Source organism: Exiguobacterium algae (assembly GCF_018617875.1).
GTDB lineage: Bacteria > Bacillota > Bacilli > Exiguobacteriales > Exiguobacteriaceae > Exiguobacterium > Exiguobacterium algae.
This window is the reverse complement of the sequence record NZ_JACSKZ010000002.1, coordinates 57,672-173,014: the sequence shown is the minus strand read 5'-3', so window position 1 is coordinate 173,014 and position 115,343 is coordinate 57,672. Positions and strand designations below refer to the sequence as shown.

Annotated in this window: 119 protein-coding genes and 2 pseudogenes (2 of these 121 cut by a window edge); 107 read left to right on the top strand and 14 right to left on the bottom strand. The window is 47.9% G+C overall.

Features of this window, described 5'->3' with window-relative positions; all coding sequences use genetic code 11:
- The 22 genes from KNP03_RS06065 to KNP03_RS05960 form a co-directional block, all read left to right on the top strand.
- A protein-coding gene (locus tag KNP03_RS06065) for a PolC-type DNA polymerase III (protein WP_214826736.1) crosses the window boundary here: on the top strand, nucleotides 1-2,125 show its end. It extends 2,171 nt beyond the left edge of the window; the window shows 2,125 of its 4,296 coding nt (coding positions 2,172-4,296); its start codon lies beyond the left edge, outside the window; the stop codon is at nucleotides 2,123-2,125.
- 119 nt (nucleotides 2,126-2,244) lie between these two features.
- Entirely contained in the window at nucleotides 2,245-2,715 is a 471-nt protein-coding gene (gene rimP, locus KNP03_RS06060) for a ribosome maturation factor RimP (protein ID WP_214826733.1), read from the top strand.
- Between the two features lie 12 nt (nucleotides 2,716-2,727).
- The gene (gene nusA, locus KNP03_RS06055) at nucleotides 2,728-3,891 is read left to right on the top strand and encodes a transcription termination factor NusA (RefSeq protein ID WP_214826731.1); all 1,164 of its coding nucleotides are present in this window, start codon (nucleotides 2,728-2,730) and stop codon (nucleotides 3,889-3,891) included.
- A 2-nt stretch (nucleotides 3,892-3,893) separates the two neighbouring features.
- A complete protein-coding gene (rnpM, locus tag KNP03_RS06050) occupies nucleotides 3,894-4,166 on the top strand; it encodes an RNase P modulator RnpM (protein WP_214826728.1) in 273 nt (90 codons plus the stop codon).
- Nucleotides 4,163-4,459, top strand: a complete 297-nt coding sequence (locus KNP03_RS06045) for a YlxQ family RNA-binding protein (RefSeq protein WP_214826725.1) — start codon at nucleotides 4,163-4,165, stop codon at nucleotides 4,457-4,459. Before rnpM ends, KNP03_RS06045 begins: the two co-directional genes overlap by 4 nt.
- 21 nt (nucleotides 4,460-4,480) lie before the next feature.
- Nucleotides 4,481-6,676, top strand: a complete 2,196-nt coding sequence (gene infB, locus KNP03_RS06040) for a translation initiation factor IF-2 (RefSeq protein ID WP_214826722.1) — start codon at nucleotides 4,481-4,483, stop codon at nucleotides 6,674-6,676.
- A gap of 18 nt (nucleotides 6,677-6,694) precedes the next feature.
- Nucleotides 6,695-7,039, top strand: coding sequence for a 30S ribosome-binding factor RbfA (rbfA, locus tag KNP03_RS06035; protein WP_214826719.1), 345 nt, complete (start codon nucleotides 6,695-6,697; stop codon nucleotides 7,037-7,039).
- A 52-nt stretch (nucleotides 7,040-7,091) separates the two neighbouring features.
- Nucleotides 7,092-8,000: a tRNA pseudouridine(55) synthase TruB gene (gene truB / locus KNP03_RS06030; protein ID WP_214826716.1), complete on the top strand. Its 909-nt coding sequence runs from the start codon at nucleotides 7,092-7,094 to the stop codon at nucleotides 7,998-8,000.
- Nucleotides 8,001-8,016: 16 nt separating this feature from the next.
- The gene (locus tag KNP03_RS06025) at nucleotides 8,017-8,943 is read left to right on the top strand and encodes a bifunctional riboflavin kinase/FAD synthetase (protein ID WP_214826713.1); all 927 of its coding nucleotides are present in this window, start codon (nucleotides 8,017-8,019) and stop codon (nucleotides 8,941-8,943) included.
- A gap of 124 nt (nucleotides 8,944-9,067) precedes the next feature.
- On the top strand, nucleotides 9,068-9,337 hold the full coding sequence (gene rpsO / locus KNP03_RS06020; protein ID WP_074037213.1) for a 30S ribosomal protein S15: 270 nt from the start codon (nucleotides 9,068-9,070) through the stop codon (nucleotides 9,335-9,337).
- Nucleotides 9,338-9,467: 130 nt separating this feature from the next.
- Nucleotides 9,468-11,684, top strand: coding sequence for a polyribonucleotide nucleotidyltransferase (gene pnp, locus KNP03_RS06015; RefSeq protein ID WP_214826710.1), 2,217 nt, complete (start codon nucleotides 9,468-9,470; stop codon nucleotides 11,682-11,684).
- A 51-nt stretch (nucleotides 11,685-11,735) separates the two neighbouring features.
- On the top strand, nucleotides 11,736-12,971 hold the full coding sequence (locus tag KNP03_RS06010; RefSeq protein WP_214826699.1) for a M16 family metallopeptidase: 1,236 nt from the start codon (nucleotides 11,736-11,738) through the stop codon (nucleotides 12,969-12,971).
- A 66-nt stretch (nucleotides 12,972-13,037) separates the two neighbouring features.
- Nucleotides 13,038-14,498, top strand: coding sequence for a UDP-N-acetylmuramoyl-L-alanyl-D-glutamate--2,6-diaminopimelate ligase (locus tag KNP03_RS06005; RefSeq protein WP_240544491.1), 1,461 nt, complete (start codon nucleotides 13,038-13,040; stop codon nucleotides 14,496-14,498).
- 3 nt (nucleotides 14,499-14,501) lie between these two features.
- Entirely contained in the window at nucleotides 14,502-15,755 is a 1,254-nt protein-coding gene (locus KNP03_RS06000) for a lipid II:glycine glycyltransferase FemX (RefSeq protein WP_214826698.1), read from the top strand.
- Between the two features lie 14 nt (nucleotides 15,756-15,769).
- Nucleotides 15,770-16,405: a M15 family metallopeptidase gene (locus KNP03_RS05995; RefSeq protein WP_338082712.1), complete on the top strand. Its 636-nt coding sequence runs from the start codon at nucleotides 15,770-15,772 to the stop codon at nucleotides 16,403-16,405.
- Nucleotides 16,406-16,500: 95 nt separating this feature from the next.
- Nucleotides 16,501-18,168 carry a ribonuclease J gene (locus KNP03_RS05990; RefSeq protein WP_214826687.1) on the top strand — a complete coding sequence of 556 codons (1,668 nt, stop codon included), beginning with the start codon at nucleotides 16,501-16,503 and terminating at the stop codon, nucleotides 18,166-18,168.
- 60 nt (nucleotides 18,169-18,228) lie between these two features.
- Nucleotides 18,229-20,424, top strand: coding sequence for a DNA translocase FtsK (locus tag KNP03_RS05985; RefSeq protein ID WP_214826684.1), 2,196 nt, complete (start codon nucleotides 18,229-18,231; stop codon nucleotides 20,422-20,424).
- Nucleotides 20,425-20,825: 401 nt separating this feature from the next.
- A complete protein-coding gene (locus tag KNP03_RS05980; protein ID WP_214826681.1) occupies nucleotides 20,826-21,545 on the top strand; it encodes a GntR family transcriptional regulator in 720 nt (239 codons plus the stop codon).
- A 129-nt stretch (nucleotides 21,546-21,674) separates the two neighbouring features.
- Nucleotides 21,675-22,760: a BMP family lipoprotein gene (locus KNP03_RS05975; RefSeq protein ID WP_214828258.1), complete on the top strand. Its 1,086-nt coding sequence runs from the start codon at nucleotides 21,675-21,677 to the stop codon at nucleotides 22,758-22,760.
- Between the two features lie 62 nt (nucleotides 22,761-22,822).
- Nucleotides 22,823-24,349: an ABC transporter ATP-binding protein gene (locus KNP03_RS05970; RefSeq protein WP_214826678.1), complete on the top strand. Its 1,527-nt coding sequence runs from the start codon at nucleotides 22,823-22,825 to the stop codon at nucleotides 24,347-24,349.
- A complete protein-coding gene (locus KNP03_RS05965; RefSeq protein ID WP_214826675.1) occupies nucleotides 24,346-25,410 on the top strand; it encodes an ABC transporter permease in 1,065 nt (354 codons plus the stop codon). The genes KNP03_RS05970 and KNP03_RS05965 overlap by 4 nt, the downstream gene beginning before the upstream one ends.
- A complete protein-coding gene (locus KNP03_RS05960; protein ID WP_214826672.1) occupies nucleotides 25,407-26,366 on the top strand; it encodes an ABC transporter permease in 960 nt (319 codons plus the stop codon). The genes KNP03_RS05965 and KNP03_RS05960 overlap by 4 nt, the downstream gene beginning before the upstream one ends.
- 226 nt (nucleotides 26,367-26,592) lie before the next feature.
- On the opposite strand, the gene KNP03_RS05955 is transcribed toward KNP03_RS05960, so the two are convergent.
- A complete protein-coding gene (locus tag KNP03_RS05955) occupies nucleotides 26,593-26,841 on the bottom strand; it encodes a ferredoxin (protein ID WP_074034651.1) in 249 nt (82 codons plus the stop codon).
- 144 nt (nucleotides 26,842-26,985) lie between these two features.
- On the opposite strand from KNP03_RS05955, the gene KNP03_RS05950 reads away from it, so the two are divergent.
- From KNP03_RS05950 to KNP03_RS05920, 7 genes are all read left to right on the top strand, one after another.
- A complete protein-coding gene (locus tag KNP03_RS05950) occupies nucleotides 26,986-28,008 on the top strand; it encodes a YpbB family protein (protein ID WP_214826669.1) in 1,023 nt (340 codons plus the stop codon).
- Nucleotides 27,992-29,419 carry a RecQ family ATP-dependent DNA helicase gene (locus KNP03_RS05945; RefSeq protein ID WP_338082711.1) on the top strand — a complete coding sequence of 476 codons (1,428 nt, stop codon included), beginning with the start codon at nucleotides 27,992-27,994 and terminating at the stop codon, nucleotides 29,417-29,419. Before KNP03_RS05950 ends, KNP03_RS05945 begins: the two co-directional genes overlap by 17 nt.
- 41 nt (nucleotides 29,420-29,460) lie before the next feature.
- A complete protein-coding gene (locus KNP03_RS05940) occupies nucleotides 29,461-29,664 on the top strand; it encodes a hypothetical protein (RefSeq protein WP_214828344.1) in 204 nt (67 codons plus the stop codon).
- Nucleotides 29,665-29,790: 126 nt separating this feature from the next.
- The gene (locus tag KNP03_RS05935) at nucleotides 29,791-30,654 is read left to right on the top strand and encodes a MerR family transcriptional regulator (protein ID WP_214826663.1); all 864 of its coding nucleotides are present in this window, start codon (nucleotides 29,791-29,793) and stop codon (nucleotides 30,652-30,654) included.
- Nucleotides 30,655-30,714: 60 nt separating this feature from the next.
- Nucleotides 30,715-31,293: an adaptor protein MecA gene (locus KNP03_RS05930; protein ID WP_214826661.1), complete on the top strand. Its 579-nt coding sequence runs from the start codon at nucleotides 30,715-30,717 to the stop codon at nucleotides 31,291-31,293.
- A gap of 96 nt (nucleotides 31,294-31,389) precedes the next feature.
- Complete coding sequence (locus KNP03_RS05925; RefSeq protein ID WP_214826659.1) at nucleotides 31,390-32,307, top strand: D-alanine--D-alanine ligase; 918 nt, start codon at nucleotides 31,390-31,392, stop codon at nucleotides 32,305-32,307.
- Between the two features lie 156 nt (nucleotides 32,308-32,463).
- The gene (locus KNP03_RS05920; RefSeq protein ID WP_214826656.1) at nucleotides 32,464-33,732 is read left to right on the top strand and encodes a Glu/Leu/Phe/Val family dehydrogenase; all 1,269 of its coding nucleotides are present in this window, start codon (nucleotides 32,464-32,466) and stop codon (nucleotides 33,730-33,732) included.
- Nucleotides 33,733-33,774: 42 nt separating this feature from the next.
- Here KNP03_RS05920 and KNP03_RS05915 read toward each other — a convergent pair whose 3' ends face one another.
- A complete protein-coding gene (locus KNP03_RS05915; RefSeq protein ID WP_214826653.1) occupies nucleotides 33,775-34,776 on the bottom strand; it encodes a YpdA family putative bacillithiol disulfide reductase in 1,002 nt (333 codons plus the stop codon).
- 28 nt (nucleotides 34,777-34,804) lie between these two features.
- On the bottom strand, nucleotides 34,805-35,776 hold the full coding sequence (locus KNP03_RS05910; protein ID WP_214826650.1) for an asparaginase: 972 nt from the start codon (nucleotides 35,774-35,776) through the stop codon (nucleotides 34,805-34,807).
- A 107-nt stretch (nucleotides 35,777-35,883) separates the two neighbouring features.
- Here KNP03_RS05910 and prsW point away from each other — a divergent pair, with 107 nt between their 5' ends.
- The 27 genes from prsW (at nucleotide 35,884) to KNP03_RS05775 (ending at nucleotide 57,554) form a co-directional block, all read left to right on the top strand.
- Nucleotides 35,884-36,543: a glutamic-type intramembrane protease PrsW gene (gene prsW, locus KNP03_RS05905; protein ID WP_214826647.1), complete on the top strand. Its 660-nt coding sequence runs from the start codon at nucleotides 35,884-35,886 to the stop codon at nucleotides 36,541-36,543.
- 15 nt (nucleotides 36,544-36,558) lie between these two features.
- Nucleotides 36,559-37,224 (top strand): flagellar brake protein, encoded by a 666-nt coding sequence (locus tag KNP03_RS05900; RefSeq protein ID WP_214826645.1) that lies wholly within the window; start codon nucleotides 36,559-36,561, stop codon nucleotides 37,222-37,224.
- A gap of 74 nt (nucleotides 37,225-37,298) precedes the next feature.
- Entirely contained in the window at nucleotides 37,299-37,973 is a 675-nt protein-coding gene (gene cmk, locus KNP03_RS05895; RefSeq protein WP_214826642.1) for a (d)CMP kinase, read from the top strand.
- Nucleotides 37,970-38,593: a lysophospholipid acyltransferase family protein gene (locus tag KNP03_RS05890; RefSeq protein ID WP_214826636.1), complete on the top strand. Its 624-nt coding sequence runs from the start codon at nucleotides 37,970-37,972 to the stop codon at nucleotides 38,591-38,593. The genes cmk and KNP03_RS05890 overlap by 4 nt, the downstream gene beginning before the upstream one ends.
- A 143-nt stretch (nucleotides 38,594-38,736) precedes the next feature.
- A complete protein-coding gene (rpsA, locus tag KNP03_RS05885) occupies nucleotides 38,737-39,885 on the top strand; it encodes a 30S ribosomal protein S1 (RefSeq protein ID WP_214826634.1) in 1,149 nt (382 codons plus the stop codon).
- 135 nt (nucleotides 39,886-40,020) lie between these two features.
- Nucleotides 40,021-41,331 (top strand): ribosome biogenesis GTPase Der, encoded by a 1,311-nt coding sequence (der, locus tag KNP03_RS05880; RefSeq protein ID WP_214826632.1) that lies wholly within the window; start codon nucleotides 40,021-40,023, stop codon nucleotides 41,329-41,331.
- A gap of 17 nt (nucleotides 41,332-41,348) precedes the next feature.
- Entirely contained in the window at nucleotides 41,349-42,374 is a 1,026-nt protein-coding gene (locus tag KNP03_RS05875) for an NAD(P)H-dependent glycerol-3-phosphate dehydrogenase (RefSeq protein WP_214826630.1), read from the top strand.
- Nucleotides 42,375-42,467: 93 nt separating this feature from the next.
- Nucleotides 42,468-42,668, top strand: a complete 201-nt coding sequence (locus KNP03_RS05870) for a DUF2768 domain-containing protein (protein WP_214826627.1) — start codon at nucleotides 42,468-42,470, stop codon at nucleotides 42,666-42,668.
- Between the two features lie 4 nt (nucleotides 42,669-42,672).
- Nucleotides 42,673-43,383, top strand: coding sequence for a hypothetical protein (locus tag KNP03_RS05865; RefSeq protein ID WP_214826625.1), 711 nt, complete (start codon nucleotides 42,673-42,675; stop codon nucleotides 43,381-43,383).
- A 109-nt stretch (nucleotides 43,384-43,492) separates the two neighbouring features.
- The gene (locus KNP03_RS05860; protein WP_214826622.1) at nucleotides 43,493-43,765 is read left to right on the top strand and encodes an HU family DNA-binding protein; all 273 of its coding nucleotides are present in this window, start codon (nucleotides 43,493-43,495) and stop codon (nucleotides 43,763-43,765) included.
- 126 nt (nucleotides 43,766-43,891) lie between these two features.
- The gene (locus tag KNP03_RS05855; protein ID WP_214826608.1) at nucleotides 43,892-44,467 is read left to right on the top strand and encodes a heptaprenyl diphosphate synthase component 1; all 576 of its coding nucleotides are present in this window, start codon (nucleotides 43,892-43,894) and stop codon (nucleotides 44,465-44,467) included.
- 20 nt (nucleotides 44,468-44,487) lie between these two features.
- Nucleotides 44,488-45,189: a demethylmenaquinone methyltransferase gene (locus KNP03_RS05850; protein ID WP_214826604.1), complete on the top strand. Its 702-nt coding sequence runs from the start codon at nucleotides 44,488-44,490 to the stop codon at nucleotides 45,187-45,189.
- Between the two features lie 3 nt (nucleotides 45,190-45,192).
- Nucleotides 45,193-46,155 carry a polyprenyl synthetase family protein gene (locus tag KNP03_RS05845; protein WP_214826601.1) on the top strand — a complete coding sequence of 321 codons (963 nt, stop codon included), beginning with the start codon at nucleotides 45,193-45,195 and terminating at the stop codon, nucleotides 46,153-46,155.
- Nucleotides 46,156-46,247: 92 nt separating this feature from the next.
- Nucleotides 46,248-46,667 carry a nucleoside-diphosphate kinase gene (gene ndk, locus KNP03_RS05840; RefSeq protein WP_214826598.1) on the top strand — a complete coding sequence of 140 codons (420 nt, stop codon included), beginning with the start codon at nucleotides 46,248-46,250 and terminating at the stop codon, nucleotides 46,665-46,667.
- A 107-nt stretch (nucleotides 46,668-46,774) separates the two neighbouring features.
- Nucleotides 46,775-47,554, top strand: coding sequence for a CheR family methyltransferase (locus KNP03_RS05835; protein WP_214828256.1), 780 nt, complete (start codon nucleotides 46,775-46,777; stop codon nucleotides 47,552-47,554).
- 10 nt (nucleotides 47,555-47,564) lie between these two features.
- Nucleotides 47,565-48,728 (top strand): chorismate synthase, encoded by a 1,164-nt coding sequence (gene aroC / locus KNP03_RS05830; RefSeq protein ID WP_214826595.1) that lies wholly within the window; start codon nucleotides 47,565-47,567, stop codon nucleotides 48,726-48,728.
- Nucleotides 48,722-49,771, top strand: coding sequence for a 3-dehydroquinate synthase (locus KNP03_RS05825; protein ID WP_214826591.1), 1,050 nt, complete (start codon nucleotides 48,722-48,724; stop codon nucleotides 49,769-49,771). The genes aroC and KNP03_RS05825 overlap by 7 nt, the downstream gene beginning before the upstream one ends.
- On the top strand, nucleotides 49,772-51,022 hold the full coding sequence (gene aroA / locus KNP03_RS05820; protein ID WP_214826587.1) for a 3-phosphoshikimate 1-carboxyvinyltransferase: 1,251 nt from the start codon (nucleotides 49,772-49,774) through the stop codon (nucleotides 51,020-51,022).
- A 36-nt stretch (nucleotides 51,023-51,058) separates the two neighbouring features.
- A complete protein-coding gene (locus KNP03_RS05815) occupies nucleotides 51,059-52,333 on the top strand; it encodes a tetratricopeptide repeat protein (RefSeq protein ID WP_214826584.1) in 1,275 nt (424 codons plus the stop codon).
- A gap of 23 nt (nucleotides 52,334-52,356) precedes the next feature.
- Entirely contained in the window at nucleotides 52,357-52,890 is a 534-nt protein-coding gene (locus KNP03_RS05810) for a ReoY family proteolytic degradation factor (RefSeq protein ID WP_214826581.1), read from the top strand.
- Between the two features lie 161 nt (nucleotides 52,891-53,051).
- Nucleotides 53,052-53,492, top strand: coding sequence for a DUF2487 family protein (locus KNP03_RS05805; protein WP_214826578.1), 441 nt, complete (start codon nucleotides 53,052-53,054; stop codon nucleotides 53,490-53,492).
- 110 nt (nucleotides 53,493-53,602) lie between these two features.
- On the top strand, nucleotides 53,603-54,106 hold the full coding sequence (locus KNP03_RS05800; RefSeq protein ID WP_214826575.1) for a QcrA and Rieske domain-containing protein: 504 nt from the start codon (nucleotides 53,603-53,605) through the stop codon (nucleotides 54,104-54,106).
- Nucleotides 54,107-54,121: 15 nt separating this feature from the next.
- Complete coding sequence (qcrB, locus tag KNP03_RS05795) at nucleotides 54,122-54,793, top strand: menaquinol-cytochrome c reductase cytochrome b subunit (protein ID WP_214826571.1); 672 nt, start codon at nucleotides 54,122-54,124, stop codon at nucleotides 54,791-54,793.
- Nucleotides 54,794-54,826: 33 nt separating this feature from the next.
- Entirely contained in the window at nucleotides 54,827-55,621 is a 795-nt protein-coding gene (locus tag KNP03_RS05790; protein ID WP_214826568.1) for a menaquinol-cytochrome c reductase cytochrome b/c subunit, read from the top strand.
- 89 nt (nucleotides 55,622-55,710) lie between these two features.
- Nucleotides 55,711-56,328 carry a DUF1405 domain-containing protein gene (locus KNP03_RS05785; protein ID WP_214826565.1) on the top strand — a complete coding sequence of 206 codons (618 nt, stop codon included), beginning with the start codon at nucleotides 55,711-55,713 and terminating at the stop codon, nucleotides 56,326-56,328.
- A 38-nt stretch (nucleotides 56,329-56,366) separates the two neighbouring features.
- Nucleotides 56,367-57,050, top strand: coding sequence for a zinc metallopeptidase (locus KNP03_RS05780; protein WP_214826563.1), 684 nt, complete (start codon nucleotides 56,367-56,369; stop codon nucleotides 57,048-57,050).
- A gap of 39 nt (nucleotides 57,051-57,089) precedes the next feature.
- Nucleotides 57,090-57,554: a GreA/GreB family elongation factor gene (locus tag KNP03_RS05775; protein ID WP_214826560.1), complete on the top strand. Its 465-nt coding sequence runs from the start codon at nucleotides 57,090-57,092 to the stop codon at nucleotides 57,552-57,554.
- An 85-nt stretch (nucleotides 57,555-57,639) separates the two neighbouring features.
- Here KNP03_RS05775 and KNP03_RS05770 read toward each other — a convergent pair whose 3' ends face one another.
- The gene (locus tag KNP03_RS05770) at nucleotides 57,640-58,515 is read right to left on the bottom strand and encodes a YitT family protein (RefSeq protein ID WP_214826558.1); all 876 of its coding nucleotides are present in this window, start codon (nucleotides 58,513-58,515) and stop codon (nucleotides 57,640-57,642) included.
- 112 nt (nucleotides 58,516-58,627) lie between these two features.
- Here KNP03_RS05770 and bshB1 point away from each other — a divergent pair, with 112 nt between their 5' ends.
- The 14 genes from bshB1 (at nucleotide 58,628) to nth (ending at nucleotide 72,266) form a co-directional block, all read left to right on the top strand.
- On the top strand, nucleotides 58,628-59,311 hold the full coding sequence (gene bshB1 / locus KNP03_RS05765) for a bacillithiol biosynthesis deacetylase BshB1 (RefSeq protein WP_240544489.1): 684 nt from the start codon (nucleotides 58,628-58,630) through the stop codon (nucleotides 59,309-59,311).
- Nucleotides 59,308-60,429, top strand: a complete 1,122-nt coding sequence (bshA, locus tag KNP03_RS05760) for an N-acetyl-alpha-D-glucosaminyl L-malate synthase BshA (protein ID WP_214826552.1) — start codon at nucleotides 59,308-59,310, stop codon at nucleotides 60,427-60,429. The genes bshB1 and bshA overlap by 4 nt, the downstream gene beginning before the upstream one ends.
- Nucleotides 60,426-61,565: a CCA tRNA nucleotidyltransferase gene (locus KNP03_RS05755; RefSeq protein WP_214826549.1), complete on the top strand. Its 1,140-nt coding sequence runs from the start codon at nucleotides 60,426-60,428 to the stop codon at nucleotides 61,563-61,565. Before bshA ends, KNP03_RS05755 begins: the two co-directional genes overlap by 4 nt.
- Entirely contained in the window at nucleotides 61,538-62,500 is a 963-nt protein-coding gene (locus tag KNP03_RS05750; protein WP_214826546.1) for a biotin--[acetyl-CoA-carboxylase] ligase, read from the top strand. Before KNP03_RS05755 ends, KNP03_RS05750 begins: the two co-directional genes overlap by 28 nt.
- A gap of 223 nt (nucleotides 62,501-62,723) precedes the next feature.
- Nucleotides 62,724-63,560, top strand: coding sequence for a 3-methyl-2-oxobutanoate hydroxymethyltransferase (panB, locus tag KNP03_RS05745; RefSeq protein ID WP_214826544.1), 837 nt, complete (start codon nucleotides 62,724-62,726; stop codon nucleotides 63,558-63,560).
- Nucleotides 63,557-64,387, top strand: a complete 831-nt coding sequence (gene panC, locus KNP03_RS05740; RefSeq protein ID WP_214826541.1) for a pantoate--beta-alanine ligase — start codon at nucleotides 63,557-63,559, stop codon at nucleotides 64,385-64,387. The genes panB and panC overlap by 4 nt, the downstream gene beginning before the upstream one ends.
- Before the next feature lie 5 nt (nucleotides 64,388-64,392).
- Nucleotides 64,393-64,776 (top strand): aspartate 1-decarboxylase, encoded by a 384-nt coding sequence (gene panD, locus KNP03_RS05735; protein WP_214826538.1) that lies wholly within the window; start codon nucleotides 64,393-64,395, stop codon nucleotides 64,774-64,776.
- Between the two features lie 108 nt (nucleotides 64,777-64,884).
- Nucleotides 64,885-67,695, top strand: coding sequence for an ATP-dependent DNA helicase DinG (gene dinG, locus KNP03_RS05730; protein WP_214826525.1), 2,811 nt, complete (start codon nucleotides 64,885-64,887; stop codon nucleotides 67,693-67,695).
- 64 nt (nucleotides 67,696-67,759) lie between these two features.
- Nucleotides 67,760-67,945, top strand: coding sequence for a YpmA family protein (locus tag KNP03_RS05725; RefSeq protein ID WP_016509977.1), 186 nt, complete (start codon nucleotides 67,760-67,762; stop codon nucleotides 67,943-67,945).
- Nucleotides 67,946-67,965: 20 nt separating this feature from the next.
- Nucleotides 67,966-68,427, top strand: coding sequence for a hypothetical protein (locus tag KNP03_RS05720; RefSeq protein WP_338082723.1), 462 nt, complete (start codon nucleotides 67,966-67,968; stop codon nucleotides 68,425-68,427).
- Nucleotides 68,428-68,447: 20 nt separating this feature from the next.
- Nucleotides 68,448-69,635: a pyridoxal phosphate-dependent aminotransferase gene (locus tag KNP03_RS05715; protein WP_214826519.1), complete on the top strand. Its 1,188-nt coding sequence runs from the start codon at nucleotides 68,448-68,450 to the stop codon at nucleotides 69,633-69,635.
- 20 nt (nucleotides 69,636-69,655) lie between these two features.
- A complete protein-coding gene (gene asnS / locus KNP03_RS05710) occupies nucleotides 69,656-70,957 on the top strand; it encodes an asparagine--tRNA ligase (RefSeq protein ID WP_214826516.1) in 1,302 nt (433 codons plus the stop codon).
- A 65-nt stretch (nucleotides 70,958-71,022) separates the two neighbouring features.
- Nucleotides 71,023-71,607, top strand: a complete 585-nt coding sequence (locus tag KNP03_RS05705; protein WP_214826513.1) for a DnaD domain-containing protein — start codon at nucleotides 71,023-71,025, stop codon at nucleotides 71,605-71,607.
- Nucleotides 71,607-72,266: an endonuclease III gene (gene nth / locus KNP03_RS05700; RefSeq protein WP_214826510.1), complete on the top strand. Its 660-nt coding sequence runs from the start codon at nucleotides 71,607-71,609 to the stop codon at nucleotides 72,264-72,266. The genes KNP03_RS05705 and nth overlap by 1 nt, the downstream gene beginning before the upstream one ends.
- A gap of 26 nt (nucleotides 72,267-72,292) precedes the next feature.
- On the opposite strand, the gene KNP03_RS05695 is transcribed toward nth, so the two are convergent.
- The gene (locus KNP03_RS05695; RefSeq protein WP_214826507.1) at nucleotides 72,293-73,144 is read right to left on the bottom strand and encodes a DUF3800 domain-containing protein; all 852 of its coding nucleotides are present in this window, start codon (nucleotides 73,142-73,144) and stop codon (nucleotides 72,293-72,295) included.
- A 371-nt stretch (nucleotides 73,145-73,515) separates the two neighbouring features.
- Here KNP03_RS05695 and recU point away from each other — a divergent pair, with 371 nt between their 5' ends.
- The 8 genes from recU to KNP03_RS05655 all read left to right on the top strand — a co-directional run bounded on the left by recU (nucleotide 73,516) and on the right by KNP03_RS05655 (nucleotide 82,240).
- On the top strand, nucleotides 73,516-74,106 hold the full coding sequence (gene recU / locus KNP03_RS05690; protein WP_214826504.1) for a Holliday junction resolvase RecU: 591 nt from the start codon (nucleotides 73,516-73,518) through the stop codon (nucleotides 74,104-74,106).
- A 19-nt stretch (nucleotides 74,107-74,125) separates the two neighbouring features.
- The gene (locus KNP03_RS05685) at nucleotides 74,126-76,738 is read left to right on the top strand and encodes a transglycosylase domain-containing protein (protein WP_214826501.1); all 2,613 of its coding nucleotides are present in this window, start codon (nucleotides 74,126-74,128) and stop codon (nucleotides 76,736-76,738) included.
- Between the two features lie 80 nt (nucleotides 76,739-76,818).
- On the top strand, nucleotides 76,819-77,376 hold the full coding sequence (locus KNP03_RS05680; RefSeq protein ID WP_214826494.1) for a hypothetical protein: 558 nt from the start codon (nucleotides 76,819-76,821) through the stop codon (nucleotides 77,374-77,376).
- A gap of 20 nt (nucleotides 77,377-77,396) precedes the next feature.
- A complete protein-coding gene (locus KNP03_RS05675; protein WP_214826492.1) occupies nucleotides 77,397-79,646 on the top strand; it encodes a DEAD/DEAH box helicase in 2,250 nt (749 codons plus the stop codon).
- Nucleotides 79,643-80,806 carry a ribonuclease H-like domain-containing protein gene (locus KNP03_RS05670; protein WP_214826484.1) on the top strand — a complete coding sequence of 388 codons (1,164 nt, stop codon included), beginning with the start codon at nucleotides 79,643-79,645 and terminating at the stop codon, nucleotides 80,804-80,806. The genes KNP03_RS05675 and KNP03_RS05670 overlap by 4 nt, the downstream gene beginning before the upstream one ends.
- Nucleotides 80,803-81,348 (top strand): SLOG family protein, encoded by a 546-nt coding sequence (locus KNP03_RS05665; protein ID WP_214826482.1) that lies wholly within the window; start codon nucleotides 80,803-80,805, stop codon nucleotides 81,346-81,348. The genes KNP03_RS05670 and KNP03_RS05665 overlap by 4 nt, the downstream gene beginning before the upstream one ends.
- 4 nt (nucleotides 81,349-81,352) lie before the next feature.
- A complete protein-coding gene (gene gpsB / locus KNP03_RS05660) occupies nucleotides 81,353-81,649 on the top strand; it encodes a cell division regulator GpsB (RefSeq protein ID WP_214826480.1) in 297 nt (98 codons plus the stop codon).
- A gap of 15 nt (nucleotides 81,650-81,664) precedes the next feature.
- A complete protein-coding gene (locus KNP03_RS05655) occupies nucleotides 81,665-82,240 on the top strand; it encodes a nuclease-related domain-containing protein (RefSeq protein WP_214826478.1) in 576 nt (191 codons plus the stop codon).
- Between the two features lie 33 nt (nucleotides 82,241-82,273).
- Here KNP03_RS05655 and KNP03_RS05650 read toward each other — a convergent pair whose 3' ends face one another.
- On the bottom strand, nucleotides 82,274-82,573 hold the full coding sequence (locus tag KNP03_RS05650) for a hypothetical protein (RefSeq protein ID WP_240544487.1): 300 nt from the start codon (nucleotides 82,571-82,573) through the stop codon (nucleotides 82,274-82,276).
- A gap of 95 nt (nucleotides 82,574-82,668) precedes the next feature.
- Here KNP03_RS05650 and KNP03_RS05645 point away from each other — a divergent pair, with 95 nt between their 5' ends.
- Nucleotides 82,669-82,920, top strand: a complete 252-nt coding sequence (locus KNP03_RS05645) for a hypothetical protein (protein WP_214826476.1) — start codon at nucleotides 82,669-82,671, stop codon at nucleotides 82,918-82,920.
- 41 nt (nucleotides 82,921-82,961) lie between these two features.
- On the opposite strand, the gene KNP03_RS05640 is transcribed toward KNP03_RS05645, so the two are convergent.
- Nucleotides 82,962-84,503 (bottom strand): FAD-dependent monooxygenase, encoded by a 1,542-nt coding sequence (locus KNP03_RS05640; protein ID WP_214826474.1) that lies wholly within the window; start codon nucleotides 84,501-84,503, stop codon nucleotides 82,962-82,964.
- A gap of 114 nt (nucleotides 84,504-84,617) precedes the next feature.
- Here KNP03_RS05640 and KNP03_RS05635 point away from each other — a divergent pair, with 114 nt between their 5' ends.
- From KNP03_RS05635 to KNP03_RS05575, 13 genes and pseudogenes are all read left to right on the top strand, one after another.
- On the top strand, nucleotides 84,618-85,244 hold the full coding sequence (locus KNP03_RS05635) for an NUDIX hydrolase (RefSeq protein WP_214826472.1): 627 nt from the start codon (nucleotides 84,618-84,620) through the stop codon (nucleotides 85,242-85,244).
- Nucleotides 85,245-85,285: 41 nt separating this feature from the next.
- The gene (locus KNP03_RS05630) at nucleotides 85,286-85,486 is read left to right on the top strand and encodes a DUF2187 family protein (RefSeq protein ID WP_214826470.1); all 201 of its coding nucleotides are present in this window, start codon (nucleotides 85,286-85,288) and stop codon (nucleotides 85,484-85,486) included.
- Between the two features lie 15 nt (nucleotides 85,487-85,501).
- The gene (locus tag KNP03_RS05625) at nucleotides 85,502-86,686 is read left to right on the top strand and encodes a DUF2157 domain-containing protein (protein ID WP_214826468.1); all 1,185 of its coding nucleotides are present in this window, start codon (nucleotides 85,502-85,504) and stop codon (nucleotides 86,684-86,686) included.
- Nucleotides 86,683-87,138: a GDYXXLXY domain-containing protein gene (locus KNP03_RS05620; protein WP_214826466.1), complete on the top strand. Its 456-nt coding sequence runs from the start codon at nucleotides 86,683-86,685 to the stop codon at nucleotides 87,136-87,138. Before KNP03_RS05625 ends, KNP03_RS05620 begins: the two co-directional genes overlap by 4 nt.
- A 234-nt stretch (nucleotides 87,139-87,372) precedes the next feature.
- On the top strand, nucleotides 87,373-88,107 hold the full coding sequence (locus tag KNP03_RS05615; protein WP_214826464.1) for a 3D domain-containing protein: 735 nt from the start codon (nucleotides 87,373-87,375) through the stop codon (nucleotides 88,105-88,107).
- A gap of 109 nt (nucleotides 88,108-88,216) precedes the next feature.
- A pseudogene (locus KNP03_RS05610) lies at nucleotides 88,217-88,933 on the top strand (ABC transporter ATP-binding protein); the annotation flags it as partial.
- Nucleotide 88,934: 1 nt separating this feature from the next.
- A complete protein-coding gene (locus KNP03_RS05605; RefSeq protein ID WP_420827879.1) occupies nucleotides 88,935-90,449 on the top strand; it encodes an ABC transporter permease/substrate-binding protein in 1,515 nt (504 codons plus the stop codon).
- The gene (locus KNP03_RS05600) at nucleotides 90,446-91,318 is read left to right on the top strand and encodes a diacylglycerol/lipid kinase family protein (RefSeq protein WP_214826453.1); all 873 of its coding nucleotides are present in this window, start codon (nucleotides 90,446-90,448) and stop codon (nucleotides 91,316-91,318) included. Before KNP03_RS05605 ends, KNP03_RS05600 begins: the two co-directional genes overlap by 4 nt.
- A gap of 129 nt (nucleotides 91,319-91,447) precedes the next feature.
- The gene (locus tag KNP03_RS05595) at nucleotides 91,448-92,812 is read left to right on the top strand and encodes a sodium-dependent transporter (protein ID WP_214826451.1); all 1,365 of its coding nucleotides are present in this window, start codon (nucleotides 91,448-91,450) and stop codon (nucleotides 92,810-92,812) included.
- Between the two features lie 200 nt (nucleotides 92,813-93,012).
- The gene (locus KNP03_RS05590) at nucleotides 93,013-93,735 is read left to right on the top strand and encodes a 5-bromo-4-chloroindolyl phosphate hydrolysis family protein (RefSeq protein ID WP_214826449.1); all 723 of its coding nucleotides are present in this window, start codon (nucleotides 93,013-93,015) and stop codon (nucleotides 93,733-93,735) included.
- Nucleotides 93,719-94,948 (top strand): toxic anion resistance protein, encoded by a 1,230-nt coding sequence (locus KNP03_RS05585; RefSeq protein ID WP_214826447.1) that lies wholly within the window; start codon nucleotides 93,719-93,721, stop codon nucleotides 94,946-94,948. The genes KNP03_RS05590 and KNP03_RS05585 overlap by 17 nt, the downstream gene beginning before the upstream one ends.
- A 48-nt stretch (nucleotides 94,949-94,996) precedes the next feature.
- A complete protein-coding gene (locus tag KNP03_RS05580) occupies nucleotides 94,997-95,572 on the top strand; it encodes a deoxycytidylate deaminase (protein ID WP_214826445.1) in 576 nt (191 codons plus the stop codon).
- Nucleotides 95,573-95,771: 199 nt separating this feature from the next.
- Complete coding sequence (locus KNP03_RS05575) at nucleotides 95,772-96,128, top strand: hypothetical protein (RefSeq protein ID WP_214826443.1); 357 nt, start codon at nucleotides 95,772-95,774, stop codon at nucleotides 96,126-96,128.
- A 156-nt stretch (nucleotides 96,129-96,284) separates the two neighbouring features.
- Here KNP03_RS05575 and hisJ read toward each other — a convergent pair whose 3' ends face one another.
- A complete protein-coding gene (gene hisJ / locus KNP03_RS05570) occupies nucleotides 96,285-97,103 on the bottom strand; it encodes a histidinol-phosphatase HisJ (protein WP_214826441.1) in 819 nt (272 codons plus the stop codon).
- A 116-nt stretch (nucleotides 97,104-97,219) separates the two neighbouring features.
- Between hisJ and KNP03_RS05565 the strand changes: the two genes are divergently transcribed.
- The 9 genes and pseudogenes from KNP03_RS05565 to hisIE all read left to right on the top strand — a co-directional run bounded on the left by KNP03_RS05565 (nucleotide 97,220) and on the right by hisIE (nucleotide 104,170).
- Nucleotides 97,220-98,143, top strand: coding sequence for an ATP phosphoribosyltransferase regulatory subunit (locus KNP03_RS05565; RefSeq protein WP_214826439.1), 924 nt, complete (start codon nucleotides 97,220-97,222; stop codon nucleotides 98,141-98,143).
- Entirely contained in the window at nucleotides 98,140-98,748 is a 609-nt protein-coding gene (gene hisG / locus KNP03_RS05560) for an ATP phosphoribosyltransferase (RefSeq protein WP_214826437.1), read from the top strand. Before KNP03_RS05565 ends, hisG begins: the two co-directional genes overlap by 4 nt.
- Nucleotides 98,745-99,962 (top strand): histidinol dehydrogenase, encoded by a 1,218-nt coding sequence (gene hisD / locus KNP03_RS05555; RefSeq protein ID WP_214826435.1) that lies wholly within the window; start codon nucleotides 98,745-98,747, stop codon nucleotides 99,960-99,962. The genes hisG and hisD overlap by 4 nt, the downstream gene beginning before the upstream one ends.
- Entirely contained in the window at nucleotides 99,959-100,975 is a 1,017-nt protein-coding gene (locus KNP03_RS05550) for a pyridoxal phosphate-dependent aminotransferase (protein ID WP_214826433.1), read from the top strand. Before hisD ends, KNP03_RS05550 begins: the two co-directional genes overlap by 4 nt.
- The gene (gene hisB, locus KNP03_RS05545) at nucleotides 100,962-101,549 is read left to right on the top strand and encodes an imidazoleglycerol-phosphate dehydratase HisB (protein WP_214826430.1); all 588 of its coding nucleotides are present in this window, start codon (nucleotides 100,962-100,964) and stop codon (nucleotides 101,547-101,549) included. The genes KNP03_RS05550 and hisB overlap by 14 nt, the downstream gene beginning before the upstream one ends.
- Complete coding sequence (gene hisH / locus KNP03_RS05540; protein ID WP_214826428.1) at nucleotides 101,546-102,133, top strand: imidazole glycerol phosphate synthase subunit HisH; 588 nt, start codon at nucleotides 101,546-101,548, stop codon at nucleotides 102,131-102,133. Before hisB ends, hisH begins: the two co-directional genes overlap by 4 nt.
- A complete protein-coding gene (locus KNP03_RS05535) occupies nucleotides 102,111-102,824 on the top strand; it encodes a 1-(5-phosphoribosyl)-5-[(5-phosphoribosylamino)methylideneamino]imidazole-4-carboxamide isomerase (protein ID WP_214826426.1) in 714 nt (237 codons plus the stop codon). Before hisH ends, KNP03_RS05535 begins: the two co-directional genes overlap by 23 nt.
- The gene (gene hisF / locus KNP03_RS05530; protein WP_214826424.1) at nucleotides 102,817-103,584 is read left to right on the top strand and encodes an imidazole glycerol phosphate synthase subunit HisF; all 768 of its coding nucleotides are present in this window, start codon (nucleotides 102,817-102,819) and stop codon (nucleotides 103,582-103,584) included. Before KNP03_RS05535 ends, hisF begins: the two co-directional genes overlap by 8 nt.
- A pseudogene (hisIE, locus tag KNP03_RS13600) lies at nucleotides 103,533-104,170 on the top strand (bifunctional phosphoribosyl-AMP cyclohydrolase/phosphoribosyl-ATP diphosphatase HisIE). Before hisF ends, hisIE begins: the two are co-directional and overlap by 52 nt.
- A 33-nt stretch (nucleotides 104,171-104,203) precedes the next feature.
- Here hisIE and KNP03_RS05515 read toward each other — a convergent pair.
- On the bottom strand, nucleotides 104,204-105,127 hold the full coding sequence (locus tag KNP03_RS05515) for a DUF7916 family protein (RefSeq protein WP_214826400.1): 924 nt from the start codon (nucleotides 105,125-105,127) through the stop codon (nucleotides 104,204-104,206).
- 106 nt (nucleotides 105,128-105,233) lie between these two features.
- Between KNP03_RS05515 and KNP03_RS05510 the strand changes: the two genes are divergently transcribed.
- Entirely contained in the window at nucleotides 105,234-105,767 is a 534-nt protein-coding gene (locus KNP03_RS05510; RefSeq protein ID WP_214828252.1) for a maltose acetyltransferase domain-containing protein, read from the top strand.
- A gap of 39 nt (nucleotides 105,768-105,806) precedes the next feature.
- Here KNP03_RS05510 and KNP03_RS05505 read toward each other — a convergent pair whose 3' ends face one another.
- The 5 genes from KNP03_RS05505 to KNP03_RS05485 form a co-directional block, all read right to left on the bottom strand.
- A complete protein-coding gene (locus tag KNP03_RS05505; protein WP_214826398.1) occupies nucleotides 105,807-106,802 on the bottom strand; it encodes a pyridoxal phosphate-dependent aminotransferase in 996 nt (331 codons plus the stop codon).
- Complete coding sequence (locus KNP03_RS05500; RefSeq protein ID WP_214826396.1) at nucleotides 106,799-107,560, bottom strand: transporter substrate-binding domain-containing protein; 762 nt, start codon at nucleotides 107,558-107,560, stop codon at nucleotides 106,799-106,801. The genes KNP03_RS05505 and KNP03_RS05500 overlap by 4 nt, the downstream gene beginning before the upstream one ends.
- Before the next feature lie 384 nt (nucleotides 107,561-107,944).
- Nucleotides 107,945-108,460 carry a DNA topology modulation protein gene (locus tag KNP03_RS05495; RefSeq protein ID WP_214826395.1) on the bottom strand — a complete coding sequence of 172 codons (516 nt, stop codon included), beginning with the start codon at nucleotides 108,458-108,460 and terminating at the stop codon, nucleotides 107,945-107,947.
- Nucleotides 108,457-108,873, bottom strand: coding sequence for an NUDIX hydrolase (locus KNP03_RS05490; protein WP_214828249.1), 417 nt, complete (start codon nucleotides 108,871-108,873; stop codon nucleotides 108,457-108,459). Before KNP03_RS05490 ends, KNP03_RS05495 begins: the two co-directional genes overlap by 4 nt.
- Before the next feature lie 50 nt (nucleotides 108,874-108,923).
- Nucleotides 108,924-109,424, bottom strand: a complete 501-nt coding sequence (locus KNP03_RS05485; RefSeq protein WP_214826388.1) for a hypothetical protein — start codon at nucleotides 109,422-109,424, stop codon at nucleotides 108,924-108,926.
- 142 nt (nucleotides 109,425-109,566) lie between these two features.
- Here KNP03_RS05485 and KNP03_RS05480 point away from each other — a divergent pair, with 142 nt between their 5' ends.
- From KNP03_RS05480 to mutL, 5 genes are all read left to right on the top strand, one after another.
- Nucleotides 109,567-111,030: a phytoene desaturase family protein gene (locus KNP03_RS05480; RefSeq protein WP_214826386.1), complete on the top strand. Its 1,464-nt coding sequence runs from the start codon at nucleotides 109,567-109,569 to the stop codon at nucleotides 111,028-111,030.
- 16 nt (nucleotides 111,031-111,046) lie between these two features.
- Nucleotides 111,047-111,475, top strand: coding sequence for a GNAT family N-acetyltransferase (locus KNP03_RS05475; RefSeq protein WP_214826384.1), 429 nt, complete (start codon nucleotides 111,047-111,049; stop codon nucleotides 111,473-111,475).
- 101 nt (nucleotides 111,476-111,576) lie between these two features.
- Nucleotides 111,577-112,008, top strand: coding sequence for a YlbF/YmcA family competence regulator (locus KNP03_RS05470; protein ID WP_214826376.1), 432 nt, complete (start codon nucleotides 111,577-111,579; stop codon nucleotides 112,006-112,008).
- Between the two features lie 54 nt (nucleotides 112,009-112,062).
- Nucleotides 112,063-114,594, top strand: coding sequence for a DNA mismatch repair protein MutS (mutS, locus tag KNP03_RS05465; RefSeq protein ID WP_214826369.1), 2,532 nt, complete (start codon nucleotides 112,063-112,065; stop codon nucleotides 114,592-114,594).
- A 4-nt stretch (nucleotides 114,595-114,598) separates the two neighbouring features.
- Nucleotides 114,599-115,343 carry the 5' end (the start) of a DNA mismatch repair endonuclease MutL gene (gene mutL, locus KNP03_RS05460; RefSeq protein WP_214826368.1) on the top strand. Its footprint extends 1,070 nt past the window's final position, so the window shows 745 of its 1,815 coding nt (coding positions 1-745); it begins with the start codon at nucleotides 114,599-114,601; the stop codon falls past the right edge of the window.

Genomic DNA, 115,343 nt, shown 5'->3' with positions numbered 1-115,343 from the left:
AAATGTTCATTATCTTGATCGGTCTGACCGCTCGTATCGTGAGATTTTGATTCGTACGCAGGGCGGGGCGAACTTTATCAATACACGTAAAGAGTTGCCGCACGCCCACTTCCGGACGACAAAAGAGATGATGGAAGACTTCAAGTTCTTAGGGGAAGAGCTGGCAAAAGAAATTGTCATCACGAACCCGAATGCCATCGCCGACCAAATCGAATCGATCCAAATCATTCCGGATGATTTATATACACCGAAGATTGAAGGAGCTGACGACGAGGTTCGCAACATGAGCTACGACATGGCACGCTCCATCTACGGCGACGAGTTACCGGAAATCGTGGAAGCCCGTCTTGAAAAAGAATTGAAATCCATCATCGGTCACGGATTTGCGGTCATTTATTTGATTTCGCATAAACTCGTTAAAAAGTCACTCGATGACGGTTATCTCGTCGGCTCCCGTGGTTCCGTCGGGTCGAGTCTTGTCGCGACGATGACCGAGATCACAGAGGTCAATCCGTTGCCGCCGCATTACGTCTGTCCGAATTGTAAACATTCTTATTTCTTCAACGACGGTTCCGTCGGGTCGGGGTATGACTTACCGGACAAAGAATGCCCGGAATGTGGCACATGGTATAAAAAAGACGGACACGATATCCCGTTCGAAACGTTCCTAGGGTTCAAAGGAGATAAAGTACCGGATATCGACTTGAACTTCTCGGGTGAGTATCAGCCGCATGCGCACGCTTATACGAAAGTGCTGTTCGGAGAAGAGTATGTGTATCGTGCCGGAACAATCGGAACGATTGCCGATAAAACAGCGTACGGATACGTGAAAGGATATGCGACCGAGAATGATAAAATTTACCGCAACGCTGAAGTCGACCGGCTCGTCTCGGGTGTCACAGGCGTCAAGCGGACGACCGGTCAACACCCGGGGGGGATCATTGTTGTCCCGGACTACATGGATATTGCGGACATTTCACCGATTCAATATCCGGCCGATGATAATTCATCTGAATGGAAGACGACACACTTTGACTTCCACTCAATCCATGACAACTTGTTGAAGCTTGATATTCTCGGACACGATGATCCGACCGTCATCCGGATGCTACAGGACTTATCCGGAATTGATCCGAAGACGATCCCGACGGATGATCCGACGGTTATGAAAATCTTCGCATCTCCGGAAGTACTCGGCGTGACACCGGAACAGATTGAATCAAAAACCGGGACACTCGGGATTCCGGAGTTCGGGACGAAATTCGTACGTCAAATGCTTGAGGAAACGAAACCGTCCACGTTCTCGGAACTTGTTCAAATCTCAGGTCTGTCTCACGGTACGGACGTTTGGCTCGGGAATGCGAACGAACTCATTTACAACGGGACATGTGAGCTGAAAGATGTAATCGGTTGTCGGGATGACATCATGGTCTACTTGATCTACGCAGGTCTCGAACCGTCGTTCGCCTTTAAAATCATGGAGTCTGTTCGGAAAGGGAAAGGCCTCACAGACGAGATGGAATCGGAGATGCGGGCGAATGAGGTGCCGGAATGGTACATTTCTTCCTGTAAGAAAATCAAGTACATGTTCCCGAAAGCCCACGCGACGGCCTACGTTTTGATGGCCGTCCGGATCGCTTACTTTAAAGTGCACCACCCGATTCTTTACTATGCGACATACTTCACTGTTCGGGCGGGCGACTTTGATTTATCTGCGATGATCAAAGGACCGCAGGCGGTGCGGAAAGCCATGGCCGATATCCGAGAAAAAGGGTTTGATGCGACCGCGAAAGATAAAGGATTGCATACCGTCCTTGAACTTGCCTTAGAGATGCTTGAGCGGGGAATGAAATTCCAAAACATTGATTTATACCGTTCAAGCGCAACGGAATTCTTGATTGAAGGGAACACGCTCATCCCGCCGTTCAACGCAGTAGACGGATTAGGGACGAATGCAGCCAAAGCAATCGTTGAGGCGAGAGCGGAAGGTCAGTTCTTATCGAAAGAGGATTTGCGCAAGCGGGCGAAACTGTCTAAAACCGTCATCGAGACACTGGATACGATGAAGTGTCTTGAAGGGTTGCCGGATGAGAACCAACTATCATTCTTTGATTTCGGGGTGTAAGTTGCAGAAAATCGGGAAAATATGATATATTAGTATCGAACAAAGTTGGATACTACGACGGAAAGGAGTAGGGGACCCTACTCCTTTCTTGTATGTAAAAGCCAGAAGGAGGGATGAGAGTGTCCAAAATAACAGAAGTCGTTGAAGCAATCGCACAGCCGATTGTGGAACGTGAGAACATGGAATTGGTCGATGTTGAATTCGTGAAGGAAGGACCGGACTGGTTCCTGCGCGTCTATATTGATAAGCCGGGGGGCGTCGATCTAGACGATTGCGTCAATATCAATGAACAGCTCTCGGAAAAACTGAACGAAACTGATCCAATCGAGCAAGCCTATTATCTTGACGTCTCGAGTCCTGGTGCGGAGCGTCCACTTAAAAAGCCGAGTGATTTCGAACGGGCGGTAGGCAAGAACGTCTACATGAAAACGTTCGCTCCGATCGATGGTGCCAAAGAGTTTGAAGGTATTTTGACGGCATACGATGGGGAGACGGTCGTGATCGAGACTCGCATCAAGACAAGAAAAAAAGCGGTATCGCTACCGGTTGAAAAAATTGCACAAGCCCGTTTAGCGGTCACGTTTAGTTAAGGAGAGAAGAAGATGGGTCCACAATTACTCACAACAATCGAACAGATTGCAAAAGAAAAGGGAATTGAAAAAGATATTATCATCGATGCGCTCGAACAAGCGCTTATTTCTGCGTATCGTCGCAACGTTGCAAACCCGAACGAACACGTCAAAGTGGAGTTCGACCAGGTGACGGGTGATATTCGCGTTTACGCACTTCTTGAAGTCGTGGAGCGACTCACACAACCGGATCAGCAACTCTCATTAGAAGAGGCGCATGAAATCGATCCGAACTATGAGCTTGGTGATTTCCATAAAGAAGAAGTGACTCCGAGCGATTTCGGTCGTGTCGCAGCGATGACAGCAAAACAAGTCGTCACACAAAAAATGCGTGAAGCGGAACGTGAACGCATTTATAACCATTTTGCTGACAAAGAAGACGAAATCATGACAGGGATTGTGGAACGCTTTGACCCACGCAATCTTTACATCGGTCTCGAGAACAACATCGAAGCCGTGTTGACGCCGAACGAACAGATGCCAAACGAGTCGTATCAGATTCATGACCGCATCAAAGTATACGTCACAAAAGTTGATTCGACGACAAAAGGTTCTGGTGCTGCGATTCAAGTATCACGAACTCATCCGGGTCTTTTACGCCGTCTGTTCGAACTCGAAGTACCTGAGATTTCAAACGGTACGGTTGACGTCATGTCCGTGTCTCGTGAAGCGGGAGACCGTTCGAAGATTGCGGTTCATTCTGATATCGTCGACCCGGTCGGGGCATGTGTTGGTCCGAAAGGACAACGTGTCCAAACAATCGTCGATGAGCTCAATGGAGAGAAAATTGACATCGTCCGCTGGTCGGAGGACCCGAAAGAGTTCGTCCGCAACGCCCTTAGCCCAGCTCAGGTCGTAGCTGTCTATGTAAACGAACCGGCGAAATCGACGACGGTCGTCGTACCGGACTATCAATTGTCGCTCGCAATCGGGAAGCGTGGACAGAACGCGCGTCTTGCCGCGAAATTGACAGGCTGGAAGATCGACATCAAGAGCGAGACGGATGCACAAGCATTAGACTTGTTCGACACGTTCGCTGAAAAAGTTGAATCAGAGCCGGAAATTGTTCAAAATGAAAGTGAACAAGACTTATCAGATGCTTCAGTCGAAACAACTGTGGTGAAAGAAGAGGAATGACCATGAAGCAAAAGAAACTTCCTTTGCGTAAGTGTGTGGTCACACAAGAAATGCTCCCGAAGAAAGAATTGATTCGTGTCGTTCGGACGCCCGAAGGTGAAGTCGTCATCGATTTGACCGGGAAGATGAACGGTCGAGGTGCTTACTTATCAAAAGACATAGACGTGATTCGTTTAGCTGAGAAAAAACGAACACTCGACCATCAGTTGAAAGTAAAAACGAGCGATGACTTGTATGAACAGTTGAAACAAGCTGTCACGGGTGCAGAATCATGAACCAATGGGAATCATTGTTAGGCCTTGCTGCTAGAGCGAGGAAGGTAACGATGGGAGAAGAGTTTGTATTGAAGGATGTCCGAGCTGGTCGAGCCAAGCTCGTCATTCTTGCCGGTGATGCAGGAGCGTCTACGAAAAAACGGGTGACCGACAAATGTACGTCGTATCATGTCCCGCTCATTGAAGTGAGCGACCGTTATACAATTGGCGCCGCTTTAGGGAAAGACATGCGCGTCGTCGTGTCTGTGACAGAATCCGGATTTGCGAACAAGCTTAAGCAACTTCTCTCTTAACTATTAACGGAGGTGGATGCTTTGGGAAAACGCGTCTATGAATTTGCAAAAGAACAGAATGTAACGAGTAAACAAGTCATTACTCAATTAGAAAAATTGAACAAGCCGGTGAAGAACCACATGGCTGTTCTTGATGAGGAGACGGTCAAACAATTGGACCGCGTCTTCAACCCAGAGAAGTACCGTGCCGCAGAGAAAAAAGCGGAAACGAAACCGGCGGCTGATCGTCCGAAAAACGAAAAACAAGAGAAGAAAGAAACACCGAAAGCACGCCCACAAAATGCGCAAGGGAACCGTGGCGGCCAAAACCGCAACGACAACCGCAATAACGACCCACGCAACAAAAAACGTGGCAAAGGGAAAGGCAAAGGCAAGCCGGCAAAAGCGGCTGTGCCACAAGAAGCCGATCCAAACTCGAAGACGAGTCAACGGAAAGCAGCTCGACTCGCTCAAGAAGCTGAAATGGGTAATGTCATCAAGTATGATGAAGCACTCAGCGTAGCCGATCTTGCTTCGAAAATGAATAAGAAGCCGAACGAAATCATCATGAAGTTGATGGGTATGGGTGTCATGGCTACGATTAACCAGACACTCGATGACGAGACGATCGAGTTGCTCGCAGCCGAGTTCGGATATGAAGTGGAAAAAGAAGTCGTCGTCGATGAGACGGATTTCGAGACGGTCGAAATCGATTTCTCTGAATACGAGCTGGAAGAACGTCCGGCAGTCGTGACCATCATGGGTCACGTCGACCACGGTAAAACGACGCTACTTGACTCGATTCGTAACACGAAAGTCGTTGCGGGCGAGGCTGGTGGAATCACACAGCATATCGGTGCTTATCAAGTCGAAGTCAATGATAAGAAAATCACGTTCCTTGATACACCTGGACACGCGGCGTTCACGACGATGCGTGCCCGCGGTGCTGAAGTGACGGATATCGCGATTATTGTTGTCGCAGCAGACGATGGCGTCATGCCGCAAACAGAAGAGGCGATTTCGCACGCAAAAGCGGCAAACGTTCCGATCATCGTTGCAGTCAACAAAATGGACAAAGAAGGCGCAAACCCAGACCGCGTCAAACAAGAATTGACAGAGTTTGGTCTCATTCCGGAAGAATGGGGCGGCGAAACGATCTTCGTTCCGATTTCAGCACTTAAAGGTGAGGGAATCGATGAGTTGCTCGAAATGATTCTCCTCGTGTCAGAGGTAGAAGAATATAAATCAACAGCTGACATGCCGGCACGTGGAACGGTCATCGAAGCGAAACTCGACAAAGGCCGTGGACCGGTCGCGACACTTCTCGTACAACACGGTACGCTTCGGATCGGGGATTCAATCGTTGTCGGGAACACGTTCGGTCGTGTCCGGGCGATGGTCAATGACATCGGACGTCGTGTGAAAGAAGTTGGTCCATCGACGCCAATCGAAATCACAGGATTAAACGATGTGCCACAAGCCGGTGACCAGTTCATCGTCTTCGAAGATGAGAAGAAAGCCCGTGCAATCGGTGAAAAACGTTACCAACGTTACCTTGAATCACAGCGCCGTGAATCAGCGAAAGTCAGCCTTGACGACTTGTTCAGCCGTATTCAGGAAGGTGAAGTGAAAGACTTGAACGTCATCATTAAAGCGGACGTACAAGGTTCAGCTGAAGCGTTGGCCGGTTCACTTCGCAAGATTGACGTCGAAGGCGTAAAAGTTAACATCGTTCACCAAGGTGTCGGTGCGATCACAGAAGGGGATGTCATCCTCGCTTCTGCTGCAAATGCAATCATTATCGGGTTCAACGTCCGTCCAGACGGAAACGCCCGCTCGATGGCGGAGCAGGAAAGTGTTGAAATGCGTCTCCACCGCATCATCTACAACGCAATCGAAGAAATCGAGAGCGCGATGAAAGGGATGCTTGATCCTGAGTTCGTCGAAGAGATCACAGGTCAAGTCGAAGTACGTGACGTCTTCAAGGTATCGAAAGTCGGTACCATTGCCGGATGTTACGTCACAGAAGGTAAAATCACACGCGACGCTGGTGTCCGTGTCATTCGTAACGGAATCGTGGTGTACGAAGGTAAACTTGATACGCTTCGTCGCTTCAAAGATGACGTGAAAGAAGTGGCAACAGGATACGAGTGTGGAATTAAAGTTGAGAAATTCGACGATATTAAAGTCGACGATATCATCGAAGCGTTCGTCATGAAAGAAGTCGAACGTAAATAATGTAAGGAGGGATCACGTATGAAAATTCGTGCCCAACGAGTCGCTGAGCAAATGCGTAAAGAAATCACAGACGTGTTATTGCGTGAAGTGAGTGACCCACGTACGAAAAACGCTACGATTACGAGCGTGGATGTGACAGGGGACCTGCAACAGGCGACCGTCTATTATACGGTGCTCGGAGACGACGAGGACGTAAAAGCTGAAACACAAGCTGGACTTGATAAGGCGAAAGGATTCATCCGTCGCGAAATCGGTCAACGCATTCGTCTGCGTAAAACACCTGAGCTTTCGTTCGAATACGATTCATCGGTCGCATATGGTAGCCATATCGACTCGTTGATTCGTGATTTAAACAAAGACTAATGAATAAAAGGGGAGACTCCGTTCTCCTCTTTTTTGATGTGGAGGAATGATGATGGAACCAAACGGGGTACTCATACTCGATAAAGACAGCGGCATGACGAGCCACGATTGTGTCTTTAAACTCCGAAAGCTGTTTCAAACGAAAAAAGTCGGGCACACGGGCACGCTCGACCCGGAAGTGACCGGGATTTTACCGATTTGTTTAGGGAGAGCGACAAAGTTGGCCCGCTTTTTGACGGACGAGGGTAAACGATATGTGGCAGAGGTCACCATCGGAACGGCGACGATGACGGAGGATGCCCATGGTGAGGTCGTGGAACGTCAGGTGATCCACCCAGACGAATTCACTCCAGCGCAGGTCGATGAGGCATTACAGCGTCTCACCGGGACGATCGAACAGATTCCCCCGTATTACTCGGCTGTAAAAGTGAACGGGAAAAAATTGTATGAATACGCGCGGAAAGGTCAAACGGTCGAACGGCCACGACGGATGGTTGAGATTCATCGGTTGGAACGAACGAGTGAGTTGACGTTTGAAGAAGACGTCTGCCGTTTCCGAATCGAGGTGGATTGTGGAAAAGGAACGTACATCCGGACGTTGGCTGTACAAGTCGGGGAACTGCTCGGTTTTCCGGCCCATATGAGCGAACTCCGTCGCACACGATCCGGTGCGTTCGAAGAAACGGATGCGGTCACGCTCGGAACCCTTCAGGAAATGGAGTCGATTGAAGAACGGCTGGAGCATGTCATCCCGTTAGAGGAAGTCGTCAAACGCTGGCCTTCCCTGACAATCGCTGCAAATCGGGAGCGGTATATTCGAAATGGTGGGAAGTTGAACAACGTCTCGCTCGAATTTGATTTGTTTACTGTCTATAATGAAGAAGGAATCCCTCTTGCCCTTTATAGACGGCAAGAAGGAACGACAGACGCGACAGTCGAGGTCATGTTGGCCATCGACTAAGGGGGAAATTGACAGTATGGAAACGATACATCTCACCTATCCAGAAACACCGGACCGTGTCCCTTCCGTCATGGTGCTTGGATTTTTTGACGGAGTGCATAAAGGACATCAAGCGGTCATTGAGCATGCGAAACAGCACGCGACGGAGCGGGACGTGCCGGTCACGGTCGTTACGTTCGACCCGCACCCGAAACAAGTTCTTTCAAATAAACCCGATGCGGTCAGGTATATCACCCCTCTCGCTCGGAAGCTGAAACGGATTGAGGCACTCGGGGTCGAACGGTGCATCGTCATTTCATTTACGAAGGAGTTGGCGGGATTGTCACCGCAACAATTCGTCGATGATTATTTAATCGGTGCAGGAGCTGTCCATGTGACTGCCGGGTTTGATTACTCATACGGTAAGTTCGGCGAAGGGACAATGGAGACCTTGCCTTATCATTCTCGCGGAAAGTTCACGACTTCGGTCGTCCCGGAACAGACCGCAGAGGGTGAAAAAGTATCTTCGACCAGAATCCGTAAGTTGTTGGCGGCGGGTGAAGTGGATCGTGCCAAAGAGTTACTCGGATCCCCGTATGTCATTTGCGGAGAAGTCATACACGGTGACGCACGCGGGCGGACAATCGGCTATCCGACAGCTAACGTGCTGATGGATGCATCCTACGTCATGCCACGGCTAGGTGTGTATGCGACGCGGGTCACATTACAGGACGGGCGCACGTTTTCAGCGATGACGAACGTCGGGCGGAGACCGACGTTTTACGAGACCGGGAGTGTCTCCATTGAGAGTCATCTATTTGATTTCTCGGAAGACCTGTACGGACAACTCATCGAGGTCGAATGGATCGCTTACATCCGAAATGAGCGGGCATTTGATGGACTCGATGCCCTGATTGCCCAATTACAAAAAGATGAGGTCGAGGCTCGTGCAATCCTGTCTTGACTTTCGAAGGGGAGTACGCTATCCTTTTCAAGTACGCAAAGTACACCGTTTCGCTTGGCTGGTCGATTCACCAACGCCGGCTCGGCAACACGGCAATTTTTGATTAAATGGAGGTGGAGAGGCAATGGCACTCTCAAAAGAACGTAAAAACGAAATCATCGCGGAATTCGCGACAAAACAAGGTGACACAGGTTCACCGGAAGTACAAGTGGCGGTGTTGACTGAACAAATCAACACATTGAACGACCACCTTCGTACACACAAGAAAGACCACCACTCACGTCGCGGTCTCTTGAAAATGGTAGGACGTCGTCGTAACTTGCTTACGTACCTTCGTAACAAGGACGTTACACGTTACCGTGAATTGATTCAACGCCTCGGTCTCCGTCGTTAATCGATTGAGACTGTTCAACGGGCTGGGACCATGTCCTAGTCCGTTTCTTCTTTATTCAGAGGAAAATGATTAGACATTCGTAGGAATGAGTTACATAATAAACTAGATAAGGTTTGAGAGGAGAATGTACATGTTAGGTACGAAACAAGTATTCTCTACAGAGTGGGGCGGTCGCCCATTGTCTGTAGAGGTCGGTCAACTTGCGAAGCAAGCGAACGGCTCAGCACTCGTCCGTTATGGCGATACGGTCGTACTCGCAACGGTCACGGCTTCAAAAGCACCGAAGGATTTAGACTTTTTCCCGTTGACAGTCAACTACGAGGAAAAATTATATTCAGTCGGTAAAATTCCAGGTGGATTCCTTCGCCGTGAAGGACGCCCAGGTGAGAACGCGATTTTGACATCACGCCTCATCGACCGTCCAATCCGCCCGCTTTTCCCGGACGGCTTCCGTCATGATATTCAAGTCATGATTTACGTCATGTCAAACGACCCGGATTGCTCGGCAGAGATGGCGGGGATGCTCGGAACATCCGTTGCACTCTCGATTTCTGATGTGCCGTTCGACGGTCCAATCGCAGGTGTGACGGTCGGTCGTGTAGATGGCGAGTTTGTCATCAACCCGACAACTGAACAAATGGAAAAAACAGATCTTGAGCTTCAAGTAGCAGGGACTGCGACAGCGATCAACATGGTTGAAGCGGGCGCGAACGAAGTACCGGAAGACGTCATGCTCGAATCGATTCTCTTCGGTCATGAAGAAATCAAGCGCTTGATTGCTTTCCAACAGGAGATTGCGGATGCAGTCGGTAAACCGAAGTTTGAATACACGGTTTCGAAATTCGATGAAACGTTGTCGGCAGAACTTGAGGCAGCTCGTCCGGAAATCGTTGAAGCGGTTCAAGTCGAAGAGAAGCATGCTCGTGATGAAGCCATTAACGAAGTCATCGCGAAATACGTGGCGATGTATGAAGAGCGCTTAGCTGATGAACCAGCGAAACTCGGTGAAGTTTCAGGCATCTTGAACAAGTTCGTCAAAGACGAAGTTCGTCGTTTGATCACGGTCGACAAAGTCCGTCCAGACGGTCGTCGTCCGGATGTGATTCGTCCGCTCGCTTCTGAAGTGGGACTCTTACCGCGTGCACACGGTGTCGGACTCTTCACTCGTGGACAAACACAAGTCATGTCCGTTGCGACACTTGGTGTCATCGGAGATGCCCAGATCATCGATGGAATCGGTCTTGAAGAAAATAAACGCTTCATGCACCATTACAACTTCCCACCATTCTCAGTCGGTGAAGCCCGTCCTGTCCGTGCGCCAGGTCGTCGTGAAATCGGTCACGGTGCACTCGGAGAACGTGCGCTCTTGCCAATTATTCCGAAAGAAGCGGACTTCCCGTATACGATTCGTCTCGTGTCGGAAGTGCTCGAATCAAACGGTTCAAGCTCGCAGGCGTCGATTTGTGGCTCAACTCTCGCCCTCATGGATGCCGGTGTGCCAATCAAGGCGCCGGTGGCGGGGATTGCGATGGGGCTCATCATGGAAGGTGAACATTATACGGTCTTGACGGACATTCAAGGACTTGAAGATCACCTCGGAGATATGGACTTTAAAGTGGCTGGTACGAAAGACGGAATCACAGCCCTTCAAATGGACATTAAGATTGCCGGAATCACACGAGAAATTCTTGAAGAAGCACTTGAACAGGCTCGTGCCGGTCGCCTTCATATCCTAGACCATATGCTTGAGACACTTGACGCTCCACGTCCACAGTTGTCGAAATACGCTCCGAAGATTGTGACGATGACAATCAATCCGGACAAGATTCGCGACGTCATTGGACCAGGTGGTAAGATGATCAACAGCATCATCGACCAGACAGGCGTCAAGATCGATATCGAACAGGATGGTACGGTCTTCATCGCTTCGACAGATCAAGAAGGCATTGATCTTGCGATGTCGATGATCGGCGATATCGTACGTGAAGTCGTCGTTGGTGAAGTATATGATGCGACCGTACGCCGGATCGAGAAGTTCGGTGCGTTCGTTGAATTATTCAAAGGTAAAGATGCGCTCGTTCACGTCTCAGAATTCAGTCTTGAGCGTGTCGCGAACGTGGAAGACGTCGTCAAACTCGGTGACACGATTCAAGTCAAAGTCACAGAAATCGATGATAAAGGTCGTGTCAACGCTTCACGAAAAGCCTTGATTTTAGAAGGATTGACTCCGGAAGAGCGTGAAGCATACGAAGCGAAACGGAAAGCAGCACGTGAGAGCCGTCCTCCACGTGAGGGACGTCCGCCGCGTCGTGACGGAGACCGTCGTCCACCGCGCTCGTCAAATTAATTTATTCTGGCCATCGTCTGGTGCGATGGCCTTTTTCATAGGAGTGAGAGGATGGAATGGATGACATTAAATAATGGCGTACGCATCGTCATCGAGCCGATCGAAGGTGCACGCAGTACGTCAACGGGTGTGTTCGTCAAAGCTGGAACACGCACGGAATCGTCGGAAGAGATCGGGATCAGTCACTTGATTGAACATATGTTGTTCAAAGGGACTACGACACGAAGCGCCAAAGAGATCGCTTCGTTCTTTGACGAACTTGGGGGAAGCGTTAACGCCTTCACCTCGAAAGACCACACCTGTTATTATGTGAAAACACTTGATGAACATGCGGTCGTCGCCTTCGATGTTCTGGCAGACATGCTCTTTCAGTCCGTGTTCAATGAGGACGAGTTAGAGAAAGAAAAGCGTGTCGTGTTAGAAGAAATTAAGATGTATGAGGATACACCAGAGGATCTGGTTCATGAAATTCTAGCCGATGCCGTCTATCGGGATGACGTATTGGCGCAACCGATTTTAGGTACCGAGGAAAGTGTTCTCTCTTTGACACGGGAACAGATTAAACGATATGTAGAGAAACGGTATTCAGGGAACCAAATGGTCGTATCGATTGCCGGGCATGTGACCGATGAACTGATTGAAGCAGTCAAGTCGAGGTTTGCAGACATCCCTTCTGGGGAATCGTCGAAAGAATCGACTCGGCCTGTCCTCTATAGTGACAAAGCGGTGAAACGTAAGGACACCGAGCAAGCCCACCTCTGTTGGAACTTTGAAGCGATTTCGGCAAAAGATGAGCGGTTGCCGCATTTGGCTCTCATGAATAATGCGATTGGCGCGACGATGTCTTCTCGCTTGTTCCAGTCAATCCGTGAAGAGCAGGGGCTCGCCTACTCCATCTACTCGTACTATACGACGTTCGATGATCATGGCACGTTCACGATCTATGTCGGAACATCCCCGGACACGCTCGAACAAGTTGAAGCCATCATGGACCGTGAATTGGCGAAGCTTAAAGGTGAAGGACTGACTGAAGAAGAAGTAGATAAAGGGAAACGTCAATTAAAAGGTTCGCTTGTCCTTGGGAATGAAAGTTCGAGTGCGCGTATGAACCGAAACGGCCGAAATCTATTGCTTTTGGATGAAATTGAACCGATTGAACGGGTGTTGGATAAAGTGGAACGAATTCAAACCGAAGAAGTGAACAGGCTTATTCAAGAGGTATTGAACCATGTTCCGGCGAAGTCATACGTCCTTCCGAATGAAGAGCGACTTGAAACCGAATTGTAAGTTCTCTACACTGATTAAGAGGTATTCTTTAGTTTGGACAGGATACAGGTGAAAGAAGGGAAAGACTTGAACTTAACGGATTTAGTGAAGAAGATACAATTGATCAATCAACCAAATCTCGCAGACATCGAAGTGACACACGTGACGACTGACTCTCGGGAAGTCGTTCCCGGCACTTTATTTGTTGCGATTAAAGGATATACTGTCGACGGCCACGACTATGCAGAGACTGCTGTCGAGCGTGGCGCCGTGGCGGTCGTCAGTGAGCGACCGTTGGAACTTTCGGTGCCGAACCTGCTCGTACGCGATAGCTCAAGATCAGTCGGTCTTTTGGCGTCCGCATTTTATCGTTATCCATCTGAGGAAATGAGACTTTTCGGCATCACTGGAACGAACGGGAAAACGACGACAACGACAATTTTACGTGACGTTCTCCAAGAACTCGGTCATTCCACCGGTTTGATTGGAACGGTAGAGGTCCGAATCAATGACACGGTTGTGCCGAGCAAAAACACGACTCCACAGAGTTCTGAACTTCAGCAACTCCTGGCTCAGATGCGGGATGAAGGGGTTACGGATGTCATGATGGAAGTCTCTTCTCATGGACTTGAATTGGGCCGAGTGATCGGAACGGACTTCGATATCGTCGGCTTCACGAATCTGACGCACGACCATCTTGATTTCCATGGGACGTTTGAAAATTACGCGAGAGCCAAAGGATTGCTGTTTGCGCAGTTGGGTCAAATGGCATCACGTGGGAAGGTCGCCGTCTTGAATGCGGATGATCCTTACAGCAAGCTGTATGAAACGATGACAGGCGCCCGTGTGATCACGTATGGGATTGACGAAACGGCCGACCTGATGGCTTCAGACATTGAGCAGACATTGTCTCAGACGAGCTTCGTCTTCCAATATCAAGGCCAGCGTTTGCCGGTGACCGTGCAATTCATCGGTCGCTTCAACGTGTATAACATCTTGCTCGCGACAGGATGTCTGCTTGCTGCGGGCTATTCGCTAGAAGAGATTGCGAACGTACTCGGAAAAATCCATCCTGCGAAAGGACGGATGCAACGACTTGATGTTCCTGGATTCAATGTTTATGCGGACTATGCACATACTCCTGACGGAATCGAACAATGCTTGAAATCGCTTGTTGGTGTGCCAAAAGAGAAGATCATCTTTTTGATTGGTACCGGAGGCAATCGGGACGTCACAAAACGTCCGGCGATGGGTGAGATGGCCTCAACTTATGCGGGGACCGTCATCATCACGACAGACGACCCTCGTTTCGAATCGTACGAATCGATTACGAAGGGAATCGCAGCCGGAATGACGCACGATAACTTTGTGGAAATCGGGGACCGCGAGGAAGCGGTACGCTATGCGGCAAGGTTGGCAAAGCCGGATAATATCGTTGTGTTGGCAGGGAAAGGTCATGAAAAGTATCAAATTATCGGAAATGAAAAAATGCCGCTCGATGAAGAAGCGATTGTGCGGACGACCATTTTGAATACGGAGGAATCCTGATTTATGGCAGTACAACCAGTAAAGTTGACAGAAAAAGAACATGACGACTTCGTCAAATCCCACGATCGGGGCGATTTACTCCAGCTTTCAAGTTGGGGAGATGTGAAACGGAAGAACGGTTGGACAGCGGAGCGGATTGCCGTCGCACGTGAAGGCGTGACGACGGGCGTGGCGCTACTTCTCTTCAAACGTGTTCCGAAGCTGCCGTTCACGCTTTGTTATGCTCCGCGTGGATTCGTCGTCGATTACGAAGATTTGTCGTCGTTGCAAGCATTGACGAAAGAAGCAAAACGTGCCGCTGCTGAACGCAACGCCATCGTCATCAAAATCGATCCGAACATCGACCGGGACGAGATGCCGGGTCTATTGACCGAAATGGACGCCATCGGTTTCCGTCATAAAGGATTCGGTGGGGGATTTGATTACGCACAGCCGCGTTTCACGATGGAGACCGACCTCCGTCCGAGTGAAAAAGACATCTTTGCGAAATTCCATCATAAGTTCCGATATAATGTCCGGCTCGCCGAGAAAAAAGGGATTGTATGTACGGAAGTTGGGCGCGAAGGGCTGAAAACGTTCGCTGATTTGATGAAAGTGACCGGCGAACGGGATGGCTTCTCCATCCGTGGGCTCGATTATTTCGAAAATCTGTACGATTGCTTGCAACCGAACGATGCCCGACTCTTCTTGACGAAACTAGAACCGAAGCTCGCACTTGACCAACAAGAGGCGACGCTTGAAAAAGCGAAGCGCGACTTGGCGAAGATTGAACGTAATCTGGAAAAGGAAGCGATCGAGAAGAAACAAAAGAGTCTGCTCAACCGAAAAGAACAGACCCTCGCCCAAATCGAAAAGGCCGAACAAGCCTTACCTGAACTGGTCGCCTTGAACGAGAAATATCCAGAAGGCCTCGTCTTATCAGGCGGATTACTCACGCTCGCCGGACGTCGTTCTTATTACTTATACGGGGCCTCCTCGAACGAATTCCGTGAGTTTATGCCGAACCATTTGATGCAATGGACGATGATGCAAGCCGCTAAAGAGAGTGGGGCGGAACGGTATGATTTCGGAGGGGTATCCGGTAGTACGGACCCTGACGATGAGTATGCTGGTTTATACGCGTTCAAATCAGGTTGGGGTAGCGACATGATTGAAAAGGTTGGCGAGTTTGATCTTGTTTTGAACCGTCCTTTATACGTGGCGCTTGAAAAAGGGTTGCCACTTCTCAAAGGATTACGTAAACGGTTCAGAAGATGAGGTGGACAGGCGTAGTGACGCTGGCGATTGCCGCATTTATATTTGGCGTTGTGCTTGCCTACTTCAATATACAACCAGAACCGGTCCCATGGGTCGATGAACCGGTGTTCGAGGCGGAGATGTGTGAGCGTTCGCCTAATACCGAGCAAGTCGTTTTGAAAAAGAGTGAAGATGCCCTGAAACAGCTGCATCCACTTGTGGCCAAGCGGGGCGAATCATTCGTTCGCTTGGCCAGTTCCTGCCTCGATTTGAACGTGCGGTTGACTTCGGGTTACCGCTCGGCAAAAGAGCAAAATGAACTGTACGCTCAAGGCCGCTCGAAACCCGGGGATGTGGTGACGAATGCAAAAGCGGGTCAAAGTTATCATAACTATGGACTGGCGGTTGATTTCGTGATCATTCACAACAATAAAGCGGATTATGATTTAAGCGCGGACAACAATCGAAACGATATTCCAGACTGGCAGGAGTTGGGGGAACTCGGCAAAGCGCTCGGTTTTGAATGGGGAGGCGATTGGGATACATTCCCGGATTATCCTCACCTTCAAATGGACTTCGGATTGTCGATCCGGCAACTGGCTGCGGGGAAACGGCCGAGCAATCAAGCGACCGCTCCACTCGCAGATGTACTCAAACCTCTAGTGGATTGAACGGAAATGTTGGCAATGAAGCCGTTTTCCGATACAATATTCAGTAGCGATAAGGGGACGGAATAGAATATGAATCATCTAGGAGGTTTTTGTTAGTGTCTAAAAAGAAGACAGAGAATATTAGCGTCTTTGCGCTTGGAGGCGTAGGCGAAATCGGGAAGAACATGTACGTCGTGGAGCTAGACGACGACATCTTCGTCATCGATGCCGGTCTCATGTTTCCAGGCGATGAGATGCTGGGAATTGACATCGTCATTCCTGACATCACGTATTTAAAAGAAAATAAAGATCGAGTACGCGCGATTTTCATCACGCACGGTCACGAAGACCATATCGGTGGACTTAGTTACGTACTTCGAGACTTAAAACATGTCCCGGTATATGGGACGAAATTGACGCTCGGCTTGATCGAGCTGAAACTGAAGGAAGCCGGATTGTTAAAAGAAGTCGACCTTCGCATGATTGATGCCAAAACGAAATTGACTATCGCTGATCATCTCATTACGTTTTTCCGCGTCAATCACTCGATTCCAGATTGTGTCGGTGTTTGTATCCAAACGTCCCAAGGAGCAATCGTCCACACTGGGGACTTTAAATTTGATTACACACCTGTCGATGGAAAACAGGCGGACTTTAATAAATTGGCGGCTATCGGACAACGTGGCGTCCTTGCCTTGTTGTCGGATTCGACGAACGCTGAGCGTCCGGGACAAACGGGTTCAGAATCGATTGTAGGGGCTGAATTGAATGATGTGATTTATCAAGCTGAGGGACGTGTGATTGTCGCGTCATTCGCATCAAACGTTCACCGTTTACAGCAGGTGTTCTCTGCAGCTGAGGCCAATGACCGTAAAGTCGCTGTCGTCGGACGTAGTATGGTCAACATTGTGGAAGTGGCACAAAAGCTGAACTACTTACGTTTCAAGCCGAAAACGTTGGTCGAGTTATCGCAAGTCAATCGTCTCCCGGACAACAAAGTCGTCATTTTGACGACGGGTTCACAAGGGGAACCGATGGCGGCGTTGACTCGTATGGCGCGCAACGCACACAAGCAAGTGAACATTCGATTGAACGATACGGTCGTCATCGCGGCGACGCCGATTCCTGGAAACGAGAAATCGGTATCGAAAACAATCGACCTCCTGTTCCGTTCGGGAGCGAATGTCATTTACAATCAGCGTAAAGTCCACGTCTCCGGACACGGATCGGCTGAAGAGTTGAAGCTTATGCTTAACCTCGTGAAGCCGAAGTATTTCCTCCCGATTCACGGGGAGTACCGGATGCAAATGGCACACTCGAAACTCGCTGAACAGGTCGGTGTCAAACCGAACAACATCTTCATCGTCGAAAAAGGAGACGTTGTCGAATTTACAGGTCGCAAGGCAAGAATGAACCGGAAAGTACCGGCAGGAAATGTCCTGATTGATGGAATCGGTGTCGGAGACGTCGGGAACATCGTGTTGCGTGACCGTCGATTGTTATCACAAGATGGCGTCGTCTTATGTGTCGTCACATTGAACCGGAAACAGAAGAAATTGATTTCAGGTCCTGAACTCATCTCTCGTGGATTCGTCTACATGCGCGAATCGGAAGAAATGATTTCAGAGGCAAACCGAATCGTCACCAAGCAGATTGAAAAGAGCCTACAGGCTGGAAGTGACTGGACCGAATTGAAATCAAATATCCGCGAGCGGCTTAGCGTCTTCTTGTTCGAACAGACGAAACGTCGTCCGATGATCTTGCCGATCATCATGGAGATTTAATGGAATGTGAGTGAGGCAAAAGTCATCTGACTTTTGCCTCTTTTTTTAGGAGGAAATGAAGTGGCTCAAAAAACTAGGAAGACACCGACAAAACGAAAGCGTCCGGCAACGAAAAGAAGGACGAAAAAACAATCGATTTCAGCACGTACATATGGATGGGGACTGTTTGTTTTAGCAATCATCGGCTTCTTCTTCGCGTTGTTTGATTTAGGGTGGATTGGAGAACGCTCATCGACAGCAGTCGAATACGTATTCGGAGGGTGGGGCGCACTGACTTATTTGATGCTCGCCGCCGGATTATTGATTTTCTTATTACAACTCCGCACGATGCAGCGCGTCGGGTACAGTTTTATATTGGTCGCTTTCCTGCTGTTTGGCGATTTGATTTGGGGAGCGGAACGTGGTGTCTTAAACGGGGCCATCTATCGCCTGAATCAATATTTGTTTTCTGACTTCGGCATCATTTTTCTAGGGATCGTCGCGTTTACGGTTGGTGTCTCGATGTGTATCCCTACACTTTGGCGCACGTTGGCGAACCGAATCGGTGAAACGATTCTGGCCATCAAACAGGAGTGGGGCGAACAATCAAGAAGTAAGAAAGAAATGAAACCTAGAGCACGAAAAGAAAGAGAAGTAAGGAAATCACCGAAGGTAGAGGGGCTTCTTCCAACTGATTCGGTGGAACCGGAAAGTGATGCGGTTGCCATCCACGACATTCCGATTGTCGGTTTCAGTGAGAAAGTAGTAGCGGAGACGACACCGAAGAAGGATGATGAGAAAGAAGAAGAGACAGAAGAGGCAACCCTATCGACAGAAGAGATGATGTTGACGGCGGCGCAGGATGTCTCGGCGTCATACGAATTACCTGCCTTCTCGATCTTGAAAGAACCGGTCGTCACAGACTTGTCAGGGGAAAATGCAAGACTGAAGGAGAACGCGTCGAAGCTTGTCAAAACGTTGAAGTCATTTGGTGTCGGGGTGAAAGTGCTAAAAATCCACCTCGGTCCAACAGTTACAAAATATGAGCTTCAACCGGACATCGGCGTTAAAGTCAGTCGCATCACGTCACTCAGTGATGATTTGGCTTTGGCACTTGCGGCAAAAGATATTCGGATCGAGGCACCGATTCCGGGAAAAGCAGCAATCGGGATTGAAGTGCCGAATCAGGAAGTCGCACCGGTATGCTTACGGGAAGTGCTTGAAGCGGAACCTGTGAAGCAGGACGATTCGAGACTGCTTGTTGCACTCGGTCGGAGTATCAGTGGGGAGACTGTCGGCATTTCGTTAAATAAAATGCCCCATTTACTTGTTGCCGGATCCACCGGTTCGGGTAAATCGGTCTGCATTAATGGCATGATTGTTTCCCTGTTAATGCGGACGCGTCCAGATGAAGTTCGTCTCATGATGATTGATCCGAAAATGGTTGAGTTGAATGTTTATAACGGGGTCCCGCACTTATTGACCCCGGTCGTCACCGATCCGAAAAAGGCGGCACAAGCTTTGAAACAAGTCGTTGCAGAGATGGAACGGCGGTACGAACTGTTCAGTCGATATGGTGTTCGAAACATTGAGGGGTACAATGAGCTTGTCGACCAATCCGATGATGAAGATGCCAAACGTTTACCGTTCATCGTCGTCATCGTGGACGAACTAGCTGACTTGATGATGGTCGCGTCGAATGATGTGGAAGATGCAATCATGCGACTCGCCCAAATGGCGCGGGCAGCTGGTATCCATATGGTGCTGGCGACACAGCGTCCGTCAGTGGACGTCATCACCGGAGTCATCAAAGCCAACATTCCGTCACGTATCGCCTTTGCGGTTTCCTCACAAACAGACTCTCGTACGATTTTGGATGGTGGGGGCGCAGAAAAACTGCTCGGACGTGGCGATATGCTCATGCTTGCGAATGGGATGAACAAGCCGGTCCGGGTTCAAGGGGCATTTGTGTCCGACCAGGAAGTCGAAGCAATCGTCAATCACGTCATCGCTCAGCAAAGAGCGCAATATGTGGAGGCGATGATGCCAAAAGAAGAAGAAGTGACGACAATCGATTCCGATGATTCCCTTTTCGGTGAAGTGGTCTCATTTATTCTGACTCAGGAAACGGCGTCGACCTCGATGATCCAACGAAGATTCAGAATTGGATATAATCGTGCAGCACGCTTGATTGATTCGTTGGAGCAGGCTGGATATGTTGGTCCTTCCGAGGGATCGAAGCCGCGAAAAGTATTCATTCAAGACCAGGAAGTATAAAGTTAAAAAACGAACGTTTTTATACTAAAATATAAAACCGTTCGTTTTTTGTTTATTTTTTAAATAACTCGTCAATGGGTGCGGATTTTAGTTGTTCGTTACAATAGTGATGTAATATAGCACATCTGACCTATATATCGAATTAGGTCATACTTTTAAAAAGTACTGAAACGCTTACATTTTTTAATACCGTTTTCATTTTACAAAACGATTTCAAACTGATTTAATACAAGGAATATTGTCTCAGAGGTACGGTTCTTCCCGGTTTTCAAAAATATTTCCTTTATTCCGAACAAAAACTATTGCGTTCTAATTCCGATATCCCTATACTTAATATTGGCAAGGGCATTCATACGTCAGATGTCTGAGCACTGGTAAGTATAGTAAAGGTGGTGAGGCCAATGTCGATTAAGCTCGATCATCGATTGCTCTATCTTCGAGTGATTGAGAAAATTAAGCAAGATATCGACGCTGGTGTCTATCGTGAAGGAGAAAAACTTCCTTCCGAATTCGAGCTTTCGAAGCAATTAGGGGTAAGTCGAGCGACTCTCCGCGAAGCCCTTCGAATTCTTGAAGATGAAAAATTTGTCGTACGTAAACACGGTGTCGGAACGTTCATTAGTTCCAAACCCCCGTTCACTTCAGGCATTGAAGAATTGTTCAGTGTCACTGAAATGATCAACCGTGCGAAGATGACACCAGGTACGAAAGTGTTGGTGGCCGAGAAAGTGTTGGCGACAGAGAGAGAAGCCGAGCGTCTTAAAATTGAGCCGAACTCACCGATTTATCGAATCGTTCGAATTCGATATGCGGATGACACACCAGTGGTTTACTGTGTGGATAAAGTGCCGGCACATCTCGTTTCTCATCCGGAGGCATTGACCGAAGGAAAGTCTTTGTTTGATGCACTCGAAAAAGAAGTAGGACGTCGGGTTGCCTATGCGATTACGCATATCGAACCGAGTGTCAGCTCTGAAATCTCGACACAACTGCAAACGGATCAACCGTTACTCGCTTTAAAACAACTGCATTACGATGAGAGCGATTTACCATTGCTTGATTCAGCCAACTTTTTCCGAGCGGACCGCTTCGACTTCCATGTCGTACGGAAACGTGTTTAAACAACCTGTTTGAAGAAGAAAAAGTAATTTTTGGGGAATAGCGTGAAAGCGCTTTCTTATACCGGTGTAAAGACTACTGATAACATGACAACCAAATTGTTATGAACCGAAAGGGGAAACACGACGATGATGAACAAGAAAAAAACGATTCTCTCAGCTTTAGCAGCAGGACTCACACTCTCTACAGTACTCGCAGCATGTGGCGGGGATGACAATGAGGGTGCTTCAAATGGCGACGGCGGTGGCGAAGGAAGCGACTTCAAAGTAGCCATGGTAACCGACACTGGTGGTGTTGATGACAAATCGTTCAACCAATCAGCGTGGGAAGGTTTGAAAAAGTTTGGTGCTGACAACGAATTGGAAGAAAACAAAGGGTTCAAATACCTTCAATCTGCAAAACAAGCAGACTACCAGCCGAACTTGCAACAATTGGCTCGTGACAACTACAACTTGATCTACGGTATCGGCTTCTTGATGGCTGAAGACGTACAAAAAGTTGCAGAGCAGTTCCCGGACAGCAACTTCGCAATCGTGGACATGGTTGTTGACGCACCTAACGTTGCTTCAATCACGTTCAAAGAGCAAGAAGGTTCATTCCTTGTTGGGGTAATCGCAGGTCTTACAACTGAAAAGAACAAAATTGGTTTCGTCGGTGGCGTTGAGTCAGACTTGATCAAAAAGTTCGAAAACGGATTCAAAGCCGGTGTCATGTCAGTTAACCCGGATGCTACAATCGACGTGAAGTATGCTGAAGACTTCAACTCAGCTGAAAAAGGAACGGCGATCGCTTCAGGTATGTACGGTTCTGGCGCAGACATCATCTATCATGCAGCTGGTGGTACAGGTGTAGGGGTATTCACAGAAGCGAAAAACCGTAAGAAAAACGGCGAAAACGTATGGGTAATCGGTGTTGACCGTGACCAATATGAAGAAGGTCTTCCAGAAGATGTTGCCCTTACTTCAATGGTTAAACGTGTAGATACAGCTACTTACGAAGTTTCGGAAAAAGCAATGAACGGTGAGTTCCCTGCTGGTGAAATCATTGAGTTCGGTTTGAAAGATGACGGTGTCGGAATCGCTGAAACATCTGACAAGCACGTTTCAAAAGAAGCTCTCGACAAAGTTGAAGAATACCGTCAGAAATTGGTTGACGGTGAACTCACAGCACCTGCGACAGATGCAGAGTTCGAAGAGTTCATGAAAAACGTAAAATAATTTATTGAGTTGAGGGGAGACCCATGTGGTCTCCCTTTACTTAAAGTTAGGGGTGAACTTCCTTGGAATATGTAATTGAAATGCTTAATATTCGCAAAGAGTTCGGTACGTTCGTTGCGAACGATAATATCACTCTCCAGTTACGCAAAGGTGAAATCCATGCCCTTCTCGGTGAGAACGGAGCCGGTAAATCGACTTTGATGAACGTCCTATTCGGACTCTATCAGCCAGAGGGTGGCGAAATTCGTGTTCGTGGTGAAAAAGTGAATATCGAAAACCCGAATATCGCGAATGACCTTGGAATTGGAATGGTACACCAACACTTCATGCTTGTTGAGAAGTTTACGGTTACTGAAAATATCATTCTTGGTTTAGAGCCTAAGAACGGGGTAACGATTGACCGTGCTGCTGCTCGCAAGAAAGTCATGGAAATTTCAGAGCAATATGGTTTGCGAATCGATCCAGATGCGAAGATTGAAGATATTTCTGTCGGAATGCAACAACGGGTTGAGATTTTGAAAACGCTTTATCGCGGCGCCGACATCTTGATTTTTGATGAACCGACTGCAGTATTGACACCGCAAGAGATTCAAGAACTCATTCAAATTATGAAACGTCTTATTGCTGAAGGTAAGTCAATCATCTTGATCACACACAAGTTGAAAGAAATCATGCAGGTCGCTGACCGTTGTACGGTCATTCGCCGTGGTCGTTATATCGGCACGGTAGATGTGGATGACACGATCAACGAAGACGGGTTGGCAGAGATGATGGTTGGACGTGAAGTCAATTTTGATGCTGAATATTCAAAAGCCGATCCGCAACAAGTAGTCCTGGATGTACAAGGACTCGTGGTAAAAGACAGCCGTGGACTTGAAGTGGTAGAAGGGTTAGACCTTCAAATTCGTGCAGGTGAGATTCTCGGAATCGCAGGAATCGATGGAAACGGTCAAACTGAGTTGATCGAAGCCATCACGGGTCTTAAAAAACCGGAGTCAGGCAAAGTAATGTTGAATGGAAAAGATGTGACCGGCCATCTTCCTCGTAAAATGACAGAGGCTGGGATTGGACATATTCCGCAAGACCGTCATAAGCATGGTCTCGTTTTAGATTATTCAATTCGTGACAACATGGTACTTCAAACGTACTACAAAGAGCCGTTCTCGAAACGTGGATTGATGAATTATAAAGCCGTGGCAGAGAAGGCGAAGGCCTTGATAGAGAAGTTTGACGTCCGAACTCCATCGGTCGATGTGCCAGCTCGTGCCCTTTCAGGTGGTAACCAGCAAAAAGCGATTATCGCACGTGAAGTTGACCGTTCGCCGGACCTTTTGATTGCTGCCCAACCGACTCGAGGTCTCGATGTCGGGGCTATTGAATTTATTCACGAACAACTCGTCAAAGAACGGGAAAAAGGGCGTGCTGTTCTTCTCATCTCGTTCGAGCTTGATGAAATTCTCCACGTTTCAGACCGTATCGCAGTACTTTATGAAGGAAAAATCGTCGGAATTCGTGATCCGAAAGAAACGACGGAACAAGAACTTGGCTTCTTGATGGCCGGCGGTCAGAGAGGAGACGAAACAGAATGAAAAAGCTTAGTTTAAATCAACTTCTCATTCCATTGCTATCGATCGTATTGGGACTTCTTGTCGGAGCGGTCGTCATGTTGATTGGTGGCTATGACCCGATTCGAGGGTTTGATTCATTGATTAACGGAATGTTCGGTAGTCCTTACGCAATCGGTGAAACGCTTCGTGCCGCAGCACCATTGATTTTCTCTGGTTTGGCGGTTGCCTTCGCGTTCCGGACCGGCCTCTTCAACATCGGGGTCGAAGGACAAGTATTGATTGGATGGGTCGCGGCAGTGTATGTCGGTATCAACTTTGACTTGCCGATGTTCATCCATATCCCACTCGCACTTCTTGCAGCGATGCTTGCAGCTGCGATTTGGGCGTTCGTTCCAGGTTTCTTGAAAGCGAAGTTCTATGTACATGAAGTTATCACATCGATCATGATGAACTATATTGCCCTTTACACGACGAACGCGATTTTGCGTAACGTGATCGGGGTTACGAATGAACGTACGGAGTCGATCAAAGATTCGGCATCCCTTTCATCACCTTGGTTGCAAGAAATCACAACGTACTCACGTCTCCACTGGGGTGTGCTGGTCGCTGTCTTAGCAGCAATCGTTTACTACTACATCTTACAGCGTACGACGCTCGGTTATGAATTACGTGCAGTTGGGTTTAACAAACATGCATCGCAATATGCGGGGATGAGTGTTAACCGTAACATCGTGTTGTCATTTGTCATCTCGGGGATGTTCGCCGGTCTCGCTGGTGCGATGGAAGGTCTTGGAACATTCAATGGTATGACGTTGTCCGCATCGTTTACAGGTGTCGGATTTGACGGGATCGCCGTCGCGCTTCTTGGTGCGAACACGGCCGTCGGTGTTATTCTCGCTGCCATTTTGTTTGCCGGTTTGAACATCGGTGGACTTGCGATGCAAGCTGGTGCGGACATTCCGTCTGAGCTTGTAAAGGTCATCATCGCAACAATCGTTATTTTTGTAGCATCAGGTTATGCCATTAACTACGTGATTGAAAAAATCAAAGGAAATCGTAAGAAAGGAGTGGAGAAAAAATGAGCTTCTTAGAAGTCCTTTATATCGTCGTTCCGGTTGCGTTAGCCTATGCGACTCCACTCGTTATCGCTGCACTCGGTGGGATTTTCAGTGAACGTTCAGGTGTCGTCAACATCGCCCTCGAAGGGATCATGATCATCGGGGCGGCAACAGGGATCATCACCACGCTGACGTTGACAGATCTTGGAGCAGGTATCTTCAGTCCGTGGATCGCGCTTCTCGTTGCCATGGTTGTCGGGGCGCTGTTCTCACTCTTCTTGGCAATCCCAGCAATCCTTTGGCGTGCCGACCAAACCGTTCTCGGTGTAGCGGTCAACATGCTTGCGATCGGTCTTGCGATCTTTGTTGTTCGCGTATTGTATAACAAAGGTCAAACGGATTTCATTAAATATCGGATTGCGAAAGAAAATGTACCGTTCTTGTCAGACATTCCTGTTATAAAAATGTTCTTCATGAACGTGCAATATACATCGTTCCTGGCAATTCTTCTCGCGTTTGTCGTTTGGTTCGTCATCTTTAAAACGCCGTTTGGTCTTCGTCTCCGTTCAGTCGGGGAACACCCGATGGCTGCAGATACGATGGGGATCAACGTCACGAAAATGCGCTTTATGGGCGTCATGCTCTCAGGTGCTTTAGGTGGTCTTGCCGGAGCGGTCTATGCGGTCACGGTCACAACGAACTTCAGTGGGACGACTATCGTCGGTCAAGGGTTCTTGGCGATCGCTGCGATGATCTTCGGTAAGTGGAATCCACTCGGTGCTCTTGGCGCAGGTCTCTTCTTCGGATTTGCACAAGCACTTTCTATCATCGGAAGTAACTTGCCGGTCATCAACAACGTACCGCAATTGCTTCTCTTGATCGCACCATACGCCCTCACGATCCTTGCGCTCGCAGGACTCGTCGGACGTGCGGACGCGCCGAAATCTGTCGGTATCCCATATATTAAAGGGAAACGATAAAAGCAAACAGGACATATGTCCGAAAATGAAAGGTTGTTTGACGTTTAAGTCAAACAACCTTTTTTGTTATACTGTGCTAGAGATGAGACGATACATGGGGTGGTGTAATGGATTTGTGGTGACGGTCCCAATTCAGCCGTCGTTCGGTACACGAGTAAAACGGTGAATGGAGTTAATCATAAAAAAAGACATGTGAGTCAGTTCGACCCCCATGCCTCCATCGTGCTTATTCGTATTTTAAAGCATCGCCATCGAATGACTCGTCAGCTACTTTGATTGAATCTGTCGGACAACCTTCGAATGCGTCCATCATATCTTCATAAAGCTCATCCGGGATTTCGACAGTCCCTGTGTTGTCGTCCATCAAGTTGAACGCAAGACCTTCATCATCGTAATCGTAAATATCCGGTGCTGCTGCGCCGCAAGCGCCGCAAGCGATACATGTATCTTTATCAACGATTGTAAATTTTGCCATGAATAACCCTCCAAACGGTTCGTTTCTCTACGTAGAACAATTTTTCTACTGACTATGAGTAATTGTAGTCTAGATACCCAATTATTTCAATGAGGAAACGGATGTCTTTTTGGCAGGATAATGATTTTTTAAGGATGTGACATTTTGGTTCATTTAGCGGATGGCGTCGTCTTATTGGCGATCAAACGATTAAACGGCGAACGGAGCGAGCGCAGTTTGTTTCATGTGTTGAACGGGAAACGATCCGCTACAACGTTACAGGACGCTTTTTTTTATGATTTAGAACCGGTGTTTGGACAATTTCCGGCAACGACCTATGAATATGAAAAACAACTCTCGGAATATGCAAAGCGAGGCTGGCTCGACCGGGAGCGATTCCTCTTGACCGAGGCGGGGGATCTACTTGCCTCTCCTGAGATGGTCGCGGACTTGTTTGGACGGTTAGGGGGAGAACGTCGGGACTATAACGCGATGACGTGGAAACGATTGAGTTTGTTCGTCCAGACATTGATGTCCCGGGAACATCGCCAAACCTTTTTCCCGGTCCAGGCAGACCGTTCAGCCGAACGTTGGGTCAAACAAATTTTACGGGTGGATCGTGACTGGAGGTCACTCATGGAAACATTTCACCGTGAAATTGAGAATGCCCTTGAAACAGTCGGGGACCCCTATGCGACGGCGGTTGTCTATCGATTCACGGGGGCGTATGAGACCGGATTTACCTATGAACAGATTGGCAATTTATTGGACGTGGACCCATACACGGCCAGACTCTATTTCCTGGCAGGTTGGAACGGGTTGTTAAAAGCGCTTCCGGACGAGGCGGTATTGAAAGGGTTCACGCATGGGTTATCAGATGAAAGGATGACGCATTCGGCACGTGAATCTTATGAATTGTTCTTAAAGGGACGCTCCTTTTCGCAAATTCAATCCATCCGGCGATTACGAACGAGTACGATTGAGGATCACGTCGTTGAGATGGCGATGTATTTAGAGACGTTTCCACTCGAACAGTTTGTGCCGGGGGACCAGATCCAACGTGTAGAGGCATTACGTGAAGTAGGAAGCTGGGCGTTAAAACCGATTTATGAACAGATGGAAGAGATCAGTTATTTTCAAATTCGTCTCGTACTGGCGAGACTGAAGCGAGGTGAGACATTTGTTTGAAGCGACTTTGAAACGTGTATTTGGTTACGAGGAATTTCGAGCTGGACAGCGCGAGATCATCGAGGCGGTCGTCGAAGGGCAAGACGTTCTGGCCATCATGCCTACCGGTGGAGGGAAATCCTTGACCTTCCAACTTCCATCCTACTTAAAGAACAATGGACTCACGATCATCGTCTCACCGTTGCTGTCATTGATTGAAGATCAAATCCTTCATATCCGCGAGCGGGGGGAACGTGGGGTCGCCCGTTTGACGTCGATGGAGTCCTTAGAGGAAAAACAGGAAGTGTTGAATCATCTGAAACGCTTCCGCTTTCTTTATCTGTCTCCGGAGCAACTCGCCGTACCTTATGTGACACGCGCACTCGCCAATGCGAACGTACAAATGCTCGTCATTGACGAAGCGCACTGTATTTCACAATGGGGTCATGAGTTTCGGCCGGAATATGCCCGTTTAGGGGAGCTGCGAAAGCAGATCGGCAGTCCGCAATGTATGGCGGTGACTGCGACGGCACCTGAAAATGTGAAACGGGATATTATCGAAAAACTTGCCTTATTCACACCGGCCCAGTTCGTACATTCCGCGAATCGTCCGGAAATCCGGTTGATTGTAGAGCGTCTTGAAAAAGAGGAGAAAATCGGGCGTTTAAAAGCACTTGTGCGCGACATCCCGAAACCTGCGGTCGTCTATACCGCGACACGTCGTGAAGCGGAGAAGCTATCTTCCGAGTTAGAGGATGCTATGTTTTATCACGGCGGTATGTCAACAGAGGATCGGCGTCTCGTCCAGTCCCAGTTTCTAAGAGATGAAGTACCGATTATGGTATGCACGAGTGCGTTCGGGATGGGAGTCAATAAAGACAACGTCCGATCTGTCATTCATTATCAAATCCCGGCGACGGTCGAGGCATACATGCAAGAAATCGGACGAGCTGGACGAGACGGGAACCCGGCTTTCGCCGTATTGCTGTACGCCGAAGGGGATGAGCGGATCCAGCAATTTTTGATCGATCAGCAATATCCGAAAGACGAACAAATACGTAACGCTTATTTTGAGATGGAGAACGGGTCTACCCTCTCGCAGTTGCCCCGCCTCCTTCGTATGGGTGAAGACGATCCTGTTTTTTTGCTGCTCAAACAATTGCTCGCGGAGCGTTCGCTTCAAGAAGCCATCGATTGGGTAAAAGACCGTAAGCGGGCAAGGTATCGCCAACTTGGGCAGATGATGGATGTAGCCCTCATCAATACATGTCGACGTGCTTATCTGCTGCGCTATTTTTCTGAGGAAAAGGTCGATCAGGAGGATTGCTGTGATGTATGTGGACCGATTGTCTTTCCTGAAACACCGGATCTGGTCCGAAAAAATGTGACAGAATGGAAAAAACGGTTGACGCAAATCTTTTCCTTTGAATAATATCATAGTAAAATGATAAAAAAGGTAAAGGGGGGCATACGTTGCGACACCGGAATCAAGCGGATTCTTTGCGTGATCAAATGGCGGACACGTTGCCGTCTCGGTCTGAGAGGCAAGAACATGAACGGAAAAAGAAATTAAACGATAATTGGCTGAAGCGGCCGTTGGCGATGGCGTTGACGCTCACCATGTTTGCGATTATTCTTGTATTTTTATATATTGGGCGCCATGCCATTTTCTATTAAGAGATACGACGGGAACGTCGTATTTTTTTATGGCGATCGAGACGTTCGATTGCACAATAAAACAGGTAAACCGCTTGCATTCAGGCTATACTTGAATGGAAGAATTAGTTGGAGAGGAGGGCGGTTATGCCAAAATACTCAATCAAGACGGTCGCGTCGTTGACAGGTGTGAATCCAACGACGATTCGTGCATGGGAGCGGCGCTACCAATTTATCGTTCCGAGTCGAACGGAGTCTGGGCACCGCCTGTATTCAGATCAAGACGTTGAAAAAATCAAATGGGTGGTCGATAAGCAAAAAGAAGGACTGACCGTATCACAAGCCATCCAACAGTTACAGCAAGCTCCGGAACCGGAGGGAGAACCGAATCGGTTGTATGATGAAGAACTGCGGATGGGGCTATTGGATGCCTTGCTCTCATTTGATGAACGGACGGCCCATGACCTGATCAATCAGGCGTTCAATACGTTCAGCTTTGAGAAAGTGACGAAAGATATTATCGGACCGTTACTGATGGAAATCGGAGCGCGATGGGAAGACGGGTCCATCACGATTGCGCATGAACATTTTGCGACTGCGTTTTTACGTTCCCGTTTATCGACCTTGTCGCTCCAAATGCCTTTGAACCCGTTCTTACCACGAATCACTTGTGTGTGTGCTCCTGGCGAAATGCATGAAATCGGTCTATTGTTCGTCACGCTCTATTTACGTCAACATGGCTATGACGTCATCTTCCTTGGGGCAGGATTCCCGAAAGAAGATTTAAGCAAAGCGTTGCACGATATCGATACGAAATGTTTGATCTTTGCCTGCACTTTATCAGAGCATCTTTCTGCGTTGGAGGAAGCAATTGACTATATCGGTAAAGACCATCCGGAGCTTATGATCGGAACGGGTGGCTATGCGGTTAGCAGCGAAGCGTCGCGGTTCAAAGATACCTTTTTGGGAGACACGCCGGAAGAATGGAACGAATGGTTATCAACTATTTGACACGAAGCGGAATCGAGAGTAGCTTATTAATAGGATTGACTAATCTATGGGGGTTTTCGTTTGAGATTTGAAAAACAAACAAAAGAACATCTTCGTGTCTATGTTACAGCGAACGAGCTCTCCTTGAGAGGGATCGCGATCGATACGATTGTCGGTGAGAGCGGCCAACAACTATGGAAAGAACTGCTCGAGACGGCTGAATCGGAATTCGGCTTTTCTCCGCAAGGGGCAGTCGATTTGAATGTGACCATGTTCCCGCGTGACGGGCTCGTGATTGACGTTCAAAAAGGTGAGGCGGTGACAGAGGCAGACGTCGAACAAGTCGAAATTCGATTAACAATCGACGTCATTCATCATCTCATTTATCAGTTTGATGATATCGAACACGTCATCGATGCTTCCGTTCGCCTGTTTCCACATATGCACGAAACAGAGCAAGGAGGAGCGCTCTACTTCTATGAAGGACGCTACTATTTGCACTTTGTCGAGGTTCTTCCTGAAAAAGTCGAAGAACGGCTGGCTGCTATTCTGTCGGAGTACGGTAAAACGACAACAATCAGCCCTTACGTCATGATGGAATACGGGAAAACCATTCAGTCAGAACAAGCGGTGAAAGAGCTGTACGATGCGTTTGCATGAGTACGGCTTTTTTACTTTTCTGTTTCTATTGTTTTTAAGTGGGGCATGTTATGATTAGACATGAATTTTTAGTTGGTACTTGAAGGAGAGATTGGTATGAAGGTCGCTGTATTGTATGGTGGAGTGTCAGGAGAGCGGGAAGTATCGCTTACGAGTGGAGAAGGCATGGTGGAGGCCCTTAAAGAGCGGGGGCATGACGTCATCGCCATTGATTTTCATCCGGAACGGGCGAATGAATTGCTTTCGTTAGAAGTCGATGTCGTGGTCAGTGCGTTGCATGGTAAATACGGCGAAGATGGTCGTGTACAGTCGTTGCTCGAAATGGCCAACATCCCGTACACGGGTTCTGGTGTATTGGCCTCTGCCCTTGCGATGGACAAGGCGCGGGCGAAAGTGATGTTTGCCGCATCGGGACTCCGCGTGGCGCGCGATACACTCATTGAGTCAATCGATGGGATTGAGCGTGGGATTCAGGAATGGGGTGGCGAATATCCGTGTGTCGTCAAACCGGCACAAGAAGGGTCGTCGAACGGGTTGACCATCGCGATGAATGAAACGATGTTGCGTGAAGGGGTCGACAAGGCATTCCGTTGTGATACAGCCGTGTTGATTGAGCAATACATCAAAGGGAAAGAACTGACGGTTCCGGTAATCGGGAACTTCGGAAATGAACAAGCACTCCCTGTCATTGAAATTATTCCAAAAAATGAATTTTACGATTATGAATCGAAATATACAGAAGGCGGATCGGTCCATGTCTGTCCTGCTGAAATCTCAGATGAGTTGACGAAGGAAGTGCAGGAAGCTGCCGTTAAGGCGCATCGGGCGCTCGGATGTTCTGGATACTCGCGCTCAGATTTCCTCATCTCAGAAGATGGACTCGCCTACATTTTAGAAACGAACACACTCCCAGGTATGACGCCACTCAGCTTGTTCCCGGACAGTGCGCGGACGGTCGGTATTTCATATGGCGAACTGCTGGAACGGTTTATGCAATTGGCGCTTGACAAGTAAAGAAAATTTCCTTCTGAAGCTTGTCATACGAGTTTAGTAAACGCTTTCATTATTTTTGTAAAACCCTTTCAAAATAGTCGTGTATCGGCTATACTTTTAAACGAATACGAGGTTAATTCTTGGGGGAGAATTGACAATTTAGGGGAGGAAACCTTCATGATTACGGATCAAGAAAAAGGTCATCAAAAACGAAAAAACATCTTGGAATCGACGCAAGAAGTGATTCACGAAGCACTCGATAAACTCGGTTATCCCGAGGAAATGTATGAATTGTTGAAAGAACCGCTTCGCATGCTGACCGTTCGGATCCCAGTACGTATGGATGATGGCTCGACAAAAATTTTCACAGGATATCGTGCTCAACATAATGATGCCGTAGGACCGACTAAAGGCGGGATTCGCTTCCATCCGAGTGTCACGGAAGTCGAGGTCAAGGCGCTCTCGGTTTGGATGAGCTTAAAAGCAGGGATTGTAGACTTGCCGTATGGCGGGGGGAAAGGTGGTATTGTCTGCGATCCGCGTGAAATGAGTTTCCGTGAGATTGAACGGTTGAGTCGTGGGTATGTACGTGCCATCAGTCAGATTGTTGGCCCGACGAAGGACATTCCGGCACCTGACGTCTTTACAAACTCGCAAATCATGGCGTGGATGATGGATGAATACAGCCGGATTGACGAATTTAACTCTCCTGGTTTCATCACAGGTAAGCCGCTCGTGCTCGGGGGCTCGCACGGTCGAGAAACGGCGACGGCAAAAGGGGTTGCCATCATGATTCGTGAAGCGGCACTTCGCCGGGGAATCGAATTGAAAGGTGCACGCGTCGTTGTTCAAGGATTCGGGAATGCAGGAAGTTTCTTATCGAAATTCATGTATGATGCCGGTGCTAAAGTAATTGCCGTCAGTGATGCGTACGGGGCGATTCATGACGAGAACGGTTTAGACATTCCTTATCTCCTCGACCGCCGCGATTCATTTGGTACCATCTCGACGCTGTTTAAAAACACGATCTCCAACAAAGAGATGTTAGAGCTCGATTGTGACATCCTCGTTCCGGCCGCGATTGAAAATCAGATTACGGAAGACAATGCGGATGCCATCAAAGCTTCGATCGTAGTGGAAGCGGCAAACGGTCCGACGACAAACGAAGCAACTAAAATCTTGACAGAACGCGGGATCCTTCTCGTCCCTGACGTGCTCGCTTCAAGTGGAGGCGTAACGGTCTCTTACTTTGAGTGGGTACAGAACAACCAAGGGTATTACTGGACGGAAGAAGAAGTGGAAGAAAAACTTGAAAAAGTTCTCGTTCACTCTTTCAATACCGTTTACAATACATCTTCTGCCCGGAAAGTGGACATGCGACTTGCAGCCTATATGGTCGGTGTTCGGAAAATGGCAGAAGCATCACGTTTCAGAGGTTGGGTATAACCTCAAAAAAAATCGGTCCCCGTTTTTCGGGGACCGATCTTTTTAAATCCGAACGCGGTCTGTGAGAGCTTGTGCGATGGCTCTCCCGTGAAAACGACCGTTCTCAATGAATATTTTGTTGGCATCGTTTCCGGCAGCGACGACGCCGGCGATGAACAAGTTCTCCACGTTTGTCTCGTACGTTTCTTCATCGAACGAAGGGACGCCTGTATCCTCGTCGATTTCAATACCGGCTTCGGCGAACAAGTTGTGATCGGGCTGATAGCCTGTCATGGCGAGTACGTGGTCGGTATGGACGCGCTTCTCCTCACCGTTCTGGCGATAGACGACTTCGTCCAAATCGATGCGTTCAATCGTCGCGTTGAATTCCATCCGTACTTTTTCATGCCGTACCAACGAATCGAATGTTGGGAGCACCCATGGTTTCACTGAAGGGCTGTATTCCGACCCACGATAAAGAACCGTTACATAAGCTCCGGCTTTCTCCAACTCGATTGCAGCATCGACGGCAGAGTTTTTCCCTCCAATAACCGTCACATGCTGTCGATAATAAGGGTGAGCCTCTTCGAAATAATGCGAGACATGGGGTAACTCTTCCCCGGGCACGTCAAGCTTTCGAGGCCGTCCGTAGTATCCGGTAGCCAGGATCACGTAGTCTGCCTCACGGACCGAGACGCCATGTCGTTCGTGCCGAGACGTAACGAGAAATTTTCCGTCCGATTTTTCAACACGCTCCACGGTTTCAAACGGTTTGACGTCAAGCCCTTTACGGGTGACAACTTCACGGTAGTAGACGAGTGCATCTTGACGTCGTGGCTTTAGCTCTTTACAGATGAACGGGACGTCCCCGATTTCTAATAAGTTTGCAGATGAGAAGAATGTTTGATGTGTCGGATAACGATAAATCGCATCAACGATATTGCCTCGTTCGATGATTGTACACGTGATGCCGACGTTTTCTAACTCAATGGCTGCCGAAAGGCCGCAAGGACCGGCTCCGACAATGATGGCTTGCTTGTTCAATGAAATCACCTCTTTGCCCATTGTAAGAAAGCAGCGTTCGAATCGCAAGTCACTGTTGGAAACTGAAGCTATGCTCCATGACAGACTGAGAGGAACCGGACTCGAGTTCGACGAGTAGACGGAGACGCGCTTTTTGCGAATTCAAGCCGTTCGAAAAGATGATGCCCATATTCTTCAGTTGCTTTCCACCACCGTCATAGCCGTAAACATCTTGTACGATCCCGTTGAAGCAGCGACTGACGATGACGACCGGGATCTGCTCGATCAAGTGTTCGAGAGCCGGTAGAAGTGTAGGTGGCACGTTTCCTTGTCCGAGCACTTCGAGAACGAGCCCATCATACCCAAGCGAGAGGACTGATTCGAGTAAGTCCGGCTCCATGCCTGCGACTACCTTCAGCACGGCGACGCGTTTCGTGATGGATTGAATCATCTTCGGTTGACGTGTAGCGGGTTGACTGTAAATGAGCACGTGATCTTTTGTGACCATTCCGACTGTACCGAAGTGAACGGATTTGAACGTATCCACTGACGAAGTATGCGTTTTTGTGACGTTAAATGCTGAATGGATTTCGCCGTTGAATACGACGAGCACTCCTTTCCCACGAGCGGCGTCGCTTTTGGCGACACGTAATGCGGTGATCAGATTGAATTCTCCGTCCGAACCGACCTCGTTGGAAGAACGCATGGCGCCGGTCAGGATAATCGGAACCGGTGCGCCGAGTGTGATTTGTAAGAAATAAGCTGTTTCCTCGAGTGTGTCCGTACCGTGGGTGATCACGACCCCGTCATACGTGTCCTGCGTGAGTTGCAGCTGGATGAAATGAGCTAATTCGAGCATTTTTTCCGGTGTCATATGTGGTGACGGGATGTTTGAAAAATGTTTTGTTGTAATGTTTGCGATATCCGTCGCCTTTGGAAGTGTGGCGTCAATCGGATTGACTTCGCTCGGTTCGACATGGCCTGATCCGGTTTGTGACATGGCGATCGTGCCGCCGGTGTGGATGAGTAATAAATGTTTCATATGGGTCCCCCATTCTTTTTTGTTACAGATTACCAATTTCTAGGCGTTTTCATCTTTTTCTTTCAGCTAATTCAGTGTATGCTTAACGGAGAAAGGAGAGATGCATCATGATTGCAATCGCCTTGTCTGCGGTTGCGCCGGGGTTTGCCCTTCTTTCCTACTTCTATCTTCGCCATGAATTGGAAGCGGAACCGCTCGGCTATGTGATTCGTTCATTCGTCGCCGGAGCTATTCTCGTCTTTCCGATCATGTTTATCCAATATGCCTTCGTAGAAGAAGGAGTGCTCACGAAGCCGTTTTGGAAAGCATACGTGGCGACCGCTCTGTTAGAAGAGTTTTTTAAGTGGTTTATGATTTATTATACTATATACATACATAAAGTCTTTGATGATTACTATGACGGAATTCTCTATGCGGTCGCTTGTTCGTTAGGGTTTGCCACGTTAGAGAATTTTCTATATTTGTGGGTGTACGATTCCATTGAAATGGCGATTTGGCGTGCTATTTTGCCTGTAAGTGGCCATGCGCTGTTCGCGGTCGCGATGGGATTTTGTCTAGGTCGAGCCAAGCACTCGATTCATGAACGGCTTTGGCTGTTGATCGCGGTTGTGTCTGCGACATTACTACATGGAACGTTTGATTTTATTTTGTTGCTTGAGCCGGACAATAAGTTACCGGCCGTGCTCTATATCAGTATTTTATGGATGGTTGCGCTTCTTTTAGTGCGCGCAGCCAATCTTTCGAATCGACGTCAATATAAAGAATAAAGGGGAACAGGATTTATGTTAAAAGAAGGACAAGAATTACGGGTTGAAGTTGAAGATCGTCACGAAGGGAAGACGAAAATCGCTGCATTGATCGACGGGGTCGTCTGGATTGAAGCGCCGAGTGACATGGACACGTTGAAGACCTTCTTTTTACACGAAGAGGAAATGATTCGCGTCTACTTCTTCAAAGGGGAAGACCAGTTATATGCCTTCGATGCGACCGTGTTGAAACGGATTAGTGACGCGCATATGAATCTGCGTTACGCCTTCAGGTTGCCGGACGAGAAGAAAATCAAACGGATTCAAAGACGGGAATACTTGCGTGTTCCTGAAATGATTGATGTGACCGTATTAGCTGCAGACGGACATGATTTCGCCTCCTTTGAGACGACATCACTCGACATCTCGGCTGGCGGGATGCGCATCGTAGCCAATCGTCCCCCAATCGAAGTGGGGGAATCGCTCATCGTGCTATTCCGAATCGAGGATGAGCAAGGGAACCCGAAAGTGTTCCGCGTGAAGAGTCGCCTCGTCCGTATACACGAGCAGGCCGTAAAAAAAGAACTATCTTTGTCATTTGAAGAATTGACACCACGGGACCAGGAGACCATTCTACGCTATTGCTTCCGTGTTCAGCTTGAAGCGCGGAGACGGACGGGCACCGTATTTTCTTCACGCTAAAAAACTGGTATGATGTTCTCGGGATAAAAGACCGAGAGGAGGGGGGTATCGGGAGTGCTCGATACCCGTTTTGTATGAACAAAGCTTTACAAATTGCATTAGATGGTCCGGCAGGTGCCGGTAAAAGTACGATTGCCAAATCGTTGGCAAAAAAATTAGGATACGTGTATATCGACACAGGGGCGATTTATCGCGCCGTGACATATCGGGCGATTCAGGACGGTGTGATGCTTGAGGACGGACCGGCCCTCGCCGCACTGATTTCGAACATGTCGATCCGTCTTGTGCCGTCAGAACACGGTCAACGCGTGTTCGATGGCGAGGTGGAAGTGACGGATGACATCCGTTCAAGTGAAGTGACGAACAACGTCAGTTTCGTAGCACGTCAGCCCGAGGTCCGCGATGCACTGATGGACCTTCAGCGGGATCTCGCCAAAGATGGCGGGATTGTCATGGATGGACGCGACATCGGGACACACGTCCTGCCGAACGCGGACTTGAAAGTGTTCATGACAGCATCCGTTGAAGAACGGGCACGCCGCCGTCATGAGGAAAATGTATCGAAAGGGATCCCGAGTGATTACGAGCAGTTGAAAGAGGAGATTGCCTTACGTGACAAACGGGATTCTGAACGTGCTGTCGCGCCGTTACGTCAAGCGGAAGACGCGCATTATTTGGATACGACCGAGTTATCCATCGATGGCGTTGTTGAGGCGATTGAACAATTGATTGGAGAGGTGACGGCATGACGAAACCATTGAACAACGGCCCGTTCGGGATGTACCGGATGGCAAGAGCGGTCGTCTACGGGATTCAAAAAGTCGTATTTCGAGTCGAATATATCGGTCGGGAACATGTTCCGATGGATGGATCGATCCTCGTTTGTTCGAACCACCAGTCAAACTGGGACCCGGTTTTGTTGGCAAGTGCGATTCCGAAGCACCGGCCGTTACGATTTTTTGCGAAGAAAGAATTGTTCGGGGTACCGGTATTGAAGCATATTTTGAAGCGGGCGGGTCAAATCCCTGTATCTCGTGGCGAAGGGGACCGTCAAGCATTGCGCGTCGTCTTGCAGAAGTTGAAAGAGGAAGAAGCCATTTCGATTTTCCCGGAAGGAACGCGCTCAAAAGACGGGACACTCGGGAAAGCTCAGGCTGGGGTCGGTTTTTTCGCCATGCGTTCAGAAGCTCATGTTCTTCCGATTGCAATCATCGGGAAGTATACGTTCCGAGGTAAGTTACGTGTTGTCATCGGAGAACCGATTGATTTATCCCGGTTAAAAGCAGAGAAGGCGAGTGCTCAGGAAGCGGCTGATTTGATCATGGAGACGATTGCCGACCTGTACATGAAGCATTCATTTACGGATTAATAAAATCAGGTTTAAACTTCCGCGAAGACAGGTACAATATTCTTAACGCCTTGACAAATCTTTCGAATTATAAGAGATTTATACTAGGTGTAAGCGCCTTATGGCGCTCCTTTTTGTACTCATCGTGAGGGGGTAGTGTTGGAATGGTCGAAGAAATGAAAGATATGCCTGATTTTGAAATTAACCGAGGTCAGATTGTGACCGGAACGGTCGTCAAAATCGAGGATAAGCAAGCGCTGATCGATATCGGATACAAAACCGAAGCGATTTTGCCAATTAGCGAAGTATCAAGCATGCATTTAGACGATTTAAACGAATCACTCCAAGTGAACGACGAGATCCGTGTCAAAGTGAAGAAAGTGACGGATGAAGAAGTGGTCGTTTCGAAGAAAGATGTGGATGCCGAGGCAGCTTGGGATCGGATCGTCGAAAAATTCGAATCAGGCGAAGTGTTCGAAGTCATGGTTAAAGACAAAGTCAAGGGTGGCCTTGTCGTCGATATCGGAATCCGTGGATTTATCCCGGCTTCACTAGTCGAGAGCCATTTCGTTGAAGATTTCTCATCCTACTTGAATAATCCAATTACAGTAAAAGTTGTCGAGATTGACCGCGAAAAAAATCGCGTCATCTTGTCACATAAAGCCGTAGTCGAAGAAGAAATGAGCGCGAAGAAATCGGAAACGCTCGAATCTCTCGAAGTCGGTCAAGTCATCGAAGGAACCGTACAACGTCTAACTGATTTCGGCGCTTTCGTCGACATCGGTGGTGTGGATGGTCTTGTCCATATTTCTGAAATGGCGCACAGCCGCGTGGATAAACCAAGCGACGTGGTGACGGAAGGCGACAAAGTGAAAGTGAAAGTACTCGGGCTCGACTTAGACAATGAGAAAGTTAAATTGTCGATTAAAGAGACGCAACCGGGTCCATGGGAAACCATCGAAGGGAAGATTCAACCGGGAGATGTCATTGAAGGTACAGTCAAACGTCTCGTGACGTTCGGTGCGTTTGTCGAAGTGGCACCTCAGGTCGAAGGCCTTCTTCACATCTCGCAAATTGCGAACCGTCATATCGCAACACCTTCAGAAGTATTGACGGAAGGACAGGAAGTAAAAGTGAAAGTACTCGATGTCCACCTAGATGATAAGAAAATTTCGTTATCGATGCGCGCACTTGAGTCTTCGGAGCCTTCAAACGAAGGGGACGACCAAGCGTTGCTGGATGAATACAGTGACCAAGGAGGATTCTCTGTTTCTGAACTAACAGGTGATGATTCCTCGGACGATTCTAAATAAGACGGTCGTTCAAGCGGGAGTCATGCTCCCGCTTGTTTTTGTATGGTCACGAATTTTTTGCTGTGATATGATAGTTAAGTTGCATTTAGAAACGATAAAATGAAGAAATTGAAACAAAGTTAGAGAGGTGTTGTTATGGGAATTCCAGCAGTGGCCATCGTTGGCCGTCCGAACATTGGGAAATCCACTATTTTTAACCGGATCATCGGAGATCGTGTATCGATCGTTGACGATAAACCGGGTGTTACACGTGACCGCATTTATGGTACAGGAGAATGGTTGAATCGAAAGTTCCACTTGATTGACACAGGTGGGATTGAAGTCGGTGACGAGCCGTTACTCGTTCAAATGCGTCATCAAGCAGAGTTAGCGATCGATGAAGCGGATGTAATCATCTTCATGGTAAACGGTCGCGAAGGGATCACGGCAGCGGATGAAGAAGTAGCGAACTTGTTGTTCCGTTCAAACAAACCAGTCGTTCTTGCCGTTAACAAAGTGGATAACTTTGAAATGAGAGATCTCATGTATGAATTTTATTCGCTCGGTTTCGGCGACCCGTTCCCGATTTCAGGAACACACGGTCTCGGTCTCGGCGATTTATTAGACCAGGTATTCGAGTTGGCACCGGAAAAAGATGACTATGAGTACAACGAAGATGTCATCCAATTCTCGCTCATCGGTCGACCGAACGTCGGGAAATCAAGTTTGACGAACGCGATTCTCGGTGAAGACCGGGTAATCGTCTCCAATATTGCAGGAACGACACGTGACGCAATCGATACACCGTTCACACGTGATGAACAGGAATACGTCATCATTGATACAGCAGGTATGCGTAAGCGCGGTAAAGTGTACGAATCGACTGAACGCTACAGTGTAATGCGTGCTCAAAAAGCGATTGAACGCTCGAACGTGGTCCTCGTCGTATTAGATGGCGAAGAAGGAATCATTGAGCAGGACAAACGCGTTGCAGGTCTCGCCCATGAGGCAGGTAAAGCGATTGTGATCGTCGTAAACAAATGGGATGCGGTCGAGAAAGACGATAAGACGATGAAGAAGATGGAAGAGAAAATTCGTAAAGAGTTCCTTTTCCTCGACTACGCGCCAATCGTCTTCCTTTCGGCAATCACGACGAAACGTTTGCAAACCTTGCTTCCGGTCATCAACCAAGTCGCATTGTCACACCGCCGTCGTATTTCGACGAGTGTGTTGAACGACGTCATCGTCGATGCGGTTGCGATGAACCCGACGCCGACTGATAAAGGGCAACGTCTCAAGATTAACTATGCAACGCAAGTCGCCGTTGAACCACCGACATTCGTGTTGTTCGTCAACGATCCTGAATTGTTGCACTTCTCTTATAAACGTTACCTCGAGAACCAAATCCGTAAAGCGTTTGACTTCACTGGTACACCGATTCATATCGTGGCTCGTCAGAAAAACTAATTATGGGGGTGCCATCTATGGCAAAAGTTGCTGTCATTGGAGCAGGAAGCTGGGGGACAGCCATCTCGCTCGTTCTCGCCGACAACGGTCATGATGTCCTTTTGTATGGACGCGAGCAAGAACACGTCGACGAAATTAATGCATCACATACGAACGCATTTTATTTAAAGGACGCGCCGTTGCCGGAGTCGATTCGTGCGACGACGGATTTGCGTGAAGCGATCGAAGGTAGAAAGATGATCTTCCTCGTTGTGCCAAGTTCTGCGATCCGTCCGGTCTCAAAAGAATTGAACGCAATTCTGACTGAACCGGTGACAATCGTGCATGCGGCGAAAGGAATTGAACCGAATACGCACAAACGTCTCTCGGAAATTATCGCTGAAGAAATCGATCCATCGAAACGCCGGGCAATCGGTGTTTTAACCGGTCCGACACACGCGGAGGAAGTCGCCGTCCGCAAACCGACGACAATCACGATTGCGTGTGAGGACCTGGATGTTGCGGACGAGGTGCAAGAACTTCTCACGAACGACCAGTTCCGTGTCTACTTGAACTCGGACGTCGTCGGCGCTGAATACGGCGGCGCGTTGAAAAATATCATTGCGCTCGCAGCAGGGATGACGGATGGTCTCGGTTATGGGGATAATGCGAAAGCGGCCTTGATGACTCGCGGAATCGTTGAAATCGCTCGTCTCGGAGTCAAACTCGGGGCAAACCCGGCCTCATTCTCTGGGTTGACCGGAATCGGTGATTTGATTGTCACCGCTACTTCGCAACATAGCCGGAACTGGCGTGCGGGGAATGCAATCGGTCGTGGCGAGAAACTCGAAGACGTCCTAGGGAATATGGGAATGGTCGTCGAGGGAGTACGTGCTTGTGAAGCCGCGCATTCATTGGCCCGTGAAGCGGGTGTTGAGATGCCGATCACGGAAGCATTGTATAACGTCCTCTTTGAAGGAAAAAGTCCTCATGATGAAGTGAAAAAGCTCATGAGACGACCACAAAAACATGAAATGGAACAAGTTTTTCATTTTGAAGATTGATCCGGGTGGAGGAACTGACGTTTTCGTTCAGTTCCTCGCTTTTTTTTGCTACACTTAAAGTCTGGAAAACAAAGAGAAAGTAGGGGGATAGACGTGTCACCGTCACTCATCAAAATGTGGATCTCATTTGCTGGAATCGGGGCTTTTGCGGTTGCGGCGTTGATGGTCGCCATCAGTCATACGAAACTCTCTGGTTGGTTTGCAACACTCATTCGTTTCATCGCGTTCTTGATCTTTTTGTTCGGTACGGTCATTATGATTTTTATCGTCGTTTCCGGACCGACGGGAGGGTAATCGAATGAAACGATTCTTATTAACGATTAGCTTATTGACTGCCTCTGTACTCGGGGGCTGTATGTTTCCTGACACGGAGCGGGTCAACAATATCCCGTATGAAGACCAGTTACAATCCGTTCAGTCTGCAGTTGATGCTTATCAGGAAAACACGGGTGTTCTGCCGATTAAAACAAAACCTGCAAACACGCCGCTAATGGAACGGTATCCGGTTGAATTCGGGCGACTCGTACCAGGATATATGGCCGACCCGCCATCTAACAGTTTTGAAGGCGGCGGACTGTTCCAATATGTTCTCGTTGACGTTGAAACGGATCCGACGATCAAGTTGATTGATTTACGGGTCACGGAACGATTGCAAGAGCTTCAAACAAAAATAAATGCCTTCCGTGCGAAAGAAGGGAAGTTCCCGTTCGACGGCTCGCTCGGGAAGAATCAATTTACGATTGATTATGAAAAAGTTTTTGTGTCGGAAGAACCATACATCCCGAGCCCGTACTCGGACAAAGAGTTACCGATTTATGTAGACGGGAGCGGGCAACTATTTGTGGACTATCGTGAGGATATGAAACAGGCGCTTGAAAACACGGACGAATCGCTAAATCCGGGGGATGACCTTCGTTATTTACTGTATGAAGACTCACCTTTTGCGCCAGCCTATTCACAAGGGTACTCCATTGATGAACAAGGAGAAGTCATATTTTTGAATAACTAATCCCACTTCAGTCCCATTTCTGATGAAATCGCTTAAAAAATGTTGTCATATCAACGTTTGTACGATATGATTAATCCCGTAAACTCCCTGTGAGAGGAGGTGAATCGTGATGAACAAAACTGAATTGATCCAAGCTGTTACTGAGAAAGCCGAAGTTTCTAAAAAAGAAGCTACGAAAATCGTAGAAGCTACGTTTGAATCAATCACTGAAGCACTCCAAAACGGTGAGAAAATTCAATTGATCGGTTTTGGTACTTTTGAAGTTCGTGAGCGTGCTGCCCGTAAAGGTCGCAACCCACGTACAAAAGAAGATATCGAGATCCCAGCGAGCAAAGTTCCTGCATTCAAAGCAGGTAAAGCGCTCAAAGATGCGGTCAAGTAATCTGCAATACATAAGTCGCCGAAAGGCGGCTTTTTTTATATTGAATGCAAGTTCCAATGACGTGAATGTGACAAAAATGTGCTATACTATGTCAGAATGACAATGAAGTAGACGAGGGGGGATAGCATGGAACAGTTGACTAACGAAACCGTTGTCACAGACCTTGCTCGTCAAATCGAACAACGTATGAATCATCCCTATTTGACGAGACATCAGATTGTACCATCGGTCGACATGCTTTTGCTTCGTTGGATGGTCGAGATGATTGATTTGGAATCGAGCGAGCATCGCCAACTCGTGTTGGCTACGTATTTTGCCCATCAGGCACTCGAATTACATGATCAAGTGAAAGCCTGTCCTGGCGGGTCTCTCGAGCGACAACTTAAAGTGCTCGCTGGAGATTATGCTTCGGCACAGTTTTATAAAATTCTGACGTCTTTTCCTTCACACTACAGTGACCGTTTCGGCCAATCTGTCCAGCGGGTCAATGCTGCAAAGTGTACGCTTGCACTTGAGGCGGACATCACGTCCATGAGCACTTGGCTCGAAGCGCATATCGGACTGATCAAAACATTTTCTGAATTGGTCGGCCAATCCTATGTGACGACATGTGGGAAAAGAATGATTGAAAAGAAGGCGACTGACCTACAGCAAGAACAGAAGGACCAGTTGACGACGTTGCTTGCGCATGCTGTCGCCTAGAACGGAAAGGATGTTTCGTGTTGCAACCGATCGAAAAAGAGCAAAAAGTATATGAAGTATTTCAATCCATTTCTCCGAGCTACGATACGATGAACTCCATCATCAGTTTCCGTCTCCACAAATGGTGGCGCCGGGCGACAATGCGTAAAATGCAAGTCTTCCCGGGTGCGAAATGTTTGGACGTCTGTTGCGGAACAGCCGATTGGACGATTCAGCTGGCGGAAGCGGCGGGAAATACAGGTGTCGTAAAAGGACTTGATTTTTCGGAAAACATGCTGGAAGTCGGTCAACAAAAAGTCGCCGATCTTCCGACAGTGGAACTCATTCATGGAAATGCGATGGCGCTGCCGTTTGGTGACCATTCATTTGATTACGTGACAATCGGGTTCGGGCTACGTAACGTACCGGACTATATGACCGTACTACGTGAGATGCACCGGGTGTTGAAGCCTGGCGGGACGGTTGTTTGTTTGGAGACGAGCCAACCGACGGCGCCACTTTTTAAAGAACTGTACCGTTTCTATTTCGGGACGGTAATGCCGTTATTCGGAAAAGTGTTTGCAGGCTCATATGATCAGTACAAATGGTTACAAGAGTCAACCGATCAGTTCCCAGACCGTTTGACGTTGAAACGGATGTTTGAAGAAGCGGGCTTCGAGCAAGTTGAAGTGAAGACATTCTCCGGTGGTGCATGTGCCATGCATCTTGGAAAGAAGTGGTGAAGGATGTCCTTAAAGCGACTCTATCGTCACATGAACCGAGAAATCGATCAAATCGATCGATACTTGTCGACTCGGGTCCGAACCGACCATCCAATCATTGAATCCGCATCCAAGCAGTTGCTTGATGCAGGCGGGAAGCGTATCCGTCCGGCGTTTGTCCTGCTGAGTGCGGGATTTGGGAATACAAAAGACATTCGTCTGACGAAAGTGGCGTCCAGTTTAGAATTAATTCATATGGCCTCTCTCGTACATGATGATGTGATCGATGACGCGATGCTGCGTCGCGGGAAACCGACAGTGATGGAACGGTATGATGAAACGGTGGCGATGTACACCGGGAACACGCTATTCGGTGAGGCGATTCGACTCGTCTCCGAGATTGATTCACCGGAAGTGATGCAAATCATGGCGGATACGATGGAGCGGATCTGTATCGGCGAAATCAATCAAATTCAGGATCAATACGATTGGGAGCAGTCGCCAAAACGCTATCTCGACCGGATTGCCAGAAAGACGGCGTTATTGATCGAAACGAGTTGTGCGGCCGGTGCCGTGATTTCCGGCGCATCTCCCGAAACGGTAAAACAGTTGCGACTGTTTGGTTATGACATCGGTATGGCTTTCCAAATGACGGATGATTTATTAGACTTTACAGCTAAAAGTTATCAACTTGGAAAACCGGTAGGAGAGGATTTAAAGCACGGACATAAAACGTTGCCGCTTCTCTATTCGGCTGAAGACCCTGCCTTTTTTGAGCAGTTGCAACAAGTGACACCTGATACGGGAGATGATTTGACGAAGGCGCTCGTTCGAGAAGTCCAGCGCAATGGTACGCTCGAACGGAGCCAACGGACGATTGACCGATACGTCCAGCGCGCCATTAAACGATTGGACGGACTTCCCGATCTTCCGGACAAGCGTTCATTGATCGAAATTGCCGATTATATTGGGAAAAGGAAATGGTGAAGCTGTCTTGTAACCCCTTTCAAAAAGTGTGAGGACCGTGTACACTAATAAAGTACATGGTACACATTTATGGAACTAGGGGGATTAGGGGAATGGAAAAGACATTTTTAATGATTAAGCCCGATGGGGTGAAACGTGGATTGATTGGGGAAATCGTCTCACGTTTTGAAAACAAAGGATACACGTTGAACCGTCTCGAAATGGTAACACCGACAGTAGAAGTTGCCGAGGCGCATTATGCGGAACATAAAGAAAAACCGTTCTTCGGAGAACTCGTTGAATTTCTCACTTCGGGCCCTGTTGTCGCGATGGAGTGGGAAGGTGAAAACATCGTCGCGGTCTCTCGATTGATGATTGGGAAGACGAATCCACTAGATGCACAGCCGGGAACGATTCGTGGTGACTTAGCTTCGACGATGTCACAAAACGTGATTCACGGTTCGGACAGTGTCGAGAGCGCTGAACGAGAACTTGCGCTTTGGTTCGCCAAAGAGGCATCACACGTTTCATGACGAAGGAAGGGACGGGGCAACCTGTCCCTTTTTGGTTCCATTGAAGCGCTTTCGTTCGATTGGTAAGTAATGAAGGAAATGAGAAAGAATTGAGGTTGGAACTGGTGATGAATGATTATGCCATCTTCGTGAAAAAGTTTTATATGAAGTCAGGGATTGATTTGAACTTGTACAAAGAAGCTCAAATGAAGCGCCGTATGGTAGCGTTGAGAGAAAAGAAAGGCTATGCGACGTTTACAGAATACTTAAAAGCGATGGATACGGATCGACAGTTATACGAGGAGTTTCTAGATCGGATGACAATCAACGTCAGCGAATTTTATCGAAACCCGATCCGGTGGCAGCAGTTAGAAGACGACATCCTGCCGCACTTGATTCGTAAGAGCCAAGGAAAGTTGCGCGTCTGGAGCGCTGCCTGCTCTACAGGCGAAGAGCCTTATTCGCTCGCGATGCTCCTTTCAAAGCATTTGTCCCCGAACCAATTTTCAATTATGGCGACTGACCTTGATGACCTGGTAATCGAAAAAGCGAAGCAAGGGAAATATCATGAACGGGCGTTGGTCGATTTGCCAGAAGAATTTCGAACACGCTATTTCACAAAACGTGGGGAAGATTATTTTATTTCAGACGAGATTAAAAAATTAGTGACGTTTAAAAAACATAATTTACTGGCAGACGTGTACGAGCGTAATTTCGACTTGATCGTCTGCCGAAACGTCTTGATTTATTTCACAGAAGAAGCAAAAGAAAAAGTGTATACTTCGTTCCAACGTGCACTCCGACCAGGCGGTATCCTGTTCGTCGGCGGAACAGAACAGATTTTTCAACCTAAGCGGTACGGATACAAAATGAAACAAAGCTTCTTCTATGAAAAAACAGAGGAATGAGGTGTGAGAAATGCGCTATTTGACAGCAGGTGAATCGCACGGCCCCGGTCTGTCCGTCATTATAGAAGGGGTGCCTGCCGGATTATTCGTCGATATCGACCAAATTAACCGGGAATTGAAAAAGCGGCAATCGGGATACGGACGTGGCCGACGGATGCAAATCGAGTCGGACCGAGTCGAAGTACGGGCCGGAATTCGACATGGACGGACAACTGGGGCTCCTGTTTCGTTCTGGATCGAGAACAAAGACCACACCCATTGGAAACATGTCATGCAGGCAGAACCGGTCGCGGATGATTTTGAAGTCAAACGACGCGTCGTGCGACCGAGACCGGGTCATGCCGACCTTGTCGGAGGATTGAAGTATAATCATCGGGACCTGCGTGACGTATTGGAACGGTCGAGTGCACGTGAGACGGCGGCCCGCGTCGCGGTCGGCGCACTCGCGAAGCAATTGCTTGAACAACTCGATATCTCCGTATTTAGCTATGTCAAAGTCATCGGCGGCGTGGAGGCGCAAGTCGAGCGTACAAGTTCACTCTCAGGATTACGACAAATCATCGAGGAGTCGCCAGTACGCACGATTGACGAGCAAGCAGCCGAACAGATGATGCAACGCATTGATGAAGCCAAATCGAATGGGGACTCCATTGGAGGCGTGGTTTGCACGGAAGTGCATGGGGTGATGCCGGGTCTCGGTTCATATGTTCAATATGACCGGAAATTAGATGCGGCGATCGCAAGGGCAGTCATGAGTGTGAATGCAATCAAAGGGATCGAGTTCGGCGACGGGTTCCAGATGGCTTACCGACCAGGCTCGGAAGTGATGGACCCGATTGATTACGCTGAGACCGGATACACCAGAATGAGCAATCATTTAGGAGGGTTTGAAGGCGGGATGACGACGGGGATGCCGATTATTTGTTCAGCCGTCATGAAGCCGATCCCGACACTGTATAAACCGCTCCAGTCAGTAGATATCGAAACGAAGGAACCTTTTCTCGCCCAGATCGAACGAAGTGACGCTTGTGCCGTTCCAGCCGCCTCGTTAGTAGTGGAAGCGGTCATTGCTTTTGAAATCGCTCGAGAAATTTGCGAAACGTTTGGTCATGATACAGTCGAACGTCTGCAAAAACGCGTCAACGACTATCGTGAGGAGGTCAAAACATGGTGAAGATCCCGATTGCTGCATCTACACCGTACGAGGTGACGCTTGGCCACTCGGACAGTTGGATGTCGAACGTCTCCTATTGGAAGGACCGTTCGGCAATCTGGGTGGTCACCGACGAGACGGTCAACCGCCTGCATGGGGAGGCTTTTCACTCACAATTACATCGATTCGCAGAACAGATCGTCTGGTCTGTCGTCGAACCTGGAGATGGTTCGAAATCTCTTCAAACAATCGAACGCCTTGTCGAACAAGGGTTACGTGAAGGATGCGATCGTCATACGCTCATCATTGCCTTCGGTGGGGGCATGGTCGGAGACTTGGCAGGATTTTTAGCGAGCGTATTCATGCGAGGCGTACCTTACATACAAGTCCCTACCACTGTCCTCGCCCATGATTCGGCCGTCGGTGGGAAGGTGGCGGTTAATCATCCATTGGCTAAAAATGCGATTGGGGCCTTCTATCAACCGCTCGGTGTTCATTATAATGTGTCGCGACTCGAGACGCTGACTCCTTTGGAGGTTCGGAGCGGACTTGGGGAGTTGATTAAACATGCCTATTTATCACGTCACGTCCTCGAATCCTCATTCGAGGTCGATTTGTTTAAAGCCTTGGAATCGGAAATGGATTGGGTGACATGGCTTGCGAAAGGGATTGACGTCAAGCGAACGGTCGTGGAGCAAGATGAGCGCGAGCAAGGCATTCGGGCCTGGCTAAACTTCGGCCATACGTTTGGTCATGCGTTAGAATCGGTTGAAACATATCGTCTCCCTCATGGAGAAGCGATTTTGTACGGCATGGTGTTCGCTTTCTTGCTGAGTGGTGATGTGCAGCGGGCAGCCTCCTTGAAAAAATGGATGGACGAACAGGATGTCACACCTGTTGACTGGAAGCCGTTCGATGCGTATTTGGAGAAGATGACCCACGATAAAAAGAATCGAAAGGGAGTCATCCGTTTCGTCTTGTTACGTGACGAGGTGGTGATTGAACCGGTACAAATCGACCGGTTACAGGCAACGTTTGAAAAAATGAAAGAGTGGTGGACGTAAATGGGGCTAAAAGGAAGCATTCGTGTACCGAGCGATAAATCAATCACGCATCGGGCTTTTCTGTTCGGAGCAGTCGCAAAAGGGAAGACCGTAGTTCGGAACCCCTTGCTTGGAGAAGATTGTCGTTCCACGATTCAAGCAATCGAGTCGCTTGGGGCGAGTGTCGTGGAACAAGGAGAGACGTTCGTGATCGAAGGAACAGAGCAACTCACCTCAGCTCGTCTTGACTGTGGGAATTCGGGTACGACCATGCGATTATTAGCGGGGTTAGTGGCGGGTTATGAGGGTGAATTTCAATTAACCGGAGATGATTCGTTATCGAAACGACCGATGAAACGCGTGACCGTGCCACTACGGGAAATGGGTGCCCAGATTGAAGGGGACTTCGCCCCGATGACGATTCACGGGAGGGCGTTACAGGCAATCGACTACACGCTACCGATTGCAAGCGCGCAGGTGAAGTCGGCCCTTCTTCTTGCCGGTTTGCGGGCAAGCGGGGTGACGACCATCCATGAACCGATGCTGTCCCGGGACCATACGGAACGCATGCTCCCGATGTTCGGAGCGGATTTGACGGTAGAAGAAGGACAAGATGGTCGTTTCATCCGGGTCGCGCCGGGCGTACTTAGAGGGACAGAGGTCGACGTTCCGGCAGACCCGTCATCGGCCGCCTTCCTATGGGCCGGTGCCGCAATTGTTCCGGATAGCGATGTGACGACGACCGATGTATGCTTGAATGAAACGCGGATCGGTTTTTTACGGACGTTGCAACGGATGGGGGCAGATGTCACGATTGAAAACGAACGAAAACTCGGTGAAGAGACGGTCGGCGATGTGACCGTACGGACAAGCCGTCTTCAAGGGACGACGGTCGAAGGACCGATGATCCCTTCACAAATCGATGAACTGCCACTGTTCGCCCTCGTCGCTTCTCAAGCGAGTACACCGTCTGTCGTCAGAGATGCCGCTGAGTTACGGGTGAAGGAGACGGACCGGATCAAAACAGTGGTCCAGGAGCTCGGTGTGCTTGGAGTTGATCTTGAGGAAACCGAAGACGGGTTTATCGTCAAACCGAGCACCATCCAAGAAGGTAAAGTTCAATCGCATGGTGACCATCGTTTGTCGATGATGCTACAAGTCGCCAGACTATTGTCGAAAGGATGGATCGAAATCGAAGGGATTGAGGCATCTGATATCAGCTACCCTCAATTCCACGAAGATTTACAACGGCTCCATCGTGAGATAGAATAACCACAAACCGTTCAGTCAGCCAGGAGGACGTCAAACATGTTAGATGAATCAGCTTTAGCCCATATTATCGAGATGCTCGAATCAGGTGAAACCGAGCATGCACTCATGCATATAGAAGAACTGGAGAAAGACGGTTCAGATGAAGATCGACTTGCCATCGCGGACCTCTACTTGGAACTTGGTCTTGCCGATCGAGCGATCGAAGTACTATCGACCTTATACGTGGATTATGAAGGAGATCCCAATGTCGCCCTTTCATTGGCGGAGGCCTATTTAGATAGCGACCGGGAAGAAGAAGCGATCGCCGTCCTAGAAAAAGTGAAAGCCGATGATCGAGATACAAAGGTGAGAAGCTTGGTCCTTTTAGCCGATTTGTATCAATCACAAGGTTTAGATGAAGTGGCCGTTAAAAAGTTAAGAGAGGCGCTCGAGGCGAATCCGGATGAGCCGTTACTGATTTATGGACTCGCGGAACTGTATGCTTCAACAGGGGCGTTTGAGCAAGCGATTTCGTTGTACGCGCGCCTTCCGAAACTTGATTTGCCAGAAGAGATTGATTATCAGGCAGATTACGCTGAGGCTCTCACAATGGTCGGGTCGTTTGAAGAGGCCCTCGCCGAATACGAAAAAGCTCAACATCGTGACTTAAATACGGTGTTCGGTCACGCCATGACGGCTCATCGGATCGGTCGTGAAGAGGTGGCGGTCAAACAGTTCCAAGAGCTGCAAGCGATGGACCCGGACTTTACTTCGCTCTATCTCCCTTATACAGAAGCACTCGACGCGTTAGGTCAAACCGAAGAAGCGCTTGAAATCATCCAACAGGGAATTTCCCGTGATGACTACAATGATGAACTTCGTCATGTCAAAGCGAAGCTGTTGCTCAAACAAGGAAAACAAGATGAAGCCATCGAAGAGTTAAGGGAAGCACTCGTGTTAAATCCCGAATCACTACAGGCCACTGAACTTTTGCTGTCGATCTTGTTCGGAGCGGGAGAATATGAGGCCGTTCTCGAAACGATTGATACGTTAGAAGACCACTCGACGTCGCCTGTGATGACGTGGTATAAAGCGAAATCCTCTTACGAATTAGAAGAGTATGAGCAAGCTCTTGCGCTATATGCGTCAATAGAACAAGAATTCAAAGAGGACGTGTCATTTGTCCTCGAATGGGCTACACTATTGTTAGAAGAAGGTCGTAGACAGGACGCCAAACGCGTGTTAGAAGAAGCACTTCAGCAAGTCGTCGACCTTGAAGACCGTCAAGTAATTGAGGAACGACTTGAGCAATTGTTGGATACTGAAGGATGAAACGAGGAAGGGAATGAGGTTACATGGTTGAGCGGAAACGGAACTTCTTAAAGCGATTCGTCGCTCATCATACGCTTCGTAAACGAGAGGCCAAGTGGATCATCGACTATTGGTTGAGACATCCTGAAAAACTCGGGAACGTCCATTTCGTAACGAACGCTTCAGTTTCACCGCGAAGTCTCGTGATGACTGCATACGGATTCGATGGCGAACCATTTCGTTATCGACGTGGTGACCTTGTGACTGTTAACCCTGAAAAAGCGTATCATGACATTCGCCTGCACGAGGGACCGATTTACGTTGAATTAAATTTCCAAGGGATGATGATTGATGAGACGTGGGTCGATATCGTGGAACAAAATCCGTTCGAACCGGTAGTGGAAGTGAAAGACGAAGTCTCTTCTTCCGCACAAACGGTCATTCAAGCTTCTGTGGCACAATTTGAGGAAGAGCGACTTTTAATTGAAATCGATAAAGCACTCGACCGACGGGATGAAAATCTGTTCCGCAATTTGACAACACAGTTGCATCAAGTTCGGGCCTCGAAATTATTTTAAAAAAAACAAGCGCTTCCGTTCCGGTCGACGCTTGTTTTTTGGTATATTAAGTAGGTAGGAATACACAATTATTTCACAGTTCGTTCATAAGTTTTTTGCAGGGAACGAAGTCATGTACGCTACAATAGACATGATGAGATATGATGGAGAGGAGGGAAAAGATGAGGTTCGATAGTCAGAGCGCACTTCGTTCGTTAGCCGAACGACAATATGTCGATACGCTCATCGTTCCGCTCGCAGAATTGGCATTTGATGAGGAAATGGTTCGGAAAGCCGAGAGCTATGAAGTCATCCATGCCGTGTCGGTTGAAACAGAACGTCAACTTTCTGGTCGGACGATGCTCAGTCCGACAATTAGTTATACTGACGTGGAGACCGGTGCACGATTGGCGGAAGATGTGATGAAAAAAGCCAATTCATCCGGATTTTCTCACGTTCTTTTTATCGCTTCAGACATCCGTTTCAAGTCGTATGAGTTACCCATTTTATTCGTGCCACCTCTGGCGTTAGGTTCCATGTCAGGAGATCAGGCACATACGATGGTCCAAAATTTTGCGACGCAAGTCATCACGGATCTTTCGAGCCGTTGGATGGCGACATGAAGCGGTTGACGTAGAGGTTTTATTGATATACTATTTTGTTGAGTGAGAAATTTTTGTGAAGAATGCATAAAGAAATATGGGGTTATGCACACGAATGAGGGGGGAACGAAATGGCTCAAAATGGGTCAAAAGTTACACGCCGTCAGTTCTTGACGTACACACTGACTGGTGTAGGTGGCTTTATGGCGGCAACATTGATCAGTCCGATGGTCAACTTTGCGATCGATCCTGTATTGAAGAAATCAGGAGCAGGCGACAAAGTAAAAGTTATGAGTCTTGATGACATCACGACTGAGCCGCAACGTGTCGACTTTAAAAAACAAACACAAGATGCATGGTACGAGTTCGAAGAAACATTATCCGCATGGGTGTATAAAAATGAGAGTGGCGAAATTATCGCCTTGTCTCCTATCTGTACACACTTAGGCTGCCAAGTTTCTTACGGCGCTGATCCGACGCGTCCAACAGAATTCTTCTGTCCGTGCCACTTCGGTCGCTACGAAAAAGACGGAACGAACATTCCAGGTACGCCACCGACAGCACCGCTTGCACGCTATGAAAAAGAAGAAAAAGACGGTTTCCTATATCTAGGCAGCCCGATTCCACAGAAGTGAGAGGGGGAATAGTCGATGTTACAAAAAATTTATGATTGGGTCGATGAACGCATCGACATCACGCCGCTTTGGCGCGATATCGCAGACCATGAAGTACCTGAACACGTCAACCCTGCTCACCACTTCTCAGCATTTGTCTATTGTTTTGGAGGATTGACGTTCTTCACAATCGTCATTCAAATCCTGTCAGGGATGTTCTTGACGATGTATTACGTACCAGACATCATCAACGCGCACGCGTCTGTGTACTATTTACAAAATGAGATTGCACACGGTCAAATCGTCCGTGGGATGCACCACTGGGGTGCATCAGTTGCCATCGTCATGTTGTTCTTACATACGCTCCGTGTCTTCTTCACGGGATCGTATAAAAAACCGCGTGAACTCAACTGGGTCGTCGGCGTTCTTTTATTCTTCGTCGTCTTGGCACTCGGTCTTACAGGATACTTGCTTCCGTGGGACATGAAAGCATTGTTCGCAACAAAAGTTACGCTTCAAATTGCTGAAAGTGTTCCGCTCATCGGTGGTATTGCGAAGACCCTTCTTGCCGGCGGCGAGATTGTCGGAGCCAGCACGCTCGCTCGATTCTTTGCGATCCACGTCTTCTTCTTACCGGCGGCATTGTTCGGACTATTAGGAGCCCACTTCTTAATGATCCGTAAACAAGGGGTTTCTGGACCGCTATAAGCCGATTCGAGGAAAAAAAGGAGGAGAAACGATATGCATCGCGGTAAAGGGATGAAATTTGTAACCGATTCTCGAGTAGGTATCTCGAATCGGAAACAAAACATTGCAAAAGACTACTCAGAATATCCAGGACGCACAGAAGCGTTTTGGCCGAACTTCTTATTAAAAGAATGGATGGTCGGTTCGGTCTTCTTGATCGGCTTCATCGCTTTGACAATTGTTGAAGCAGCACCACTCCAAAATATCGCTGACCCAACGAACACGTCTTACATTCCGCTTCCGGACTGGTATTTCTTGTTCTTGTATCAGCTCTTGAAATATCAATTTGCAGCGGGAGACTGGATCATTCTCGGAACCATCGTCATTCCTGGTCTTGCCTTCACGGCGCTCATGCTTGCGCCATGGCTTGACACGGGTCTTGAACGTCGACCGGCGAAGCGTCCTGTCGCCATCAGCTTCATGTTACTCGGAATTTTGTCTGTGTTCTTCTTAACTTGGCAGTCTGTTCAGACGACTCACTGGGATCAAGTCCATGAGCAAGGTGAACTCCAAATGCCGGGCGAAGGACCTGAAATCGATACAGCAGCACCAGGATATGAGATCTATTCATCTCAATCTTGTGTAAACTGTCACGGTCAGAACCTTGAAGGTGGTGCAGCGGCTCCAGGTCTCGTCGGCACGACGAAGACTGCGGAAGAAATCGCTGATATCGCAGTAAACGGTATTGGTACGATGCCAGCTGGACAATGGGACGGTTCAGATGAGGACCTCCAAGTATTAGCTGAATTCATTGCTTCATACGGTGAAGGCGGCGAAAATAACGAGTAAGACATAAGTGTAGCCTGACATCCGGGCTGCACTTTTTTCATACCGTTGTATGAATCTTTAAAGTGAATTTGTAGAAAAGGATTGAGATGATGAACCCAATCTACTTAAAAACCATACTGACGAATAAGTTTGTGCTATCCTTGCTCTTCTTGATCAACCTCTTCGGAACGATTTACGGATACTATTGGTACTTGCCGCAGTTAAGAGATACGCCGTACGTGTATTGGTTGTTTGTCCCGGACAGTCCGACGGCCTCCCTGTTCTTCACAATCGTACTCGGGCTTTGGATATTAAATCGACGTTCGCCACTCGTTGAGACGTTAGCGTTTATTACGCTGATTAAATACGGAGTATGGGCAGTCGTCATGAATAGTTTGTTTTTACGGGCATTGCCGGACGACGCGCCCACGATCACAATCTTGATGGCGGTCATGTTAATGGTGTCCCATGGAGCGATGGCGATCCAGGCGGTCTTATACGCTCCATTCATGAAGTGGACAGTCCGATCTTTTGTCATCACGCTTGTCTGGGTGTTACATAATGATGTCGTGGACTATGTACTCGGACAATGGCCACGTTATCCTTCACTTGCCGAGCATATCATGTGGATTGGCTACGGCTCGTTCTGGCTGACCGGATTATGTTTTTTCATGGGATATGCTCTAATCCTGCGCGCTTCTCTTGATAATAAGTTCATAAGAATGTAAAATCGAATTATCAAATCCACGCAGAGGTGAAATAGAAAATGTCATTAGGTGGCTATATTTTCTATCTTGCACTGATTATGCTCATTCCTTTATGGGCTCAGATGCGAGTGAAAAACACGTACAAACAATATTTACAACAGCCGATTCAAAGTGGTGTCACAGGTGCCCAGGTCGCTGATTTTATTATGAAACAAAACGGGGTGCACGATGTTCGGATTGAGATGGTCGATGGTCTGATGAGTGACCATTACGACCCGACGAACAAAGTCGTACGCTTGTCCCGTGAGGTGTATCAAGGGACGACGATTTCATCAGCCGCGATTGCAGCGCATGAGATCGGTCATGTCATTCAAGATGCGACGGACTATAAGATGATGCGCGTTCGTCACAGCCTCGTACCGGTCGTGAACATCACATCAAACCTGTCGTTCCCGCTCCTTTTAGGTGGCTTCTTACTCGGCGCGATGGGTCTCGCCCAACTTGGTGTGATCATGATGCTCGGGGCGGTCATCTTCCAATTGGTGACGTTGCCGGTCGAGTTCGATGCTTCGAAACGAGCGATGGCGCAATTGACATCACACGGAATCGTGACCGCTTCGGAAGAAACAGGTGCACGTAAAGTGTTAAACGCTGCGGCTTGGACATACGTTGCCGCGACGCTCGTCGCCGTAGCAGAATTGATTCGTTTGGCATTGATTGTTTTCATGCCGCGAGAAGACTAATAACTCGCCCTCGGGCGAGTTATTTTTAGGAGGAACGAGATGAGAGAACCGATCAAATTGACTTTGGACGGTCATGAACGACTGTTGGCAAAACGTGATGAACTCTCCCTATTACGTAAAGCCTCACTTGAACGAGTGAAGGCGGCTCGCAAATTCTGTGACTTCCGAGAAGACGTCACGTATATGGAACTCGTTCGTGAACATGAACGTCTGGAACAAACATACCTACAAATCGAAGACGCGTTGTCTGACGCGGAGTTGATTGACGAGGTCGACTCGGATGTGATTGGAATTGGGAGTGTCGTGGAAATCCGGGAGCTGCCTGATGAGCCGACTGAAACATATCGACTCGTGGAAGCGGCAGAAGCAGACATGGTAAACGGCTCCATTTCAATTGTCTCTCCACTCGGTGCACAGTTGAAAGGAAAGCAGGCGGGAGACCGCGTTGTGATCCGGGTTCAAGGCGAGGAAATCGAATTTGAAATCGTAGAAATCAAAATGTGATCCGAGAAGTTTTGCATACAAAAGGAGGGGTGACCGCGGTCACCCCTCCTTTTGTATGATTTGTCGTCAACACATGACATCTCCGTTATTTCAATGGAACTCGGTTCTCATCGAATGTGAAGCCTTCTCCACCGACTTCATAAACATGATGGAACGTGACGAACGCGTGAGGGTCAATTTGTTTTACAATCGTTTTCAGGCGATTGACTTCATTTCGTCCGACGACGACGTAAAGTACCTCGAGTTCGCGGTTCGAATAACCACCTTTGGCGAGGAGACGTGTCGTTCCGCGATTCATTGTGGCGTGGATTCCGTCAGCGATGGCAGTGCGGTGATCACTGATGATCATCGCGGCTTTCCCTGCATACGTCCCTTCCTGCATCGAATCGATGACACGTGCCCCGATATAGACGGCGAGCAGTGTATACATCGCCTCACGATAATCGAGATACGTCAAACTGAGAACGATGACGAAGAAGTCAAAGATGAGAAACGTCTTCCCAATCGACCATCCGATGTAGCGTTGAACGAGTCGGGCGATGATATCGACCCCGCCTGTCGTCCCTCCGTTATTGAAGATGATCCCGAGGCCCACACCGATGAACACACCGGCGAATAGACTGGCAAGCACCATATCATCCGTCAAATCGATGACGAGCGTAGAGTATTTTGCGATGAGAGCGTACCAGAGTGAGAAGCTAAACGTGCCGATCAACGTATAGACGAATGTCGTCCGTCCGAGCAGTTTGTAGCTCATGAGGAAAAGCGGGATATTGAGCGCCAGGTTGGTAACAGATGGCGAAATATCAAACAATCCGCGAAGAATCAAGGTGATCCCTGTGAAGCCACCCTCAGCCAGATTGTTTTGAACGTTGAAGTGATAAACCCCAAAAGCAAAAATAAAGGAACCAATTAGGATGAATATAATATTTCGAAAACGAATCGGTAATTGTACCGTCATCTGGTTCACCTCCCAAACAATAGAGTACTCGAAAAAGTAAGCCCTTGACTACCCTGAACATATGACATTCGTAAACGAGTCGGCTATACTTTTCAAAGAAGAGGTGATGTTTATGAAAGTAGTAGCAATCGGAGCACATCCCGATGATATTGAAATCGGGATTTCCGGAATGACCGCCCAATGGACGAGAGCGGGCATCGAAGTCGTTTACGTCGACTTAACGAGAGCCGAACTCTCTTCAAATGGGGACGTCGACACCCGACAACACGAAGCAGCAAACGCAGATCGCGTGCTTGGGGTCCGGCGCATCAACATGGGATTCCCGGATCGCGGAATCGACGGGGGACCGGAACAGTTGGAACAACTCGTTCGGTTGATTCGAACTGAGCGTCCGACGCATGTCCTTTATCCGTATGAAGTCGACCGTCATCCTGACCATGCGGCGTGTGCGCATCTCGTAAAAGAGGCGCTTTTCAACTCGGGTATCCGTAAATACTTACCGGAAATCGAAGCTTTCCGTCCGGCGAGTGTATATCAATATATGATCAATGCGCACGTGGAACCGGATGTCTGTATCGACATCTCGGATACAATCGAACAGAAAAAACAAGCGCTCCAGTGTTATGCGAGTCAATTCACTCCGCAGGACGGCGTAGCGACGCCGCTGACCGACGCGTATGTCGAGCTTGTCGTGGCGCGTGAACGTCATTTCGGGAGTTTGATTGGCGTCTCGTATGCGGAAGGCTTGAAACGAATTCGGCCATATGCGCTCAAACAGGCAGGTGAGCTCTCATGAAATATCGGATTGGGATTCTTTGTTATCCATCGGTCGGGGGATCGGGTATTTTAGCGACTGAGCTCGGCATGAAACTCGCCGAACGAGGTCACGACGTTCATTTTATAACGAGTAGCATCCCGTTTCGGTTGAACGCCTACCACCCGAATATCACGTTCCATCAGGTTGAAATCAATCAATATTCCGTCTTCCGGTATCCGCCTTACGATATGACGCTGTCTGCAAAAATCGCAAGCGTCATCCAAACGTTCGGACTTGATGTCATCCATGCGCATTATGCGGTGCCGCATGCGGTTTGTGCCGCCCTCGGACGAGAAATGGCCGGCATGAAGACGCCGATCGTATCAACGTTACACGGGACAGACATCACGGTACTCGGGGAAGATGAGGAGCTGAAGCCGGCCATCCTTTACGGTCTCCGGCAGTCAAACGCAATCACCGCCGTCTCGAACAGTTTGAAGGAAGAGACGTTTGCGCGAATCGCTCGAGATTTACCGATCCAGGTGATCCATAACTTTATTGACGAATCGGTTTATCAACCGCAATCTGACCCGCTGTTACGGGAACGATACGGATTAGGTGAGGCAGACCAAGTCGTCATCCACATTTCGAACTTCCGTCAGGTAAAACGGGTCGATCTCGTCTTAGAGGCGTTTGCGCGACTAGACGTCCCGAACAAAAAGTTACTCCTCGTCGGAGACGGTCCGCTCATGGGCGCGATGCGGCGCCAAGTCGGTGAGATGGGACTCGAAGACCAGGTCATCTTTGCCGGGAAGCAAGAACAGGTGGCGGCGCTCCTCGCCATCAGTGACCTCCATGTCTTATTGTCGGATAAAGAAGCATTTGGACTCGTCGCCCTCGAAGCGATGGCGACCGGCGTCCCGTCGGTTGTCAGTGATGCAGGCGGTTTGCCTGAAGTGATCACGGACGGTGTCGACGGATTTGTCGTGCCCCGAGGGAATGCAGAAGTTGCGGCAGCGGCGATGCAGCGCATTTTGACCGATCAGTCGTTGCGGGACACATTCAAACAGACAGGTCTTGAGAATGCGAAACGGTTCGCATCGCATGATGTCGTGACCGAGTATGAACGCTTGTATGAACAGGTGGTGCAGTCATGACCGAGTGGGAATATGCGAAACAAATCATTGATACGATCAACCAGTCGGGTGGAGAGGCTTATATCGTCGGTGGCGCGGTCCGTGACTATGTGTTAGGAAATCTGCCGGACGATATCGACCTGGCGACGTCACTCTTTCCGGAGGAAGTGATGGCGTTGTTCCCGAAATCTGTCCCGACCGGAATCGAACACGGGACGGTGACGGTCATCATCGACCATCATCCGTTCGAGGTGACGACATTCCGTTCAGAAGGCACTTACTCAGACGCACGCCGTCCTGATCATGTCTCTCTCGGCGTCTCCCTGGAGGAAGACATGCTGCGTCGTGACTTCACGATGAACGCGATGGCGTTCCATGATGGACAAGTCGTCGACCTGTTCGGAGGACAGAACGATCTCGAACAGAAAATCATCCGTACGGTAGGCAGCCCTTACGAGCGCTTCGGAGAAGATGCCCTGCGCATCATGCGGGCGTTCCGATTCATGTCCCAACTCGATTTTTCATTGGAGGAAGAATTACGGGACGCGGCGAGCGCACTTGGTCAAAAGCTTGAGCAGATCGCCATGGAACGAGTGGCCATCGAGTTTGAAAAGATGATGTGTGGTCCCGCCTATCGGAAGGCGTTATCCGAAATGGTTGAGCTCGGTATTCACCGGTTCTTACCGAACGTATCGACCGAACTGGTCAATCGGGTGCTTCACGACGTACGGACACCTGTGAATGCGGTCAGTGCGTGGGCGCTCTTCTTGTATCACGCTAAAGATGAGAATTGGCTTCTTCCCTGGAAACGATCTAATGCGATCAAACGGGAGGCCGCGATCCTGGCAGCTCTGTTCGAGTCTGAACTCGATCCGATGCACATTTACTCGACAAGCGAATCGATCTTGTCGACCTATTTCAACATGCATGGGATGGAAGACCGAAGCCGTGAGTTGAAACAGTCGTTGGCGATCCGGACGCGAAAAGAGCTTGGTTTTGATGGTCGAGATGCGCTCGAACTCGGTGCGAGAGGTGCGATGATCAAATATTTATTGGCGGACCTTGAGAAACAGGTTGTACTCGAACAAATTCCGAATGATTCAACAATCTTGAGAGAGGAGGCGAAAAAATGGCTTCAACGAGAGGGCGTGTATTAACGTTATTACAAGACGGAAACGTATGGAGCGGACAAGAATTGGCACGACAATTAAATATTTCACGTACCGCTATTTGGAAACATATTGAAACGTTAAAACAAGACGGTTACGCCATCGTGACCATTCCACGCACAGGTTATCAACTGATTGAACAGACCGACCGATTCGATGAACCGGCTTTCGTTTCTTTTCGTCGAGGTCGGTTCGGTCAAGAGGTTCATGCATTCGAACAAGTAGATACGACCCAACGCATTGCGCATGAGCTAGCCCAGCAGCATGCTTCCGAAGGAACCTTGATCATCAGTGAAGAGCAGACGGCCGGAAGAGGTCAGTTAGGTCGGAATTGGTATAACCCGAAACAGGTAAACATCGCGGCGAGTGTCATCTTGCGTCCGGAATTGCCGATACGTGAGGCATCCAAACTGACATTGATGGCAGCGAGTGCCTTCGCACGGGCATTGAATGATCGACAACTCCCTGTCAAAATCAAATGGCCGAACGATCTATTGCTCAACGGGAAGAAAATCGGGGGAATCTTGACCGAGATGCAGACCGAAGGGGACCGGATCCAAGCGGTCATTCTAGGTTTTGGGATCAACGTAAATGGCGGACACATCCCAACCGAGTTGAGTCATCGCGCAACTTCATTGCGAATCGAGACAGGTCAGGAACATCGGCGCAGCGAATTGTTGGCCCACCTCTTGAACTCTCTGGAAGCGGAATATGACTTATTGTTAGAGGAGGGATTTGCTCCGATTCGTGAACATTGGTTGCAACACGCTGCTTATTTAGGCGAAGAAGTGACTATTCTCGCCTCTGGTAAAGAGCGTAAAGGAACGATGCGTGGCATCTCGGATGAAGGCGCGCTACTGATGGAGCGTGAGGGTCGGATTGAGTCCATCTACTCCGCGGAGATCGCAGTGTGGAATGATTGATGTAAGCGGGAGCATCGTCTATAATAAAGGTGTCGGACGCTATCGTTCATCGAAGTGTACTGATTCGCAGACCGTCACTTTCATTTGTCTGCCTTGATCGTTATGACAGGGACAGAAGGACACTACATCATGAAAACCATGAGATTGTTTTCGTGCGCCTTCTTACCACATGTGTAAGAAGGCGTTTATTCTTTTCTGTCTCCACATTTAGGAGGAGAGCAACATGCATACGATGACTTCATTGTTGAAGAAAATGGACCAACAGGAAAAGTTGGTCATGTTAACGGCTTATGATTATCCCTCAGCCAAGCTGGCCGAGGCATCAGGAGTCGACATCATTTTAGTCGGAGATTCACTCGGGATGGTCGTACTTGGCTATGATTCGACGATTCCGGTGACGATTTCCGATATGATTCATCATTCGAAAGCGGTCCGTCGCGGAGCAAAAGAGACGTTCGTCGTCGTGGACATGCCGTTTGCGACCTATCATGGAGATTTTGATCGGACACTTCAAGCTGCGGCTTCCCTTTTCCAGGAAGGCCATGCGGACGCAATCAAACTTGAAGGTGCGGGTGAAGTCTTACGTACAATCGAGCGGTTAACGAATGTCGGCATGCCTTGTGTCGCCCATCTTGGTTTGACACCGCAGTCGGTCGGGGTGCTTGAAGGATATAAAGTTCAAGGGAAGTCATTAGAAGCAGCAGAACAATTACTTCAAGACAGTCTGGAAGCGGAACGGGTCGGTGCCAAAATGCTCGTATTGGAATGCGTGCCGCATCAACTTGCAAAACGGATCGCAGACGCCCTTCACATTCCGGTGATTGGAATCGGCGCCGGAGCGGAAGTGGACGGACAGGTATTGGTCTATCACGACATCTTGAAGTACGGGGTCAATCGTCTTCCGAAATTCGTCGAGGCATACGCCGATTTGAACGAAACCGCTACCCAAGCCATCCAGTCATATGTAGAGGCGACAAAATCGGGAGAGTTTCCGCTTGAACGACATACGTTCACGATGGACGAGTCGCTTCTCGATTCGCTCTATGGAGGGAAGGCATGAAAATCGTTTCGACCATTCCTGAATTAAAAGAAGTACTCCCGGCGCATCAATCGATTGGGTTCGTGCCGACGATGGGGTACTTACATGAAGGACATATGAGTCTAGTCGAGTCCGCACGACGGGAGAATGAGTTCGTCGTGATGAGTATCTTTGTCAACCCGACACAGTTCGGCCCAAATGAGGATTTGGATCGCTATCCGCGAGATTTTGAACGGGATGAAAAGTTGGCAAGGGAAGCAGGGGTGGACCTCCTATTCTATCCCGATACGGCAACGATGTATCCTCTAGACATGGCTCGAGTCACTGTGCGACAGGGCGCCGATGTGCTCTGTGGCGCAAGCCGGCCCGGTCATTTTGATGGTGTGTTGACAATCGTCTCGAAATTATTTAATCTTGTTCAACCGACACATGCCTATTTCGGATTGAAAGATGCTCAACAGGTGGCATTGATTGAAGGGTATGTTCGTGATTACTTCGTTCCGGTCACAATCCGACGTTGTCCGATCATTCGTGAGGAGACAGGACTTGCCAAATCTTCTCGAAACGTCTATTTGACCGAAACCGAAAAAGAGGACGCGAGTCGAATCTACAAAGGATTGATGGATGCCCGTGATGCACTTGAATCCGGACACACATTCAATGAAGTGAAACAGAAATTGACTCAAACACTTTCAGAGATTCCGGATAGCCGGATTGACTATGTTGAGCTCGTCGACTATCCGACGCTCGGAGAAGCGACAGAGGCCTCATCAGAAGTATTGTTAGCTGTGGCTGTTCAGTTTGAGCGGGCACGATTGATTGATAATGTGATTTGGAAGAGGGGATGAATCGAATGATTCGTACATTTATGCATGCAAAACTTCATAAAGCAACCGTGACAGAGGCGAACCTGCATTACGTGGGATCGATCACGATCGATGAAGACTTGATGGACGCGGTCGGCATCATGGAGAATGAGCACGTTCATATTACAAATAACCATAACGGAGCCCGCATTGAGACGTATGTTATCAAAGGGGAGCGCGGATCTGGCGTCGTCTGTTTGAATGGCGCAGCAGCGCGACACTTCCAGGTGGGAGATGTCGTCATCATTATGGCGTATGGTCAAATGACAGCTGAAGAAGCAAAAGAGCATCGTCCAAAAGTAGCCGTGTTGAACGAGCGAAATGAGATTGATCAGTTGTTGTACGAGGAAATCGCACACACGATTTTATGAGCATGACGAGGGTGTCTTTCGAAGACATCCTCGTTTTTTTCATGGTTCGTTCTATGGTAAGATGAGACAGACAGAAAGCACGAGCGTGCCAAAGATGGGATGGATGATATGGACACGTATGTGATAGTGGATTTAGAGACGACAGGTCATTCCGTCAAATCAGGTGATGAACTGATTGAATTTGCGGCGGTCGTCGTTCGAGGTAGTGAAGTGATTGAGCGCTACAGTACTTTGATTCGACCGAGTCGTTCAATCCCACCTTTTATCACGCAGTTAACGACGATCAGTGATGAGGATGTGGCAGATTCGCCAACATTCGAGGAAGTCGTTCCGGATATATGGAAGATTCTCGATGGACGAATATTTGTGGCGCATAATGTCTCATTCGATTTAACGTTTTTGAATGAGAGCTTGGAGCAAGCGGGATATCTACCGTTCCAAGGCCGTGCGATCGACACGGTAGAATTGGCGCGGATTTTATATCCGACCCTCGAAAGCCACGCCTTGGAGTCACTTTCAGAGAAATTTGATTTGGTACACACGGATGCTCACCGGGCACTGAGTGACGCAGAAGCGACGGCTGAGCTGTTTATTCGGATGCTGGAGCGACTAAAAGAATTGCCGGTCGTCACTTTGAAGCGACTTCGGAAATTATCAGAAGCATGGACGAGTCACGTGGAGCCGTTACTGGATGAATTGATTCGTGAGATCGGGATTCGTCCGGACGACGAAACGCGATTCGATATTCATCGCAAAATTGCCCTCCGCCGCCTGACTGACGTTGTCATGCCTGAAATGGAGCGGGAACCGTTCGAACCATTTTTGAATCGAACAATCGAGGAGACGCTCCCGTCGATTTTCTCAAACTTTGAACCACGACAAAGTCAATTCGAAATGATGCGTCATGTATATAAAGCGCTGGATGATGAAGCGACTTTATTAGTTGAAGCCGGGACAGGTACCGGAAAAACACTTGCATACTTAATCCCGAGCGCGCACCATGCGCTCGAAACGAAACAACCGATTGTCGTGAGTACACACACGATTCAACTGCAAGAACAATTACTTAACCGGGATCTCCCGATTTTAAAGGCAATCTTTCCTGAAGTCGCGTTTACGCTTCTAAAAGGACGCCGTAATTATATCGACTTACGAAAATTCGAAATGATCCTCGATGAAGCCAACGACGGTTTGTTGTCCTCGATGTGCAAAGCGATGGTGCTCGTCTGGTTGACGGAGACAGAAACCGGGGACTTAGAAGAACTCTCTTTCCCCGGGGCGGCGACGCAAGGACCCGCTTCGTTCAAACGATTGATTCAAGCAGATGCCTCGGGTGACTTCGGACGATTTGACCCGTGGTACAGCCGGGATTTCTTTACGAGAGCCGTACTGCGATCTAAAGAAGCGGATATTATCGTCACGAATCATGCGTTGTTATTTTCAGACTTACAGCATCAAGCAGGCATCCTGCCAAGTGAAACCCCGTTGATCCTCGACGAGGCACATCAAGTGGAAGAGGTGGCATCGCATCATTTCGGCGTAACGTTTGATGCGATTCAGTTTGATCGTCTGTTCAAATGGTTTGGCTACGGGGCGGACGGGAAATTCCACTCGCGCGTCATTCAACTGGCCGATTTGACTTCCGTCACGGAAGAAGCGGAGGCATTCAGTCAACAAATTGATTCGTCGATGGCCCGTGTCGAGGAAGAATTGGATGACTTGCTCACTTCCTTACAATCACTCGGAAAGAAAAAGGAACCCCGGCAAACGGTCCGGTTTGAGCGTGAGGGTCATGTGTTCCAGCCTATTCGCGAAGTGGCAAAGCGACTCGAAGACCGTCTGAGAAGCTTACGGACCTCACTTCGACAACTCCATCGGTTGTTGGATGAACGGAAAGAGCATATGACATTCAAACAACGCGCCATTCTCAGTGATCTGAAGACGTTCATGGGAGAAATCAGGGAGCTCGAGAGTGTCATCTTTGAAACGATGTTGTCTAAAGAAGACGATGTGGTCAGTTGGGTCGAGCTGAATCTGGCAAATCGAAAATTGACATCGGTGTATACACAGCCGGTTGAAATCGGACCGTTGTTGCATGAACGCTTGTTTGCAAAGCGTTCTACAGTATTGACGTCGGCGACAATGACGGTATCGGGTCGCTTCAACTTCATTGAACGTCGACTTGGTTTAGAAGGGCAGACGGTCCGGCGAGTCGTTCTGCCGTCACCTTTTGACTTTAAGCAACAAGCAAAATTATTTGTGCCTACAGACATTCCTTTAATTAACGATGTTCCGCTGACACAGTTTGTGAATCAGACAGCCGACTCGATTGTGCGGATTGCGAATGTCACGAAAGGTCGGATGCTCGTGTTGTTCACGTCGAATGAATTACTTCGCTTAACGCACGAGCAAGTGCGGGACCAATTGGATCCGTCTTATACGCTCCTTGCCCAAGGTGTGAGCGGAGGGTCCAGAAGCCGGTTGACGAAACAGTTCAAGCGAATCGACCAGTCAATTTTGTTCGGTACGGCTAGTTTTTGGGAGGGCGTCGATATTCCGGGTGAAGCGTTAACGTGTCTCATCATCGTTCGTTTACCGTTCGCTCCACCTGATCAACCGGTGATGCAGGCAAGATCTGAAAAGATCGAGGCGAACGGGAAGTCTTCATTTTTTGAATTATCTCTCCCGCAAGCGGTCATTCGTTTCAAACAAGGAGTCGGTCGATTGATTCGTTCGAAGGAGGACTATGGTGCCATTTTCGTCTTCGACCGACGTGTCGAAACGACACGCTACGGAAAGCAGTTTATAAATAGTTTGCCGAAAGTCGACCGAATTGACGAAACGCTCGAAACGTCACTTGCCGAGTTGGAGTTGTTTCTGGATGAACAGGAAAAGAGCACAGCAAGAAATCCGAGATAACGCTAGGCAGCGTGAAATTATCGCTTTATAATGATACGTATAGTGTTTTGAAGGAGGAATAAGGATGAATTCGAATATTGAGACGCTTGCGACTGTCCGAATTGAGCCGACGGCAGACGTTTATAAAATTGTAGATTTATTGAATCGTACGTTGAAGAGCCAAGATTTGATGTTCGGATTGGCGTTAGAGAAAAAAGTAAATGATCCGAAGAAAGAAGAGATGGTCTTCACCATCTATCGGACAGAATGACGACTAAAACAAAAGTGATTGTGGCCTTGCTGACTGCGGTACTCGGCGTCGTCCTCGTGTTTGCAACGATGTATTGGTTCACAATCGGCTATACCGAACAGAATAAAAACCAGATGATTAAGGAAGCGGAGCTTCGGCTGACTGAGGAACACCCGGACCTCCTCCTTAACCGAGGAGAACTCTATAACGGGACGGACGCATACATCGTATTCGTTGAAGAAGAGGAACAGGGAATTTGGTTCGTCCCGGTTGACCAGGATTTGGAGATCGAACAGCGTGAGATTGGCTCGACGCATGCCGATGAGGTTTGTGAACAATCACTTCAGGAAACCGGCGGCACGCTCGTCAGTTGTAAGTATGGATTTGATCAGCGGGCACTCATCGAAGTCGTATCAAAAGCGGATACGTCTTACACCTATTCGTATTACACGCTTCAAACGGGAGAATTTATTCGTCGTGTCCAGTTGACGGACGCGATGTGACGAAATAGAGGGGGATTTTGATGGAACATCTATTGGCAAAACGTGTGAAACAATTGACACCTTCAACGACGCTCGCCATCACGGCGAAGGCAAAGGCTTTGAAAGCTTCGGGACAAGACGTCATCGGTCTTGGTGCGGGGGAGCCTGATTTTAATACCCCTGAACGAATCATTGAAGCTGCATGTGAGGCGGCTCGAGAAGGGGATACGAAATATACGCCATCCGGCGGGACGGTCGCGTTGAAGGATGCAATCATCGCGAAAACGAAACGTGACAGCGGGTTGGCATTTGAACGTAACGAAGTGATGGTCGCTTCCGGGGCGAAGCACGCACTGTATGCTTTGTTCCAAGCCATTCTTGACGAAGGGGATGAAGTCATTGTCCCGACACCTTATTGGGTAAGTTACCCGGAGCAGGTCAAACTGGCTGACGGTGTACCGGTGTATGTCGAAACGAACGAAGAAACGGCTTTCAAATTGACTCCGGAACAGTTGGACCATGCCATCACAGACCGTACGAAAGCGGTCATTTTGAACAGCCCATCAAACCCGACCGGTATGATTTATACGAAAGAAGAGTTAACCGCGTTAGCAGCCGTCGTGGAACGTCATGACTTGCTTGTCGTGAGTGACGAGATTTATGAAAAGTTGATTTATGGGGACGCTTCGTTTGTCTCGATTGCTACGTTACCAAATATGCGGGAGCGTACGATCATTATCAACGGTGTGTCCAAATCGCACGCCATGACCGGCTGGCGCATCGGCTATGCCGTGGGAGATGCGACAATCATCGCGGCAATGACGAATTTGGCGTCCCACTCGACGTCAAACCCGACATCGATTGCCCAGGCAGCCGCTGTCGAAGCGTATAACGGTCCTCAAGATGATGTGGAGATGATGCGTAAATCTTTCGAGGAGCGCCTCGAGATCGTCTACGATCGTCTCAAAAAAATCCCGGGCATCCATTGCCTGAAACCACAAGGGGCTTTCTACTTATATGCGAATGCGAAAGAAGCAGCCAATAGGAGTGGTTACGATTCGGTAGACGAATGGTGTGGTGCCGTGCTTGAAAAAGCTAATGTGGCGCTCGTTCCCGGATCGGGGTTCGGACAAGATGATTATGTTCGCTTGTCCTATGCAACAGAATTAAAACGCGTACTAGAAGCGCTCGATCGAGTGGAAGACTTCATTACACGCGACACTCGATAAGCGAAAGGATGGAAGAGCAGATGACAACAATTTCGATTAACCAATTTAAAGATTATGAAGGACAAATAGTCCGGGTAGGTGCCTGGATCGCCAACAAACGCTCGAGCGGGAAAATCGCTTTTCTTCAACTTCGTGATGGAAGTGGTTTTGCCCAAGCGGTCGTTGTCAAAGCAGACGTAGAAGAAGAACTGTTTACCCTTGCTAAAGGTGTAACGCAAGAAACATCAGTATGGGTGACAGGAAAGGTCAAGTCAGACGGCGGACGTACACCGCTCGGTTACGAACTTGAAGTGACGGGGCTTGAAGTGATTGCTGAATCGGTTGATTATCCAATCACACCGAAAGAACACGGTACAGAATTCTTGATGGACAACCGTCATTTGTGGCTCCGTTCACGTCGTCAACATGCAATCATGAAAGTGCGTAACGAATTGATTCGTGCGACGTACGAGTTCTTCAACAAAGAAGGATTCGTCAAAATCGATCCTCCAATCATTACGAGCAGCGCACCGGAAGGAACGACGGAATTGTTTGAAACGGACTATTTCGGACAACCGGCATACCTTTCACAAACTGGACAACTTTACATGGAAGCTGCAGCGATGGCGCTCGGTAAAGTCTTCTCGTTCGGTCCGACATTCCGTGCAGAAAAATCGAAAACGCGTCGTCACTTGATCGAGTTCTGGATGATCGAGCCTGAGATGGCATTCGTTGACCACGATTTGAACCTTGAGATTCAAGAACAGTATGTGACATACATCGCCCAATCGGCGCTCGAGCATTGCAAAAACGAACTTGAACTCCTTGGACGTGACTTAGAGAAGTTAGAAAAAGTCCAGGCACCGTTCCCGCGTGTCCGCTATGAAGATGCAATCAAGTTCTTGAAAGAAGAAGGATTTGACGATATCGATTACGGGGATGACTTTGGAGCCCCTCATGAGACGGCGATTGCGAACGCACATGACAAGCCGGTCTTCATCACACATTGGCCAAAAGAAATCAAGCCATTCTATATGAAAGTGGACCCGGAAAACCCGGAACTCGTCCTTTGCGCTGACTTGATTGCTCCTGAAGGATACGGAGAAATCATCGGAGGGTCACAACGTGAAGATGATTATGACCGCTTGAAAGAAGAAATCATCAAAGAGGGTCTTGATGAGACAGACGCGTATGACTGGTATCTCGAACTCCGTAAATATGGATCAGTCCCACACTCTGGATTTGGTCTCGGTCTTGAGCGTACAGTGGCTTGGATCAGCGGGATCGAACACATTCGTGAAGCGATTCCGTTCCCACGTCTTCTAAACCGTATTCACCCATAAAGATTTTGTCGGGGATGACGTATGACGTCTTCCCCGATTCATTTGTTATAGAAAGGAAGTCCGATATGGATGCACATAAATTGGTTCAACTGTTCGAACAAAGCCCGGTCGTTGTCCCACGGAAATTGTTCACGGACGCAAGGCGACTAAATATTTCACCTGTTGAGTTCAGTTTGATTGTTCATCTTCTCGAAATGACAGGTGAGGGAATCGTGATGCCGCTGCCGAGCGAGCTGGGCGACCGGATGAACGTTCCTGAAAATGAGGCACGGAGTGTCCTGCTCGGTCTGTTACAAAAAGAATTGATTGCCATCGATGCGTCAACCGATGGAGAGCGTTATAGTCTTCTCCCATTGTTTGAAGCGCTACAAAGTTCAGAAGTGAAATCTTCTGAACCGTCCATCAATGAAAATATTATCCATACGTTCGAACGGGAGTTTGGTACGATCACCCCGTTTGAAATTGAACAAATCGTTGGTTGGATGACAGAGGATGGCTTTAACGAAGAGCTCATCATGGCAGCATTACGAGAGGCGAAACTTCGAAATGTACGAAACTTCAAATACATGGATAAGATTTTACGGGTGTGGCAAGACCATAACGTCGAATCATTAGAAGATTTGGTAGAGTATCAACGGAGGAACAAGTGATGTTGACAAGAGCCCAATTGAGTGAAGTGTCTGACACGATGCGTCGCATGTTTCCAGACGCTCATTGTGAATTGACGCATCGCAATCCATTTGAACTCGTCGTAGCGGTCGCATTATCAGCTCAAGCGACGGATGCACTCGTCAATCAGGTAACGCCCGGTTTATTTGAGGCGTTTCCGACGGTAGAAGCGATGGCGGCGGCCGATGTGTCCGAAATCGAATCACGCATCAAACGCATTGGTTTGTATCGAAACAAAGCGAAGAACGTGAAGGCACTATCTGAAAAAATCGTGAACGAGCATGGCGGCATTGTGCCATCGGACCGCGCTTCGCTTGAAGCGTTGCCGGGGGTCGGTCGCAAGACGGCGAATGTCGTCTTATCGGTTGCATTTCATGAACCGGCGTTTGCGGTCGATACACATGTGGAACGCGTTTCAAAACGTCTCGGAATCTGTCGGTGGAAAGATAATGTAAGGCAAGTTGAAGAGACATTGATGAAAAAGTTTCCGCGTGAAGAATGGTCACAGTTGCATCATCAGTTTATTTTCTTTGGTCGTTATCATTGCAAAGCACAGAAACCAGCCTGTGAGGCATGCCCGCTCCTGCATTTATGCCGGGAAGGAAAGAAACGGACAAAATCGAAACAAGCGACATCATAAAAAAAGCTGTCCTCGAGGGACAGCTTTTATTGATTCCACGGATGGTCGCTCCATTCGCGTCGTTTTTTGGTGATCGGTACCTTTTTGAATCCCCAGTTGCGGAAATCCTGATCGGGACTCTCTCTACGGATGTAGATTTTGTCCTTAATGGCTTTAAAGATTCGGTTCTCGTCCCCATAATGGACGAACCGTGGCTTCACTTCGATGACACCGCGTCGCACGCGTGAGAGCGGTAAGCAGACAAGATCGGCAATTTCTAAACCGGATTGGTACATCGTGTTTTGTTTCTCAGAGAAGATGAAGCCTTTAATTTTTTGACGACTCTTCTCCACATCCAAGTGGACCGTACCTGAGTTGAAGATATCGAAGAACGCTTTTTGAATGAGCAGGTTCTGGTAATCATCCCGTGATTCGATGACGACCCGTGCACTGACTGCCTCGGTCTCTTCCAAAAATGCATAAAATGATTTCATTAGATGGGCAAATGCTACAACGTACGGGTCTTTCGGAGTTGAATAGAAATCATGCAATTTCTGTTTATCGACTTCGACACTGACAATCGTGCAGTCAATATCTCTTAAGAAGTCCGGAAGTTTATCCCAAAAATCACGCAACATATCGATGGTGATCCCATCTTCCTTTCCATATGGATGCTCGGCTTTCAAAATTTCTTTTAAATGAAGCGGGATTTGCTCCGTATTGAATACATCCCGTTTAAATGCTTGCAGACGACGTTTCAGCTCACAAGGAGCACCGGTTTCGTCGGCATCAATCGAATATTTGTACTCCATCAATACACCTGTCAAATTAAACTGAGTATTTCCTTTCGGTGTCCCCGTCTCGTCGACGAACATGACATACTTCTTTCCACTTTCCATCCAATCCCTCCAAAACGGCTCTAGAACAATTTAAACAAATTTCCAAATAGGTAACAATGGGTTCATTAACGAGGTTATTGCACACTTATTGCACCTTTTTTAAAAGAATAAGTCAATCAGGTTTAATATTTCTTCCTGATGGTTATTTGATAGAAGAGTTATCATAGAAAAATATTGATTGTGATTCGTGACAAGAGCTTATCATTTTGGATACACAATCTACTACCCACTAGTTTAACATACCGGAGTTTGGTACGATATGGATTGCGGCAAATCCACGAAAGAGTCAAACGACAAGAATCGACAATCAGACTCGAGACGGAAGGAACGAGTGGATCAACCTGTTAAACTGTATACGTGGGGTGACGAGATTGTTCCATTATCCAAACGGAAAAAAAGCAAAGTCAAATGAGGTTTCTAAAAAAACGGCGAGCGCACCAACCTATGCGAACCGAGGAATGAATCTAGAAACGTTATTGAATGAAACGAATGAGTTTTATCGAATCCATCAGCGTGCGGTCATCCATAAAAAGCCGACCCCACTTCAAATTGTCAAAGTCGACTATCCGAAGCGTAGCGCTGCAAAAGTGACGGAAGCATACTTCAAGCAAGCGTCAACGACCGATTATAACGGGGTATACCGCGGAAGGTACATTGACTTTGAAGCAAAAGAAACGAATAATAAGACATCCTTTCCACTCGGAAACTTTCATGACCATCAAATACAACATATGAGAGAATGTGTTCGTCACGGAGGGATTTGTTTTGTCATCATTCGTTTTAGTCGCTATAATACGCAATATGTATTAACCGCCGAACAATTGTTTGAATGGTGGGGAGAACGAGAGACGGGACGAAAATCGATTCCGCTCACTTATATTGAAAAAGAAGCACATGAAGTACCAACGAGAGCCTTGCCGGCCGTCGATTATTTGACGGTCGTAGACAAATGGCTCGATTGAATGAAGGAGTGAACCATGAATGGAGCGAAGTAGGATGGCGCGTCGTAATGACTCGACGCCAAGTAAACGCAAAAAATCTGGGAAGCAACCGAAAACAAAAGCTAAAAAGCCGATGTGGAGACGCATCTTTTTAATCGCTATGATTCTATTTATTACGGCTGTCATCGCATTCGGTGCCTATACAGTGTACGCAATTGCGACAGCACCTCCGCTTGACGAAGAGATGCTCGTGGACACTTATCCAATCCAACTCATTTCAGCCGAAGGGGAGCCTCTCGAGGGAAGTGGACAAGTACGAGAGTATGTCTCAATCGATGACATCTCTGAAGTGATGCAACAAGCGGTCGTTTCGATCGAGGACAGACGCTTCTATGAGCATAACGGGATTGACCTTCGCCGGATTGGTGGAGCGGTCGTCGCGAACTTGACAGACGGTTTTGGCGCAGAGGGTGGTTCAACGATCACGCAACAGCTCGTCAAACAATCTTTCCTTTCGACAGATAAAAAGTTGAAACGGAAGCTTCAAGAGCAATGGCTTGCGCTCAAACTAGAGCGCGAATATACAAAAGAACAAATTTTAGAAATGTACTTGAACAAGAACTACTATGGTACTGGCGGGTATGGAGTACAAACCGCCTCAAAACGGTATTTCAATAAACCGGTCTCAGAAGTGAACTATCAGGAAGCTGCAATCTTAGCCGGTCTTCCGCAACGTCCGAGCGCCTATGACCCAATCAACGGGGACCAGGAACTCACACGTTATCGCCAAGAACAAGTTCTTTCGGCGATGAAGCGAGATGGTCATATTACAGAAGAGCAGTATAATGAGGCACTCGAAGTAGATATCGCCGACGTCATCTCACCTGGTGAGGAAACGGAAGAAGAAGCATTCACTCGTGCCATCTATTCACGTGTGCAAGCTGAGCTTGAGGAAGACTATGGATTGGACCAGTCAGACATTTACGGGACAGGTCTCAAAGTATATACGTCAATCAATAAAGCATTGCACACGAAATTTAATAGCGACATCAAGTCAGACAATGTAAATATTCCGAATGGACAGTTTCCTGCTGATGAACTGCGAATGGGCGCGACAGTATTGAATACGAAAACAGGTGAAATCGTCGCCATCATTGACAGTCAGCAGGCGAAGCAAGGGGATAAGACATATCGTGATTATTCTCGTGAAAAGCACCAAATCGGTTCAACCGCAAAACCGTTCTTTGACTATGGTCCAGGGATCGAGAACGGACAATGGTCAACGGGTAAAATCTTGTTAGATGCTGAACTAAAAGGAGATTACTCTCCTGGTAACTATTATGAAGGGTATCGTGGTCCGAACACGATGCGCTATTACTTGACGATTTCGGGTAACACGCCCGCGGTTCGGGCGTTCCAGGAAGTACGCGACCAGTATGGACAAGAGGCAATTGAGTCATTCGTCGAAAAAGTTGGCATCGAGCCAGTGAAAGAAAACGGTGAGTTATATGAATCAAATGCACTCGGTGCGGCCCAGGCGAGTACGACACAGATGGCGGCCGCCTATGCGGCGCTCGGTACGAATGGGATGTACACAAAACCGCACTTGATCAAGAAGATTGAGTTCAATGACGGTTCGAGCATTAGTTCTCCTGTGAAACCGAAGCAGGCGATGGAAGACTACACAGCGTACATGTTGACAGACATGTTACGTGACGTCGTCAGTGGGGCAAATGGAACATACAATCCAGGTGCCTTCCCATGGGATGTCGCAGGTAAAACAGGAACGACGAACGAACAGAAAGACAAGTGGTTCACCGGTTATACGACTGACTACTCGATTTCGGTATGGCAAGGAAGAATGAGTGGAACGAGTGAATCAGCGAATGATCCGAACTACGCACAATATTACTTCGAATATATGATGCAACAAGTGACGAATGCGACAGGTCGTCCAGCGTCGTTCAAACGACCGGATTCGGTCCTGTCTCTTGGTAAGGAACTCTATGTAAAAGGGACGAAACCGAAAGACTTACAACCGGAGAAGCTTTCCGCGCCGACCGAGGCCGCAGTCAGCTACGATGAAAAGTCGAAAAAAGGAACAGTCTCTTGGTCATATGATACGGATGCTGCAAAAGCTGAAGGATACAAGGACATCACCTTCACCGTGACGGAGAAAAACGCCGACGGTGGAGAACGGGTCGTCGGTACAACCGATAAGACGAGTATCGACATCGCCAACCTTTCCGAAGGTGAGACAGTCTACTCGATTGTTGCGAATGCAACAAATCCGTTAACAGGTGACCAACAATCTGATGCAGCGCAAGCTTCATATACGATTGAACCGGAAGAAGATCCGAAAGAAGATAAAGAGAAAAAAGAAGATGACAATTCGAATGATGGAGAGTCAGATGAGGAGAACAACGGGAACACGGACGGGAATGGAAACAACGACGGTTCAAATTCTACGAATCCAGACGAACCGACAACGGATGAACCAACCACTGATGAACCGACAACGGATGAACCAACTACTGACGAACCAACTACTGACGAACCAACGACCGATGAAGGGAATGGAAGTCAGCTAGAGAGTCAATCGACTTCTAAACCTAACCAAGGTAACGGAAACTCATCTAATGGCAATAACTAATGGATTCAGGGCGACTTTGTGCGCCCTGTTTTTTCTTTTCGTTTGTTATAATGAAAAGAAAGTGAACAGGATGGTGACACATGGTTCAACTCGCTTTAAAACGAAAGATGAAAGTGTTGTTTGTCATCGATCGATTACAGGCTGATGATGATGGATTACCGCTTAGTGGACATAATGGTCTGAAATTATCACGTTTACTTTTAAAGGAGTCGATTCCATTCGGCCGTCTCATCCAAGATCAAGCTGTTGCCGAAACGGTCGGTCACGCCTATTTAAAACGGATAGGCGTCGAAACGATGTTTTTCGGTGATGAATCCTACTATCCTGCTCTCCTTCGCGGACGACGTCAAAATGTTTCATCCGAAGAAGAGTATTATAAAACGGTGCAACGCTATGCCAAACATTTGCTGGCTGTTCATTCGAAATGTCCAAAGCTACATACGATCGCTTTGTTCGGCCGTGCATCTCAACAGCTCTTTCGGGATGCGCTCACTCGACTAGAAGTGGAAAATGAGCTGGTAGCGGAGTCGTTTCGCCGAATGAATGTTTATCGATTACCTGCTGTGACGCAATTATTGCGTGATGAACGCATCAGTCAAGTCCGGCAAATTATAGCGGACCTTGCACCTTCGAGCTGATAAATAAAGAGGGGGATATCATGCGGAAAACCCGTTCCGTTGAAGAAATGATTGAGACGCTTCGGCATGAGCCGAGCTTCTCCAAAAATGTGACGCATTGGCACACGGTCGATGCAAAACCAGCCAAGTATGTCCCGATTCCAGATATCGTGCCACAGCAACTCGCGACGGTTTTAAAAAATCGTGGAATCGAGCAATTATATACGCATCAAGCTGAGGCGATTGAACAGACGTCGCGTGGGCGATCTACGGTCATCGTGACGCCTACCGCGTCAGGAAAAACACTTTGCTATAACTTGCCCGTCTTATCAAAAATGATTGAGAAACCGACAGCGCGTGCACTTTATTTGTATCCGACCAAAGCGCTTGCACAGGATCAAAATAGTGATTTGATGGAAATGGTGGAAGCGCTCGAAGGAGATTTACGTTGCTTCACTTACGACGGAGATACGTCCCCAGCCGCCCGTACGAAGGTACGGGATGCGGGAAATATCGTCATCACGAATCCGGATATGCTTCATTCCGGCATTTTGCCGCATCATACGAAATGGATTCGGCTGTTTGAAAACTTAGAATACATCGTAGTGGATGAATTGCACACGTATCGCGGGGTGTTCGGGAGTCATGTCGCAAACGTGTTCCGTCGTTTGAAGCGAATTTGTGCGTACTACGGGAGCAACCCGAAGTGGATCATGACGTCTGCGACGATTGCAAACCCGCTCGAGTTGGCAGAACGATTGACCGAGGAAGAGGTGACGTTGATTGATAACAACGGGGCACCGCAAGGGAAAAAGCATCTCGTATTTTACAATCCGCCGGTAGTTAATGAAGCGCTCGGTATACGTCGCAGTGCAACGCTCGAAACGAAGCGGATTGCCTCAAAGCTTGTCGAAGCGAATATCCAAACGATCGTCTTCGCGCGTTCGAGAGTCCGTGTCGAAGTGTTGCTGACCTATTTGCAAGAACTCACGCGACGGGAACTCGGTCCCAAATCAATCGTCGGTTACCGAGGAGGCTATTTGCCTTCTGAACGAAGAGAGATCGAGCGTCGGTTACGAAATGGCGAAATCAAGGCTGTTGTATCGACAAACGCACTTGAGCTTGGTGTCGACATCGGTCAGTTGCAGGCGTGTGTCCTGAACGGTTATCCGGGTACTGTTGCGTCGATGTGGCAACAAGCGGGAAGGGCAGGGCGCCGACATTCCGAAGCACTCGTCATTTTCGTCGCCTCTTCTTCATCGCTTGACCAATTAGTTGTCGAACAACCGGACATGATTTTAGAACGTTCACCGGAAGCTGCCCGACTCGATCCAAACAATTTGATCATCCTCGTCGATCATGTGAAGTGTGCGGCGTTTGAACTCCCGTTTCAACGAGGAGAAAAATTTGGGACAGTGGATACGGAGGACATTTTAGAGTTTTTGACCGATGCACACGTGTTGCATGAACGGGCCGACAAATACTACTGGATGACGGATTCATTCCCTGCCCACGATATTTCTTTACGAACAAGTGACCAGGAAAACGTCGTCATCGTCGATCAATCAGCAAAAAATCAGGTCATCGGCGAAATGGATACGTTCAGTGCCATGACTTTGCTACACGATGAAGCGATCTACCTGCACGGCGCCGAACAGTACCAGGTGGAGAAGCTTGATTTTGAAGAGAAGAAAGCCTATGTACGACGCGTCGATGTCGACTATTATACCGATGCGAACTTGGCGGTTGAATTGAAAGTATTAGAAGAGAATAAAACGGATGGGGTCAAAACGTTTGGTGAAGTGTCTGTGATTGCCATGGCAACCCTTTTCAAAAAAATCAAATTTGGAACACATGAAAATATCGGATCGGGCCCGATTCATTTGCCGGAGCGCGAATTGCATACGACGGCGACCTGGTTTACCCTTGATGAGCGGTTTGCATACTCTGAAGCTGATATGGAAGATCAGTTAGAGGCGGTCAGTGATTTATTACGCCGGTTAGCGCCGCTATATTTGATGTGTGACACGCTCGACTTGTTTACGACGATTCAGATGAAGTCGACCCATACCGATAAGCCGACTGTCTATTTATATGACCGTTATCCAGGCGGGATTGGATTGAGTGAAGCACTCTATAAAGATGCCGATGCTGTATTGGAAGCGGCAATCTTGACAGTATCCGACTGCCCTTGTGAAAGTGGGTGTCCTCGATGTGTAGGAACAATCGGTTATGGAGACTTTAAACGGCAAGTCGTCCGTCAGTTGAACGCTTTGAAAGGAACGTTATGAAAGCAAAATTATCTAGATTGATCAAAACGAAAGAAACGAAAGAAACGAATCATCCTGAGGTTACACCGGACGAGATCGAACAACAAAAGTGGATGGAAAAAGGCGGCGAAATCTTGACGTTTGAAGGCGAGTGGTGTGTCCGTCTCCGGAAAGCCTATCCGCTTAACGACATCTATCATGATTATGCGTTTATCGAGGCGAAGGAAGCCATGTCATCGACCCATCCGTTTTTCACGGTCGACCTCTCACCTGAACAAGTATTGTTCATGGATACCGAGACGACAGGACTACGAGGATCGGGGACATCGATCTTTTTAATCGGCTTTGCCCGGTTTCAACAGGATCATTTGGAAATGACCCAGTACGTCCTGCCGCATCCGGCATTCGAAACCGCATTTTATTACCATTTCTTAAATGACATTGGGGATGACGTAAGATTTGTGACGTATAACGGAAAATCTTTCGATTGGCCACAAATCAAAACAAGGCATACATTTGTCAAAACGCGTGTTAAACAGTTACCATCCGTCGGCCACGTTGACCTCTTACACGCAGCGAGACGATTGCTCAAGCCTAAACTCGATTCGGTTTCTTTAAAAGCCGTGGAAGCCTATTTCGGTCACGAACGGACGGATGATTTACCAGGTTTCTTGGCGCCGATGCATTATTTTCAATATGTGAAAGAGCGGAACCCGGACATTTTGGTCCCTGTCTTAGAGCACCATCATGCAGACTGCTTGAGTCTCGTGTCGCTATACAAACGACTCAGTCATCTTGTGGACGAGGAAGCGAATGATTTTGGCGAAGAACGAGCCCATTGGTTACACGATTTAGGGCAACAGGACCATGCCTTAAAAGAATATAACCAATTAAAAAATCCGTCGAAAAAAGCGAAAATGCGACAAGCGATGCTCCTGAAACGAGCCGGGAGGATGGAAGAGGCAATTTCCATATTAGAAAAGCTTCAAACCATCGACGCTTATGTCGAACTCGCAAAATATACAGAACATAAGACGAAAGAAATCGAGCGTGCCATTCAATATACGGAGCGAGCGATTGAACTGTCCGAACGGAAGCAGACGGTGTTGAAGCAAACGGCTTCCCGAGAACAGGCAGAACTGGCGCATCGGCTCGCCCGTTTAGAAAGGAAACGATTATGAAAGTAGTGGCCATTACCGGATACCGGCCTCATGAGCTTGGTATTTTTAAAGCTGACCACCCCGGAATCGGGATTATTCAAGAGGCGTACCGGAAAAAAATACTTGAAGTCATCGAGCTTGGTGCAGAATGGTTCATTTTTAGTGGAACGAACGGTTGTGAATTATGGGCGGGACAAGTATTGTTAGAGTTAAGAGAAACTTTTCCGATCAAAATTGCGGTTTTCCCCCCATTTTTGAATCTGGATGAACGTTATAAGCCGTATGAACAGGAAATTTTTGTCCAGTTACAGCTGGAAGCGGACTTTTTTGAGGCATTGACTCAGAGACCGTATGAAGATCCGAGTCAACTACGTGCAAAAACCGCCTTCTTTTTGGAGAAAGCCGAAGGAATTATCACACTTTTTGACGAAGAAACGGGTGGAAGCCCCCGATTTTTAGTCGAAGGGGCAAGACGTGAACCGAATATGGAGATTTTTCTGATCACACAGGAAGATTTACGTGTGATCGAGGAAGAAAAACAATGGGAACAACAATGGGAGTGATACGATGCAAACCGAATTAACAGCAGAAGCCATTTATAAACAGGAATTTAAAACGGCATTGCGTGGCTACTCGCAAGAAGAAGTCGATCAGTTTTTAGATGTCGTCATCCGCGACTATGAAAAAATGACGAAAGAGATCGAGCGTCTTCAAAAAGAAAATGACGCATTACGACGGGATACGAGTGAAAAAGTCGAAGCCGTTAAACCGGCCCAGCCTGTGGCCTCGAACTATGATATGCTACGACGCATCTCGAACCTGGAGAAAGCGGTATTTGGAAAACAAGTCGGGCCTAGTGAATAAGAGGGGGTGAAATCGATGTTGCAAGTGTTGACGGCTGCTGAAAAAAAGCCTATTAAACAACAGACAAAAGGGTTGTTCCGGATGAAAGAGGAAGTGATTATGCCTCCGAAATCCTATACAGATCAATTGGTTGAACAAATTCGACAAACCTGTCGCTTTGATTGGATGATGATTGAACAAGTACAGCTCGGTGAATCCACGTTTGATTACGTGCTCGTCGGCCCAAAAGGGGTATTTCTTGTACAAATCAATCGAACGTCGGCATCCGTCCATTTGACAAATCGAATTTGCCGGACCGAGTCACAGTTTGGGTGGAAGCAAGTATACCCTCATCCGATTGAAGAACTGGATCGAGTCACGAAAGAAGTGCGCGCCTTGTTGAAGCGAGAATGCGGTCAAGCCGTTCCGGTCAATTCATTTTTGATTTTCCCGGAGGCGGAACGTCTAAAAGTGGAACGTGTCAAAGCAAACTGTTCTACCTCATTCGATATCGTGGATCGTGTCGTCGGAAAAACGAAAGTCGACTCGATTGCAGAGCCTACCGTTAAACAAATTGCGTATTATTGTTCCGAACGCCAAACACATACATAACAAAACCGGGTGACGCGTGTTCACCCGGTTTAGTCATTTTAATAAGTCTCGTGCTTTTGCAGCATCTTGTCGATGGACGAAAAGTGCGACGCGATCATCAAGGTTTTTGGCGAGCGGTCTCATCAGTTTCCCGGTCGGAAGTCCTTGCTCGACCCGACACGTGATGCCGTGCTCAATCAGATATTCATAATCTTTCAATAGTTCTTCCCCTTGCTTCCCAAACGCTTCTCCGAAGCGAATCCATCGTAAGTTGCGGACTGTACGGATTGCTACAAGAATAACGAATAAGGCAGCCAGGGTCAGAATAAAGATTGTTTTGATTTCGATGTCCAATGCATTCAACCCCTTCTTTACACAATTTTAATGGTGTGTCGAGTTGAAAGCAACAACGGACGGACGGTATACTGAAATGGAAATGAGGGATGATTATGAAAACACCGGTCCAATCACGACGAGAAGCTGTCTCGTTACTGGAAAAAGAGCATGTATTATATATTCGAATTCATAACGGACAAACCGGAATGATTAAGTCGACACCCGAGGGCATCATCGTCGCCATTCCAAATGAAGAGACGAAGAAAGTAGATTTTCGTAAGCTGGAGGATGTCGAGGCGTTCGAGGCGTTTTATGACCTGACGCTCTCAAAACCCGGTACGTTGTACTACAATCAGGAACAATAAACAATAATTCATTGCTTCACTCCATTTAGAGTGAAGCTTTTTTATAAAGAATGCGGGAGCCAGGACGATAATTTATCTTGAAGCGGTTTAAGCCTGACATGGTGTTGTTTATGAAGCAAATATCCATCAGGACGAATGACAAGAATTCCCCGGCGCATAAATAGCGATTTTGCGAGTTCGTTCCCTTGGTCAAAAAATGGGCGGCTGTTTTTTGATAGGGTAATGACCTGAATGAACGCATGTTGTCGATTCAAATAGTCATAGATTTTCGCCAAGTCACGTTTGCCGTCATCAAGGACGAGCACTTGAAACCGGCCATCGGCAATTTCAGAGATCTTCATACGAAAACCGTCGTCTGCTCGCAATATTTCAGTCTCCGGAAAGATTTTTCCTTCAGCCACTCTTCGAAACGGAAGCCGTAGTGGCTTGTTGTAGGAAAGATGGAGTTGGGAGATTCGTTCCGTGATTTTTTGATTGACGAGATTGACCCGGGTAAAGACGTCTGCCCCGAAAGCCTGGAACGGTAACAGAACAGGCAAAGTCGTTTGAAGCATCTCTGTCGCGACGTTCGTTGTTTGGAGGACATTTCGAGCCACATGTTCCCGTTCATCCGCGTAACTGGCTACAACGCTGTGGGAGGCACCAGCTTTCAAGTGAAGCCAGAGCTTCCAACCGAGGTTGAATGCGTCAGCAATACCCGTGTTCATTCCTTGTCCACCAACAGGTGAATTGATATGCGCCGCATCACCCATTAAAATCACTCGATTGTGAATGAACGAGTCGACCATTCGATTGTGTACGCGAAACAGGGAGAACCATTCGATCTCATCGATTCGAACCGGCATCTTACTGCGTTGTTCGATCAGTTGGCGCAGTTTCGACTCATCAAACGATTCATCGTTTCTTAAATTTCCCGTAATACGAATGGTGTCGTTCGTAAGGGGGAATACTTCTAGAACCCCTTGTTCGGAAAAGAAAATATGAACTTCTTCTCTTGAAATCGGCCAAGCGGCTTTCAAATCGGCCAACACCCAAGCTTCTCTGAAGGATTTACCGCTAAAAGGCAAGGCCAGCATTCGACGAATCGAGCTATTCGCTCCGTCGGCGGCGACCACGTACTTTGAAGTCACGTGACGGTGCGCTCCGTCTGCCGACTCGAGATGCGCCACCGTTTTAGTAGGATATTGGGTCAAGGAAACGAGTGTTTCTCCCCGATCGACGACATGACCATGTGCTTTTAACGAATCTTCTAAGATGGCTTCTGTCTCGTTTTGTCTCAGGAGTGTGACAAACGGATATGGCGTGACCAATTTCGAAAACTCTAACTTGGCCGTCCATTGACCGGAAAAATAGAGGTTTCCCCGCTCGATTGTACGGGCACGCGCTAATACGTCTTTTGCCAGGTCTAAACGCGAAAACACCTCGATGGTGCGAGGTTGAATCCCGATTGCCCGTGAATTATCTGAAGGCGTCGTTTTCCGGTCGATGATTTTAAAAGAGATATCGTATTTGGCGAGCGTCAATCCTAATGTGAGGCCGGTCGGTCCCGCTCCGACAATCAATACGTCTACTTGTTCGTCCACAATGATCAGCTCCTATCATTAATACTGATATTTCCGACATCTGACACCTTTAAACGAGGAGTTGGGACTGAACGTGTAGAATGAAAAAATATAAAATGAGAGGTGATCCCGAACATGGTGCATCCTTGGATCAATGAACAACAACTGCGAAGCAGTTTCACGATGGAGGAAGATTATGAGGAGACGGCGGCTGTACTGATCCCGCTTATTCAAATGGAACGGGAATGGCATGTGGTATTTGAAGTGCGTGCCCATACGATGCGTCAACAGCCAGGCGAGATTTCCTTTCCGGGAGGACGGCTTGAACAAGGAGAGACGCCGGTCGAAGCCGCTGTGAGAGAGACGAGTGAAGAATTGGAGATTGACGAGCACCAGGTTGAGGTCATCGGCAAGCTTCGCCCGCTCGCAACACCTCACCGCCAACTGATTTACCCATTCGTCGGCATTCTCTCGACGTTACCTGACGTCCATCATACAGATGAAGTCGATCATATCTTCACTGTCCCGCTCTCCACGCTGTTGAGTATGGATCCGTTTCACGGAGAGATGGAATGGACGATGAGCCCTGATCAAAACATCCCGCTCGATCGAATGGCGAATGCTAAAGCGTACAAAAAACGGGTAATTAAAATGAAAGAACCTTTTTATGAACATGAAGACTACATTATTTGGGGATTGACTGGTAAATTTCTGACACAATTTATTAATCGGATTAAAGAAAACGTATTCAAACCGATATAATTTCGTTATAATGATAAAAACAAATTGTAGATTGGAAGTGAATGGTTGTGCCGGAAGATTTCCTCATTGGTGATATTGTCAAGTCAACACGTGAAGGATGGGTTGCGGAAGTAACTGCCGTGCTGACAAATACCGTTATTGGAGACGTTTCGATTATGGAAGAGTTTCAACAACTCGGCCTCGAATTCGAGAAACAAGTTTTACTAAAATCAGAATTGGAATTGATTGAACGCGCCAGCTAACCTTTTTCGAAAGGAATGATTCAAGTGTCCATTGACAAAAAAGTGCTTGAATGGAAAGAGGCGGGTTTGTTAGACGAAGCGACCGGTGCAAGGCTAGTCGACTATGAGCATAAGAAGAAGGCGGCTAGTGAGAAACGTGAGCACAAGCCGCCTATTTTAGTGATTGTCGGCTCGATTTTACTGGCACTCAGTTTATTCAGCTTTGTCGCGGCCAATTGGCAGGCAATCCCTGATCTCGTTAAAGTCGGAATCTTTCTCTTATTCATGATCGGGATGTATGTCGCAGCTGAACGCTTTCAAACGCGTGCGCCACGATATGTCACCCTGTTTCGTGTACTCGGTTTTGCCTTCTTTATTGCGACCATGTCTGTGATTTTTGTGACGTATCATTTGTCAGGTCAACTGTCGTGGCTATTTTGGATTTTCTTCGCGATGGCGGTTCTTCACAAAATTTTATACGAACACCCGATTTTTACGGCGATTGCAGCAATCACTGCTTTTATGGCAAACACGAACAGCTTTGAAGGGGTGGGATTGACGCTCATCATCTTTGGTTTGATCGTGACCTGGGCTTGGTTTCATTTCGTCCCTGCTTCAATTGACCGCATCTTCGCCTGGTTAAGTTTTTACGGATTGATCATAATGGTCGGCCAGTACTTTGACTATGATGGCAGATTATGGCCCCTTTGGGCACTCGTGATCCTTCACGGCCTGTTCCTGGTGTATCGTGAGAAGGCGACATGGCAGGCGATGTATCTATTTGCAGCGGCTGTGCTGTCGTTAGGTTATTTAATTAACGTGACGGAGAGATGGCTCTCACAACGTCCACCTTCGATATGGGAGGCCACGATCTTATCGGTCGTCCTCGTCGCACTCTTTTTGATTCATCGACGGGAAGAATTGATTTGGGTCAGCTTTTTGGCAGTCATCCCTTTTGCCTTGTTCGAAGATACAGGGATCTTGCTGGCCATTTTGATTGAAGGGGTCGCCTTAGCGTATTTGATTCGACAAGATGTCACGAGAAAACCGACCATCTTTGCTTTCATCTATTTCTTGCTCGTTCAGATGACGATTTACTTCATTTATGTCTGGGACCGCTTAGACATCTCACTGTTCTTCTTGATCGGAGCGTTGATTGTCTTCGCGCTTTCACTCGCCCTATGGTGGCGTAGCCGGACGAGAGGAGATGTACAGTCATGAAGCAACTGAGAGTTTGGATCATTCCCGTACTGCAGTTGGCGATTGCGATACTTTTCATCTTACTTTTATATGCGGTTTCCTGGTTTGGGACGACGTATACGTTTCAAGTATCCACGTACGAGCCGTATGACCCGTATTTTAATGATTCCATCTATTTAGAGTATGATGGCTTAGAGGGACGGCAAGATGTAGAGACAGGTACGGTCTATGTAACCTTCAAAGAAGGGGAGGACGGTTACGCCGTCATTGACCGAATTCAATCCAAACCGTTTTTCGGCGGTGTTCAGGGAAACTATTATGACCGTTTCGTTTATATAGAAGAAATCAGTTCGTATCGTGTCCCGGCAGACGATGTCGACCAAATCGAGGGGAAACAATCCTTCACCATTCAGGTCGATGTGGCTCCGTGGGGTATGGTACGCCCGCATGATTTGAGTCCGATACAAGAATAATTCAAATGACAACAACATTACAGAATTGTTACATCATTTATTGTAACGGTTCTGTAATTTTTTTGTTAAGCCCCGTCATATCAACGTTTTTCGTAAATGTTACAATCTGTAACCGGATTACACGTCATATGTCAGGAATATTTCACTTCGTTAAAATGACTACTCCACAGCGATGCAAAGTGGTAAATTTACTTTTGTTCGTTACATAACGAGAAAGGTGATGACCTTACTACGATGCAATTTATAAAATATACACTTATGATTCTAATGACAACTTTCGGAATCCTTTTATTCACATCTACTGCCGACGCCGCGCAGATCGGGGTGGGGACGCAGCAAAAAATCGTCCAAAACCCACTGGAGCTCGAGCGCCAAGCAATTGAATTAGAACGAAAAAAAGAAATTGAGCGCAAAGAAAAGCTTGCTGAAGAGAAACGTTTAGAAGAAGAACGTCGTCTCTCTGAAGAAAAAGCCAAACAAGAAGCAGAACGAATCGCTGAAGAAAAACGCCAGGCTGAAGAGAAGCGTCAGGCAGAAGAAGCGAAACGTCAGGCAGAAGAAGCAAAGCGTTTAGCTGAAGAAAAAGCGAAAGCCGAGGCTGCCAAATCAACGACACAAGTCACGGCAACTCCTGTCTCCTCAACAAAAGCCCCGAGTCAGAAAGTGATCACGGTTGAGTCCACGGCATACACAAATGATGCCGGTGACAACAAAACGTATGGGGGCCGTGTCTTAACGGCAACAGGGCATGACGTGACAGATTCAATCTACTATAAAGGAATGCGGATCATTGCGGTTGACCCATCTGTCATCCCGCTCGGCTCTGTCGTCCACGTTGAAGGCATTGGTGATGCCATTGCCCTTGATACCGGTGGCCGGATCAGAGGTCATATCGTCGATCTCTTAGTCGATACGAAGCGCGATGCCATAAACTGGGGTCGTCGTCACGTGAAGGTTACAATCTATTAAATCACGATTAGGTTCTCCTAGATGGAGAGCCTTTTTTGTTTAACAATCGTTGGAAACGGGCAAACTATAATTTGACTTTCCATAATGGATTTACCAAGGAGGGATCGGGTTGATTGAGTTTCGGGATGTGTCGAAGCGTTATGATGACGGGACGTTGGCCGTCAAGGATTTAAGTTTAAATGTTGATAAAGGGGAAATTTTCGTATTAATCGGTCCGTCGGGTTGTGGGAAAACGACGACGATGAAAATGGTTAATCGATTGATTGATCATACGGACGGAAAAATACTGATTGATGGCAAAGAAATTTATCAATTCGATATTTATGAATTACGGCGGAACATCGGCTATGTTCTGCAACAGATTGCGCTATTTCCACATTTGACAGTCGAAGAGAACATTTCGGTCGTTCCGGAACTGTTAAAATGGCCAAAAGAAAAAACGAAGGAGCGGGTGACCGAGCTAATGCGGATCGCCGGTCTGGATGAAAAATTACGTTCGAAAAAACCGGCGGAGCTTTCCGGTGGTCAACAGCAACGCGTCGGAGTTCTCCGTGCACTCGCGGCCGACCCGGATGTCATTTTGATGGATGAACCGTTCTCAGCTCTCGATCCGATTAGTCGGGGGCAATTACAAGATGACATCAAACGTTTGAACGATGAATTAGGAAAGACGATTCTCTTCGTCACACACGATATGCAAGAAGCGATGAAACTCGGGGACCGGATTGCGTTGATGCGAGATGGTGAGCTGATGCTCGTTGGAACACCGGACGAGATTTTGGCAAGTAATGACCCGTACGTCTTGGAATTTACACAACGAGGAAGAGGTGAGCAGGATGCTTGAGACGTTTCAAAATCGACAAGGTCAACTTGTAGAAGCGCTCATCGAGCATTTGCAATTGTCTGTCGTCTCGTTACTCATTGCAGTGCTCATTGCAGTACCGCTAGGAATCTGGTTGACACGGCGACGTAAAATTGCCGAGACGGCAATCGGGGTGACCGCAATCATTCAGACGGTTCCTTCTCTGGCGTTGCTCGGGTTAATGATTCCCCTTGTCGGAATCGGTGCGCTGCCAGCGATCATTGCCTTAGTTCTCTACGCCCTGCTCCCAATCTTACGAAATACGTTCACGGGGCTGAACGAGGTGGATAAATCCCTATTAGAGGCTGCGCAGGCATGCGGGATGAAACCAAATCAAAGTTTAATGAAAGTGGAGTTGCCGCTCGCGCTCCCGGTCATCATGGCAGGGATTCGTACGGCAATGGTCCTGATTGTCGGAACGGCGACACTTGCAGCACTTGTCGGAGCAGGTGGACTGGGGACGTTGATTTTGCTCGGGATCAACCGGAATGATAATTACTTAATCTTGCTCGGCGCAGTGCCTGCCGCAATTTTGGCGCTTCTGTTTGACTTCTTGTTAAGACAGATGGAAGGTGCCACAGCGACGCGCAATAAAACGAAACTGATCGCCGCTTCGACGGTGCTCGCTCTAATCATTGTGACGCCGCTTGCCTTCGGCCGGACACAACAATCCGACCTCGTCGTGGCGGGCAAACTCGGTCCAGAACCGGAAATCCTGATGAATATGTATAAACTGTTAATTGAAGACCAGACCGACTTGTCTGTCACCGTCAAACCGAACTTTGGGGAAACGACGTTTGTATGGGGAGCCCTGAAGTCAGGGGATGTCGACATCTATCCGGAATTCACGGGCACAGCGCTGGCGAGTCTTGTGAAGGAGACACCGAATTCGAATGATGCGCGTGAAGTGTATGAACAGGCACGCGCCGCCCTCGAAGAGGATGGCTATGTCATGCTGGAACCGATGAAGTTTAATAACACGTATGCCTTGGCGATTCCAAAAGATTATGCGGAGGCAGAAGGGATCACAGCGATTTCCGATTTGCGAAATGTGGAATCTGACATCAAAGCGGGATTCACATTAGAGTTCACCGATCGTGAAGATGGTTACCCTGGTTTACAGGAAGAGTACGGCTTTGATTTCCCATCGGTCGTTTCGATGGAACAGAAGTTACGCTATCGAGCAATCGCTCGGGGAGATGTCAATCTTGTCGATGCGTATGCGACTGACCCGGATATCGCAGAGAATGAGTTGGTTGTTCTGGAGGACGACCGACAATTCTTCCCACCATACCAAGGCGCTCCTTTGATGAAGGAAGAGACACTCGAAGAGTATCCGGAAATCGAGGATGCGTTGAATCAGTTGGCTGGTCGAATTACCGATGAGCAGATGTCTCAATTGAACCGCCGTGTCGCCTACGGGAAAGAACGCGCGTACGACGTCGCCAAAGACTTCTTAGAACAGGAAGGATTACTATGAAGGGAATGATCATCTCCAATCCGAAATCGGGTACGAGTGAGACGATGCTCGGTGAAGTGATCGGTACGATCGAATCGCACTATGATGAAATCATTATCAAGAAAACATTGGCTGAAGGGGATGCCTCACGATTTGCGGAGGAAAGTGGATCGTTTGATCATTTGATTGTGATTGGAGGCGACGGGACGTTACATGAAGTCGTCAATGGCCTGATGAAACTGCCTCGAGACAAACGTCCGGTCATCGGTCTGATCCCTGGTGGTACGTGTAACGACTTCGCGCGAGCACTCGAACTCCCGATTGAGCCAAGTCGTGCGGCAAAAGTCATCAACATGTTACGGGAGAAACGGGTCGATGTCATTAAAATCGGTGACCGTTACGCACTGAACTTTATCGGAGTGGGATTGATTGCCGACACGTCCCGACAAATCGACCCGAATGAAAAAGAAACGTTGGGCTCGATCGGTTATTTTTTGGCGACGATTCGGCAATTTCGTGAAGCAGACCCGTTCTATATTAAGTTATCGCGTCGAGACGACGTATTGTTTGAAGGAGAGGTCAGTTTCCTTTACGTTGGAAACGGCAGCTACCTGGGAACGGTTCCTACCAAACTGGAGACGCAATCCTTTTCGGACGGTTTATTGGAAGTCGTGCATAGTTCCGCAATCGGTTTTCCGATGATACGTCAACTGTTGGCCCAACAGCTCGGTCTTGATCAGTCTTCAACTGAATGGGCACACATCCAAACGGATGAACTCGTAGTCGAATTGAAACAACCGCAAATCATCGATGTCGACGGTGAACATTTTGAGACGGAACGGATGTCGATTCAGCTTGACAAAGAGGCACTAACATTTTTGACCCCATAATCCGATTTGAAGAAAACAGAGAAAAGTATTCAGATTTTTCTCTGTTTTTTTATTGTGAAGGCACCTGAACCGTGTTAGTATTTCACTATTCTTATGAAAATGAAATGAAAACAGGAAGTAGGGGTACACATGGCGCAAAATTCATTCGCCTCAAAAATTGGATTCATCTTAGCAGCCGCAGGGTCGGCCATCGGTCTTGGAGCCATATGGAAGTTTCCATATGTGACAGGGACGAGTGGAGGCGGGGCTTTCTTTCTTATGTTCTTAGCATTTACCCTTTTACTTGGACTCCCGTTATTGATCGGAGAATTCATTGTCGGTCGCTCGACGCAAAAAACAGCGTTACTCGCCTTTAAACAACTCGGTCATCGGAATTGGTCAATCATTGGCTATTTAGGCGTGCTTGCATGCTTCTTATTGCTCTCATTTTATAGTGTCATCGGCGGATGGGTTCTCATCTATATCGCTCTTGGATTGAGTGGGACATTAAACGACCGGACTCCGGATGAATTCGGAGCGGTATTCGAGAATGTCGTCTCCACACCGGGGATCGCCGTGCTCGGACAATTTTTATTTTTGCTCGTTACGCTTTTGATTGTACTAAAAGGTGTCGAGGCAGGGATCGAACGGATGAGCAAGATTTTGATGCCGCTTCTATTCGTCAGTTTTCTCGTCCTCGTTGTCCGCTCTTTGACGTTGGATGGGGCGATGGAAGGGGTTCGTTTCTTCTTACAACCTGATTTTTCTGCCCTGTCAGGACAGTCTGTGTTGTTTGCTTTAGGACAGGCGTTCTTCTCGCTTTCACTTGGTGTTGCGGCGATGTTGACCTATGCCTCGTACATTAAGACGAAAGGGACGTTAAACCGCTCAGCCAATATGATCGTGTTACTCAACATCACAGTATCCTTGTTGGCGGGACTCGCGATTTTCCCGGCTGTGTTCGCTTCAGGACTAGACCCGGCAGAAGGACCTGCCCTTCTGTTCGTCGTCCTACCGGCGGTGTTTGAACAAGTGCCATTAGGTGGTTTCTTCATGGTGTTGTTCTTCTTATTGTTCGCTTTCGCATCGATCACTTCGTCGATTGCCATGCTCGAGGTCGTTGTTGCAGGGGTGACCGACCGACTGAATGAGAAAAAAATGACGCTGTCAAAACGTCAGATCACGGTGTCGGCGGCTGCCCTTGTTTTTGCGATTGGCGTGCCTTCCGCCTTATCATTCGGTTTGTTAAGCGATGTGGTCATCTGGCGTGGGCGCACGTTCTTCGACACGATGGATTACATCGTCAGTTATATATTGATGCCGTTCGGTGCGTTATTGACATCGATCTTTGTCGGCTATGTCGTGGATCAGCGTATATTAAAAGATGAGATTGAAACATCTGAACCGGGTGTGAAGCTGTATCCGATTTGGCATGGACTCATCCGATACGTCATTCCTGTCACGGTTGCGATTGTAATGGTATGGACGTGGGTGAACACGTGGCTCGATAAGTAAATGTGTAATTTACCGTAGACGAATGCGTCTGCGGTTTTTTTCGGTTCGTAAGGGGAAAGTATGGCTATATGAGGTCGCTTATCATTCTTACGACCGAGGTAGAAAGGAAAAATATTATGCTAAGATGATAGGGATGACGAAACTTTTTTTGAGGGGGTTCGTAAGGTACAATAGAAGTATCATAAGGTGAGGTGGAAAGAATGAAAACATGGATGAAATGGGCCCTGACAGGGGCAATCATATATTTTGCCATTAACGTATTCGATTTCTCCTGGCTATTCATCATTGTCGGGGCACTCGTGTTGAATGAAGTATGGTCGACGAATAAACGTCGGCAACGTCAACGGGTCGCCGCACCGGTTACAAAGAGGGCGAAGAAAAAACTCCTGCTCGATGAAGAAGAGTCGTTCTCAGGGTCTCGCATCTTAAAACCGATCGAGGAACCTGAACCGGTCCGACAGTTTGAAGCAACAGATGATTTAGAACTTCAATTTTTACAGCGTACGATTGAACAAGGATACGAAAAGCTAAAACAAATCGATCGCGTGCTACCTGAAATTAAAGATACGGAAGTTCGTCAGGAAATGAAAGCCGTATCCAAAGAAGCACATGACTTGTTCTCGGAACTCTTTGAAAACCCTCAAGATGCCAAACATGTGCGTGACCTGTTCACGTTTTATCTGGACTCACTCGTTTCTGTTGTCTTGAAATTCCGCGAGTTAGAAGGAAAACGGGTCGTCATTCAAGAAGAGACTCGGGAGCAACTGATTACGAACATGCGACTCATCGTCGACAAGTTCAAAGAACAACGGAGCCGTCTATTAGAGGACGATGCCGTCGACTTTGAACGGGAATTGATTATGATGGAGCGAGTGTTAGCAGACCAGCCGGAAGGGAGAAAGAAACATGACTTTATCGAATGAATCAAACTGGCAGTCATGGCCAGAAGAAGACTTGACGTCGAACACCGAAACGAAAACGGACACGGAATCATTTAGTGACCCGTCAGTCGACTGGTCATCTATGTCAGAGAAAAAAGAGGTTCCTGCGATTCAAGCGAAGCCGGACGTTCCGCAAGAACATCGTGAACGGATTACCCGCCTTGCCGAGTCGATTGATATTAAGAAAACGGATTCTGTCATGCTATTTGGATCAAACGTCCAACGGGAACTATCTCAGTTCTCAGATCAAATTTTGACAGAAGTCAGAATGAAAGATGGTGGTGAAGCAGGTAAACTCCTATCCGATTTGATGCAAAACGTTCGAAAGATGGACCCGGACATGCTTCAGCCGGAGAAGAAAAGCTTTGTTGACAACCTCCCGCTCATCGGACGTGCAAAAAAGAAAGCTGAAAACTACAAACTCCAATTCGAGAAAATGAATGTCTACCTTGAAGAGGTTATTCATAACTTAGACCGTGCCAAGTTCGGTCTGATGAAAGATATTACGATGCTCGATCAAATGTATGACAAAAACAAACGCTATTTCGAAGAGTTGAATGTATATATCGCAGCGGGTGAGACAAAACTGGATCACGTGCGTGACCATGAAATCGCCCCACTTCGCCAAGAAGTAGAGGTTTCAAAAGACCAGGTGAAACTCCAACAATTGAATGACATAATTCAGTTAGCGGACCGGTTTGAGAAAAAGTTACATGACTTGAAACTGAGCCGGACAATCAGTCTTCAGATGGCTCCTCAGATTCGTGTCATTCAACAGAACAACCAAATCCTGGCCGAAAAAATTGAGTCGGCGGTCGTCAACACAATCCCACTTTGGAAAAACCAGGTCGTGCTCGCGCTCAGTCTGACAAGACAGAAGACGGCACTACGCATGCAACAAGATGTCACGAAGACGACCAATCAGTTACTCGAGCAAAACTCGAAAATGTTGAAAGACTCTTCGATTGAGATCGCCAAAGAGAATGAAAAGGGAATCGTGTCAGTCGAGTCATTAAAAGTAGCACATGAGAACTTGTTGTCTACGCTTGACGAGACGTTGCGAATCCAACAAGAAGGCAAGCAAAAACGTCGTGAAGCCGAACGTGAACTTGACCGGATGGAACATGAATTAAAAGAAAAAGTGATCGAGATTGCGGCCAAAAACAAAGAATTGCCAAAAGAGACCGGATATTAAAAGGGAAGTCTGAGACATCAGACTTTCCTTTTTACGAGGAGGAGCAGAATGGAGAAACAACGATTATGGGACGAGACCTGGTTATTATTTGCGGACATGATGGCAAATCGCCATTCAAAATGTGCATCGAAGAGTGTCGCCTGCGTCATCGTCAAAGACGAAAAACCGATTTCGATTGGATTGAACGGAACCCCTTCGGGACACACCAATTGCAATGAAATTTATATGAAGCGAACGGATGGCTTTTACAAACGGGCTGAAGCGATGACGGAGTCCGAGTTGGACCTACTAGATGAGCAGGTCCGGCTCGTGCACGAAGGAACGCTTTATTTGAAGTGTACGGATCCATATGATCACCATAACTGGTCGAAACAACACGAAATCCATGCGGAGATCAATGCGATCGGAAAGCTCGCTGCAGACTCGACGAATGCCTTCGGTGCAACCGCTTATGTGACGCATTCACCTTGTCATGCCTGTTCTCTCGCATTGATTGCCTCAAGAGTGTCGCGCGTCGTTTATGCGGTAGGGTACGAACACGGGGATGGATTAGAGTTGATGCGTGAGAGTGGGATCGAAGTGTTACATATGCCACTTGAAAAAATGTCTAAAAACGCATTGTAAACGTTTACATTAGGTGTTATATTATTAGTGTACTGCCAATGGTGTTTTACTCTTCCATTATTCGCCCCTCACTGAGGGGCCCTTTTTTTTAGAACAAAACAGGTGAGACAAAGTTTACACATAATGTTCAATATTTCACAATATATTCGTGTGAATCTCTTTTATAATGAAAGTAGATTCAAGAGAGGGGAAATGTTACATGGAAAAACTCGTTCGTTTTACAGATGGTGCATATGAGGTAGAAGCGCTTATCACACTCGAAGAAGTGTGGGAAGATAAATTTGCAATCGGGACACATAAAGAATTAGCAGTAAAATCATTAACAATCAACGGGAATGAAGTTTCTGAAATCAAACATGTACGTGCGTTACTCCGGTATTATCCGACATTAGGGGTATCGGGAATCTTACTCGCGCTCGACAAAGCAGCGGCAGAAATCGTCGCGTTATCTGGCGATCAGGACCCTGCACTTCAATATGTGGAGCTTGTCGCTCTACAAATGGACGAAGCGTCAACAAAAGACTTAAAAGACTTGTATGCCGAAATGACAGTTTAAATTCATCCAAATGGGTGGCTCGGGGCCATCCATTTTTTTATTGCATCTATTTTTTGTTGTGGTATGATAGACACAGATGAAGAAATGGAACGCCATATCGTTATCGAACCATAAATGGGGATCTAGATAGCTAGATCGCTGTCAAAAAAGCCACGTTCATAGGAACGTGGCTTTTTTTTGTTGAATTGTATCAAAGTCTGCTCCGACATCTTGTGCGAGATGCGCATCGGACCCTAATGTGAGCGGGATGTGGAATGAAAGCGCCTCTTTTACAAATTCTTCGATATATGCCGCACCGCAATCCGGTTTTCGCAAACCCGCCGTATTGAAGTCAAGCCCGAAACCACGGTTCGAGATAGCCTGTAACAATTTTGACTGTGTCTCTGTGACATCGGAACGCGACCACTCATAGTTTCGTTGATATTTGATTGGGAGGTCAAGGTGACCAATTCGTTTGATGTGCAGTCGTTCCCACGGGAAGTCTAATCCGGATTCGAGAGAAGAATAGTACATACGGAGAACTTCCTCAAACGAACCTAGTTTTTCAACTAGACGCTCAAATAACTCTGCTGAGAAGTCAACAGGCATGTATGTTTGGTCGATGTACAGAAAATGCTGTGACAAAATGGCCTCGTCAATCATCGGTGCGAACGGTTCGAGAAGTGAGATCGTCTCGTTTTCAAGACCTGGCAAATAATCGATCTCTAAACCGGAACGAATTTCAATTTCATTTTGATACGTTTCTTTTAGATGGCGCAGTGTATCAAAATACTCTGGCAACATGTCTATGGACATCGCGGAGTCTTGATCCGGTGTGGGATCGACGAATGATTCGGGTAACGGGGCGTGTTCAGTAAAGGTGATGGTTTTAAGCCCTTTCGCGATTGCCTGATGAATATATGACTCTAATGGGTCATTCGTACCGTGGGGACAAAATGGAGTGTGAACATGTCCATCATGGGTAAAGTTAAGCATGTATGTCACTTCCTTTTCAAAATCATGAGACTGGTTGACAGCTTGTTTTTCGTTTGATAAATTTAACACACTACTTTAGTTTGGTAAAGTGATAATAAGATAAAGGGTGGTTGAAAATGATCTGGTCCAACACGAAAGGCTCGATTCCTGAAGGATGGTATGAACTGCAAGCAACAGATGTGATTCGCCCGAAAAAATGGATGATTTCATTTTTAGAGAGAGCGGAGAACGACGGATTCGTCGTGATTGAACCACCGCTACTGGAATACTATTCCCACTATCAAAACTTAGCACTGTTCGACGAGTCTGCGTACTATCGTCTCTTCGGAAATGATGGAGAGCTACTCGTCATGCGGCCCGATTATACATTGCAAATCGCAAGGAAACTGGCTGATGGGGAAGAGCCTATGCGAGTCGCCTATGCGGGTGCCGTTTATCGGCGCACGGCAAAGCATTCCGGTCAACCTCATGAAAGACAACAGTTAGGTCTGGAATGGATTGACGGAGAAGAGCTGGATCGTGTACTCATGCAATCATTTCTTGAAATGACGAAAGAAATCCTGCCATATGCACAACTCAGCTTAAAAATCGGTTCAGCGAAAGTCGTATCAAAAATCGCGGAAGAAGCCGGAATCCAGGAAAGGACGTTAAGACGAATCTTGGCGCTCCGAAATTTGGAGTCGCTCCGGGACCTCGCGGAAACATATTCCTACCCGTTGATTGCAAAACTTCCTTTCTTGATCGGGGATTCGGCGTTAGAAGAGTTGAGGCAAGAGGCACCGGTAGCGTTATCCTCGATCATCGATGAAGTGGAGGAGACGGTTCAACACTTGCGTGATATCGGTCTGAAAGTGTCCTATGACTTCGGTCAGACCGGTGACTTCGATTATTATTCCGGATTGACCGTGACAGGGAGTATCGAAGGGAAGCGAATCATTTCAGGCGGACGCTATGATTCACTATACGGACACTTTGGACATTCGAGACGTGCATTTGGGATGTCGTTAGACTTAGAGCAGTTAGATGAGGTGATCAAATGAAGGTGGCGATTGCAAAAGGACGAATTGAAAAGGCGGCACGGGCATATTTTCAGGAAAAGGGACTACCTGTTTGGCCGGAGAAACGTGGACGCGAATTGACCGTAACGGTCGATGACAACGAATTCATCTTTGTAAAAGGAGACGACGTCTATAAATATGTCATGCACGGTGCGGCTGACGTGGGAGTCGTCGGTGGAGATATTTTACGTGAAAAGACACCTGGCGTGTTAGAAGTCGTCGATTTACCGTTTGGACGCTGTCGCATGTCTGTGTGCGGTCCGAAAGTTCGACGCAACGGGACAAAGAAATTGAAGGTGGCCAGTAAGTATCCGAATGTCGCCATCTCTCACTTTGCGTCTAAACGCCAAAATGTTGAAGTCATCGCATTAAACGGTTCCGTAGAACTCGCCCCGTTGACTGGGTTGGCGGATTGTATCGTCGATATCGTCGAGACCGGTGCAACACTTGAGGCAAATGATTTAGAAGAGTATGAAACGATTTTTTCAATCAATGCAAAGTTCATCACAAGTGAAGCGGCATTGGCGAATCGACCGGATGAACTAAAGTCATGGATTCGGATGCTTAGCGAGGAGGAAGACGAATGAGTACTGAAACAAACCGATCACGCAGAGAAGCATGGTCGGAGGCCGTCAAACCGATTTTAGAATCGGTCGAAAGTAGAGGTGACGAAGCGCTGAAAGAATGGACTGAACGCTTTGACGGGGTAAAACGTTTGGAGTCCGTTGATTTGAAATCGTATCGTCCTCCTGAGGCCTATGCCGAACTGACAGAAGCATTGACGCTTGCCGCAAATCGTATCCGTGCATTCCATGAACGACAAGTACGTCCGGATGATTCGTTTGAGGATGAAATGTTCACACTCGGCAGACGTTATATGCCCCTTGACTCAGTTGGTGTCTACGTTCCTGGAGGGACAGCGGTCTATCCATCAAGTGTCCTCATGAACGTCATTCCAGCAAAAGTAGCCGGTGTCAAACGAGTTGTCATGGTGACCCCTCCTAAGTCAGACGGGATTGATGTGTCGTTACTGATTGCTGCAAAAATTGCTGGGGTAGATGAGTGTTATCTCGTCGGAGGCGCGCAAGCGGTGGCCGCTCTCGCCTATGGGACCGAAACGATTCGTCCGGTGGATAAAATTGTAGGACCGGGAAATGCCTATGTAGCAACAGCAAAAGCACTTGTCTCTCATATCGTCGGGATCGATTCAGTAGCGGGACCGTCTGAAGTGCTCATCCTTGCAGACGAAACGGCGAACCCGAAGTGGGTAGCTGCAGATTTACTCGCCCAGGCCGAACACGATGTCGAGGCGACGGCGCTCGCGCTGGTGACGTCAGAAGAAACGGCAGCTCGCGTCGAGCAGGAGCTTGAGAAACAACTGGCGCTACTTCCCCGTAAAGACATTGCAAGTGCGGCCCTCAAGCGAGGCGGTGTGCTAGTAAAAACAATGGAAGAGGCCATTGACTATGCGAATGAGATGGCAGCCGAGCATGTACAGTTGGCTGTTCAAAATCCGGACTCCGTCATGCGGGAAATCCGGCACGGGGGTTCATTCTTTTTAGGCCATGAAGCCGCTGAGGCGTTTGGCGATTATATTGCCGGGCCGAATCATGTCTTACCGACAAGCGGAACGGCACGTTTTTCAAGTGGATTATCAGTGGATGATTTTTATCGCCGGCAAACGTTTCTCGAGATGACCTCGTTAAATGAGACCATCACGAAAGCGGCGATCCGCATTGCGAAACAAGAACAGTTAGAAGGGCACGCCCGCGCCATGGCTGTCCGGTTGGAGGATGTATGAGAAGAAACTATCAATCGATTCCGCGGTACGTCCCGCATGAGGTGACGGGATTTGCGTTGAATCAAAATGAGAGTCAATTTGAACTGCCTGAACGGTTAAAGCAGGAGATTCGTAACGTTTCTTTGGAGGGGTTGAACAGCTACCCTGTCAGTGAACTAATTGCGCTAAAGAAGAGTTATGCCACGTATGCCGGGGTTAAACCGAACCAGCTCATGGTAGGTAGCGGGAGTGACGAGTTGCTCGCGATTTTAAGTCAGGCGATTTTAGATGCTGAGGATCAAGTGATCGCACCAGCACCTGACTTTTCGATGTACGGAATCTATACGCAGATTGCCCGGGCAAATTTTGTCCAACCTCAAACCGAGGGACTCTCGTTTGAATCCTTGATGAAAACGATTAAGGAACATGAGCCGAAATTGGTTCTCTTATCAAACCCGAATAATCCGACCGGAAAGATGTGGACGAAAGAGGAAATCGAGACAATCGCCGCGCACGTCCCGTTTCTTGTAGTGGATGAAGCGTATATCGATTTTACGATGCAAGATTCCTTCGTGACAGAGCTAGGGTATCATCCGAACGTAATCATATTGAGGACGTTGTCGAAAGCGTTCGGTCTCGCGAACTTGAGAATCGGATTCATGATTGCTGACGCAAAAGTGATTGAGCAAATCGACAGGTTCCGTTCACCCTTCAATGTGAGTGGCCTGAGTGCGGCAGTAGCAACCGTCGTGTTGAATGATTCTGACTATATAAAGGAGTCGGTTCGTTTCCATAACGAACAACGTGACAAGCTCGAGACATTGCTTCAACCGATCGGTGAGATGATTCCGAGTCGGGCGAACTTTCTTTACATTAAAACGGATGAGAGTCACGTATGGGCAGAGCGATTTTTAGATCACGGCATCCATATTCGTGCATTTTCAGACGGGATTCGTGTGAGTGCCGGTACGGACGAGGCATATACACATATTCAGAACATGTTAAATGAGGTGAATTCTGTTGAGAACAGCTGAAACGAAACGTGAAACGAACGAAACGACGATAGAAATGAAGCTTGATTTAGACGGAACAGGACAAAGTGCAGTGAAGACAGGGGTCGGATTTTTTGACCATATGCTGACGCTGTTTGCATTCCATAGTCAAGTTGATTTACGCGTACATGTCAAAGGAGACACGTGGGTCGATGCCCACCATACCGTTGAGGACGTCGGGATTGCTCTTGGCCAGATGATTGCCAAGGCGCTCGGGGACAAAGTCGGAATTCGCCGGTACGGGACGAGTTATTTGCCGATGGATGAGACCCTTGCCCGGTCGGTTGTAGACGTTTCGGGACGCCCTTTTCTCGTATATAAGGCAGATATCCGTAATCCGAAGCTTGGCGATTTTGATACCGAGCTCGCCGAGGAGTTCTTCCGTGCCGTCGCCATGAATGCCCGATTGACCCTCCACTTGGAAGTGTTATACGGTTCGAATTCACATCATATGATTGAAGGCTTGTTCAAGGCATTCGGTCGTTCACTCGCAGAAGCGATCGGGAGCGACGGATCAAACCGCCTCCCATCAACGAAAGGGTGGATTGAAGGATGAAAGTTGCGGTCATCGATTACGGAATGGGAAACGTCTTTAACGTAGAGCGGGCACTCCAAGCGATTGGATGTCAAGTTGTCATCACGAAGGACCCAGCTGCGATTGAATCCGCCGATGCGATTTTACTCCCGGGAGTAGGCGCGTTCCCGCAGGCGATGCAATCGTTGGAAGTCACCGGACTCATCCCGCTGCTAAAGCGGATGGCAAAGGAGAAGCCATTTTTAGGAATTTGCCTCGGCATGCAATTGTTGTTCGAGTCCAGTACAGAAGGAATGCCGACTGAAGGACTCGGTCTTATAAAAGGAACGGTCGAGCGGATGCACGCGAAACGGCTTCCGCACGTGGGATGGAACTCCATCCTCCGGGATGAGGATGTGTACTTTGTTCACTCCTATAAGGCAGTCACGAGTGATGCACTCATTGTCGCCTCTGCCGAATATATGGGCGAGCAAGTCCCGGCAATTGTTCAAAGCGGTCACGTCACCGGGATGCAATTCCATCCGGAGAAGAGCGGGAAATTCGGACTTAGCTTGTTACAAGAATGGAAGGAGGCGGTGGAGCGTGAAATTACTACCGGCCATTGATTTAATTGGTGGAAAGATTGTTCGTTTGACAGAAGGTGATTTTTCGACTGAAGAACAGTATGGGGACCCTTACGAAACATTGAAACAATGGGAAGGCCGTGTACCGATGCTTCACCTGATCGATTTAGAAGGGGCGAAAGCCGGGGAACCGAAGCACCTCGACGTCGTGCGTTACGCCAAGTCACTGGGATTTTTTGTTCAGACAGGAGGCGGGATTCGCTCGGAAGAGTCACTCGAAGCTGTGATGTCGACCGGCGCAGATCGTGTGCTCCTCGGGACAAAAGCGTTCACGGATCTTGATTTTTTAGATCGGGCCATTGCTAGATACGGTAACCGGATTGCCGTGGCACTCGACGCATATGATGGGAAAATAGCCATCAACGGTTGGCAGGAAGCGACGAAACTGGATGATATTTCGGTCGCACAAGACTTGGTGAGCCGTGGGATTGACACAATCTTATACACTGATATCGGTTCAGACGGAAAATTGAGCGGGCCGAATGTGAATCGAATGAAGGCGTTACGTCAACTTGTCGATGTGACATTGATTGCTTCCGGTGGGGTCACGACTGAAGAAGATGTTCGGGCGTTACGTGCCGCAGGAATTGATGAGGCGGTCGTCGGTAAAGCACTTCTTTCTGGAAAAGTAAGCTTGGATGAATTGATTGAGTGGGGGGAGCGCTATGCTTAAACGCAGAATCATCCCATGTCTCGATGTGAAAGAAGGACGGGTCGTAAAAGGCATCGAATTCGTCCAATTACGAGATATCGGTGATCCCGTCGAAATCGCCAAGTATTACGATGATTCCGGAGCCGATGAGCTTGTGTTTTTAGACATCACGGCAAGTACAGAACGGCGCCAAACGATGCTTGACGTCGTCAGTGCCGTGGCGAGAAAAGTTTTCATCCCTTTGACAGTCGGAGGAGGAATCCGCTCGCTCGAGGACATTTCCTCGTTGCTTAAAGCGGGGGCGGATAAAGTATCGTTGAATACGCTCGCGGTTGAATCTCCAAATTTGATTCGGGAGGCAGCAGATCGCTTTGGTTCTCAATGTATCGTCGTCGCCATCGATGTGAAATTTGAAGAGGGTGACTATTATGTGTACACGTACGGAGGGAAAGAGCGGACGAACCGATTGGCCGTCGATTGGGCAAAGGAAGTGACCGAGCTTGGTGCAGGAGAGTTACTCGTAACGTCAATGAACCAGGATGGAAAACAAAACGGATATGATTTAGGTATCCTAAGACGGTTGCGGGAAGTCGTCGATATCCCGATTATTGCTTCAGGTGGAGCGGGAAATGCAGAACATGTCGTCGAAGCGCTCGAAACGGTCGATGCCGCCTTACTCGCATCGATTCTACATGACCGAAAAACGACTGTGGAAGAGGTGAAGCACGTATGCAGCGAGCACAACTTGCCGATGCGGTTCGTTATGACGACGCCGGACTAATCCCTGCCATCATTGTCTCTGACGAGGACGGAGCGGTCTTAATGCTGGGTTATATGAATGAAGAAGCAATTCATCATACATTAGAAAAACAAGTAGTCACGTTTTGGTCGCGATCAAAGGAACGTCTATGGATGAAAGGGGAGACGAGTGGAAACACGCTCGAACTGATTAGCATTCATGTAGATTGTGACCAGGATGCATTGCTCTTAAGGGTAAAAGCGAATGGTCCCACTTGTCATACCGGGAACAGAAGCTGTTTCTTCACGGAGGTGGAAGCATGATTCATGATTTGGAAAAATTGATTCAATCGCGTAAAGATGAACCGAAGGAAGGGTCTTACACGACATACTTGTTCGAGCAAGGTCTAGAAAAGATTACGAAGAAGTTCGGAGAGGAATCGTTTGAGGTCGTGATCGCCGCTTTAAAAGACGAAGATTTGGTTGAAGAAACTGCCGACTTATTGTATCACTTGCTCGTGCTCCTCACGGCAAAAGGGGTCACGCTCAAGGAAGTGGAACGTCTTCTTGAAAAGCGGCATGGCTCGACGACACCGGCAAAACCTAGACGAGACGTGACCGATTGGTAAATGTAAAAGGGAAAGGAGTCACTCCTTTCCCTTTTATCTATTGACGGAAGCGGCCATCCGGATATACGTATGACGTCGACCACGAATCGCGATTGAGAGCGCTTGGATATTTTCAGGCACTGCAATTCCGGAGTGTCCGGCATCTCCAATATGGACGATGTCCGCCCCTCCACGTTTCGCCGACAACCCAATTTCCCGAATCGTCTGTTCGTCAGCCCCTTCCTGTGATGTACCGATGGCTGCCAGGACGAGTGAACCGGCCTCTTTGATGGTCTGTGCGAGCTGATAAAATTCATCTTCGCGTACCCCAGGGATTGTTCCGGGTGCGGGTACGAGAATGATATCCGCTCCGGCTTCGGCAAATCGAACATACGCATCTTGATCCAGTACGTTCCCAACACCTGCTTGGTGCATCTTGCCAGCGATGATGACACCGGCAAATTGCTGACGTGCGCGAATGATGGCCTGTTCAATCGCCTCATTCGTGACTCCTGTATTCGGATTTCCGGTCAAACAGACAAAGTCGATGCCGAGTTCCGATACTTTTTGAAACGCTTCAAGTGATGCGAGTCGACCTTGCTTCACCTCATCCATGTCAGGAGATTTTTCCGAGAAATCGACCGGCTCCAAATTGACACCGATTGGAACCCCAGTCAATCGTTTCAGTTCCAGAATGGGGTGGTCGCTAACTTCCTCGCCAGGTAGATCACCGAATAAGGCATGACTTTCCAGTCCTTTAATATACGGATGAAACACGTCGAGCAAATTGAGTAAAATCATGTCCGCCCCGAACGCTCTGGCGAGTTCGGCGTTTGTCACTTCCGGATAAAGTGGTTGTACAGTAGGAATCACTTCAGCCAAAATCGTTCGTCCCTCTGATTTACGAATCGATTCAATCAAGTCCTGGCGGTTAAATGTTAAAAAGTCACTTGCCCTACAATCGAGTATTCGTTTCATCACCAATGCCTCCTTCATCTCATCCTAGACTGTATTCCCTATTTCTTAGAAAACTCCTCTATACTAGTAAGGGACGGAGGGGATTCAATTGACGGAAAAAGAAAAGATGATTCGAGGCGAGCTTTATTTAGCAACGGATGAAACACTTGTAGAGGACCGGAAACGGGCACGTCGCATAACGGATCAGCTGAATCGAACGAGTGTAGATGAAGCAGAAGAAAGACATAAACTTATTCAAACCTTGTTTGGAACGGTGAAACCTACGACGATGATCGAACCGACGTTCAAATGTGACTATGGATATAACATACATCTTGGGGAACGCTTCTTTGCGAATTTTGACTGTGTGTTCCTTGATATTTGCCCGATCACATTTGGAGACGACTGTATGCTTGGGCCAGGAGTACATATTTATACTGCGACCCATCCGCTTGAACCAACCGAACGCATATCTGGCTATGAATTCGGCAAGCCTGTGACAATCGGACACCGAGTTTGGATTGGGGGTGGGGCGATTATTAATCCCGGCGTGACGATTGGAGACGAGGCGGTCATTGCTTCAGGTGCGGTCGTGACGAAAGACGTCCCGCCTCGGTGTGTTGTCGGAGGCAATCCGGCAGGCGTGATCAAATTTTTATAAAGAAAGAAGAAGGGCTGACCATATCGTGTCAGCCCTTTTTCAACGTGTTGCATATGCCAGGAGTGCGCTTTGCGCTTTGGCGAGCGCTTCTTCATTCCCTAACGTGATTCGAATCGCATTTTGGTGTAAAGCGGTGTGAATTCCAATCGAGGACAGAGTGTTCCATACATCTTCAGCGTTTTGAAGTGTCACAAAAATAAAGTTTGTCTCTGATGGGTGAACCGTCCCGATCGTAGAGAACAGTTCTTCCCATTGAATCCGCATCGACGAATGCCAGTCAATCGCTTCTTTTAGATAAGTTTGGTCTTTCAGAAATAGGTTTGCAATCTTCGCACTCGTCCCACTGATATTAAAGGGCGGGACGAACTGTTTGAAGTACTGTGCCATTTCAACAGAAGCAATCAAAAAACCGATTCGGATGTTGGCCAGTCCGAATGCTTTTGAAAGCGTTCGGAGTACGATCAGGTTCGGGAAACGGTTCAATTCGCTGACGATACTGTTCTCCAATGAAAAATCGATGTACGCTTCATCGACAATGAGATAGGGAACAAGAGCAGCGAGCTGAGTCAACTCTTCGACGGTCCAACGTCTCCCGGTCGGGTTGTTAGGATTCGATAACAAGACGAGTTTTGGCTTGACCTTAAGGATTGAGGATTGCAATCCATCATAGGATAAATCATCTGTTTGAATATGATGACCATGGGCGATGGTCGTGAAAATCGGATACATGGAGAAGTCAGGAGCAGGAGACAGTACGATGTCCTCAGGCGTTAAAAGCGCCTGCGTGACGACGTGAATCATCTCGTCGCTCCCGCAACCCGCAAGGATTTGCTCGACTCCGACCCCGGCATATGTGGCATAATTCTCTAACAGTTCCGCAATCGGGCGAACCGGATACTCATGCAAGTCTTGAAAAGAGAGGGTGTTCAATTCTCGTTTTATCCGTTCAGGGATCGGGAACTGACTTTCATTTTGATTCAACCGATATCCGGTCGGGTAGGTGACCGGATATATCGGCAAACTTACTTGCCTCATTCAGTCGGTTCCTTCGAGAACCATTTCTTCACGAGCTCATCGATTTCACCTGAATCGATCATGTTATTCAATTCCTCGTTAAATTGGTCGCGTAATCCGTCATCGAGCTTAAATGCGGCAGCCGACCCTTTCTCACCATCCTCTTTCAGTGCAAATGTATATAATCCTTGATCTTGATCTAAGTATTTTTGGGCGACCGTGTCTTCGATGACCATCGCATCAATACGACCAGTATTCAATTCCTGAACAATCTCGGGAATTTTATTCAATGAGACGAGTTCGGCATCCGGTGCCTGCTCTTTTGCAATGTTCTCTTGAATCGAAGCAGTCTGGACGCCAATCTTTTTGTCTGCAAGTTGTTCAATCGCTTGAATCGACTCATCTTTAGTCATAATCAAGTTTGTAGCAGACAGATAGATATCTGAAAATGCAGCATTTTCTTTGCGTTCTTCGGTCGGAGTCATGCCCGCCATGACAAAGTCAATGCGTCCGCTGTTGAGGGCACCGAGGAGGCTACCAAAATCCATGTCTTCGATTTTCAATTCATAACCGAGACGTTCGGTGATCGTTTCCGCAATTTCAATATCAAATCCGACGATTGCATCCCCGTTCGCCGTATCGACATATTCATAAGGGAAGTAGTCCGCACTCGTCCCCATGACAAGTGTCTTTTTTTCTTCACTTTCCGTTTCTTCGCTACACGCACCAAGAAGTACAGCACTCAACATCAATGACCCTACCAGTAACCAATTTTTCATATTTTCGTATTCCTCCTTCACAATATGAGACTAAGTGTATATGTATAAATATGAATTGTAAAGTATAAAAATACAAAAAAGATAAGAGTCGCTCATTCATCATGTAATGAGCGACATGTTCGATTATGGATTCTTCAAATAATGGAGTACGGCTTCCATATGATCTTCTGTTGATTTGGTTGTATCAATTTGAAGTATTTCATGCCCGGTGGGTCTCTTGCAGTTAGACAATGTACGATGAAAATTCTCTGTCGTGACCGATTTGATTTGACTCATTTTTCGTTGTCTGGACTGTAAGCGTTGATTCAATTCATCAACGTCATGTATGACGCACTCGATATAACGATCGATTGATTGATACTGATTGGAGAAAAAACAAGAAATTCACCCTTTCAGTTGAATCGCGTATAGAAACTGCTTTACATCCTGCCTTGAGTTTAGAATGTAAATGTCTTTCAAATGTGAATGTTGTTGTAATTTGTCGAGTATGTGCGGGCGTTGTGTATGTTTATAGTTCCATACCCATTTAAGGAATTGAAAATCGAATCGTTCGATACAATCTTCCCCCATATCGGGTCGGGTTTTCCCATAATAGCGAATCATACGCTTACCGACCCGGTATGTGCACAATATACGTGGCAAATCGAGAAAGATGATCGTGTCTGCCGCGTCAATGCGTAAGTCGAGTGTCCCGTTGTAGTTCCCGTCGAGAATCCATTTTTCCTGTTTGAGAATCTCTTCTTGAATTCGAATTTGTTCGGATCGAGGGACTTGCTTCCATCCCGGCTGCCATAACAAGTGATCGAGGTGATAGACGTTTAGTTGTAGACATCCTCCTAGTTTTCGGGCGAACGTTGATTTTCCAGAGCCGCCGGATCCGATAATGATGATTTTCTTCAATATCCTTCTCCTGACTGTAATTTTGCTGAAAACTGCTCTAACATGAGTTGGGCACGTCTGTCCAACTGTTTAGGAAGTTTTTCAGTCGCAAAGTATTGTAAATCTATCCCTTCACGTTTCTGGAGGGTTAATGTACCTGAGACTCGATTCGTATAATAGAGATGGGTCACATTATCTACTTCATCGCCGTTCGGGTATTGAAAATACAATTCCGGTCCCGAAAATACGTTTATGAAGCGCAAGAATTCACAGGTAAGACCGGTTTCTTCAAAAAGTTCTCTCCGCGCGGTTTGTTCAATTGTTTCCCCTGGCTCCATGGCGCCTCCAGGGAGCCCCCATTCTTTAGTATCCTGTCGCAATTGCAACAAGACCTCTTCCTTTGAATTCATCACGATGACAGCTGCACCGACCATAATAAAAGGGCGATTACCAATGGTCGCCCGTAGCTCACGTATATAGTCACTCAATCATTTTCCTCCTCTGTTACCAGCCATTGTTGTAATCGTTCGTTCTCTTCATAGATGACCCGGATATCCATTTGTCCGATGACGAGTCGTTGTTCAGAATTGAATAAGATGATGGGGTGTTTGATGTTTAACGGTTTTCCCGATTCGAAGAGGGGGCTATGGGACTGCATCGCAAAATAGCCGTCGGAACGTGTATTGGCGGCACCTGCATCGATTTGAATCAGTTGCTCGAATCCTTTCAGACGTAGAATATAGCTGTAGGAAGTTCGGGCACCTCGTTCAAGTCGCCACTCCTCAATGGTGGCTGACTTTTCCCCTTTGGTGAGCTCCCTTAGGACGTCTTGTCTCGTGAATTCACGTTCATACGGGATGAGCTCTTGAATACTGACGACAGTCGCCGTCTCCAATTTTAGAGATTCTTCAGACGGAGGGGATATCAAAATCCCAATAAAGATTAAAATTGGGATCATCAAATAAATGATTACTCGACTACGCATCTGCCTCACCTGACCTTTTCTATCGATAAATTCTTCAAAACATGTGGAGAACCCTTCCCTATTTTTTTGAAAGATGCGTCAACAGGTTTTTTGAAGATTAAACAACCTGTTGCGATGTATGATACGGGTAGGAGGGATGAACATGCGAATCGGGGTAATCGGTGGAGGCATTTCTGGTTTGACTGTCGGTGCACTAACTGGACAAGTAGGTCATGAAGTCATCGTGTTTGAGGCATCCCGGGAATGGGGCGGATGTGCCGGGAAATTTAAACGGGGCGACTATCTGTTTCCGGCCGGTGCGACGCTCGGGATGGGATTCGAACGCGGAGGGATTCACACTAGAGTGCTAGAGCGTTTAGATGAAGAAGTTGACGTCCGGTTACTTGATGAAGTCATGCAGATCGAGTTCGACGACCAACAGATCGTGTACTATCAAGAACGTGAAAAGTTTATGGATGAACTGACAAACCATTTCCCACAACATCGGGATGGGATCATGACATTTTATCAAGAGATGTGGCGTGATTTTGAAACCATTCGTCCCCTGTTTGAACGGCTTCCGGCACTTCCGTTTCGATCACGTCAAGACATCATACATGCTTTGAAGGGGATTCGCTTCAAGCATGGGCGCATTCTGCCGAAATTGAATCGACCGCTCGGTAAGACGCTTCGAGCTCACGGGTTGAACGATACGCCGTTTGAACGGGTAATCGATGGTATTCTTTTGGATAGTTTACAGACTGAGGCAAAAGACGCGACGCACCTGCTCGCAGCGGTGGCCTTATCGATTTATCATGAAGGTGCCTTTTATGTGGACGGAGGACTATTTCAGCTGGCGCATGCCTTGGAACGGGCAGTGACGAAATACCGAGGAGAGGCAAAGTTAGGAAGAGAAATACGGAAGGTCGAGCGAATTGCCGACGGGTGGCTATTAACGGACCGGCGAGGGAGGATGGAGATTGTGGATACGGTCGTCTCGTCGATTCCGCTCGAAGGAACAGTCAAACTGTTAGGTGGAGAAGTGGAGAGAACGTTTCGCCGACAATATCAGCGTTTTTTGCACCGTGAACAGTGGGGGACGTTCAGTCTGTATATCGTTCTACCGGAGTCGGTCTGTTTCGGGAAACCGCTCTTTCGTCAAATCTATCATGAAAGTCTATCGACAGGGCACGCCTTTATCTCGATGTCCGATCATAATGATCAACTGCGTACGGAGCGTCCTGAACGTACGATCACGGTTTCCACTCACATCGATTTGAAGGAGTGGGAGGGTTGGAAAGATCGCAGTGTATATGAGAAACTTGAGTCAGAATGGACAGAGCGCCTGATTCAAGTTGTGAAAACAGCATATCCTGAATGGGACGGGAGCCCAACTCTTGCTTTGCCAGGAGGACCCGGAGCGTGGGTGAAGTATACAAAACGCCCGAATGGCGCCGTCGGAGGATACCGTCAAACGCCGAATCAGGCTTTATTTCAAGCGGCGAGTTACCGGACAAATCTTCCTCAGTTTTTCGTATGTGGGGATACGGTGTTTCCCGGTGCAGGTACCATCGGAGCCATGACGAGTGGTATTCACGTCGCCCGGGCACTCGGTGTTAAAATTTGAAAGGAAGGATGATTGAATGTATAAAAAGTCATTTCAGGAACTGACTACGCATGAACTCTATCGGTTGTTGGCGTTGCGGACAGAAGTATTCGTTGTGGAGCAGAATTGTCCGTATCAGGAAGTGGATGGAAAAGATTTGACCGCAGATCACTATTGGATTGAGGCAGATGACGAAGTGGTCGCTACACTTCGCGTATTAAAAACGCAACAGCCGATTGCGATCGGACGTGTCGTGACGAAACCAGGTCATCGGGGGAATGGCTATTCGCGTCGCCTGATGGAAGAGGCAGTGAAAGACTTTGGCAGTAAAACACTTTACTTACAAGCACAAACCTATGTCGAACCATTTTATGAGTCGTTCGGTTTTAAACGAACGAGCGACGTCTATGAAGAAGACGGCATCCCGCATGTCGATATGCTGAGAGAGGCAGAGTCTGAAACATAATCCCTCTAGTACCGTTTGAATCAGGTTCGTGGTAGAATGATGAGGAACACTCACGTGTGATTAGGCACACGATTACTTTATATAGAGCAAAGGGGTTTACGATGGTGACCGATCAACAAGTAATTGCAAAAGCTAGAGAACTAGCAGATATGTTAGCACAAACACCAGAAGTGGCTCGCTTCAAAGAAGCCGAGGCAAAAGTAAATGAGAGCGACCGTGTACAGACGCTCATCAAACGCATTAAATTCTTGCAAAAAGAAGCTGTCAACTGCAAGCATTATGGAAAAACGGAAGCTCTTGCGAAAGTGGAGCTTAAAATCGACAAGGCGATGGAAGAGCTTGATTCGATTCCAGTCGTTCAAGCGTTCCAGGAAACACAGGTCGAAGTGAATGACCTTCTGCAATATGTGACGGTGACGCTCGCGAATTCCGTGACGGACCGGATCATCGAATCGACGGACGGCGACGTCCTTGCAGGCAAGACAGGAAGCGGCATGGCGGCTGAACAAGCACGCGGCGGCTGCGGATACTAAAATCAACACAGCTGGCCTTTGGTCAGCTGTTCTACTTTCTAGAGGTGAATGAGTATGCAAGCAATCCATCAAACGCCAATGATGAAACAATACTTTTCGATTAAGGCGGACTATCCGGACGCCTTTTTGTTCTATCGACTCGGAGATTTTTATGAGCTGTTTTTTGAAGACGCTCAAATCGTCGCAAAAGAACTGGAGTTGACCCTGACTTCGAAGAACGGGAAAAACGCAGAGCATCCGATTCCGATGTGCGGCGTTCCGCATCATTCTGCAGGGGTATATATCGAGCAATTGATTGAAAAAGGCTTTAATGTTGCCATATGTGAACAGACAGAAGATCCGAAAGCAACGAAAGGACTCGTCAAACGTGAAGTGATTCAAGTGATCACACCGGGTACATACATGTCGGCGCTCAGTGAAAAAGAGAACCGGTATTTGGTGGCGGTCACTGAATGGGCGGGGCGCTACGGGGTTGCCCGTGGTGATGTGACGACGGGTGAATCCTGGTTGACGACACTGCCAGGTGAAGAGGCGGTCAAACGTGAAATTGAGGGATTGTTACCGAATGAATTGATTGTCGAGAGTGAATCGCTCGCTTCGCTCCTACGTCCAATCGGAATCCCGTTATCCATTCAAACAGAGAAGCGTTCAAGTGATTTGGCGGATGGGGCAAAAGATGATGCTCAACGCGGCGCATTTGAACTTTTGTTCGCCTATTTGACCAAGACACAAAAACGTTCGCTCGACCATCTTCAGCCTGCAGTTGCCTACGAAGTGGAACAGCATATGCAACTCGATGCCAATACGGCACGAAATTTAGAGTTGTTCCGTTCGGCCCGGTCCGGGGAGCGGAAAGGTTCGCTTCTTTCTTTATTGGATGAGACGACGACTGCGATGGGAGGAAGACTGCTTAAACGTTGGCTTGAACAACCGCTCTACACCGAGCAGTCGATTCGTTTACGTCAAGATGCCGTTGAAAACCTGATTGATGACTTTATGCTTCGGGATCAATTGCACGAAGAGTTGAAGCACGTCTACGATATCGAACGTCTCGTTGCAAAAGTCGGCTATGGCACGGCGAATGCGCGCGACCTCGTCCAACTTCGTGACACATTGGAGCGAATGCCGTCCATACGTTCACTCCTTCTATCCGTGACGTCCGAACGGTTGAGACAATTGGAAGCGAAACTGGATTCGTTCGAGGAGTTAAGTGAACTGCTGCGCGACGCCCTCGTCGATACACCGCCTGTCTCCACAAAAGAAGGCGGTATGATTCGACAAGGCTATTCCGCAGAATTGGATGAATTGTTAGAGGCGAAAACAAACGGCAAAACCTGGATCGCCAATTTGGAGCAGCAAGAACGAATCGCGACCGGCATCAAGTCACTCAAAGTCGGTTACAACCGTGTGTTCGGGTATTACCTTGAAGTCACCAAAGCGAATGCGAAATTGCTGGAAGAAGGACGTTATGAGCGGAAACAAACGTTAACGAATGCGGAGCGCTATATCACGCCTGAATTGAAAGAGAAAGAGGCACTCATTCTCGGGGCGGAAGAAAAGAGTTGTACACTCGAGTATGATCTTTTTGTCGCACTCCGTGAACGCGTGAAACAACATACGAAGCCGCTTCAACAGCTGGCTCGTTCATTAAGCGAACTTGATGTCTTGCTGTCTCTCGCCATCGTCGCGGAGAAACGGGAATATGTGCGTCCGAATACTTCCAGACATGTTCAGGTCGATCGAGGCCGACACCCCGTTATCGAGACGGTACTTCCTCGTGGGGAATACGTGGCCAACGACTTGACCCTCGATGACACACGTCAAATGCTACTCATCACTGGTCCGAACATGTCCGGTAAATCCACGTATATGCGACAATTCGCATTGATCGCGATTTTGCATCAAATCGGCTCGTTCGTACCGGCCGAATCGGCAGAACTGCCATTGTTTGACCGGATCTTTACCCGGATCGGAGCAGCCGATGACCTGGTCAGTGGACAATCCACGTTCATGGTTGAAATGACCGAAACGCGACAGGCTGTGACAGAAGCGACTGAGCATAGCTTGATTTTACTTGACGAAATCGGGCGAGGAACCTCAACGTATGACGGAATGGCGCTCGCACAGGCGATTGTCGAATATATCGCATCAAACATCGGAGCGAAAACGTTATTTTCAACACATTACCATGAGTTGACCGTATTAGAAGACACGATTCCAACTCTTGAAAATGTACACGTCCGAGCGATTGAACAAAATGGCCGAGTCGTCTTCCTCCACGAGGTACATCCGGGACGGGCGGATAAATCCTACGGGATTCACGTAGCGGAATTGGCTGAACTTCCGGATGCGCTGATCGAGCGAGCCCGAACGATTTTATCTCACTTGGAAACGGACGTGAAGGAAGACGCGCCGAACAACCTCCTCTCACCTGCACAATCAAATGAGGAAGGTAGTCAGCTTTCGTTGTTTGAAGAAGAGGATGCTTTGAAAGAGCGTCTCATGACGATGGATTTATTGGCGATGAATCCAATTGAAGCCATGCAGGCGTTGTATGAACTTCAACAATTGGCGAAGAAAGGGTGAGTCGATGGGAATCATTCGAGAGTTACCTGAACAGTTGGCGAACCGAATCGCCGCAGGTGAAGTGGTGGAACGTCCCGCATCAGTTGTGAAAGAATTGGTGGAGAACGCCATCGATGCCGGCGCGACGAAAGTCGAAGTGGACTTGAAAGAGGCCGGAATTCAACTCATCAAAGTACGAGATAATGGGCACGGTTTTTATGCGGAGGATGCTGCCCGAGCGTTTCTTCGACACGCGACAAGCAAAATTCGTGATGAGCATGACTTGTTTCGAATTCGAACGCTAGGATTCAGAGGCGAAGCGCTCGCTTCCATCGCCTCGGTCAGCCATGTCACATTGAAGTCGAAGCGTGTGGATGAGGAGGGCTTTGAGATGACACTGCAAGGCGGTGTCGTCACGGAAAAAAATCCGACGGCAACGAATGTCGGTACGGAGATCACGGTCAGCCAGCTCTTTTTCAATACACCGGCACGACTCAAATATTTGAAAACATCGGCGACAGAACTTGCGAGCATTACCGACACCTTGAATCGGATCGCACTCTCACATCCGGAAGTTCGGTTCACTGTCTTTCATGAAGAGAAGGAACTGCTGCGGACAAATGGGAATGGTGACATCAAACAAGTGATGCTTGCAATTTATGGGCGACAGGTCGCCTCGCAGATTGTAACGGCTTCAAGCAAGACGAACGATTATTCTTTAAGCGCGCACCTTGTAAGACCTGAAGTGACACGGTCGAACAAACAATATG

What these genes read in the sequence shown, in the direction of transcription:
- KNP03_RS05510 (WP_214828252.1), top strand. Translation starts at nt 105,234, where the DNA reads ATGATTCGAGGCGAGCTTTATTTAGCAACGGATGAAACACTTGTAGAG.
- hisH (WP_214826428.1), top strand. Translation starts at nt 101,546, where the DNA reads ATGAAAGTTGCGGTCATCGATTACGGAATGGGAAACGTCTTTAACGTA.
- qcrB (WP_214826571.1), top strand. Translation starts at nt 54,122, where the DNA reads ATGTTACAAAAAATTTATGATTGGGTCGATGAACGCATCGACATCACG.
- KNP03_RS05965 (WP_214826675.1), top strand. Translation starts at nt 24,346, where the DNA reads ATGAAAAAGCTTAGTTTAAATCAACTTCTCATTCCATTGCTATCGATC.
- KNP03_RS05490 (WP_214828249.1), bottom strand. Translation starts at nt 108,873, where the DNA reads ATGGTCGGTGCAGCTGTCATCGTGATGAATTCAAAGGAAGAGGTCTTG.
- KNP03_RS05620 (WP_214826466.1), top strand. Translation starts at nt 86,683, where the DNA reads ATGAAGCAACTGAGAGTTTGGATCATTCCCGTACTGCAGTTGGCGATT.
- KNP03_RS05835 (WP_214828256.1), top strand. Translation starts at nt 46,775, where the DNA reads ATGAATGATTATGCCATCTTCGTGAAAAAGTTTTATATGAAGTCAGGG.
- KNP03_RS05815 (WP_214826584.1), top strand. Translation starts at nt 51,059, where the DNA reads ATGTTAGATGAATCAGCTTTAGCCCATATTATCGAGATGCTCGAATCA.
- nusA (WP_214826731.1), top strand. Translation starts at nt 2,728, where the DNA reads ATGGGTCCACAATTACTCACAACAATCGAACAGATTGCAAAAGAAAAG.
- KNP03_RS05470 (WP_214826376.1), top strand. Translation starts at nt 111,577, where the DNA reads ATGGTGACCGATCAACAAGTAATTGCAAAAGCTAGAGAACTAGCAGAT.
- KNP03_RS05475 (WP_214826384.1), top strand. Translation starts at nt 111,047, where the DNA reads ATGTATAAAAAGTCATTTCAGGAACTGACTACGCATGAACTCTATCGG.
- KNP03_RS05665 (WP_214826482.1), top strand. Translation starts at nt 80,803, where the DNA reads ATGAAAGTAGTGGCCATTACCGGATACCGGCCTCATGAGCTTGGTATT.
- KNP03_RS06045 (WP_214826725.1), top strand. Translation starts at nt 4,163, where the DNA reads ATGAACCAATGGGAATCATTGTTAGGCCTTGCTGCTAGAGCGAGGAAG.
- bshB1 (WP_240544489.1), top strand. Translation starts at nt 58,628, where the DNA reads ATGAAAGTAGTAGCAATCGGAGCACATCCCGATGATATTGAAATCGGG.
- KNP03_RS05780 (WP_214826563.1), top strand. Translation starts at nt 56,367, where the DNA reads ATGTCATTAGGTGGCTATATTTTCTATCTTGCACTGATTATGCTCATT.
- KNP03_RS05775 (WP_214826560.1), top strand. Translation starts at nt 57,090, where the DNA reads ATGAGAGAACCGATCAAATTGACTTTGGACGGTCATGAACGACTGTTG.
- KNP03_RS05805 (WP_214826578.1), top strand. Translation starts at nt 53,052, where the DNA reads ATGAGGTTCGATAGTCAGAGCGCACTTCGTTCGTTAGCCGAACGACAA.
- rnpM (WP_214826728.1), top strand. Translation starts at nt 3,894, where the DNA reads ATGAAGCAAAAGAAACTTCCTTTGCGTAAGTGTGTGGTCACACAAGAA.
- KNP03_RS05770 (WP_214826558.1), bottom strand. Translation starts at nt 58,515, where the DNA reads ATGACGGTACAATTACCGATTCGTTTTCGAAATATTATATTCATCCTA.
- KNP03_RS05725 (WP_016509977.1), top strand. Translation starts at nt 67,760, where the DNA reads ATGAATTCGAATATTGAGACGCTTGCGACTGTCCGAATTGAGCCGACG.
- KNP03_RS05825 (WP_214826591.1), top strand. Translation starts at nt 48,722, where the DNA reads ATGGTGAAGATCCCGATTGCTGCATCTACACCGTACGAGGTGACGCTT.
- KNP03_RS05695 (WP_214826507.1), bottom strand. Translation starts at nt 73,144, where the DNA reads ATGGAAAGTGGAAAGAAGTATGTCATGTTCGTCGACGAGACGGGGACA.
- pnp (WP_214826710.1), top strand. Translation starts at nt 9,468, where the DNA reads ATGTTAGGTACGAAACAAGTATTCTCTACAGAGTGGGGCGGTCGCCCA.
- KNP03_RS05855 (WP_214826608.1), top strand. Translation starts at nt 43,892, where the DNA reads ATGGAACAGTTGACTAACGAAACCGTTGTCACAGACCTTGCTCGTCAA.
- prsW (WP_214826647.1), top strand. Translation starts at nt 35,884, where the DNA reads ATGATTGCAATCGCCTTGTCTGCGGTTGCGCCGGGGTTTGCCCTTCTT.
- KNP03_RS05750 (WP_214826546.1), top strand. Translation starts at nt 61,538, where the DNA reads ATGGCTTCAACGAGAGGGCGTGTATTAACGTTATTACAAGACGGAAAC.
- KNP03_RS05600 (WP_214826453.1), top strand. Translation starts at nt 90,446, where the DNA reads ATGAAGGGAATGATCATCTCCAATCCGAAATCGGGTACGAGTGAGACG.
- KNP03_RS06025 (WP_214826713.1), top strand. Translation starts at nt 8,017, where the DNA reads ATGGAAACGATACATCTCACCTATCCAGAAACACCGGACCGTGTCCCT.
- gpsB (WP_214826480.1), top strand. Translation starts at nt 81,353, where the DNA reads ATGCAAACCGAATTAACAGCAGAAGCCATTTATAAACAGGAATTTAAA.
- der (WP_214826632.1), top strand. Translation starts at nt 40,021, where the DNA reads ATGGGAATTCCAGCAGTGGCCATCGTTGGCCGTCCGAACATTGGGAAA.
- ndk (WP_214826598.1), top strand. Translation starts at nt 46,248, where the DNA reads ATGGAAAAGACATTTTTAATGATTAAGCCCGATGGGGTGAAACGTGGA.
- KNP03_RS05810 (WP_214826581.1), top strand. Translation starts at nt 52,357, where the DNA reads ATGGTTGAGCGGAAACGGAACTTCTTAAAGCGATTCGTCGCTCATCAT.
- KNP03_RS05980 (WP_214826681.1), top strand. Translation starts at nt 20,826, where the DNA reads ATGTCGATTAAGCTCGATCATCGATTGCTCTATCTTCGAGTGATTGAG.
- rbfA (WP_214826719.1), top strand. Translation starts at nt 6,695, where the DNA reads ATGAAAATTCGTGCCCAACGAGTCGCTGAGCAAATGCGTAAAGAAATC.
- KNP03_RS05920 (WP_214826656.1), top strand. Translation starts at nt 32,464, where the DNA reads ATGATTACGGATCAAGAAAAAGGTCATCAAAAACGAAAAAACATCTTG.
- asnS (WP_214826516.1), top strand. Translation starts at nt 69,656, where the DNA reads ATGACAACAATTTCGATTAACCAATTTAAAGATTATGAAGGACAAATA.
- KNP03_RS05515 (WP_214826400.1), bottom strand. Translation starts at nt 105,127, where the DNA reads ATGAAACGAATACTCGATTGTAGGGCAAGTGACTTTTTAACATTTAAC.
- KNP03_RS05565 (WP_214826439.1), top strand. Translation starts at nt 97,220, where the DNA reads ATGATCTGGTCCAACACGAAAGGCTCGATTCCTGAAGGATGGTATGAA.
- KNP03_RS05845 (WP_214826601.1), top strand. Translation starts at nt 45,193, where the DNA reads ATGTCCTTAAAGCGACTCTATCGTCACATGAACCGAGAAATCGATCAA.
- hisG (WP_214826437.1), top strand. Translation starts at nt 98,140, where the DNA reads ATGAAGGTGGCGATTGCAAAAGGACGAATTGAAAAGGCGGCACGGGCA.
- KNP03_RS05505 (WP_214826398.1), bottom strand. Translation starts at nt 106,802, where the DNA reads ATGAGGCAAGTAAGTTTGCCGATATATCCGGTCACCTACCCGACCGGA.
- aroA (WP_214826587.1), top strand. Translation starts at nt 49,772, where the DNA reads ATGGGGCTAAAAGGAAGCATTCGTGTACCGAGCGATAAATCAATCACG.
- dinG (WP_214826525.1), top strand. Translation starts at nt 64,885, where the DNA reads ATGGACACGTATGTGATAGTGGATTTAGAGACGACAGGTCATTCCGTC.
- KNP03_RS05585 (WP_214826447.1), top strand. Translation starts at nt 93,719, where the DNA reads ATGACTTTATCGAATGAATCAAACTGGCAGTCATGGCCAGAAGAAGAC.
- KNP03_RS05910 (WP_214826650.1), bottom strand. Translation starts at nt 35,776, where the DNA reads ATGAAACATTTATTACTCATCCACACCGGCGGCACGATCGCCATGTCA.
- KNP03_RS05635 (WP_214826472.1), top strand. Translation starts at nt 84,618, where the DNA reads ATGGTGCATCCTTGGATCAATGAACAACAACTGCGAAGCAGTTTCACG.
- KNP03_RS05715 (WP_214826519.1), top strand. Translation starts at nt 68,448, where the DNA reads ATGGAACATCTATTGGCAAAACGTGTGAAACAATTGACACCTTCAACG.
- nth (WP_214826510.1), top strand. Translation starts at nt 71,607, where the DNA reads ATGTTGACAAGAGCCCAATTGAGTGAAGTGTCTGACACGATGCGTCGC.
- KNP03_RS05960 (WP_214826672.1), top strand. Translation starts at nt 25,407, where the DNA reads ATGAGCTTCTTAGAAGTCCTTTATATCGTCGTTCCGGTTGCGTTAGCC.
- KNP03_RS05785 (WP_214826565.1), top strand. Translation starts at nt 55,711, where the DNA reads ATGAACCCAATCTACTTAAAAACCATACTGACGAATAAGTTTGTGCTA.
- KNP03_RS05625 (WP_214826468.1), top strand. Translation starts at nt 85,502, where the DNA reads ATGATTCAAGTGTCCATTGACAAAAAAGTGCTTGAATGGAAAGAGGCG.
- hisF (WP_214826424.1), top strand. Translation starts at nt 102,817, where the DNA reads ATGCTTAAACGCAGAATCATCCCATGTCTCGATGTGAAAGAAGGACGG.
- KNP03_RS05500 (WP_214826396.1), bottom strand. Translation starts at nt 107,560, where the DNA reads ATGAAAAATTGGTTACTGGTAGGGTCATTGATGTTGAGTGCTGTACTT.
- rpsA (WP_214826634.1), top strand. Translation starts at nt 38,737, where the DNA reads ATGGTCGAAGAAATGAAAGATATGCCTGATTTTGAAATTAACCGAGGT.
- KNP03_RS05935 (WP_214826663.1), top strand. Translation starts at nt 29,791, where the DNA reads ATGCCAAAATACTCAATCAAGACGGTCGCGTCGTTGACAGGTGTGAAT.
- KNP03_RS05630 (WP_214826470.1), top strand. Translation starts at nt 85,286, where the DNA reads ATGGTTGTGCCGGAAGATTTCCTCATTGGTGATATTGTCAAGTCAACA.
- KNP03_RS05865 (WP_214826625.1), top strand. Translation starts at nt 42,673, where the DNA reads ATGAAACGATTCTTATTAACGATTAGCTTATTGACTGCCTCTGTACTC.
- panC (WP_214826541.1), top strand. Translation starts at nt 63,557, where the DNA reads ATGAAAATCGTTTCGACCATTCCTGAATTAAAAGAAGTACTCCCGGCG.
- hisD (WP_214826435.1), top strand. Translation starts at nt 98,745, where the DNA reads ATGAGTACTGAAACAAACCGATCACGCAGAGAAGCATGGTCGGAGGCC.
- truB (WP_214826716.1), top strand. Translation starts at nt 7,092, where the DNA reads ATGGAACCAAACGGGGTACTCATACTCGATAAAGACAGCGGCATGACG.
- KNP03_RS05550 (WP_214826433.1), top strand. Translation starts at nt 99,959, where the DNA reads ATGAGAAGAAACTATCAATCGATTCCGCGGTACGTCCCGCATGAGGTG.
- KNP03_RS06000 (WP_214826698.1), top strand. Translation starts at nt 14,502, where the DNA reads ATGGCAGTACAACCAGTAAAGTTGACAGAAAAAGAACATGACGACTTC.
- KNP03_RS05875 (WP_214826630.1), top strand. Translation starts at nt 41,349, where the DNA reads ATGGCAAAAGTTGCTGTCATTGGAGCAGGAAGCTGGGGGACAGCCATC.
- KNP03_RS05925 (WP_214826659.1), top strand. Translation starts at nt 31,390, where the DNA reads ATGAAGGTCGCTGTATTGTATGGTGGAGTGTCAGGAGAGCGGGAAGTA.
- KNP03_RS05595 (WP_214826451.1), top strand. Translation starts at nt 91,448, where the DNA reads ATGGCGCAAAATTCATTCGCCTCAAAAATTGGATTCATCTTAGCAGCC.
- KNP03_RS05790 (WP_214826568.1), top strand. Translation starts at nt 54,827, where the DNA reads ATGCATCGCGGTAAAGGGATGAAATTTGTAACCGATTCTCGAGTAGGT.
- KNP03_RS05890 (WP_214826636.1), top strand. Translation starts at nt 37,970, where the DNA reads ATGACGAAACCATTGAACAACGGCCCGTTCGGGATGTACCGGATGGCA.
- KNP03_RS05655 (WP_214826478.1), top strand. Translation starts at nt 81,665, where the DNA reads ATGTTGCAAGTGTTGACGGCTGCTGAAAAAAAGCCTATTAAACAACAG.
- KNP03_RS05800 (WP_214826575.1), top strand. Translation starts at nt 53,603, where the DNA reads ATGGCTCAAAATGGGTCAAAAGTTACACGCCGTCAGTTCTTGACGTAC.
- KNP03_RS05575 (WP_214826443.1), top strand. Translation starts at nt 95,772, where the DNA reads ATGGAAAAACTCGTTCGTTTTACAGATGGTGCATATGAGGTAGAAGCG.
- KNP03_RS05670 (WP_214826484.1), top strand. Translation starts at nt 79,643, where the DNA reads ATGAAAGCAAAATTATCTAGATTGATCAAAACGAAAGAAACGAAAGAA.
- aroC (WP_214826595.1), top strand. Translation starts at nt 47,565, where the DNA reads ATGCGCTATTTGACAGCAGGTGAATCGCACGGCCCCGGTCTGTCCGTC.
- KNP03_RS05590 (WP_214826449.1), top strand. Translation starts at nt 93,013, where the DNA reads ATGAAAACATGGATGAAATGGGCCCTGACAGGGGCAATCATATATTTT.
- KNP03_RS05485 (WP_214826388.1), bottom strand. Translation starts at nt 109,424, where the DNA reads ATGCGTAGTCGAGTAATCATTTATTTGATGATCCCAATTTTAATCTTT.
- KNP03_RS05680 (WP_214826494.1), top strand. Translation starts at nt 76,819, where the DNA reads ATGGTTCAACTCGCTTTAAAACGAAAGATGAAAGTGTTGTTTGTCATC.
- KNP03_RS05580 (WP_214826445.1), top strand. Translation starts at nt 94,997, where the DNA reads ATGGAGAAACAACGATTATGGGACGAGACCTGGTTATTATTTGCGGAC.
- hisJ (WP_214826441.1), bottom strand. Translation starts at nt 97,103, where the DNA reads ATGCTTAACTTTACCCATGATGGACATGTTCACACTCCATTTTGTCCC.
- panB (WP_214826544.1), top strand. Translation starts at nt 62,724, where the DNA reads ATGCATACGATGACTTCATTGTTGAAGAAAATGGACCAACAGGAAAAG.
- KNP03_RS05615 (WP_214826464.1), top strand. Translation starts at nt 87,373, where the DNA reads ATGCAATTTATAAAATATACACTTATGATTCTAATGACAACTTTCGGA.
- KNP03_RS05645 (WP_214826476.1), top strand. Translation starts at nt 82,669, where the DNA reads ATGAAAACACCGGTCCAATCACGACGAGAAGCTGTCTCGTTACTGGAA.
- KNP03_RS05675 (WP_214826492.1), top strand. Translation starts at nt 77,397, where the DNA reads ATGCGGAAAACCCGTTCCGTTGAAGAAATGATTGAGACGCTTCGGCAT.
- cmk (WP_214826642.1), top strand. Translation starts at nt 37,299, where the DNA reads ATGAACAAAGCTTTACAAATTGCATTAGATGGTCCGGCAGGTGCCGGT.
- panD (WP_214826538.1), top strand. Translation starts at nt 64,393, where the DNA reads ATGATTCGTACATTTATGCATGCAAAACTTCATAAAGCAACCGTGACA.
- KNP03_RS05480 (WP_214826386.1), top strand. Translation starts at nt 109,567, where the DNA reads ATGCGAATCGGGGTAATCGGTGGAGGCATTTCTGGTTTGACTGTCGGT.
- KNP03_RS05705 (WP_214826513.1), top strand. Translation starts at nt 71,023, where the DNA reads ATGGATGCACATAAATTGGTTCAACTGTTCGAACAAAGCCCGGTCGTT.
- rpsO (WP_074037213.1), top strand. Translation starts at nt 9,068, where the DNA reads ATGGCACTCTCAAAAGAACGTAAAAACGAAATCATCGCGGAATTCGCG.
- KNP03_RS05915 (WP_214826653.1), bottom strand. Translation starts at nt 34,776, where the DNA reads ATGGGCAAAGAGGTGATTTCATTGAACAAGCAAGCCATCATTGTCGGA.
- bshA (WP_214826552.1), top strand. Translation starts at nt 59,308, where the DNA reads ATGAAATATCGGATTGGGATTCTTTGTTATCCATCGGTCGGGGGATCG.
- KNP03_RS05755 (WP_214826549.1), top strand. Translation starts at nt 60,426, where the DNA reads ATGACCGAGTGGGAATATGCGAAACAAATCATTGATACGATCAACCAG.
- mutS (WP_214826369.1), top strand. Translation starts at nt 112,063, where the DNA reads ATGCAAGCAATCCATCAAACGCCAATGATGAAACAATACTTTTCGATT.
- KNP03_RS05900 (WP_214826645.1), top strand. Translation starts at nt 36,559, where the DNA reads ATGTTAAAAGAAGGACAAGAATTACGGGTTGAAGTTGAAGATCGTCAC.
- KNP03_RS05685 (WP_214826501.1), top strand. Translation starts at nt 74,126, where the DNA reads ATGGAGCGAAGTAGGATGGCGCGTCGTAATGACTCGACGCCAAGTAAA.
- KNP03_RS06010 (WP_214826699.1), top strand. Translation starts at nt 11,736, where the DNA reads ATGGAATGGATGACATTAAATAATGGCGTACGCATCGTCATCGAGCCG.
- KNP03_RS05860 (WP_214826622.1), top strand. Translation starts at nt 43,493, where the DNA reads ATGAACAAAACTGAATTGATCCAAGCTGTTACTGAGAAAGCCGAAGTT.
- KNP03_RS05955 (WP_074034651.1), bottom strand. Translation starts at nt 26,841, where the DNA reads ATGGCAAAATTTACAATCGTTGATAAAGATACATGTATCGCTTGCGGC.
- KNP03_RS05975 (WP_214828258.1), top strand. Translation starts at nt 21,675, where the DNA reads ATGAACAAGAAAAAAACGATTCTCTCAGCTTTAGCAGCAGGACTCACA.